The 112,956-nt window shown below is 71.3% G+C and carries 105 protein-coding genes and 1 pseudogene; 52 read left to right on the plus strand and 54 right to left on the minus strand.

All coding sequences use genetic code 11. The features are described from left to right. Positions 1-136 precede the first annotated feature (136 nt). A complete protein-coding gene (locus tag ABT171_RS01525; protein WP_351238546.1) occupies positions 137-2,464 on the minus strand; it encodes a transglycosylase domain-containing protein in 2,328 nt (775 codons plus the stop codon). Positions 2,465-2,649: 185 nt separating this feature from the next. Here ABT171_RS01525 and ABT171_RS01530 point away from each other — a divergent pair. The 5 genes and pseudogenes from ABT171_RS01530 to ABT171_RS01550 form a co-directional block, all read left to right on the plus strand. After that, positions 2,650-3,024: pseudogene (locus tag ABT171_RS01530) on the plus strand (SPFH domain-containing protein); the annotation flags it as partial. Further along, the gene (locus ABT171_RS01535) at positions 2,970-3,248 is read left to right on the plus strand and encodes a type II toxin-antitoxin system antitoxin (RefSeq protein ID WP_503072621.1); all 279 of its coding nucleotides are present in this window, start codon (positions 2,970-2,972) and stop codon (positions 3,246-3,248) included. The pseudogene ABT171_RS01530 and the gene ABT171_RS01535, both read left to right, overlap by 55 nt. Positions 3,249-3,348: 100 nt before the next feature. Continuing rightward, positions 3,349-3,873 (plus strand): PadR family transcriptional regulator, encoded by a 525-nt coding sequence (locus ABT171_RS01540; RefSeq protein ID WP_351238550.1) that lies wholly within the window; start codon positions 3,349-3,351, stop codon positions 3,871-3,873. Then, positions 3,870-4,559: an ABC transporter ATP-binding protein gene (locus ABT171_RS01545; RefSeq protein WP_351238552.1), complete on the plus strand. Its 690-nt coding sequence runs from the start codon at positions 3,870-3,872 to the stop codon at positions 4,557-4,559. The genes ABT171_RS01540 and ABT171_RS01545 overlap by 4 nt, the downstream gene beginning before the upstream one ends. Continuing rightward, positions 4,556-6,898 (plus strand): ABC transporter permease, encoded by a 2,343-nt coding sequence (locus ABT171_RS01550; RefSeq protein ID WP_351238554.1) that lies wholly within the window; start codon positions 4,556-4,558, stop codon positions 6,896-6,898. Before ABT171_RS01545 ends, ABT171_RS01550 begins: the two co-directional genes overlap by 4 nt. Positions 6,899-6,926: 28 nt before the next feature. Here ABT171_RS01550 and ABT171_RS01555 read toward each other — a convergent pair whose 3' ends face one another. Continuing rightward, a complete protein-coding gene (locus tag ABT171_RS01555) occupies positions 6,927-7,877 on the minus strand; it encodes a LysR substrate-binding domain-containing protein (protein WP_351238556.1) in 951 nt (316 codons plus the stop codon). Between the two features lie 133 nt (positions 7,878-8,010). On the opposite strand from ABT171_RS01555, the gene ABT171_RS01560 reads away from it, so the two are divergent. Then, on the plus strand, positions 8,011-8,565 hold the full coding sequence (locus tag ABT171_RS01560; RefSeq protein ID WP_069778975.1) for a peroxiredoxin: 555 nt from the start codon (positions 8,011-8,013) through the stop codon (positions 8,563-8,565). 3 nt (positions 8,566-8,568) lie between these two features. Next, positions 8,569-9,102, plus strand: coding sequence for an alkyl hydroperoxide reductase (locus tag ABT171_RS01565; protein WP_351238559.1), 534 nt, complete (start codon positions 8,569-8,571; stop codon positions 9,100-9,102). Between the two features lie 21 nt (positions 9,103-9,123). On the opposite strand, the gene ABT171_RS01570 is transcribed toward ABT171_RS01565, so the two are convergent. The 4 genes from ABT171_RS01570 to ABT171_RS01585 all read right to left on the minus strand — a co-directional run bounded on the left by ABT171_RS01570 (position 9,124) and on the right by ABT171_RS01585 (position 14,136). Next, entirely contained in the window at positions 9,124-10,446 is a 1,323-nt protein-coding gene (locus ABT171_RS01570; RefSeq protein WP_351238561.1) for an AI-2E family transporter, read from the minus strand. 140 nt (positions 10,447-10,586) lie between these two features. After that, positions 10,587-11,288 carry an aggregation-promoting factor C-terminal-like domain-containing protein gene (locus ABT171_RS01575; protein ID WP_351238563.1) on the minus strand — a complete coding sequence of 234 codons (702 nt, stop codon included), beginning with the start codon at positions 11,286-11,288 and terminating at the stop codon, positions 10,587-10,589. A 400-nt stretch (positions 11,289-11,688) separates the two neighbouring features. Beyond that, the gene (gene phoH2 / locus ABT171_RS01580; protein ID WP_351238565.1) at positions 11,689-13,014 is read right to left on the minus strand and encodes an RNA 5'-3' helicase PhoH2; all 1,326 of its coding nucleotides are present in this window, start codon (positions 13,012-13,014) and stop codon (positions 11,689-11,691) included. A 348-nt stretch (positions 13,015-13,362) separates the two neighbouring features. Beyond that, positions 13,363-14,136, minus strand: a complete 774-nt coding sequence (locus ABT171_RS01585) for an isoprenyl transferase (protein ID WP_351238567.1) — start codon at positions 14,134-14,136, stop codon at positions 13,363-13,365. A gap of 841 nt (positions 14,137-14,977) precedes the next feature. On the opposite strand from ABT171_RS01585, the gene ABT171_RS01590 reads away from it, so the two are divergent. Next, positions 14,978-15,460 (plus strand): DinB family protein, encoded by a 483-nt coding sequence (locus ABT171_RS01590; RefSeq protein WP_351238569.1) that lies wholly within the window; start codon positions 14,978-14,980, stop codon positions 15,458-15,460. 206 nt (positions 15,461-15,666) lie between these two features. Here ABT171_RS01590 and ABT171_RS01595 read toward each other — a convergent pair whose 3' ends face one another. After that, positions 15,667-16,539 carry an LLM class flavin-dependent oxidoreductase gene (locus ABT171_RS01595; RefSeq protein WP_351238571.1) on the minus strand — a complete coding sequence of 291 codons (873 nt, stop codon included), beginning with the start codon at positions 16,537-16,539 and terminating at the stop codon, positions 15,667-15,669. A 140-nt stretch (positions 16,540-16,679) separates the two neighbouring features. On the opposite strand from ABT171_RS01595, the gene ABT171_RS01600 reads away from it, so the two are divergent. The 4 genes from ABT171_RS01600 to ABT171_RS01615 all read left to right on the plus strand — a co-directional run bounded on the left by ABT171_RS01600 (position 16,680) and on the right by ABT171_RS01615 (position 19,704). Further along, entirely contained in the window at positions 16,680-17,051 is a 372-nt protein-coding gene (locus ABT171_RS01600) for a DUF192 domain-containing protein (protein WP_351238573.1), read from the plus strand. 178 nt (positions 17,052-17,229) lie between these two features. Further along, positions 17,230-17,703, plus strand: coding sequence for a hypothetical protein (locus tag ABT171_RS01605; protein WP_351238575.1), 474 nt, complete (start codon positions 17,230-17,232; stop codon positions 17,701-17,703). A gap of 13 nt (positions 17,704-17,716) precedes the next feature. Further along, positions 17,717-19,147: a hypothetical protein gene (locus tag ABT171_RS01610; RefSeq protein ID WP_351238577.1), complete on the plus strand. Its 1,431-nt coding sequence runs from the start codon at positions 17,717-17,719 to the stop codon at positions 19,145-19,147. 44 nt (positions 19,148-19,191) lie between these two features. Beyond that, entirely contained in the window at positions 19,192-19,704 is a 513-nt protein-coding gene (locus tag ABT171_RS01615) for a hypothetical protein (protein WP_351238579.1), read from the plus strand. Positions 19,705-19,731: 27 nt separating this feature from the next. Here the strand turns inward: ABT171_RS01615 and ABT171_RS01620 are convergent, their stop codons facing one another. From ABT171_RS01620 to ABT171_RS01685, 14 genes are all read right to left on the minus strand, one after another. Further along, positions 19,732-20,352, minus strand: a complete 621-nt coding sequence (locus ABT171_RS01620) for an OmpA family protein (RefSeq protein ID WP_351238581.1) — start codon at positions 20,350-20,352, stop codon at positions 19,732-19,734. A gap of 7 nt (positions 20,353-20,359) precedes the next feature. Next, positions 20,360-20,941 (minus strand): hypothetical protein, encoded by a 582-nt coding sequence (locus tag ABT171_RS01625; protein WP_351238583.1) that lies wholly within the window; start codon positions 20,939-20,941, stop codon positions 20,360-20,362. A gap of 16 nt (positions 20,942-20,957) precedes the next feature. Further along, complete coding sequence (locus ABT171_RS01630; protein ID WP_503073062.1) at positions 20,958-21,575, minus strand: pilus assembly protein TadG-related protein; 618 nt, start codon at positions 21,573-21,575, stop codon at positions 20,958-20,960. Then, on the minus strand, positions 21,575-21,772 hold the full coding sequence (locus ABT171_RS01635) for a Flp family type IVb pilin (protein ID WP_351239101.1): 198 nt from the start codon (positions 21,770-21,772) through the stop codon (positions 21,575-21,577). Before ABT171_RS01635 ends, ABT171_RS01630 begins: the two co-directional genes overlap by 1 nt. A gap of 125 nt (positions 21,773-21,897) precedes the next feature. Next, positions 21,898-22,650: a response regulator gene (locus tag ABT171_RS01640; RefSeq protein ID WP_351238585.1), complete on the minus strand. Its 753-nt coding sequence runs from the start codon at positions 22,648-22,650 to the stop codon at positions 21,898-21,900. 43 nt (positions 22,651-22,693) lie between these two features. Beyond that, positions 22,694-24,103, minus strand: coding sequence for a sensor histidine kinase (locus ABT171_RS01645; RefSeq protein ID WP_503072646.1), 1,410 nt, complete (start codon positions 24,101-24,103; stop codon positions 22,694-22,696). Positions 24,104-24,110: 7 nt separating this feature from the next. Continuing rightward, positions 24,111-24,998, minus strand: a complete 888-nt coding sequence (locus tag ABT171_RS01650; RefSeq protein ID WP_351239105.1) for a DUF5936 domain-containing protein — start codon at positions 24,996-24,998, stop codon at positions 24,111-24,113. Positions 24,999-25,017: 19 nt separating this feature from the next. After that, positions 25,018-25,962, minus strand: coding sequence for a type II secretion system F family protein (locus ABT171_RS01655; protein WP_351238587.1), 945 nt, complete (start codon positions 25,960-25,962; stop codon positions 25,018-25,020). Positions 25,963-25,967: 5 nt separating this feature from the next. Beyond that, on the minus strand, positions 25,968-27,305 hold the full coding sequence (locus ABT171_RS01660) for a TadA family conjugal transfer-associated ATPase (protein WP_351238589.1): 1,338 nt from the start codon (positions 27,303-27,305) through the stop codon (positions 25,968-25,970). A gap of 16 nt (positions 27,306-27,321) precedes the next feature. Continuing rightward, complete coding sequence (locus tag ABT171_RS01665) at positions 27,322-27,666, minus strand: TadE/TadG family type IV pilus assembly protein (RefSeq protein ID WP_351238591.1); 345 nt, start codon at positions 27,664-27,666, stop codon at positions 27,322-27,324. Between the two features lies 1 nt (position 27,667). After that, positions 27,668-28,072: a TadE/TadG family type IV pilus assembly protein gene (locus ABT171_RS01670; protein ID WP_351239107.1), complete on the minus strand. Its 405-nt coding sequence runs from the start codon at positions 28,070-28,072 to the stop codon at positions 27,668-27,670. Between the two features lie 52 nt (positions 28,073-28,124). Further along, the gene (locus ABT171_RS01675; protein ID WP_351238593.1) at positions 28,125-29,357 is read right to left on the minus strand and encodes a CpaE/TadZ family protein; all 1,233 of its coding nucleotides are present in this window, start codon (positions 29,355-29,357) and stop codon (positions 28,125-28,127) included. Between the two features lie 12 nt (positions 29,358-29,369). Then, positions 29,370-30,077 carry a Flp pilus assembly protein CpaB gene (gene cpaB, locus ABT171_RS01680; protein WP_351238595.1) on the minus strand — a complete coding sequence of 236 codons (708 nt, stop codon included), beginning with the start codon at positions 30,075-30,077 and terminating at the stop codon, positions 29,370-29,372. A 58-nt stretch (positions 30,078-30,135) separates the two neighbouring features. Then, positions 30,136-31,020 carry a hypothetical protein gene (locus ABT171_RS01685; RefSeq protein ID WP_503072653.1) on the minus strand — a complete coding sequence of 295 codons (885 nt, stop codon included), beginning with the start codon at positions 31,018-31,020 and terminating at the stop codon, positions 30,136-30,138. A 306-nt stretch (positions 31,021-31,326) separates the two neighbouring features. Here ABT171_RS01685 and ABT171_RS01690 point away from each other — a divergent pair, with 306 nt between their 5' ends. From ABT171_RS01690 to ABT171_RS01700, 3 genes are all read left to right on the plus strand, one after another. Continuing rightward, positions 31,327-33,045 (plus strand): chitinase, encoded by a 1,719-nt coding sequence (locus tag ABT171_RS01690; RefSeq protein WP_351238597.1) that lies wholly within the window; start codon positions 31,327-31,329, stop codon positions 33,043-33,045. Positions 33,046-33,142: 97 nt separating this feature from the next. Then, on the plus strand, positions 33,143-33,538 hold the full coding sequence (locus ABT171_RS01695; RefSeq protein WP_503073070.1) for an LppU/SCO3897 family protein: 396 nt from the start codon (positions 33,143-33,145) through the stop codon (positions 33,536-33,538). Between the two features lie 10 nt (positions 33,539-33,548). Next, on the plus strand, positions 33,549-34,289 hold the full coding sequence (locus ABT171_RS01700; RefSeq protein WP_351238601.1) for a VOC family protein: 741 nt from the start codon (positions 33,549-33,551) through the stop codon (positions 34,287-34,289). A gap of 570 nt (positions 34,290-34,859) precedes the next feature. Here the strand turns inward: ABT171_RS01700 and ABT171_RS01705 are convergent. The 5 genes from ABT171_RS01705 to ABT171_RS01725 form a co-directional block, all read right to left on the minus strand. After that, entirely contained in the window at positions 34,860-35,447 is a 588-nt protein-coding gene (locus ABT171_RS01705; protein WP_351238603.1) for a hypothetical protein, read from the minus strand. 93 nt (positions 35,448-35,540) lie between these two features. After that, positions 35,541-37,043, minus strand: a complete 1,503-nt coding sequence (locus tag ABT171_RS01710; RefSeq protein ID WP_351238605.1) for a GntP family permease — start codon at positions 37,041-37,043, stop codon at positions 35,541-35,543. A gap of 122 nt (positions 37,044-37,165) precedes the next feature. Beyond that, complete coding sequence (locus tag ABT171_RS01715) at positions 37,166-37,585, minus strand: RidA family protein (protein ID WP_351238607.1); 420 nt, start codon at positions 37,583-37,585, stop codon at positions 37,166-37,168. Further along, positions 37,582-38,343: an IclR family transcriptional regulator gene (locus ABT171_RS01720; RefSeq protein ID WP_351238609.1), complete on the minus strand. Its 762-nt coding sequence runs from the start codon at positions 38,341-38,343 to the stop codon at positions 37,582-37,584. Before ABT171_RS01720 ends, ABT171_RS01715 begins: the two co-directional genes overlap by 4 nt. Next, complete coding sequence (locus ABT171_RS01725; RefSeq protein WP_351238611.1) at positions 38,340-39,392, minus strand: sugar kinase; 1,053 nt, start codon at positions 39,390-39,392, stop codon at positions 38,340-38,342. The genes ABT171_RS01720 and ABT171_RS01725 overlap by 4 nt, the downstream gene beginning before the upstream one ends. Positions 39,393-39,558: 166 nt before the next feature. Here ABT171_RS01725 and ABT171_RS01730 point away from each other — a divergent pair, with 166 nt between their 5' ends. Together ABT171_RS01730 and ABT171_RS01735 are read left to right on the plus strand one after the other, a co-directional pair. After that, positions 39,559-40,830, plus strand: a complete 1,272-nt coding sequence (locus tag ABT171_RS01730) for an amino acid deaminase (protein ID WP_351238613.1) — start codon at positions 39,559-39,561, stop codon at positions 40,828-40,830. Positions 40,831-40,869: 39 nt separating this feature from the next. Further along, positions 40,870-42,480, plus strand: coding sequence for an N-acyl-D-amino-acid deacylase family protein (locus tag ABT171_RS01735; protein WP_351238615.1), 1,611 nt, complete (start codon positions 40,870-40,872; stop codon positions 42,478-42,480). A 6-nt stretch (positions 42,481-42,486) separates the two neighbouring features. Here the strand turns inward: ABT171_RS01735 and ABT171_RS01740 are convergent, their stop codons facing one another. From ABT171_RS01740 to ABT171_RS01750, 3 genes are all read right to left on the minus strand, one after another. Next, positions 42,487-43,320, minus strand: a complete 834-nt coding sequence (locus ABT171_RS01740) for a S1 family peptidase (protein WP_351238617.1) — start codon at positions 43,318-43,320, stop codon at positions 42,487-42,489. Between the two features lie 104 nt (positions 43,321-43,424). Further along, a complete protein-coding gene (locus tag ABT171_RS01745; protein ID WP_351238619.1) occupies positions 43,425-44,066 on the minus strand; it encodes a DUF1707 SHOCT-like domain-containing protein in 642 nt (213 codons plus the stop codon). A gap of 312 nt (positions 44,067-44,378) precedes the next feature. Further along, positions 44,379-45,104: a hypothetical protein gene (locus ABT171_RS01750; RefSeq protein WP_351238621.1), complete on the minus strand. Its 726-nt coding sequence runs from the start codon at positions 45,102-45,104 to the stop codon at positions 44,379-44,381. Positions 45,105-45,228: 124 nt separating this feature from the next. Here ABT171_RS01750 and ABT171_RS01755 point away from each other — a divergent pair, with 124 nt between their 5' ends. Then, positions 45,229-46,440 (plus strand): pyridoxal phosphate-dependent aminotransferase, encoded by a 1,212-nt coding sequence (locus ABT171_RS01755; protein WP_351238623.1) that lies wholly within the window; start codon positions 45,229-45,231, stop codon positions 46,438-46,440. Between the two features lie 99 nt (positions 46,441-46,539). Further along, positions 46,540-46,959 (plus strand): SCO4983 family protein, encoded by a 420-nt coding sequence (locus ABT171_RS01760; protein ID WP_351238625.1) that lies wholly within the window; start codon positions 46,540-46,542, stop codon positions 46,957-46,959. A 199-nt stretch (positions 46,960-47,158) separates the two neighbouring features. On the opposite strand, the gene ABT171_RS01765 is transcribed toward ABT171_RS01760, so the two are convergent. Next, a complete protein-coding gene (locus ABT171_RS01765) occupies positions 47,159-48,979 on the minus strand; it encodes a phosphoenolpyruvate carboxykinase (GTP) (RefSeq protein WP_351238627.1) in 1,821 nt (606 codons plus the stop codon). A gap of 290 nt (positions 48,980-49,269) precedes the next feature. On the opposite strand from ABT171_RS01765, the gene trhA reads away from it, so the two are divergent. From trhA to ABT171_RS01785, 4 genes are all read left to right on the plus strand, one after another. After that, on the plus strand, positions 49,270-49,983 hold the full coding sequence (gene trhA / locus ABT171_RS01770) for a PAQR family membrane homeostasis protein TrhA (RefSeq protein WP_351238629.1): 714 nt from the start codon (positions 49,270-49,272) through the stop codon (positions 49,981-49,983). Between the two features lie 112 nt (positions 49,984-50,095). Continuing rightward, positions 50,096-51,661: an MFS transporter gene (locus ABT171_RS01775; RefSeq protein ID WP_351238631.1), complete on the plus strand. Its 1,566-nt coding sequence runs from the start codon at positions 50,096-50,098 to the stop codon at positions 51,659-51,661. 5 nt (positions 51,662-51,666) lie between these two features. Further along, positions 51,667-52,299, plus strand: coding sequence for a TetR/AcrR family transcriptional regulator (locus tag ABT171_RS01780; protein ID WP_503072678.1), 633 nt, complete (start codon positions 51,667-51,669; stop codon positions 52,297-52,299). Positions 52,300-52,332: 33 nt separating this feature from the next. Then, positions 52,333-53,055: a Mut7-C RNAse domain-containing protein gene (locus ABT171_RS01785; RefSeq protein WP_351238635.1), complete on the plus strand. Its 723-nt coding sequence runs from the start codon at positions 52,333-52,335 to the stop codon at positions 53,053-53,055. Here ABT171_RS01785 and ABT171_RS01790 read toward each other — a convergent pair. The 6 genes from ABT171_RS01790 to ABT171_RS01815 form a co-directional block, all read right to left on the minus strand. Continuing rightward, entirely contained in the window at positions 53,052-55,454 is a 2,403-nt protein-coding gene (locus ABT171_RS01790) for a galactose oxidase early set domain-containing protein (protein ID WP_351238637.1), read from the minus strand. The genes ABT171_RS01785 and ABT171_RS01790 overlap by 4 nt on opposite strands. Next, positions 55,451-56,629: a glycosyltransferase gene (locus tag ABT171_RS01795; protein WP_351238639.1), complete on the minus strand. Its 1,179-nt coding sequence runs from the start codon at positions 56,627-56,629 to the stop codon at positions 55,451-55,453. The genes ABT171_RS01790 and ABT171_RS01795 overlap by 4 nt, the downstream gene beginning before the upstream one ends. Then, positions 56,626-58,278: an ArnT family glycosyltransferase gene (locus tag ABT171_RS01800; protein WP_351238641.1), complete on the minus strand. Its 1,653-nt coding sequence runs from the start codon at positions 58,276-58,278 to the stop codon at positions 56,626-56,628. Before ABT171_RS01800 ends, ABT171_RS01795 begins: the two co-directional genes overlap by 4 nt. Further along, positions 58,275-59,543 (minus strand): glycosyltransferase, encoded by a 1,269-nt coding sequence (locus tag ABT171_RS01805; protein WP_351238643.1) that lies wholly within the window; start codon positions 59,541-59,543, stop codon positions 58,275-58,277. The genes ABT171_RS01800 and ABT171_RS01805 overlap by 4 nt, the downstream gene beginning before the upstream one ends. A gap of 191 nt (positions 59,544-59,734) precedes the next feature. After that, a complete protein-coding gene (locus tag ABT171_RS01810; RefSeq protein ID WP_351238645.1) occupies positions 59,735-61,777 on the minus strand; it encodes a thioredoxin domain-containing protein in 2,043 nt (680 codons plus the stop codon). Further along, positions 61,758-62,348: an ArsR/SmtB family transcription factor gene (locus tag ABT171_RS01815; RefSeq protein ID WP_351238647.1), complete on the minus strand. Its 591-nt coding sequence runs from the start codon at positions 62,346-62,348 to the stop codon at positions 61,758-61,760. The genes ABT171_RS01810 and ABT171_RS01815 overlap by 20 nt, the downstream gene beginning before the upstream one ends. Positions 62,349-62,473: 125 nt before the next feature. On the opposite strand from ABT171_RS01815, the gene ABT171_RS01820 reads away from it, so the two are divergent. After that, positions 62,474-62,860 carry a hypothetical protein gene (locus ABT171_RS01820; RefSeq protein ID WP_351238649.1) on the plus strand — a complete coding sequence of 129 codons (387 nt, stop codon included), beginning with the start codon at positions 62,474-62,476 and terminating at the stop codon, positions 62,858-62,860. A gap of 177 nt (positions 62,861-63,037) precedes the next feature. Beyond that, on the plus strand, positions 63,038-66,241 hold the full coding sequence (locus ABT171_RS01825) for a tetratricopeptide repeat protein (RefSeq protein WP_351238651.1): 3,204 nt from the start codon (positions 63,038-63,040) through the stop codon (positions 66,239-66,241). 9 nt (positions 66,242-66,250) lie between these two features. Here the strand turns inward: ABT171_RS01825 and ABT171_RS01830 are convergent, their stop codons facing one another. Both ABT171_RS01830 and mca read right to left on the minus strand, forming a co-directional pair. Continuing rightward, the gene (locus tag ABT171_RS01830) at positions 66,251-66,496 is read right to left on the minus strand and encodes a hypothetical protein (protein ID WP_351238653.1); all 246 of its coding nucleotides are present in this window, start codon (positions 66,494-66,496) and stop codon (positions 66,251-66,253) included. Then, positions 66,489-67,370 carry a mycothiol conjugate amidase Mca gene (gene mca / locus ABT171_RS01835; protein ID WP_351238655.1) on the minus strand — a complete coding sequence of 294 codons (882 nt, stop codon included), beginning with the start codon at positions 67,368-67,370 and terminating at the stop codon, positions 66,489-66,491. Before mca ends, ABT171_RS01830 begins: the two co-directional genes overlap by 8 nt. A gap of 114 nt (positions 67,371-67,484) precedes the next feature. Between mca and ABT171_RS01840 the strand changes: the two genes are divergently transcribed. Both ABT171_RS01840 and greA read left to right on the plus strand, forming a co-directional pair. Then, positions 67,485-67,883 carry a DUF4307 domain-containing protein gene (locus tag ABT171_RS01840; protein WP_351238657.1) on the plus strand — a complete coding sequence of 133 codons (399 nt, stop codon included), beginning with the start codon at positions 67,485-67,487 and terminating at the stop codon, positions 67,881-67,883. 189 nt (positions 67,884-68,072) lie between these two features. Continuing rightward, complete coding sequence (greA, locus tag ABT171_RS01845) at positions 68,073-68,573, plus strand: transcription elongation factor GreA (RefSeq protein ID WP_351238659.1); 501 nt, start codon at positions 68,073-68,075, stop codon at positions 68,571-68,573. A gap of 80 nt (positions 68,574-68,653) precedes the next feature. Here greA and ilvA read toward each other — a convergent pair whose 3' ends face one another. Beyond that, positions 68,654-69,883 (minus strand): threonine ammonia-lyase, encoded by a 1,230-nt coding sequence (gene ilvA, locus ABT171_RS01850; RefSeq protein WP_351238661.1) that lies wholly within the window; start codon positions 69,881-69,883, stop codon positions 68,654-68,656. 144 nt (positions 69,884-70,027) lie between these two features. Between ilvA and ABT171_RS01855 the strand changes: the two genes are divergently transcribed. The 3 genes from ABT171_RS01855 (at position 70,028) to ABT171_RS01865 (ending at position 71,507) form a co-directional block, all read left to right on the plus strand. Continuing rightward, complete coding sequence (locus ABT171_RS01855) at positions 70,028-70,552, plus strand: MarR family winged helix-turn-helix transcriptional regulator (RefSeq protein ID WP_351238663.1); 525 nt, start codon at positions 70,028-70,030, stop codon at positions 70,550-70,552. A gap of 165 nt (positions 70,553-70,717) precedes the next feature. After that, the gene (locus ABT171_RS01860; RefSeq protein WP_351238665.1) at positions 70,718-71,233 is read left to right on the plus strand and encodes a sigma factor-like helix-turn-helix DNA-binding protein; all 516 of its coding nucleotides are present in this window, start codon (positions 70,718-70,720) and stop codon (positions 71,231-71,233) included. 25 nt (positions 71,234-71,258) lie between these two features. After that, positions 71,259-71,507: a hypothetical protein gene (locus ABT171_RS01865; protein ID WP_351238667.1), complete on the plus strand. Its 249-nt coding sequence runs from the start codon at positions 71,259-71,261 to the stop codon at positions 71,505-71,507. 51 nt (positions 71,508-71,558) lie between these two features. Here ABT171_RS01865 and ABT171_RS01870 read toward each other — a convergent pair whose 3' ends face one another. Beyond that, complete coding sequence (locus tag ABT171_RS01870) at positions 71,559-72,713, minus strand: cystathionine gamma-synthase (RefSeq protein ID WP_351238669.1); 1,155 nt, start codon at positions 72,711-72,713, stop codon at positions 71,559-71,561. Positions 72,714-72,822: 109 nt separating this feature from the next. On the opposite strand from ABT171_RS01870, the gene ABT171_RS01875 reads away from it, so the two are divergent. From ABT171_RS01875 to ABT171_RS01890, 4 genes are all read left to right on the plus strand, one after another. Then, a complete protein-coding gene (locus tag ABT171_RS01875) occupies positions 72,823-73,941 on the plus strand; it encodes a hypothetical protein (protein ID WP_351238671.1) in 1,119 nt (372 codons plus the stop codon). Positions 73,942-74,183: 242 nt separating this feature from the next. Then, entirely contained in the window at positions 74,184-74,843 is a 660-nt protein-coding gene (locus tag ABT171_RS01880; RefSeq protein ID WP_351238673.1) for a hypothetical protein, read from the plus strand. 20 nt (positions 74,844-74,863) lie between these two features. Beyond that, entirely contained in the window at positions 74,864-76,453 is a 1,590-nt protein-coding gene (locus ABT171_RS01885; RefSeq protein WP_351238675.1) for an AbeC-like domain-containing protein, read from the plus strand. Next, the gene (locus tag ABT171_RS01890; protein ID WP_351238677.1) at positions 76,450-77,220 is read left to right on the plus strand and encodes a TIR domain-containing protein; all 771 of its coding nucleotides are present in this window, start codon (positions 76,450-76,452) and stop codon (positions 77,218-77,220) included. The genes ABT171_RS01885 and ABT171_RS01890 overlap by 4 nt, the downstream gene beginning before the upstream one ends. 74 nt (positions 77,221-77,294) lie before the next feature. On the opposite strand, the gene ABT171_RS01895 is transcribed toward ABT171_RS01890, so the two are convergent. Next, a complete protein-coding gene (locus ABT171_RS01895) occupies positions 77,295-78,233 on the minus strand; it encodes a macro domain-containing protein (RefSeq protein WP_351238679.1) in 939 nt (312 codons plus the stop codon). A 74-nt stretch (positions 78,234-78,307) separates the two neighbouring features. Here ABT171_RS01895 and ABT171_RS01900 point away from each other — a divergent pair, with 74 nt between their 5' ends. Further along, a complete protein-coding gene (locus tag ABT171_RS01900) occupies positions 78,308-79,696 on the plus strand; it encodes an AfsR/SARP family transcriptional regulator (protein WP_351238681.1) in 1,389 nt (462 codons plus the stop codon). A gap of 158 nt (positions 79,697-79,854) precedes the next feature. Continuing rightward, positions 79,855-80,577 (plus strand): type 1 glutamine amidotransferase family protein, encoded by a 723-nt coding sequence (locus ABT171_RS01905; RefSeq protein WP_351238683.1) that lies wholly within the window; start codon positions 79,855-79,857, stop codon positions 80,575-80,577. 75 nt (positions 80,578-80,652) lie between these two features. Here ABT171_RS01905 and ABT171_RS01910 read toward each other — a convergent pair whose 3' ends face one another. Then, positions 80,653-81,699, minus strand: coding sequence for an NAD(P)-dependent alcohol dehydrogenase (locus ABT171_RS01910; protein ID WP_351238685.1), 1,047 nt, complete (start codon positions 81,697-81,699; stop codon positions 80,653-80,655). Positions 81,700-81,868: 169 nt separating this feature from the next. Between ABT171_RS01910 and ABT171_RS01915 the strand changes: the two genes are divergently transcribed. After that, the gene (locus tag ABT171_RS01915; RefSeq protein ID WP_351238687.1) at positions 81,869-82,762 is read left to right on the plus strand and encodes a helix-turn-helix domain-containing protein; all 894 of its coding nucleotides are present in this window, start codon (positions 81,869-81,871) and stop codon (positions 82,760-82,762) included. A 17-nt stretch (positions 82,763-82,779) separates the two neighbouring features. Here the strand turns inward: ABT171_RS01915 and ABT171_RS01920 are convergent, their stop codons facing one another. The 3 genes from ABT171_RS01920 to ABT171_RS01930 form a co-directional block, all read right to left on the minus strand. After that, positions 82,780-86,076, minus strand: a complete 3,297-nt coding sequence (locus tag ABT171_RS01920; RefSeq protein WP_351238689.1) for a S8 family peptidase — start codon at positions 86,074-86,076, stop codon at positions 82,780-82,782. Between the two features lie 90 nt (positions 86,077-86,166). After that, positions 86,167-87,414: a L,D-transpeptidase gene (locus tag ABT171_RS01925; protein WP_351238691.1), complete on the minus strand. Its 1,248-nt coding sequence runs from the start codon at positions 87,412-87,414 to the stop codon at positions 86,167-86,169. A gap of 228 nt (positions 87,415-87,642) precedes the next feature. Then, positions 87,643-87,987: a hypothetical protein gene (locus tag ABT171_RS01930; protein ID WP_351238693.1), complete on the minus strand. Its 345-nt coding sequence runs from the start codon at positions 87,985-87,987 to the stop codon at positions 87,643-87,645. A gap of 109 nt (positions 87,988-88,096) precedes the next feature. On the opposite strand from ABT171_RS01930, the gene ABT171_RS01935 reads away from it, so the two are divergent. Together ABT171_RS01935 and ABT171_RS01940 are read left to right on the plus strand one after the other, a co-directional pair. Then, positions 88,097-88,417: a hypothetical protein gene (locus ABT171_RS01935; RefSeq protein WP_351238695.1), complete on the plus strand. Its 321-nt coding sequence runs from the start codon at positions 88,097-88,099 to the stop codon at positions 88,415-88,417. A 42-nt stretch (positions 88,418-88,459) separates the two neighbouring features. After that, positions 88,460-89,218 (plus strand): hypothetical protein, encoded by a 759-nt coding sequence (locus tag ABT171_RS01940; protein WP_351238697.1) that lies wholly within the window; start codon positions 88,460-88,462, stop codon positions 89,216-89,218. A gap of 57 nt (positions 89,219-89,275) precedes the next feature. Here the strand turns inward: ABT171_RS01940 and hutH are convergent, their stop codons facing one another. The 3 genes from hutH to ABT171_RS01955 all read right to left on the minus strand — a co-directional run bounded on the left by hutH (position 89,276) and on the right by ABT171_RS01955 (position 92,993). Continuing rightward, positions 89,276-90,814, minus strand: a complete 1,539-nt coding sequence (gene hutH / locus ABT171_RS01945; protein WP_351239111.1) for a histidine ammonia-lyase — start codon at positions 90,812-90,814, stop codon at positions 89,276-89,278. Between the two features lie 88 nt (positions 90,815-90,902). Then, positions 90,903-92,042 (minus strand): GGDEF domain-containing protein, encoded by a 1,140-nt coding sequence (locus ABT171_RS01950; protein WP_351238699.1) that lies wholly within the window; start codon positions 92,040-92,042, stop codon positions 90,903-90,905. 156 nt (positions 92,043-92,198) lie between these two features. Beyond that, on the minus strand, positions 92,199-92,993 hold the full coding sequence (locus ABT171_RS01955) for an enoyl-CoA hydratase/isomerase family protein (protein ID WP_351238701.1): 795 nt from the start codon (positions 92,991-92,993) through the stop codon (positions 92,199-92,201). Positions 92,994-93,189: 196 nt separating this feature from the next. Between ABT171_RS01955 and ABT171_RS01960 the strand changes: the two genes are divergently transcribed. Further along, positions 93,190-93,858, plus strand: coding sequence for a hypothetical protein (locus ABT171_RS01960; RefSeq protein ID WP_351238703.1), 669 nt, complete (start codon positions 93,190-93,192; stop codon positions 93,856-93,858). Here ABT171_RS01960 and ABT171_RS01965 read toward each other — a convergent pair. Next, entirely contained in the window at positions 93,833-94,939 is a 1,107-nt protein-coding gene (locus ABT171_RS01965; protein WP_351238705.1) for an adenylate/guanylate cyclase domain-containing protein, read from the minus strand. The two genes, ABT171_RS01960 and ABT171_RS01965, sit on opposite strands and share 26 nt — an antisense overlap. A gap of 375 nt (positions 94,940-95,314) precedes the next feature. Continuing rightward, positions 95,315-96,175 carry a biotin--[acetyl-CoA-carboxylase] ligase gene (locus tag ABT171_RS01970; protein WP_351238707.1) on the minus strand — a complete coding sequence of 287 codons (861 nt, stop codon included), beginning with the start codon at positions 96,173-96,175 and terminating at the stop codon, positions 95,315-95,317. 110 nt (positions 96,176-96,285) lie between these two features. Between ABT171_RS01970 and ABT171_RS01975 the strand changes: the two genes are divergently transcribed. From ABT171_RS01975 to ABT171_RS01990, 4 genes are all read left to right on the plus strand, one after another. Beyond that, on the plus strand, positions 96,286-97,878 hold the full coding sequence (locus ABT171_RS01975) for an acyl-CoA carboxylase subunit beta (RefSeq protein ID WP_351238709.1): 1,593 nt from the start codon (positions 96,286-96,288) through the stop codon (positions 97,876-97,878). A gap of 9 nt (positions 97,879-97,887) precedes the next feature. Beyond that, positions 97,888-98,097, plus strand: a complete 210-nt coding sequence (locus ABT171_RS01980; protein WP_351238711.1) for an acyl-CoA carboxylase epsilon subunit — start codon at positions 97,888-97,890, stop codon at positions 98,095-98,097. Positions 98,098-98,171: 74 nt separating this feature from the next. After that, positions 98,172-98,300, plus strand: a complete 129-nt coding sequence (mmpB, locus tag ABT171_RS01985) for a morphogenic membrane protein MmpB (protein WP_351238713.1) — start codon at positions 98,172-98,174, stop codon at positions 98,298-98,300. 34 nt (positions 98,301-98,334) lie between these two features. Beyond that, complete coding sequence (locus ABT171_RS01990) at positions 98,335-98,952, plus strand: Maf family protein (RefSeq protein ID WP_351238715.1); 618 nt, start codon at positions 98,335-98,337, stop codon at positions 98,950-98,952. Here ABT171_RS01990 and ABT171_RS01995 read toward each other — a convergent pair. Then, complete coding sequence (locus ABT171_RS01995) at positions 98,924-99,526, minus strand: hypothetical protein (protein ID WP_503072732.1); 603 nt, start codon at positions 99,524-99,526, stop codon at positions 98,924-98,926. The genes ABT171_RS01990 and ABT171_RS01995 overlap by 29 nt on opposite strands. Before the next feature lie 367 nt (positions 99,527-99,893). Between ABT171_RS01995 and ABT171_RS02000 the strand changes: the two genes are divergently transcribed. Further along, positions 99,894-101,666, plus strand: coding sequence for an acetyl/propionyl/methylcrotonyl-CoA carboxylase subunit alpha (locus tag ABT171_RS02000; RefSeq protein WP_351238719.1), 1,773 nt, complete (start codon positions 99,894-99,896; stop codon positions 101,664-101,666). Positions 101,667-101,860: 194 nt separating this feature from the next. Here the strand turns inward: ABT171_RS02000 and ABT171_RS02005 are convergent, their stop codons facing one another. Both ABT171_RS02005 and ABT171_RS02010 read right to left on the minus strand, forming a co-directional pair. Then, positions 101,861-102,787 (minus strand): DeoR/GlpR family DNA-binding transcription regulator, encoded by a 927-nt coding sequence (locus ABT171_RS02005; protein ID WP_351238721.1) that lies wholly within the window; start codon positions 102,785-102,787, stop codon positions 101,861-101,863. A 166-nt stretch (positions 102,788-102,953) separates the two neighbouring features. Beyond that, complete coding sequence (locus ABT171_RS02010; RefSeq protein WP_351238723.1) at positions 102,954-104,402, minus strand: NAD(P)H-quinone dehydrogenase; 1,449 nt, start codon at positions 104,400-104,402, stop codon at positions 102,954-102,956. Positions 104,403-104,497: 95 nt separating this feature from the next. On the opposite strand from ABT171_RS02010, the gene ABT171_RS02015 reads away from it, so the two are divergent. From ABT171_RS02015 to ABT171_RS02030, 4 genes are all read left to right on the plus strand, one after another. Continuing rightward, positions 104,498-104,935 carry a gamma-glutamylcyclotransferase family protein gene (locus tag ABT171_RS02015; RefSeq protein WP_351238725.1) on the plus strand — a complete coding sequence of 146 codons (438 nt, stop codon included), beginning with the start codon at positions 104,498-104,500 and terminating at the stop codon, positions 104,933-104,935. A gap of 49 nt (positions 104,936-104,984) precedes the next feature. Continuing rightward, positions 104,985-105,266, plus strand: coding sequence for a type II toxin-antitoxin system RelE family toxin (locus ABT171_RS02020; protein WP_351238727.1), 282 nt, complete (start codon positions 104,985-104,987; stop codon positions 105,264-105,266). 104 nt (positions 105,267-105,370) lie between these two features. Next, on the plus strand, positions 105,371-106,195 hold the full coding sequence (locus ABT171_RS02025) for a purine-nucleoside phosphorylase (RefSeq protein ID WP_351238729.1): 825 nt from the start codon (positions 105,371-105,373) through the stop codon (positions 106,193-106,195). Positions 106,196-106,254: 59 nt separating this feature from the next. Further along, positions 106,255-107,886 (plus strand): phospho-sugar mutase, encoded by a 1,632-nt coding sequence (locus tag ABT171_RS02030; RefSeq protein WP_351238731.1) that lies wholly within the window; start codon positions 106,255-106,257, stop codon positions 107,884-107,886. 878 nt (positions 107,887-108,764) lie between these two features. Here the strand turns inward: ABT171_RS02030 and ABT171_RS02035 are convergent. Next, the gene (locus ABT171_RS02035; RefSeq protein WP_351238733.1) at positions 108,765-109,457 is read right to left on the minus strand and encodes a PH domain-containing protein; all 693 of its coding nucleotides are present in this window, start codon (positions 109,455-109,457) and stop codon (positions 108,765-108,767) included. A 147-nt stretch (positions 109,458-109,604) separates the two neighbouring features. Here ABT171_RS02035 and deoC point away from each other — a divergent pair, with 147 nt between their 5' ends. From deoC to ABT171_RS02050, 3 genes are read left to right on the plus strand one after another with little or no spacing between them, the layout of a single operon-like run. After that, the gene (gene deoC / locus ABT171_RS02040; protein ID WP_351239113.1) at positions 109,605-110,564 is read left to right on the plus strand and encodes a deoxyribose-phosphate aldolase; all 960 of its coding nucleotides are present in this window, start codon (positions 109,605-109,607) and stop codon (positions 110,562-110,564) included. A gap of 5 nt (positions 110,565-110,569) precedes the next feature. Then, entirely contained in the window at positions 110,570-112,006 is a 1,437-nt protein-coding gene (locus tag ABT171_RS02045) for an aldehyde dehydrogenase family protein (protein ID WP_351238735.1), read from the plus strand. After that, the gene (locus ABT171_RS02050; protein WP_351238737.1) at positions 111,999-112,886 is read left to right on the plus strand and encodes an aldehyde dehydrogenase family protein; all 888 of its coding nucleotides are present in this window, start codon (positions 111,999-112,001) and stop codon (positions 112,884-112,886) included. Before ABT171_RS02045 ends, ABT171_RS02050 begins: the two co-directional genes overlap by 8 nt. The last annotated feature ends 70 nt before the right edge of the window (positions 112,887-112,956 follow it).

Consider the following 112,956-nt stretch of genomic DNA (forward strand, 5'->3'; position numbering starts at 1 on the left):
CCCGGGGGCGGGGGGGGGGGGCCCCCCCGGGCTTCCACGCGCATGGGTGGTGTGTTGCTCGCTTCCGGGGGGGGGCGCGCCCCGAACTGGGGGGGGGGCCGCCCGGCGGATGCCGGGCGCCCCTCCCTCATGTCTTCTACTGGTTGCCGGGGTCGAGCGGGTCCTCGGGTGTGGTGGGGGCCGTCGGCGGCTGGGTCGTCGGCGGCTCGGTCGTGGGCTGTGTGGGCGGCTGGGTCGTCGGCGGCTCGGTCGGCTTGTGCGAGTGCTTCGGGTGCGGCGAGTGCGACGGCTTGGGCGCCTTGCTGGTCGGCGTGTGCGACGGCGTGCTGGACGGCGACTGGGAGTGCGACGGCGGCACGGTCGGCTGGATCGCCGCGCCCTGTGTGGTGTCGAGTTCGAACTTGGTGACGCCGTCCATCGCCTCGAAGGTGTAGGCGGCCCAGATCTTCGCCGGGATGGCGCCGCCGTTGATGCGGGCGGGGCGGCCCAGGTCGTCGAGCAGGCCGGCCGCGCCGGTCAGCGGCACCTGCGCGTGGGTCTTGGAGTCCTCGCCGAACAGGCCGACCGAGGTGACGAGGCCGGGCGTGTAGCCGGTGAACCAGGCCGACCTGTTCTTGTCGGACGTACCGGTCTTGCCGGCGACCTGCTGGCCGTCGCGCGCCGGGTTGGCCGCCACCGACTGGCTGGCCGTACCGTCGTCGACCACGCCGGTGAGCACGGAGGTCACGGTGTCGGCGGCCTGCGGGGGGATCACCTGGTCGCCGATCGGGTCCGGGATGGTGACGGTGCGGTCCTTGTGGTCGGCCGACTTGATGATCGTCGGGGTGACCTTCTTGCCGTGGTTGTCGAGGGTCGCGTAGATGCCGGCCATCTCCAGCGGGCTCGCACCCATGGAGCCCAGCGTCTGCGCGGGAACCGGCTCCATGCCCTGGGTGTCCATGCCGAGCTTGCCGGCGACCTCCATCACCTTTTCCATGCCCACGTCGATGCCCATCTGGGCGAAGACCGAGTTGACGGACTGGTTCATGGCCGTCTGGACGGTGATGGGGCCGTAGCTCTTGTCGTCCTCGTTGGGCGGGCCGAAGCCGACCTTTCTGCCGTGGTCCACGGCCTGGCGGCCGCTGGTGCCGTCGTAGACCGTGCTCGCCGTGATGGGCTGGCCGTCCTGCGTCGTGGCGCCCTCGGCCAGCGCGGCGGCCAGGATCACCGGCTTGAAGGTGGAGGCGGGCTGGTAGTCGGTGCGGGTCGCGTTGTTGCGGTAGTGCTTGAAGTAGTCCGCGCCGCCGTACATGGCGAGGACCTTGCCCGTCTTCGGGTCGACGGACACGGCGCCGGGCTGGACGTTGGCGTCGACGGGGCGCTTCTTCGGGTCGAGCCGGCCGGTCAGCTGGTCCTTGACGGCCTGCTCCAGCTGGTGCTGCTTCTTCTTGTCGATGTTGAGCGTGATGGTCCAGCCGCCCTTTTTCACCAGCGCCTCGGCGTCACCGATGGTGGCGGCCTGGCCCTGGGCGACCAGTCGCCGCTCCAGTGCCGCGTTGGCCGCGTCCACCAGGTAGCCGGTCTGTCCCTTCATGCCGGGCGCCGCCTTGGGCGCCTTCGGCTCCGGGAACCGCATGGTCTGGCGCTTGCCCGCGTCCAGCCAGTGCTGCTTGACCATGTTGTCCAGGACGTAGTTCCAGCGGGCCTTCGCCAGCTTCTTGCCGGTGTCGGTCGCGAGGGCCCAGTCGTACTGGTTCGGCGCCTGGAGCAGCGCGGCGAGGTAGGCGCCCTCCTCCACCTTGAGGTCCTTGGCGTCCTTGTGGTAGTACGCCTGCGCCGCGGCCTGGATGCCGTAGGCGCCGCGGCCGTAGTAGCTGGTGTTGATGTATCCCGCGAGGATGTACTCCTTGGACTTCTGGCGGTCCAGCTTCAGCGAGATGACCAGTTCCTTCAGCTTGCGCGAGACGGTCTGGTTCTGGTCCAGGTAGTAGTTCTTGACGTACTGCTGGGTGATCGTCGAACCGCCCTGGGTGCCGCGCCCCATCACGGTGTTGAGCACACCGCGGGCGGTGCCCTTCAGATCGACGCCGGAGTCGTGGTAGAAGCTCTTGTTCTCGGCCGCGACGAAGGTGCGCTGGACGTCCTTGGGGACCTCGGAGAGGTCGACGCTCTCACGGTTGAGCTGGCCGGTGCGGGCGAGCATCGTGCCGTCGCTGTACTTGTAGATGTTGCTCTGCAACTGGGCGGCGGCGTTGCCCTGCGGGATGTCCACGTACATGTACAGCCCGATGAAGGCCGCGATCACCAGCAGGCACAGCCCGAAGAACGTGCCGAGCACCTTCTTCCAGGTGAACAGCCTGCGTATGCGGCCCTTGGGCGGCTTGGCGTCGGCCGGGGCTGCCGCCATGGGCACGGAGGGGCGGCGTTTGGGCGCCGCGCGGCGGCCACCGCGCTGTCGCGCTCGTCTCTCTTCCGCTCGTCCCATGGGTCCCTACGCTCACTTCCGTCTTGGGGTCAGCTCCGAAAGCTAACACTCGCCTATATGACAAAGGGCGTCCGATCCGTTCTTTTACGGACGTGAGAATGAGCACCTGCCCCGTGGGAACCGACGGTTTCGGAGGCCGGGGGGTTGCTTCGACCCGTTAAAGTGATATCGCTTTGATAGAAGAAAGCCAGACCCGCGGGGCGCAGGCTTCCCGAGAAACGGGGACCGCCATGTCCGTGCACGACGCGTACGGCAGCCCGATCGAGCCGGCCGCGGTCGTGGTCCGGAAGGTCCAGGACACCGCCCAGGCCACCTTCGAGGTGGACGACGGCCTGTCGCTGCGCGGCAACGCCGAGGCGGGCGCGGTGGTGGCCGCACGGCGCCAGATCGTCGACGGGGCGGTCGGCTTGGTCGAGACGGCGCTCGGCCGGATCGCCGAGGCGGACATCGTGGAACTGGACGAGGAGCGGGAGGCGGCGATGGTGTCCACCCTGATGGTCGGGCTGTGCGGGGACCGGGCCCCGCAGCCGGTCCTCAGCACCGGGACCCTCCACCGGTGACGGACCCTTCACGGACTTCGAAGCGACGGCCGCAGCAGCGCAAGCAGGTACTGCTGCGGCTGGACCCGTCGGTCTACGAGGCGCTGGCCCGCTGGGCCGGTGACGAGCTGCGGTCGGCCAACGCGCAGATCGAGTTCCTCCTCAGGAAGGCGCTGGCGGAGGCGGGACGACTGCCGAAGGACACCGGCCCGCTGCCGCGCAGGGGCAGGCCGCCTGTGTCATAACCGTGACAATGGGCCGCCACCTGCACCGCCGTACTGCCCGCCATGATCACTGCACTCGGCGTATACATGCGGGGTATACACCGTGTGTAGAGTGCTCCGCATGTCCATCGGTCACACCCTTCTGGGGCTCCTGGAGTCCGGCCCGCGCCACGGCTACGACCTCAAGCGGGCCTTCGACGAGAAGTTCGGTCACGACCGGCCGCTGCACTACGGCCAGGTCTACTCCACGATGTCCCGGCTGCTGAAGCACGGCCTCGTGGAAGTCGACGGCATCGAGGCGGGCGACGGCCCCGAGCGCAAGCGGTACGCCATCACCGACGCGGGCATCACCGACGTCGACCGGTGGCTCGGCACCCCCGAGAAGCCCGAGGAGTACCTGCAGTCGACCCTGTACACCAAGGTCGTCCTCGCCCTCCTCACCCACCGCGACGCCTCCCTCATCCTCGACACCCAGCGTGCCGAGCACCTGCGCAGCATGCGGATCCTGACCGACCGCAAGCGCAAGGGCGACCTCGCGGACCAGCTGATCTGCGACCACGCGCTGTTCCACCTGGAGGCCGACCTGCGCTGGCTGGAGCTGACCGCGGCCCGCCTGGACAAGCTCCGTGCGGCGGTGGCCCGATGACCCCTCCCCCCGGCTCCCTGCTCACCGCCGACAACCTGCGCAAGGCCTACGGCCCGACGGTCGCGCTCGACGGCGCCGAGTTCTCCGTCCACCCCGGCGAGGTCGTCGCCGTGATGGGCCCCTCCGGCTCCGGCAAGTCGACACTGCTGCACTGCCTCGCCGGCATCGTGCCGCCCGACTCCGGGTCCATCACCTACGACGGCCGGGAACTGACCGGCATGAGCGACACCGAACGCAGTGCGCTGCGGCGCGGCGAGTTCGGCTTCGTCTTCCAGTTCGGCCAGCTCGTCCCGGAGCTGACCTGCGTGGAGAACGTGGCACTGCCGCTGCGGCTGAACGGCACCTCCCGCAAGGAGGCCGAGCGGGCCGCGCTCGGCTGGATGGAACGGCTGGAGGTGGACGACCTCAAGGGCAAGCGGCCCGGCGAGGTCTCCGGCGGCCAGGGGCAGCGCGTCGCGGTGGCGCGGGCGCTGGTCACCGAACCCCGGGTGATCTTCGCCGACGAGCCGACCGGCGCACTCGACTCCCTCAACGGCGAACGCGTGATGGAGCTGCTGACCGACGCGGCCCGCTCCACCAACGCGGCCGTCGTCCTGGTCACGCACGAGGCCCGGGTGGCCGCCTACTCCGACCGCGAGATCGTCGTACGCGACGGCAGGTCCCGGGACATGGAGCGCGCCATATGAGTGCCCGCCAATGGTCCAGAGACCTCGGCATGGGCGTCCGGTTCGCCTTCACCGGCGGGCGCGAGGGCTGGGTCCGGATGCTGCTGACGGCGGTCGGCGTCGGCCTCGGCGTGGCGCTGCTGCTGCTGACGACCGCGATCCCGAACGCGCTGGCGGTACGGGACCAGCGCAACCAGGACCGACTGGACTACACCTACGGTCCGTCCCGGCCGAAGGCCGCGAACACCCTGGTGATCTCCGACATCGACAGCACCTTCCGCGGCAGCGACGTGCGTGGCCGGCTGGTGGAGCCCGAGGGTCCGCGGGCACCGCTCGCACCGGGCCTCACGACGTACCCGGCGCCCGGCGAGATGGTCGTCTCCCCCGCGCTGAAGCACCTCCTCGGCTCGGCGGACGGGAAGCTGCTGCGCGAGCGGCTGCCGTACCGGATCGTCGGGACGATCGCCGAGCCCGGACTGATCGGCTCGCACGAACTCGCCTACTACGCCGGCGCGAAGGCCCTCGCCCCCCGCATCGACGGCTGGCGGACGGCCCGGATCGACCACTTCGGTCCCCAGCAGGCGTCCAAGGCGGACAAGGCCGACCCGGTGCTGATCCTGCTGGTGCTGGTCGTCTTCGTGGTGCTGCTGATGCCGGTCGCCGTGTTCATCGCCACGGCCGTACGGTTCGGCGGCGAGCGGCGCGACCGCAGGCTGGCCGCGCTGCGGCTGGTGGGCTCCGACAGCCGGATGACCCGGCGGATCGCGGCGGGCGAGGCGCTCGCCGGCTCGCTGCTCGGGCTGGTCTTCGGCACCGTCTTCTTCCTGCTCGGCCGGCAGCTCGCGGGCTCGGTCGAGATCGTGGGCGTCAGCGTGTTCCCCAGCTATCTCGATCCCTCCCCGGCGCTTGCCGCCCTGGTCGCCCTCGCCGTTCCGGCGGCGGCGGTGCTGGTCACGCTGTTCGCGTTGCGCGGGGTGGTCATCGAGCCGCTGGGCGTGGTCCGTACGGCCAAGCCCACGCGCCGCCGACTGTGGTGGCGGCTGCTGCTGCCGCTGGGCGGCCTCGCCTGCCTCGCGCCGATGATCGGACAGGGCCGCGACAACGGCACCTTCAACGAGTACCTGGTGATCGGCGGCGTCCTGCTGCTGCTCGTCGGTGTCACCGCGCTGCTGCCATGGGTCGTCGAGGCGGTCGTGGCCCGGCTCGGGCACGGCGGGCTGTCCTGGCAACTGGCCGTACGACGGCTGCAGTTGAGCAGCGGCTCGGCGGCCCGCCTGGTCAACGGCATCGCGGTCGCGGTGGCCGGGGCGATCGCGCTGCAGATGCTGTTCGCGGGGGTCCAGGACGACTACACCAAGGTCAACGCGAAGGACACCGGCCGGGTGCAGATGCAGGTCAACCTGTCGCGGGGTGTCCCCTTCCTCCCGGCCGCCCGGCAGTTCGCCGCCACCAAGGGCGTACGGAAGGCCACCTCGGTGGGCAGCTCCCAGCTGGGCGACGGTCGCTGGAGTTCCGACAAGGGGCCGGCGAACACCGTCGGCCTCACCGTCGGCACCTGCGCCTCGCTGCGGGAGATGGCCGACCTGCCGAACTGCCACGACGGCGACGTCTTCGCGGTGACCGGCGGGGACCGGGACGCCGACGTGGCGAAGCTCGCCCGGCCCGGCCGCACCCTCCATGTCGACACGAGCGACCGCTCGGGCGGCGGCCCGGACGTCCTGTGGACCGTGCCCGGCGACCTGAAGCGGGGCCGCGCGCTCACCGGGCCGGTCGGCTTCAAGGAGAGCGGTGTGCTGGTGACCCCGGGCGCCGTGTCCCGGCGGATGAGCGCCACGCTGGCCGGATCGGTGTTCCTCGCGCTGGACGAGTCACTGCCGGACGCGCACGAATACGTCCGCAACACCGCGGCGCGGATCGACCCGCTGGCGGACGCGATGGTGTGGTCGTCCACCGAGCGCTCGGCGCAGTTCACCTCCATCCGCACCGGTACGTTCGCCGGCGCCGTGTGTGTGCTGGTCCTGATCGGCGCGAGCCTGCTGGTGTCCCAGCTGGAGCAGCTGCGCGAGCGGCGCAAGCTGCTGTCGTCGCTGGTCGCCTTCGGCACCCGGCGGCGCACGCTGAGCCTGTCGGTGCTGTGGCAGACGGCGATCCCCATCGCCCTCGGCCTGCTGCTCGCCTCGACCGTCGGAATGACGCTGGGCGCGGTGCTGCTGAAGATGGTGGGCGCGACGGTGGGCGTGGACTGGCCGAGCCTGCTGTCGATGATCGGCGCGGGTGCGGCGGTGGTCCTCACGGTCACTGTGCTGAGCCTGCCGCCGCTGGTGCGGTTGATGCGGCCGGAGGGGCTGCGTACGGAGTAGTTCACGGGCTGCAGGCGCCCTGCCCGCGTCAGGGCGCCTGCAGCACCCGCACCGGCAGCGCCCCCATCGCCTCGCGCAACGCGGCGGCCAGCTCCTCGTACTCCGCGGAGCGCGCCGCCCCCGCCCGCATCGCCAGGGCGACGCGGCGACTGGGGGCCGGCTCGGCGAAGTACCCGGTGAGGAGCTGGCTGCTCCGCGTCGTCTCCAGCTTCAGGGCCGTACGCGGCAGCAGCGTGCAGCCGAGCCCTCCTGCCACCAGCTGGACCAGCGTCGAGAGGCCGGCGGCCGTCGTCGTCACCGGGGCGTCCTCGCGCCCCGCCTCCCGGCAGATGTCCAGGGCCTGGTCACGCAGGCAGTGGCCCTCGTCCAGGAGCAGCAGGTTCAGCTCCTTCAGCGCCTCGCGCGGAATGCCCTCACGGCCGCCGAGCCAGTGGTCGAGCGGGGTGACGAGCACGAAGTCCTCGTCGAACAGGGGGAGTTCGACGACCCCCGGCACACCGAGCGGGACCGCCAGCAACAACAGGTCGAGACGGCCGGAGCCCAGGCCGTCGATCAGGCTGGCCGTCTGCTCCTCGTGGACCTGGAGGTCGAGGTGCGGATAGCGGTCGTGGACGAGCCGCAGCACCGTCGGCAGCAGATACGGCGCGACCGTGGGGATCACCCCGAGGCGCAGGACTCCGGTGAAGGGCGCCCGGACCGCCTCGGCCTCCTCCAGCAGCACCCCGACCGCGTCCAGCACCGCCTTCGCCCGTACGGCGAGACGCTCGCCCGCGGGCGAGAGCAGCACCTTGCGCGTCGTACGCTCAAGGAGGGTCACGCCCAGGGTCTCCTCCAGCGCCGAGACCGCGCCGGACAGGGCGGGCTGGCTCATTCCGATCGCGGCTGCCGCGTCCCTGAAGTGCAGGTACTCGGCGACGGCGGCGAAGGCGCGCAGCTGGGCGAGGCTCGGCTGCCTCCGTTTGCCATTACTCCCGGTCACTGATAACCACCTCCGATCAACATGACCGAGTGTAGCTATTTCACTAATCAATGCACCCTGTGCCAACATCGAGAAAGTCCAACCCATGGGAAAGATCCTCAAAAGGGGTCTTTCTTCGCTGCAAGGAGAGCATGTGCTCACTGTCGGTGACAAGTTCCCCGAGTTCGAACTGACCGCCTGCGTCTCGCTGGAGAAGGGCAAGGAGTTCGAGCAGATCCACCACAAGTCCTACGAGGGCAAGTGGCTGGTCGTGTTCGCATGGCCGAAGGACTTCACCTTCGTCTGCCCGACCGAGATCGCCGCGTTCGGGAAGCTGAACGACGAGTTCGCCGACCGCGACGCCCAGATCCTCGGCTTCTCCGGTGACTCCGAGTTCGTCCACCACGCCTGGCGCAAGGACCACCCGGACCTGACCGACCTGCCGTTCCCGATGATGGCCGACTCCAAGCACGAGCTGATGCGCGACCTGGGCATCGAGGGCGAGGACGGCTTCGCGCAGCGCGCCGTCTTCATCGTCGACCCGAACCGCGAGATCCAGTTCACCATGGTCACCGCCGGTTCCGTGGGCCGTAACCCCAAGGAGGTCCTGCGGGTCCTGGACGCCCTGCAGACCGACGAGCTGTGCCCGTGCAACTGGAGCAAGGGCGAGGACACCCTGGACCCGGTCGCGCTGCTGGCCGGTGAGTGACCCATGTCGCTCGACTCGCTGAAGTCCCGCGTCCCGGACTACGCCAAGGACCTGAAGCTCAACCTGGGCTCGGTCATCGGCAACTCCGACCTGCCCGCGCAGCAGCTGTGGGGCACGGTGCTGGCGACCGCCATCGCCTCCCGTTCCCCGATCGTGCTGCGTGAGCTGGAGCCGGAGGCGAAGGCGAACCTGACGCCGGAGGCGTACACGGCCGCCAAGTCGGCCGCCGCGATCATGGCGATGAACAACGTCTTCTACCGGACGCGTCACCTGCTGTCGGACCACGAGTACGGCACCCTGCGCGCCGGTCTGCGGATGAACGTCATCGGCAACCCGGGCGTGGAGAAGGTCGACTTCGAGCTGTGGTCGTTCGCGGTCTCCGCGATCAACGGCTGCGGCATGTGCCTGGACTCGCACGAGCAGGTGCTGCGCAAGGCCGGCGTGGAGCGCGAGGTCATCCAGGAGGCGTTCAAGATCGCCTCGGTGATCCAGGCGGTCGGCGTCACCCTCGACACCGAGGCCGTGCTGGCCGAGTAAACGGTTCCGCGAAGGCCCCGCTCACCCCTGGTGGGCGGGGCCTTCGGCGTTCTCCGCCGCGACCTCGTCCGCGGCCACGGCGGCGGCCTTGCGCTGCTGCACTTCCTCCGAGTACTGCCGCAGGGACCCCACGACCGTGTTCGTCACCGCCACCAGCGGTACGGCCACCACCGCGCCGCCGATGCCGGCCACCATGCCGCCGGTCGCGACCGTGAGGACGACCGCCAGCGGGTGGACGCGGACCGCGCGGCCGAGGATGAACGGCTGCAGCACATGGCCCTCGATCTGCTGCACCGCGAGGACGACCACCAGGGTCATGACCGCCGTGAAGACCCCCTGGGTGACCAGCGCCACGATCACCGCGAGCGCGCCGGAGGCGACCGCGCCGACCAGCGGGATGAAGGAGAACAGGAAGATGAAGACGGCCAGCGGCACGGCCATCGGCACGTTCAGGAAGTAGATGCCGATGCCGATGAAGATGGCGTCGATCAGGGCGACCAGGACCGTGCCGCGGACATAGGCGGTCAGGGTGCTCCAGGCGCGCGGGCCGGCACCGGCCACGCCCGGGCGGGCCGCGGCGGGCACCAGCCTCAGGAACCACTCCCAGATGCGCTTGCCGTCGTAGAGCAGGAACAGCGTCGAGAAGAACACCAGCAGGATGCTGGTGAGGGTCTCGATGATGACCTGAACGCCCTCCAGGCCCGCCGACGTTATCTGGTCGGCGTTGGCGCCGATCGCCTCGCGGAGGTTCTTCGCGATCTGGTTGATCTGCTTGTCGGTGACGTGGAAGGGGCTCTTCAGCAGCCAGTCGCGCAGATCGTCGATGCCGGACTGGATCTGGGTGGAGAGCGTGTCGATGTTCTCCATGACCTGCCAGGTCACGAACCAGCCCATCAGCCCGATGACGACGAACCCGCTGATCGCGGTGAGCGCGGTGGCCGGGCCGCGCGGCACTCCGCGGCGGGTGAGCCGGGCGACCGTCGGCTGCAGCAGCGCGGTGACGAGCAGGGCGATGACGAAGGCGAACACCACCAGCTGGACGGCGCTGATGACACGCATCAGGACCCAGACGGTGCCGGCCAGGACCAGCAGCCGCCAGCCGGCCTCGGCCGCCACCCGCACGCCCCACGGGACGGCCTCGGCGGGGTCGGGGCGGTGGCCGCCGGCCGGGGGTGCGGACCGGCGGACGGGGGGCGGGGTCTCGGCGGCGGCCGGGGCGGGAGGTTCGGACGCGGCGAGCGGCTCGCTGTCCTGCTCCACCTCCGCGCGGCGCTCGTCCAGGCGCTCGCTGATCTCGGTGAGACCGGCACCCAGCCGGCCGAGCCACCCTGGCACTCGCGACATGTTCCGTCCTCTTCCCCCGCGTCCCCGCGTGCTCGCCACCTCTCCTCCCCCTGGAGGCATGCCGGGTACGACCGTACAGGGCGAAAGCCCCTCACCTGAGGACGGGGAGGGGCTGCGCGAGGTCGAGCGGGGCCGGTGGGTCAGTACCAGTGGTTGGCCGACCAGAACGACCAGGCCTGGCACGGGCTTCCGTACCGGCTGTTCATGTAGTTGAGGCCCCACTTGATCTGGGTGGCCGGGTTGGTCTGCCAGTCGGCACCCGCGGAGGAGTACTTACCGGCGGGCAGGGCCTGGAAGAGGCCGTAGGCACCGGAGGAGGCGTTGACCGCCTGGTAGTTCCAGCTGGACTCGTGGTCCACGATGTTGCTGAAGCACTGGAACTGGTCGCCCGCCACCATCTGACGCGCCATCGCCTGGATCTGCGCGACGGAGTAGCTGCTCTGGACGGGGAAGCTGGAGGAGTCCCGGGCGCTGTCGCGGCTGGCCGCCTTCTTGGCCTCGGCGCGCTCCTTGGCCTGCTTGGCCGCCTGCTCGGCCGCGGCCTTCTTGGCGATCGCGGTCTCGGCGGCTGCCTTGCGGGCCGCCTCCTCGGCGTCCTTCTTGGCGCTCGTGTCCGCGGCGATGGCCTGGGCGTCAGCCTGCTGCGTCAGGGACGCGGACTGCACCTGGGCCTGCTGTCCCGCGGGTATGTCCGCGAGGAGCGTGGTGTCGGCTGCCGTCGCCTCGGCGTCGTTGTTGTTCTGCTGCGCGACGCTGCCCGAGGCAACTCCGACGACGCTTCCGACGGCGGTGACCGCGGTGGCCGAGGCCACTGCGAATCCCCGGACCGAAATCCGGCTCACACGGTTTCCTTCCAGCATCGCCCGCTTCGGTGACCCTGGCGGACGCAATCGTGCCCCTGACACTGGCCTCCCAACTGCGGGGTCACGGGAGGCACGGGCCCGGTGGGCAACTCCCTCTCGGGGAGCGCCGCGTGGTGCGCGGGCGGCATACGACGAACTCTATGGAGTTGGTGTTGCTTCTGTGGTGCTGCACCGCTGGGGGTACAGGTGTGTCGTATGCGGGGCCTGACAGGACTGAGACTCTGCCGTAACCGGACGCCGGGTGGCAATTCTGCGTTGAGTGTGAAAGCTCACATCTCGTTTGGCCCCCGGGATTTTCGGAAAGCTCCACACACCAAGGCGCCGCCCGGCTAGGCTCTGATGCCTTTGCCGGGCGGCGCCAACTACCGGGCGTACCGGGTCAGATGTGACCGTCCTCCAGCATTTCGGTCACCAGCGCGGCGATCTGGGACCTCTCGGACCGGGTCAGCGTGACGTGCGCGAAGAGCGGGTGCCCCTTCAGCTTCTCCACGACGGCGACCACACCGTCGTAGCGACCGACGCGCAGATTGTCCCGCTGTGCCACGTCATGGGTGAGAACCACCCGTGAATTCGCGCCGATGCGGGACAGAACGGTGAGCAGGACGTTCCGTTCGAGCGACTGCGCCTCGTCCACGATCACGAACGCGTCGTGCAGCGAGCGGCCGCGGATGTGGGTGAGCGGGAGCACCTCCAGCATCCCGCGCGCGGTGACCTCCTCGATGACCTCGCGGCTGGTGACCGCGGACAGCGTGTCGAAGACGGCCTGCGCCCACGGGCTCATCTTCTCGGCCTCGCTGCCCGGCAGATAGCCCAGCTCCTGCCCGCCGACCGCGTACAGCGGCCGGAAGACCATCACCTTCTGGTGCTGACGGCGCTCCAGGACCGCCTCCAGGCCCGCGCACAGCGCCAGCGCCGACTTGCCGGTGCCGGCCCGGCCGCCCATCGAGACGATCCCGACGTCCGGGTCGAGCAGCAGATCGAGCGCGATGCGCTGCTCCGCGCTGCGGCCCTTGATGCCGAACGCCTCCCGGTCGCCGCGCACCAGGCGGACGTTGCCCTCGGCGGTGACCCGGCCGAGCGCCTTGCCGCGCTCGGACTGGATGGTCAGGCCGGTGTGCACGGGCAGGTCAGCGGCCTCCGGGACATACACATGGCCTTCCTCGAAGAGGATGTCCACCTGTTCGCCGGGCAGCGTCAGTTCGGACATTCCGGTCCAGCCGGAATTCTCCGTGATGGCGAGTTCGGCGCGGTACTCCTCGGCGAGCAGTCCCACGGAGGACGCCTTGATCCTCAGCGGCAGGTCCTTCGACACGACCGTGACGTCGTACCCCTCGGCCTGCAGATTGCGGGCCACCGCCAGGATGCGGGAGTCGTTGTCCCCCAGGCGGTAGCCGGTGGGCAGCACGCTGGGGTCCGAGTGGTTGAGCTCGACACGGACGGTCCCGCCCAGCTCCCCGATCGGGATGGGGGCGTCGAGGCGACCGTTCTTCACCCGGTAGTCGTCCAGCAGGCGCAGGGCCTGGCGGGCGAAGTAGCCGAGCTCCGGATGGTGCCGCTTGGCCTCCAGTTCCGTGACCACCACGATGGGGAGCACGACCTCGTGCTCGTCGAAGCGGGTCAGGGCGTTCGGGTCGGCCAGCAGGACGCTGGTGTCGAGAACATAGGTGCGCCGGTCTGGCTTGTGGCGCTTTGTGCTGGTCACCACGGAAGGACGTACCCCCTCGGATGAGGTCGGGGAGCGACGAGGCTGAGCTGGACCGGTGTCTGGCCCCCGCGAACGGCGGGCCGTGAACCGGCCCTCCGCGGCTGCTTCCGTGCAGTGACCGCACGATCGGGCTGGTGCAAAGGGCCTCCCGGGCGGACGACCCCGAGCCGCCCGCTGAGATCCGACACCCGTGGTTCGGGTGTCGACCTGTTTGGCTTATGCCCTCGAACATGCGCCGCCATGCAAAAGCGGCCATCGGCGTGCCGGTGAACTCCTTGTTAAGTCCACCGGAACCGGGGTATACGGAGCGCCCCGCTGCCGTGGCGGTCAGCGGGGCGTCAAGTCTGCTCAGCCGCCGTAACGTCGGTGACGTGCGGCGTAGTCGCGCAGGGCACGCAGGAAGTCGACCTTGCGGAAGGCGGGCCAGAAGACCTCGCAGAAGTAGTACTCGGAGTGCGCGGTCTGCCACAGCATGAATCCGGACAGCCGCTGTTCGCCGCTGGTGCGGATGACGAGGTCCGGGTCGGGCTGGGCGCCGGTGTAGAGGTGACGGCCGATCATGTCGATGTCGACGGACTCGGCGAGGTCCTCCATCGACACGCCCTTGTCCCGGGCGTCGAGGAGCATGGAGCGCACGGCGTCGGCGATCTCCTGCCGCCCGCCGTACCCGATCGCGACATTGACGAGTATGCCGTCGACGGTGGCGGTCGACTCCTCGGCCTCCTTCAGGGTGCGCTGCATCCCGGCCGGCAGCAGGTCCATCGTGCCGACGTGGTGCACCCGCCAGCGGCCGTCGGCGGCGAGGGTGCGGACGACGTCCTCGATGATGCCGAGCAGCGGGCCGAGTTCGTCCTGCGGCCGGTCGAAGTTGTCCGTGGACAGCAGCCACAGGGTGACGACCTCGACGTCGGTCTCGGTGCACCAGCCGAGGAACTCCTCGATCTTCTCGGCACCGGCCCGGTGGCCGTGGACGGTGGTGGAGCCGGCCGCCTTCGCCCAGCGGCGGTTGCCGTCCATGATGACGCCGATGTGCTTGGGCACCTGATCGTGGTCGAGGTGGCCCTCCACCCGGCGTGCGTAGAGCCTGACGAGCAGGCTGCGCAGGTTGTCGCGCAGGTTCACGTGGCCCTCCGGGGGTGTGGCGTGGGGGTTCGGTGCGTACGGTTGCCCGAGCCGCTGAGCCTACCCCCGCTGGGGGCTTGGTTCCGGCCCGGGTTGGAGGACGGGGGCTGGTGCGGGTGCGACCTCGCCGTCACCCACGAGTACAGTCCCGCGCCCCTGAGGGGGGACGCCCCTCGCCCGCCCGGGGGTTCCCGGAGTTCCGGAGTTCTTGTTGTTCCGGAGTCCTTGGTGTTCCGGAGTTCCGGACGAACCCACCGTCTGCCGGGGACGAAAAACGGGCCGGTCCGTGGGGGGGAGACGGACCGGCCCGAGGGGGGGTTTCCACCATAACCCTTCGTGAGGGATGGTGGGTGCATCGGCGGGCCACAACTACTCTCCGGAGTCGCCCAGCGACGCCCCGCTGGGCGCGGAACGGTGGATTCTAGGGCGTCTCATGGCCGATTCACAGCGGAATCCCAGGGAAAATCGGCGTGATACGAAATAATTCAGAGGGATTCCGTAAGCTTTGCGCCATCTTGGGGCAGATCGGCGGATCGCAGCCGGGGTCCCTCCGACGGGCTACCCGGTCAGCGAATCCCGACTTGACGGTTCCGCTACGGACGGCGGGGAAGATCATCCGGTTTCACGGCACCGCACAGCCCCCTCCACTGCGCGGTGCCGCCCGCGCAGCTTTGCTTGCGCGAATAACCTTGGTCTGAACTTACGTGACGGGTGGGGCAGATGTGAACCTGAGCCGATAACAATGTGGAAACTGCCTCAGCGGGTCGGCTTGCGGATGTCGAAGAGGTACCAGGCACCGCGCACAGGACGCTGTCGGCGCGGCCTGTTACCTTCCGCCCGCATGACGACTTACACCGCCGGAGAGAAGCAGACGCTGCACGCGAGCCTCGACCGGCACCGGGACGCCGTGCTGTGGAAGCTGACCGGCCTCGACGACGAGCAGCTGCGCCGCCCGATGACACCGACCGGCACCAACCTGCTGGGCCTGGTGAAGCACCTGGCCAGCGTCGAGTACGGCTGGTTCGTGGGAACCTTCGGCGGCGAGGCGGAGCCCCTGTGGTTCGACCCCTACGACGACATGCGGGTCACCCCTAGGGAGACGACGGAACGGATCACCGCCTTCTACGGCCGCGCCCGCGCCGCCGCCGACGCCATGATCACCGCACTGCCCCTGGCCGCCCAGGGCAGCCCCGCCTGGCAGGACATCACCGTCAGCCTGCGCTGGACGCTGGTCCACATGATCGAGGAGACCGCGCGGCACGCCGGCCACATGGACATCCTGCGGGAACTGATCGACGGCGCGACCGGCGACCATCCCCGGTGACGGACGCCGGCTGAGGAAGGCGTCCCGGGGCCGGGGCGTGAACCTCGACCGCCTGAGCGCTTCCGGGTCGTGCTCATCGGCGAGGAAGACGAACAGGTCCTCGTCCGTGACAGCCCGCAGGGACGCTTCGCCGTGCTGCTCGTCGCGCTCGTCGGTCATGCGGGGAAGTGTGGCAGCCGCCCCTGACAACACCCCGCCACCTGCGGTTACGGCACCAGCGGCCGGACCTCCTCGGCGGCGAACCGCACGAAGCCCTCCGGGTCGGGCTCGTCCCCGGTCGGCTGTAGCACGACGGTGTCGGCACCGGCCTCGGCGAGCCGTCGTACGGCCGCGGCGACGGCACCCGCGTCCCCCGCGACGCCCACGCCCGCCGCCGACTCCAGTCCTTCGGCGGCGAGTTCGGTCCGCAGCCGGGCGCCGGCACCGGGCCCGGTGGCGGCCAGCAGATAGACGACGACCTTGTGCGGCTCGCCGCGCCCCGCTTCCCGCCGCCCCTCCTCGATGAGCCGCCGGGCCTGTCGTACGCCGTCCGGGGAGGTGGCGGCGGTGAGGAGTGTGCCGTCGGCCTTGGCGCCGGAGAGGCGGAGCGTGCGTGGCCCGGTGGCACCGGCGAAGACCGGCACGGCGCGCTCCGGCGGCCAGTCGAGGCCGACGTCGTCGAGGGAGACGTACCGCCCGCGCACGGTGAGCCGCTTTCCCGCCAGCAGGGTGCGCAGGGCGTCGAGATGCTCGCCGAGGAGGGTGAGCGGCGAGGCGGCCCGTGCCCCGACCTGCCCCATCCAGTCCTGCACGCCGTGCCCGACGACGACGGTCGCGCGGCCGGGGAACATCCGGTGCAGCGACGCCGTCTCCATCGCGGTCACGGCGACGTTCCTGAGGGGCACGGGCAGCAGCCCGACGCCCACGCGCACGCGCTCCGTCCACGCGAGCGCCGCGGCGGCCGTCGAGATCCCGCCCTCCAGGAAGCAGTCCTCCCACAACCACAGCTCTTCGAGCCCCACGTCGTCCGCGACACGGGCGACGGCCCGCAGACGCTCGGGTGGAAGCTGGGGACGGAACACGACACCGAGTGCAGTCATGGGCCTCTTCCTAGCGGGAGGCGGTCGCCCGGGCAACTCCCTTGTTCCCTGGGCGCCTTCCCCCACCCGGGTCCCGGAACGCGGCACACGGGAGTGGCCCGCAGTGCTGTGGGTACGGTCACGGCGGAGGTGGCCTTCGGATGGCACGGTGGCGGGACGGGCGGGGCCGGCTGGTCATGCACGGGAGCAATGGCCACGGGGCTGCGGTGACGGTTCCGCTGGAGATCTCGACTTCCTACCGGGCCCGGACGAAGGGACTGCTGGGACGGGACTCCATCGCCGGGGCGATGCTGCTGTCCCCGGCGAGCGGAGTCCACACCTTCGGCATGCGCATCCCGATCGACGTCGCCTACCTGGACCGCCACCTGACCGTCCTCGCGGTCCGCACGATGTCCCCCGGCCGCTTGGGCCTGCCCCGCCTCAGGGCTCGGCATGTGCTGGAGGCGGAGGCCGGTTCCATGGCTGGGTGGGGGTTGCGAGCGGGGATGCGAGTGGCCGTCGAAGCGGCGTAGCACGAGTGACAGGCGTGCGAGCAGGTACCGGTTGCCGCGCCGGTGTCGATCAGGACCGGGGCCAGCCTTGCCGGAGAGGACCTGCCGACGACCGAACAGCCATGTTTCCACGTCTAGTTGTGTGCAAGTAAACTGTCAGTCAAGATCGCCGGGTCATCACAACGGGGGTTCGTGACTCATGGCATGGGACGAATGGGAGCAGCTGAAAAGCCGAGCTGCTGACAAGCAATCGACGCGTCTGCGACTGAACAGCGCAGCCGACACCGCCGGCGGCACGGGCGGTGCTGACCTCGTCGTCCATCAGGACGACCTCGGCGCCGTCGGCCACGAGGCATTCCAGCTCCACGCTCGCCTTCACGATCAGGTCGACATCGCGGGAGCGGGAGCTGACGACCACGGCGCGGGCACGACGATGCAGGCCGCGGCTGCGCTGAAGAGTCACCATTTCGCGATGGGAGCGGGTCTCGAGACGACTGTTTCCGTCTGGACCTCTCAGGTAAAAGCGGTGCTGCAGGCGTTCGCCCATATCTCGAACCACCTTGACTACTCGAAGAAGCTGCACGCACGTGATGACGAGACCATCGCCGCCGACCTGCGCGGCCGGGATGGGTCCGCGGTCTCCGCGTCCGTTCTGAACAGCTACTTCAAGTGACGGGAGCGGGGACGTGAACTACCGCGATCTGCTGGACGTGGACCTGGGCAAACTCGGTACCGCCGTGGGCACCTGGGCACAGGCGGTCAAACACCTCGAGACGCTGTCCAAGGACGCCCAGGACGGGCTGAAGGGCAAGGCCGACACCGCCCGTTGGGCCGGGGTCAACGCGACCGTGACCCGTGAGTTCGTGGACAAGACGGCCAAGGAGTGCGCCGACCTGCACAGCGAGGCCAAGAGCATCTGGAGTGTCCTGGACGACGCCCACCAGGAACTCGTCGGCCTGCAAGGCAGGGCGAAGAACCTGGAAGGCGAAGCGCGGCAGAAGGGCTACGTGGTCGTCCCCGATGAGAACGGCACCGTGAAGGTCATGCCCGCCATGTGCACCGTCGACGGGAAGGAAGAGGGGGAGAAGTCCAAGGAGCTGATGCAGTGGTACGCCGACGCCCTGGCGGACCTCCTCCGCCACGCTGCGGAGATCGACGCCGCCGTCGTCCGGGCACTCAGCCGCAGCCACGGCAACGATCCCTACAACGCCGGCCACGCCACGTACACCTCCCTCGACGAGGACATGCTGCCTCGGGCCCAAAAGCTCGCGGAACTCGGTGATGACGCCAAGCCGCAGCAGAGAGCGGAACTGCGACGGCTCTGGGAATCACTGAGTCCCCAGGCGCGGGCCGAACTGTGGTCCCAGCACAAGGACGACCTGATGTCCGCCGGAATCCTCGGCGTCACGGTCAAGCAGATATCCCCCGACGACGGCTCCGGGCCGTACGACGTCGAAGACCCGACCGCGCACGACTACTGGATCCTGGCGGAAGCGACAGGCATTTCGAACGCGGGCGACTTCATCGGCCACACCGACGCCGCCCGCAATATGGACCACTACCTCCGGGGCACCGGGACACCTCTCGACCTCGACGTGGACAGGATGATGCACGACGACGCCGCACTGCGTAACGCGGCCCAGACATCCATCACGGAGAACCAGGACCGCTGGCGGCAAGAGGCCCTGGACGCCTACCGGAAGTCCGGCGGCAAGCCCGTGGCGATTCCAGTGGAATCCGCCGGTACCGGATACACGCACACCGATCGCAACTGGTATCTGGCGGTCGGCAGCGCCCAGACGAACACCACCGGTGTGGTCACCGTGGTACCGGGAGCCGACGGCAAGCCGAAGATCGGCCTCGACTACCAGGTGAACGTCTGGGACCGCTACAACTGGGACCCGGGAAAGGCCACCCCGATCGGACCGACGACCGTGACCGATGCGGACATGGCTCGTCTGCACAGGACGGGACTGGCGAAGGAGTACGACATGAGAGGCAGTGGAACGGTGCGGCACTACGACTTGGGCGCCGAATCGGGTTCACTGCCTGCCCCCGCCGATCCCGGACGGGACGGGACGCGCACGGACATCGGGCGCAACGGGGACGCCCGATGAGGAACACGCCCTCTCCTCCGATCCGCTCCGCACGCCGGAACCGGGTGGTCCTCGGCACCCTGTGTGCGGCCCTGGCCTGCTCGCTGGCTGCCTGTTCATCGTCGCCTGCGCCACGGACATCGGTGCGCGAGGGGTCTGAAGGCGGACGCCGCATCCCGTACTGGGTCGAAGGCAAGACCCCTGCGCAGGTCGCGAAACTCATGAAGGTGACGATTCCGGCGCGGGCCGCGGATCTCAGAGCCGCGTACCAGCGAGGGTTCCAGGACGACGGCGTGCTGCTCGCCTTCACGCTGCCCGACGCCGACACCAAGGCATTCATTCGAAAGCTGCGTCCCGAGAGCCCCCTGCTGCATCGGAACACCCCGGTTGCCTCGGGGAAGGGGCAGTCGCCGACCACCCCCTTCGCCCACCTCGGCCTGAAGGAACCGGAGACACTCGCCGACGTCACTGAAGGGCCGGTGTGCACGGTCTGTGACGGAGACCTGAACTGGCTGAACATCGCCCTGCATCCCATGGACGCGCAGCACGACCAGGTGTATCTGAGCGGGGCCGTTTAGAGCTCTGCCGCAGCCCGCGCCCCGCGTCTACCCGCTTCGGGGGAAGGACACCTCGACCCGTCGGTTCTTCCTCCGGCCCTCCTCCGTGGAGTTGTCGGCGATCGGGTACTGCTCGCCGTAGCCGCGGACCTCGAAGGTGATGTGCGGGTCGTTCAGGTCCTGGTCCAGGACGGCCTGGACGGCGTTGGCGCGCTGCCTGGACAGGATGTCGCCGTGGGCGGAGGAACCGAGGTTGTCGGTGAAGCCGAAGACGCGGACCTGGGTCGCGTTCTGCTTCTTGATCTCCACGGCGATGGTGGCGATCCGGGCCTTCGCCTCGTCGCCGAGCTTGGCGCTGTCCTTGCTGAAGAGGACTTCGGCCTGGAGCGCGAAGGTGACGTCGACGTTGGTGTCCTCGCGGCGCTCGTCCCCGCTCTGGTCTTCGACGACCGACTTGATGTCCAGCACCTTGGGCGCGGCGAGGGTGGCGCCCTCGGGGAGCTTGAGGTCGGGGTCGGTGGGGTCGATCTTGACGGGGGCGGTGGCGGAGGGTGCGGTGCCGGGGGGCTGACTCGGGTCCGTGTCGTCCGCGTGGACCGGGGTGGCGGTCAGGAGGAGGGTGGCGGTGAGGGCGAAGGTGACGACGGGGAGGCGGGGGGTGGTGGTCACTTTGGCCTCACCCGGAGATCTTGATCGTGGCGCTGGAGAGGGTGGGCAGTTGGAGGGTCACCTCAGGGGTGTCCGCGGGTGGTGAAGGGAACTGCATGAAGACCGGCAGCGACTGGCCCCCTTTGAGGGTGCCCAGGCCCGTTGTGGTGAGCGGGCGGCCTTCTGTGTCGCGCAGTACGTAGTAGCGCTTCTTGCCCTTCGAGTCGACGAGGGTGGCTCCACCCAGGGACGGGCCGTTCTTGGTGATCTCGGTTTCGTTGCCGCTGAGGGCAGCCGGGATGAGCAGATCCTTTGCGCCGTCGTTCTTCAGGGTGCCGTTCACCGTGATGAAGCCGCCGGAGTCCCGTTGCGCGGAGCTGATCTGGAGCAGCAGGCCGTCCGAACCCTTCAGTTCGGCCAGCGGCTGGTCCGACTGCCCCTCCTGAGCACTCGGGTCGGAGCCGGACGTCCGGGAAGCGGACGCTGGACTCTCCGGCTTCTTGTCGTCGCCGCCACCTCCACCACAACCAGCCACACCCACGGCCAGACCAGCCGCAACGGTCAATGCGACCATCCCCCTGCGGGCCTTCGCAGTGAACCGAATGCTCATCGCTCCGCTTCCTTCGTCATTGATCGTTCGCTGGTGAGTTGGCCAGGTGGACGTCGAAGAGGTCTTCAGGCTTCGGGAGCCCTGTGGTGTCGTCCGGCTTCAGATGCCAGACCTTGCCGCCCTTGCAGGTGAGTGCGGGCAGCTCATCACCCTTGGCACCCTCGTCGGGAGGGGTGAACGTGCAGAGGTGTTGCACCTCGGCGACGGCGGAAGCCGTGGACTTGTGGTTCTCACTGCCGGGTACGACAGATCGGCCAACGCTCTTGTTCGTCTGCACGTCGACCCGGTACTTCAGCAAGCCCGACGGAGAGCAGTTGTTCAGCGAGGCGTCATTCAGTACGGCGAGTTGGCCGGCCCGTCGACATGGGGTGCCGGGGTGGTCGAGCGGCACGCTGCCATCGAAGATGTCCTGCCACTTCTCAGGGTCGCGCAGCACCTTGCCCCACTGATCCGTGAGTTGGACACGCTCGTCCTGGGCCGCTGCGAGCGCTGCCGCGTCCGCCGCCGTCTGAGCCCCGCTCCGGTTCACCGCCGCCTGTCCGACGGCGAGGTAGGCCAATGCAAGAAGGAGCAGGCCTGCCACCACCGTGATGTAGATGGGGAAGGCCTGCCCCTCGTCGCGATGTGGAGGGATCAGCCGCCGGTTACCTCGCTGATCTTGTTCCTGATCGCGTCGAAGATCGTCTGCCCGATACTCGTCCCCGTGATCGCCAACACGATCGCCACCACCACCGCGATGATGCCCAGATACTCCACCGCCGTCTGCCCCTTGTCGCTGCGAGCAACACGGGCCTGCAGATACGCGACGGTGGTGTTGAACCAGTTGCTCATGGTGGTCCCCTCCGGGTTCGCCTCCGATCCGGAAAACGTATGCCGGGTGCCGGCCCCCGCCAGAGGGCCCCAGGGCCCAACCCCGGACCCATTCACGGCCCTCGCCACGCCCCCGCACCACCACCTCAGACCACCCCCAACCACTTCGCGGCCGCCTGTGACCGGGTGGTGGTCTGGAGCTTGGCGAAGATGCGGTTGATGTGGTTCTTGACCGTCTTCTCGGAGATGAAGCAGGCGGCGGCGATCTGCTGGTTGGTCATGCCGGACGCGATGAGGTCCATGATCTCCGCCTCCCTCGCACTCAGCCGGAAACGCGAACGGACCGAGTCTCCCACAGGGGATTGCAGTTGCGAAAGGCTGTGGCCGCGAGTTTTCCCTAATTTGCCGGGTACTTGGGAGTCGTCGTGTGCAGGTGCACTCACCCGTAACCCATCCAGCAACGCCCTCGCCGCCCCCGGTGTCACATGCGGCCGTCCCTCCGCGACATCCCGCACCGCCCGTACCAACTGCTCCGTCGTGAACTCGCCGTGCACCAGGTATCCCCCGGCCCCCAGCCGCAACGCCTCCCGCACGGTCTCCGTCTCGTGGCTGTAGGTCAGCATCATGACCGGCGCCAGCCGTACCAGGTGCGGCAATGCCGAGATTCCGTCGACTTCGGGCATGCGGACGTCGAGGAGGATCACGTCGGGGCGGTGTCGCACGGCGGCCTCGTAGGCCTCGCGGCCGTCCGCGGCCTCCGCCACGACCGTGGTGTCCTCGCGGCCCGAGAGCAGGGCCGTCAGGCCCGCCCGGACCACGGGGTTGTCGTCGGCCACCAACAGCCGCAGCGGCGGAGGCGGCGGCGCGGGGGGCTCCGGCCAGGGGGGACTGTGCTGCATGGTCTGCCTCCTCTCGGGGGCTCTCAAAGGTTCCTCGGGGTTTTCAGGGGCTCTCGGGGGATGGGCCGGGACGGTGGGGCAGGGCCGGCAGCGGGAGTTCCACGCGGACCTCCGTGCCCCGTTCGTGGCCGCCTCGGCCGATACGGATCCGGGCGCCCGCCTGCGTGGCCCGTTCCACCATGCCGAGCAGGCCGTAGTGGCCACGGTCGCGGAGTCGTTCGAGTGTCGTGTCGGGCGGCAGGCCCCGGCCGTCGTCGTGGATCGTGAGGCGCAGCAGGTTGCCGTACACCGCCGCGCGGACGTCGACGCGGGTCGCGTCCGCGTGACGGTGGGCGTTCTCCAGCGCTTCCGTGGCGATGGAGAAGAGGTTGCGGGCCACGGGCGCGGGCAACGGGGGAAGCCTCGGGTCCGCGTCCGGCGTGCGTGGCCAGGAGCAGGTGACCCGGAGGTGCGTGCGTTGCGCGAAGTCACCGACCAGGCAGGTCAGTTCGGACCAGGGGGTGGTCTCACCCGGGAGGTCCGGGTGCTCTCGCCGTAGGTCCGTCAGCAGTTCTCTCGACTCGGCCGCCGCCCTGCGTGCCGAGCGGGACACCAGTTCCGCCTGTTGCCGGATCCGGTCGGGGTCGGGAGCGTCCGCCGAGGCCGTCGCCGCCAGGCCGTCCGCCGCGAGGGCCACGCCGTAGAGCGTCTTGGCCACGGAGTCGTGCATCTCGCGGGCCAGCCGGGCGCGTTCCGCGCTCACCGCCTCGGTCGCCGCCAGGCGTGCCTGGACCGTCGTCAGGGCCTGGGTCGCCGCACCGAAGCGGAGCATCAGGTTGCGCAGGGTCGAGCCCATGGCGCCGGCGATGACGCACAGGCCGGGCAGGAGGAGCGCCTCCGCGACCGGGGCGTGGCGGTCGGCCCGCAGCGTGGCGTGGACCAGCAGCAGGATCAGGGATTGGAGCGAGGCGAAGAACGCCGCGCCACGCCAGCTGTAGACCAGGCCCGCCAGGAGCGGGGTGCAGACGCTGACGTAGGCCAGGGTGGTGTCGGGGCCGGCCGAGACCAGGAGGAGCGAGCCGAAGAGGGTGTCGGCGGCCAGGAGGCTCGGGTGGCGCAGGAGGAGGGGGCCGAAGCGTTCCCAGTCGCGGAAGAGGACATAGGACACCATGAAGGTGACGACCACGGCCGCGCCGACCAGGCGTACGCCCAGGCCGGGGGCCGCGTTGAGCAGGGCGGCGGGGGCGGCCAGGGCGATCATGGCCAGGCGGAAGCCGAAGACCTGCCGGCACATCGCCTGCAGCGCGCTCACCTGGATCTTCTCCGAGGGTTCGGTGGCGGCAGCGGCGGGATGCGGGGTCCCGGTGGCCGTCGTCCGGCGCCGTGAGAACCGGGCGCCGATCCCCTTCAGGCGGCTCAGGCGGCCCTCGAAGACCGAACTCCCGCCACGCCCCGTCCACCCGGCCACCGTCATGTCCGCCTCACTTCCCCGTGAGGGAGCCGAAGTCCACTCCGGAGCCGAGGATCAGGCCCGCCCCCAGCAGGAGCATGGTGGCCGGGACCATGAACGTGGTGATCATCAGCGTGGCCTTGGGCACCGCGCGGGCGGCCTTGCGGCGGGCGTTCTGCGCGTCGGTGCGGCGCATGTCCTTGGCCAGGGAGACCAGGGTGTCCACGATGGGCGCGCCCAGCTCCTCCCCCTGCTGGAGTGCCGTCACGAACATCGCCACCTGTTCCGAGTCGTTGCGCCGCCTCAGTTCCGCGAAGGCCTGGCGGCGGCTCATCCCCAGGTCCATCTGGCGGAGGGTGATGCGCAGTTCGTCCGCCCAGGGGCCCTCGTAGCGGGAGGCCACCCGGTCCAGGGCCTGGCGGAAGCCGAGGCCCGCGCTGACGACCACCGCCAGGACGTCCAGGAAGTCCGGCAGGGTGCGCTCGATGACTTCCTTGCGGACCCGGATCGCCGACCAGATGCCGACCTCCGTCCAGAACGCCCCGAAGAGCAGGAGGAGGAGGGCCACGAACCACTGGCCGCGGAGCAGGAAGACGAGGAAGCCAAGGCCGCCCAGTGCGCCGTAGACCGCGCGGCGGGCCGCGTAGCGGTCGATGGTCAGGCCTCCGGGGTTGCCGGCGAGGTCGATCTTGCGGCGGTACCTGGCGACCAGGCGCGGGCCCATCAGGCGCAGCACGGCGGGGGCGTAGCGCATGCCCATCCGGTCGATGACCGAGTCCACCGCGCCGGTGCGGGTGGCGCCCACCTCCAGGGCCACCGCCAGGTCACCGGGGAGTTTCGCGTCCGCGCGGTACATGCGGATGCCCGCGAAGGCGCCCCAGACACCGAGCCCCAGCAGCAGTGCCAGCAGGAATCCCACCATCAGGCCGGCCCTCCCCTCACACGTCGATCCGGCTCAGGCGCCGGATGAGGACGAATCCGACCGCGTACATCGCGAAGGCGATGAGCACACAGGCCTGGCCGGCCGGTGAGCCGGTCATGCGGGCCAGCGCGCCGTCCTTGACGCCGTTCATCAGGAAGAGCGCGCCGACGCCCAGGACGGGCACGGCGTACGACGTCATCGTCACCTGGCTCAGCTGGGTGCGGATCTCGCGCCGGGTCTCCTTGCGTTCCTCCAGGGTCTCGGTGAGGTTCCGCAGGGCGGACACGACCTGGCCGCCGGCGCGGTTCGAGAGGACCAGGGTGGTGACCAGGACGACCAGCTCGCGGGACGGCAGGCGGTCGGCCAGCTCGCCCAGCGCGTCGTCGAGGGAGTGGCCGATGGCCAGCTGGTCGGCCACCTTGCCCAGTTCCTCGCCGGCCGGGGCCTCCAGTTCCTCCGCCGCCATGCCGATCGCGGTGCGCAGGGCCAGGCCCGCCTGGGTGGCGTTGGCCAGGATGCGGGCCAGCTCGGGGAGTTGGCCGATGAAACGCTCGATGCGTTTCTGGCGCTGCCAGTTGAGGAACTGGACCGCCGCCCAGATGCCGAGCAGGCCGGCGAGCGGGCCGAAGAAGGGGGCCAGGGCGGCCTGGCCGACCAGCCAGAGCGCGGCGACCGTGCCGAGCATGTAGACGAAGAACTCGCCCGGGGTGACGTCCAGTCCGGTCGCCGCCAGGCGCAGCTCCAGCCAGCGGCCGAACCGGGTACGGCGCAGCCGCCGGTCGAGGTCGCGGAAGCGGCGCCTGCGGCCGGTCGCCGGGAGCGGGCCGGTGTGGCTGAGCCGGTCCACGAGGGCGGCGCGCCGGGCCCGGCCCGAGGCGTAGGCGTGCACACCGGCCACCGCCAGGACGCAGGCCAGCAGCGTCACGCCGGTGGTGAGCTGGACGAGGGTGTGGAGTTCCATGGGGCCTACCTGGCTTCTCGGGTGGCGAGCTGGTCCGTGGAGTGGGCGACTCCGAAGGCCTGCGGGATGGGCTGGCTCGCCATGTAGAGGCGGTCGGCGGTACGGCGGGGCAGCGGGAAGTACTGGAAGGTGCCGTACACGCGCCCGTCGGGGGTCATGGGCCGGGCGTCGAACCGGGCGACGGTCGCGAGCCGGTACGGCTCCCCGCCGTGGCTGTCGAGGAGCGCGATCTCGGTGATCCGGCGGGCGCCGTCGGCGAACCGGGTGAGCTGGACGATGACGTCGACCGCGCTGTTGATCTGGTCGTGCAACGCTACGAAGGGCACCTCCACGTCGCTCATGGAGGCGAGGGTCTGGAGCCGGGTGAGCGCGTCCTCCGCGCTGTTCGCGTGCACCGTCGCGAGCGATCCGTCATGGCCCGTCGACATCGCCTGGAGCATGTCGAGGGACTCGCCGCCGCGGACCTCGCCGACCACGATCCGGTCCGGGCGCATGCGGAGGGAGTTGCGGACCAGGTCGCGGATGGTGACCTGGCCCTTGCCCTCGACGTTCGGCGGCCGGGACTCCAGGCGGACCACGTGCGCCTGCTGGAGCTGGAGTTCGGCGGAGTCCTCGATGGTGATGATGCGTTCGTGGGGTGGGATGAGCCCGGAGAGGGCGTTGAGCAGGGTCGTCTTCCCGGTGCCCGTGGCGCCCGACACGATGATGTTGAACTTCGCCTGCACCAGCCCCGCCAGCAGATACACCATGTGCTCGTCCAGTGAGCCGAAGGCGATCAGCTCCTGGAGGGTGAAGGAGCGCGGGAAGCGGCGGATGGTGAGGATCGGGCCGGTCAGCGACAGCGGCGGGATGATGACGTTGACGCGCTCGCCGGAGGGCAGGCGGGCGTCCACCATCGGGTTCGACTCGTCGACCCTGCGGTTCACCGTGGAGACGATCCGCTCGATGGTCTGCATCAGCTGGTCGGCCGAGACGAACCGGAGGGGCAACTGCTCGACGCGGCCGCCTCGCTCGACGAAGACCGCGTCGGGGCCGTTCACCATGATCTCGGTGATCGACGCGTCCTCCAGCAGCGGCTCCAGGATGCCGAGGCCCAGTGCCTCGTCCACCACCCGGCGGATCAGCTGCGCACGCTCGACCGTCGACAGCACCGGGCCCTCCCGGCTGATGATGTGCCCGAGCACCCGCTCCAGCCGGGCCCGGCGATCGGCGGCGGCCAGCGAGCTCATCTCCGCGAGGTCGATCTCCTCCAGCAGCTTGGCCCGGTAGGAGGCGACCAGATGCCCGTCCTCGCCCCGGCTGCCGTGCTCCTCCGGGGTGCTGATGCGTGCCCGCAGGCTCATGTCGGCGACTCCTCGCTTAGTGGTCGAGCGGCATGGTGGCGGACTTGACGGCGTGGCCGAAATCCCAGCCGGGGATGATCCGGGGGATGCCGACGGTGGCGGTGACGGTGACCGAGTCGGCGCCCTTGCCGGCGACGCACGAGACCGTGAGCGGCCCGCTCACGGCGTCCGTACAGGCCTGCGTGTACGACTGCTCAAGCGAGGCCGCCCGGGCCCCCGCCCGCGCCGCCGTACCGGCCTGCTCGGCGGCGTAGGCGATCGCCCCGATCTGGATGCCCGCCATGGCCACGATCAGGAGGACGGGGATGAACCCGAGGTATTCGACGGCGACTTGGCCCCGGTCGCTGCTGCGGCGACGCATCTCAGTCCTTCACCTCCTCGACGGCACCGGCGTGGCCGGTCACGTGGGCGGGGAAGTCGATGAGGCCGGGAAAGAGGACGGGCACCTTGAGCCGCACGTCCACGGTCACATAACCGGTCTGGTCGCACCCGCTCACCTTGGCTCCCCCTCGCCACGCCTTCGACACATGCTTCAGGGCCGCCTCTTCGCACACCCCCTGCCGCTCCCCCCGCGGCGCCGCCGTCCCCGCCCGCACCCCCTCGTCCGCAGCATTCCCGGCGAGCGTGAAGGTGTACCCCACGAGCACGGCCTGCCACAGGAGCACCAGCGTCAGGACGATCAGCGGCGTCATGCCCAGGAACTCGACACTCACCTGTCCCCGGTCCCCACCCGGCCTTCTCCTTCTCACGGCGTTCACGGAGTTCATGAAGCTCACGGAGTTCATGGAGTTCATGGAGTTCATGGAGTTCATGGAGCGCTCACTCCTTCCGCCGCCGGAATCCGGCCGGACCCCGCCCGCTTCCGCGATGCGCCCGCTCGGCCGCCTTCACCAGTCCCAGCTCCCCGGCGAGCGCCCACAGCGCCTGCTTCACCGTGCTCCTGCTGTCCAGCTCGTGCAGCCGCCCCGCGTCCACGACGCCCTGCAGCTCCTTGAAGTTGGCGGGGACGGCGGTACGCGCCAGGGCGGTCCCGGTGATGCGCTGCACCAGCGCGGGCTGGATCTCCGTGCTGCGCGTGTGCCGGTTGACGACGACGGTGGTCTCCTCGGCCTTGCGGATCTGCAGCCGGTCCCACATCCGTACCGTCCGCTTGGCGGCGCGTACGGAGATCACGTCCGGGGTGGTCACCAGCAGCGCGGTGTCGGCCATCTCCACCGCCGCCGCACCCGCACCGCTCAACTGGGCGCCGCAGTCCACCACGACCACCTCGTAGCGGGAGCGCAGTGCGCTGACGATCTGGCGGGCGGCGCGGTCGGTGACCTCCTCGCCGCGTTCGCCCTCGGCGGGGGCGAGGAGCAGGGAGATCCCGGTGTCGTGGCGGAAGACGGCGTCGGCGAGGACGCGGGGCGAGATGTCGGCGATGGCGGCGAGGTCGACCACGGACCGGCGGAACTGGATGTCCAGGTAGGAGGCGATGTCCCCGGTCTGCAGGTCCAGGTCGACCAGGGCCGTCGCCCGGCCGGAGGCCTGCGCGGCGAGGGCCAGCTGGATGGCCGTGAGCGTCGCTCCCACGCCGCCCTTGGCGCCGCTGACCGTGACGGCCGTACCGCCGGCTCCGCCGAGGACGTCCGCGCCGTGGCCGAGGTGGCGGCGTACCCCCGTCGACCACTGGGCGACGGCCTGGACCCGGCTGGCGAGTTCCTCGTACGACAGCGGGAGCGCGACCAGTCCGCGGGCGCCGGAGTCCATCGCGGCGGAGAACAGGCCGGGGCTCGTGTCGGTGGTGACGAGGATGACGCCGACGGCGGGGAAGCGGAGCGCGACCTCGCGGATCAGCTCCAGGGCCGGGACCGGACCGATCCGCTCGTGGACGACGACGACCTCGGGCAGTTCGTCCACGGACTCGGCGGCGAGCCGGGCGAGGGTGTCCACCAGCTGGGTGGAGTCGGTCACCGGTGGCTGTGGTTCGGCGTCGGGGAGCTGGCTGAGCAGGGTGGCGAGGGAGCGGACGGCGTCCGGGTCCGCGCCGGCCGGGAGGATCCTGGTGGGCATGCGGGCCGCCTCTCACTTGTCCGTCGCGAGTTCGTAGCTGCGGTCCTTGTCCGGGACGCCGGTCCCGCCGCCGGGGGCCACCAGCGCGAGCCGGACGCGCTGGGCGAAGGACTCGGCGTAGGTGAGGCGCTGGGCGTCGAGGGTGGACAGCGCGAAGGTGATGGGGACGGCCTGGGTGGGCTGCTGCTGGTTCTTGCTGCTGTCGGGGTCGAGGGCGGTGATCCGGCCGACGTCGAGGACGCGCGCGTTGGTCACGATGATCTTCGACTGGTCGGGGTCGCCGTCCTTCTTCCCCGCGAAGGTGGCGTAGACGTTGACCCGCGCGCCCGGGGTGATCTTCCCGGCCACGCCGGTCGCCGCGTCGATCATGATGGCGACCTCCTGCTGTCCGGGCTGGAGGGCGGGCTGGTCGACGATCATGTCGGTCTGGAGCAGGGAGCCCGCGCGCAGGGTGGTGACGGCGATCTTGCCCTGGACCTGCCGCAGATCCGTGACCGCGGTGCCGGACAGCCACCGCTTCGGCATCCTGATCCGCTCGAACTGGCCGGCGTCCAGGGCCGTGTAGGGCTGCACGTCGGACCGGACCCGATAGGCCGTGACCTCGGGCCCCACCTTGGAATTCACGTCATGGACGACGGAGAGCACACCGGCGAACGCGCCGAGAGCGCACAGGACCGACAGGATCAGGAGTATCACGCCGCGGCGCTGACGGGAGTTCATGGGCCGTGCAACCTCATTGGGGGAATCGGTCGAGCGGGGCAGGGACGTGCTGGGCTGGTCAGGCGGGCGTGCGCTGTTCCAGGGCGCGGGGCGCGGCGGGTTCGCGGGCGGGCGGGGTGGCGGAGCAGAAGACGCAGCGGTCGCCGATGACGTCCAGGCCGCACCAGTGGCATCCGGCCTGCCGCACCGACGTGACGAGTTGATACAGAACGGACAGATCGGCGAGGTAGCTGCAGAACTCGGTGATCCGGGCGGTCCCCCACCACGCCGTGGACTCGGCGGGCAGCGGAACCTCGCGCAGTCCGTGCACGCTCCACTGCCCGGCGAGCCCGGCGACCCAGTCGCCCTGCGCCTGCTGCCCCTTGGCGACGAGCATCCACGTGTGGAAATCGGGCCCCTTGAGGGTGACGCCGGGTCCGACCTTGACGAGCTGCGGCTCCGGATGGGCGAGCACGGCGAACTGACTTCCGGGCATCCATGACTTGGCGTGCGCCTTCAGCCCGACCGGGACCCGGTCCAGCTTGGCGACGGAGCCGAGGACGGCCCCGGCGTGGAGGTAGTGGGTGAGCAGCCGCCCGGCGGAGGCGAGCACACCCGGGCTCAGGTCGCAGGAGGCTAGCTGGCGCAACTGCCGGGCGAGCACGGCGACTCCCAGCGGGGGCAGTTCGGGCCGGAAGACGGCGATGCGGTCGCTCTCCAGCAGTGAGCGCAGGGTGTGCAGGCGTCGTACGACGGGGTCCGGAGTGGCGGCCGAGCAGAGGACGACGACATAGCCGTACTGCTCGGTCAGGGTGTGGAGTTCGGTGAGCGCCTGCTCCAGCGGCCGCTGGTCGATGCCGCTGAGCACGACGGCCGGCATGGTCCGTTCGTCCTGCGCCGGCAGCGCCATGTCGGCACTGGTCACGGCAATGGCAGTTGGCACGCGCAGCTCCCCGCTCTTCACACCCGCCGGCCCATCGGGGTGACCCCCGTACGCCGGGACGACTTCACTGCGTGACTACCTGAGCACTGTATCCACGGCCGTATGGCCGGAGAACAGCGTTGGTGAAGCTCGCGTGGAACTCTCCGGTCACAACTCCCGCCAAATCCGGACAGCTTGAGCGGGCACCCGGAAACAGTTTTGGTCTGAACCTCTTGACACCCTGATTGGTCTGGACCAACTTGTAGCCGAACGGTGGCCACCGCTTCTCTCCCCTCCCCCAAGGCTCCCTCGCGCCGAATTCGTCGACTCCCCCACCGGAGGCCCCCCATGGACCATGCACCAGGCATACCCAGACCCCGCCGACGCCGAATCACCCTGTGGTCCGCGGCCACCGCCCTGGCCCTCTCCGCGGCAGGCCTCGCCGCCGCCACCCCGGCCTCCGCGGCGGACGTCAACAACGTCAGGAACGCGGGATTCGAGTCGGGCCTGACCAACTGGACCTGCACGGCCGGCAGCGGTACGACGGTCTCCTCCCCGGTACACTCCGGCTCCTCCGCACTGAAGGCGACCCCCGCCGGCCAGGACGACGCCCAGTGCACCCAGACGGTCGCGGTCAGGCCCAACTCGACCTACACGCTGAGCGCATGGGTCCAGGGCGGCTACTCCTACCTGGGCGTGACGGGCACGGGCACGACGGACGTGTCCACGTGGACGCCGGACACGCCCGTCTGGAAACAGCTGTCCACGACCTTCACCACGGGCGCGTCGACGACATCGGTCACGCTCTACACCCACGGCTGGTACGGCCAGGCGGCGTACTACGCCGACGACGTCACGGTCTACGGCCCCGACGGCGGCGCGGGCGGCGACCCGGCCCCGACCGTTCCGGCGGCTCCGGCCGGCCTGACGGTCTCGTCCACGACCTCCTCGTCGGTGTCGTTGTCCTGGGCCGCGGTGCCGGGCGCGACGGGCTACAACGTCTACCGGGACGGCACGAAGACCACGGCGGTGACGGGAACGTCGGCGACGCTGACGGGCCTCTCCCCCGCGACCTCGTACTCCTTCCAGGTGACGGCGACGAACGCGGCGGGCGAGTCGGCGAAGTCGACGCCGGTGACGGCCACGACGGCCACCGGCGGCAGCGGCGGCGACGGCGGCTCGCTGCCCAGGCACGCGGTGACCGGCTACTGGCAGAACTTCAACAACGGCGCGAAGGTCCAGAAGCTGTCGGACGTCCCGTCGTCGTACGACATCATCGCGGTGGCCTTCGCGGACGCGACCTCGACGCCGGGAGCCGTGACCTTCACCCTGGACTCGTCCGGCCTGGGCGGCTACACGACCGACCAGTTCAAGGCGGACATCAAGGCCAAGCAGGCGGCCGGCAAGAAGGTCATCGTCTCGATCGGCGGCCAGAACGGCACCGTGTCGATCAGCGACTCGGCCTCGGCGACGAACTTCGCGAACTCGGTCTACTCGCTGATGCAGACGTACGGCTTCGACGGCGTGGACATCGACCTGGAGAACGGCCTCAACGCGACCTACATGACACAGGCCCTCCGCGCCCTGTCATCGAAGGCGGGTTCGTCCCTGATCATCACGATGGCACCGCAGACGATCGACATGCAGTCGACGTCGAACGCGTACTTCCAGACGGCCCTGAACATCAAGGACATCCTCACGGTCGTCAACACGCAGTACTACAACAGCGGTTCGATGCTGGGCTGCGACGGCAAGGTGTACAGCCAGGGCTCCGTCGACTTCCTCACGGCCCTGGCCTGCATCCAGCTCCAGGGCGGCCTCGCCCCGTCCCAGGTGGGCCTGGGCCTCCCGGCCTCCACGAGTGCGGCAGGCAGCGGATACGTCTCGCCGACGGTGGTCGACAACGCCCTGGACTGCCTGACGGCCGGCACCGGCTGCGGCACCTTCAAGCCGTCCAGGACCTATCCCGGCCTGCGCGGCGCGATGACCTGGTCGACGAACTGGGACGCCTCGGCGGGGAACGCGTGGTCGAGTGCGGTAGGGGCGCATGTGCACGCCCTGCCGTGACCTGGGTTCCGCCGCGAACAACGAGTACCAGCAGGTGGGCTAGATTCGTGACCGCCTTCGCACGTCCCCACCGACTGAGGAACCGCCCGTGTCCCAAATGCCGCCCCTGAACACCCCGTACACCCCGGCGCAGATACGACGCAACCGCCTGATCCTCCTCGGTCTGATCCTCGTCCTCGCGGCTATGACGGCGTTCTGGGCATTCGGCCCGCACGACACGAAGGACCAGTCCGCGACGCTCAAGGCCGGTGACTGCTTCGAGAACCTCGGGACGAACAAGGAAGCGAAGACCAAGAAGCTCGACTGCACCGACCCGCACGCGGACTACAAGGTCCTGAAGATGAACGCAAACGCCGTCGTCGACACCTTCGCGTGCGAGGACGTTCCGGGCACGACCGGCTCGCTCACCCAGTCGGGCCCCGGGAAGTGGTTCGTCGTCTGCTTCAAGAACAACGACGAGAAGGGCAAGAAACAACACAGAGCGGGTGCATAGGATCTCGGACATGGCACTGCGGCCCGTTCAGGTGAACATCAAGGCTCTTGACGCCCCGACGGTCGGCCGGTTCTGGGCGGAGGCGCTCGGCTGGAGCGCCTACAGCCCCGGCGTCACCACCTACGTCGGCCCCGCCGGCGGCCCCGTCTGGCCGGACCCGGTCGCCGTCTGCATCGACGTCGTTCCCGTCCCGGAACCCAAGACGACAACAAAGAACCGGGTGCACCTGGACCTCGCCACCACCTCCGCGGCCCATCAGACAGAGCTGGTCGCGCGTCTGAAGGCGCTCGGTGCGACGCCCGCCCACGTGGGCCAGGGCGATGTGCCGTGGACGGTCCTCGCGGACCCGGAGGGCAACGAGTTCTGCGTGCTGGAGCCTCGGGAGACCTACCGCGACACCGGGCCGATCGCCGCGGTGGTGGTCGACTGCGTGGATCCGCGGGCCATGGCCCGGTTCTGGAGTGAGGCGATCGACTGGACCCTGCACGAGGTGACCGACGACCACGCGGTGCTGCGCTCCGCCAAGGGCGTCGGCCCCTATCTGGAGTTCCTCCGCACGCCCGACGTGAAGACCGTGCCGGACCGCGTCCATCTTGACCTGCTGCCCTACCCCGGTGACGACAAAGCAGCCGAGGTGGCCCGGTTGCGGGCCCTCGGCGCCACCGACCTCGACGTCGGCCAGGGCGACGTCCCGTGGACGTGTCTGACCGACCCGGAGGGCCACGAGTTCTGCGTCTGCGCCCTGTCCTGACACAGCACCTTGGACGACACCCGGGCTAAATCCCTCCGCTGCGGCAAATTGGCAGTTCTGGGCCACGCCGCCAGGCACATCCATCCCCGCCTGCGTCCCCGCTGACTCCACCGCGTGGCCCAAAACTGCCAATCGCCCCCTGCGGCCAACCCTTGAGGCCGAGGCACCCGCCGCGCCCGCGCCCCCAGCCACCGGCTCCCCATCCACCGGCTCCCCATCCACCGGCCCCGCGGCCGCCGAACTCACCCGGCGTCCCTACGAGGCGCGACCGCGCACCCTCGCCGACGCCACGCACGCAGCCGACCCAAGGGACCGGTACCGGTCGGGGCCACCGCTCTTCCGGGCCGCTCGCTCGCTTCTTCCCCGGGCTGGAGCGAGGTGGGTCAAGGGTGGCCCGCAGGGCCATCGCCGAAGGCGACGCGGGAGTGGAGCGCAGCGGAACGGAAGCGCCCTTGACGCACCTCGCGGAAGCCCGACACTGACCCAGAAGCGAGCGGCCCAACGGCCACCTGCTCACTCCCTGGCGAACAACTCCGCCACCTCCGCCGCATGCACTGAGGAGACGCCGGCTCAGCCGGCGGACTCCTGCTCGAAGTACGCGTCGAGTACCGCGTCCAGCTGCTCGTCCCACTCCTTGAAGCGGTTGCGGGCCGGCGCCTCGATCTCGATCGGGTACCAGCGGCGGTCGGGGGTGTGGACCGTGATCGTGAAGCGCTTGCCGAAGCGGGGGGACTCCGTCTCGACCGCGGCGATCTCGTCCCAGCGGAACTCGCAGGACTCCTCGTCCAGGCGGAGGCGGACGCCCCTGCGGTCGGCCACGATCTTCGCGCGGCGGTCGGAGGCCTCGAAGACGGGGCCGTCGTCCGGGCCTTCGTCATCCGCAGACTCCAAGGCTTCCCCGGCGGTCCCGGCCGTCCCGGCAGCCTCGGAGTCCTCCAGCCCTGCCGGTTCTTCCGCGCCCTCCGGCTCTGCCCGCTCTGCCCGCTCTGCCGACGCTTCCGCGTCCTCCGGCTCCGGCTCGTCGGACTTCGCCGGTGCCGGTGCCGGGGCCGTGATGCCAGGGATGAACGCCGGGTCGAAACCGGCGCCCATCACGGGCTCGGCCTTCAACGGCTCGCCCTTGGACGGCTTGCTGCTCGCTCCTATGCGCTGCTCCACGGCGGCAGTATGGACGACTTCCCCGTGCCGGAACCAGTCAGCCCGCTCATCCCCGGTCTCACTCACGTCACACTCACACCCAGGCCCTCGCCCTCACACAAACACACTCACCGCCGCCGCCACCGCGAACCCCGTCACCGACAGCACCGACTCCAGGACCGTCCACGTCCGCAGCGTGTCCCGCTCGCTGATGCCGAAGTACGTGGCCACCATCCAGAAGCCACCGTCGTTGACGTGCGAGGCGAAGATCGAGCCGGCCGAAATGGCCATGATGACCAGGGCGATGAAGGCCTGGGAGTGGTGGCCCTCCGACAGGAGGGGCGCGACGATGCCCGCCGTCGTCACGATCGCGACCGTCGCCGAGCCCTGGGCCACCCGCAGGACCAGGGAGATCAGGTACGACAGCACGATCACCGGCAGGCCCACGCCGTGGAAGGTGTCCGACAGCGCCTGCGCCACCCCGCTCGCCTTCAGTACGGCGCCGAAGACCCCGCCCGCACCGACCACCAGCAGGATGTTGCCGACCGGCTTCAAAGACGAAGTGGACACCGTCTCCAGGGACTTGCGGGACCAGCCCCGGCGGATTCCCAGGAGGTAGTAGGCGAGGAGGAGGGCCAGGGTCAGGGCCACGAACGGGTTGCCGAGGAACTCCAGGACCGAGCGGGCGGGGGACGGGTCCAGGGCGATCGAGGAGAAGGTGGCCGCGAGGATGAGGGTCAGGGGTGTGCCGATGACGGCCAGGACCGTGGCGAGCGGTACCGGCCTCTCCCCGGGCTCCATGCCCTGGGCGCGCTGCTCGGCCACAACGGCCCGCTTCGCCTCCTCCGCGGCCTCGGCCATGTCCTGCGGTACGGCGACGAAGATCCGGTTTCCGATCCAGGCGGAGAACGCCCAGGCGGCCAGTACGGCCGGGATCCCGCAGACGATGCCCATGAGGATGATCCAGCCGAGCTGGACGTGCAGCAGGCCGGCGGCGGCGACCGGGCCGGGGTGCGGGGGCAGGAAGGCGTGGGTCATGGAGAGGCCGGCGAGCAGCGGGAGGCAGAAGAGGAGGATCGACGTGCCGCCGCGTTTCGCCGCCGCGTAGACGAGCGGCGCCAGGACGAAGATGCCCACGTCGAAGAAGACCGGGATGCCGAAGACCAGGCCGGTCAGGCCCATGGCGAGGGGGGCGCGCCGCTCGCCGAACAGGCCGAGGAGCCGGGAGGCCAGTACCTCGGCTCCGCCGCTGACCTCCAGGATCGCGCCGAGCATCGTACCGAGGCCGATGATGATCGCGACGTGGCCGAGGATGCCGCCCATGCCGGACTCGATGGTGGAGACGGCGTCGGAGCGCTGCACGGTGCCGAAGAGTTCGGTGACCGGGAGTCCGGCGAGCAGGCCCACGGCCAGGGAGACGGCGAGGAGCGCCACGAAGGGCTGGAGCCGGACCTTGATGATGAGGAAGAGGAGGAGGGCTATGCCCAGGGCGGCGACGGTGAGGAGGCCGGGGGTGCCGTCGAGGAGGAGGAGCAGGCCTCCGGTGTGGGGTGGTGGGGTGGCTGGGGCGGTCGCCGCCACGGAAGCAGCGGTTGCCGCCATCGAGATGAAGGACATGCGGGGGTCCTCTGCGTAGGAACATGGTGCTTTCGGGCAGGGGGGATCGCGGTACGGCGGGCCGGGTGCGGGGGCCGCCGTACCGTGAAGGGGCGTACGGGTGGTGGGGGATCGTCAGCTGCTCAGCCGAGCACGGCGAGCGCGTCGATCTCGATGAGGAGGCCTGCCGGGAGGCCGACGTAGACCGTGGTCCGGGCGGCGGGCGGCTGGGTGAGACCCTGCTCCTCGAAGTAGGCGTTGTAGATGTCGTTCATCTCGGCGAAGTGGTCCACGTCCGTGAGATAGACGCGGATCATCATCACGTCGTCCCAGCTCGCGCCGCCCTCTTCGAGGATCGCCTTGACGTTGGCGAGGGTCTGGAGGGTCTGCTCGCGCAGGGAGGGGCCGGCCGGGGTCGGGGGCTTGCCGTCCTCGGCGGGCAGGAAGCCGACCTGACCGGCGACCTGGAGAATGTTGCCCTTCCTCACGCCGTGCGAGAACTTGGCGGGCGGGGTGGTGTGCGTCTTCGGGGTGAGGGCGGTCTTTTCCGTCGTGTCCGTCATTCGGGGTCCTTTACTGGCGTTCGTCCGGAGTATTCGCCGCTGATCGCGTCCGCGGTACGGCGGACCTGCGGGAGCAGGGCGAGGAGTTCCTCGGCGGTGACGACCACGTTCGGCGCGGACACCGACATGGCGGCGACCACCCGGCCGTCGGCGCCGCGGATCGGGGCGGCGACGCAGTTGATGGACTCCTCATGGCCACCGAGGTCGGCGGCCCAGCCCTGTTCGCGTACCGTGGCCAGCTCCTTGAGGAACGCCTCGGCGTTCGGGGTCGAACGGGGCGTGTACTGGGGATAGTCGAGCTTGTCCGCGAGGGCGCGGCGCTCGGGCTCGGGGAGGTCGGCGAGGAGGAGTTTCGCCACGGCCGCGACCGTGATGGCGACGGGCTTGCCGATCCGCGAGTACATGCGGACGGGGTAGCGGCTGTCCACCTTGTCGATGTAGAGGACCTCGCCCTCCTCGTGGACGGCGAGGTGCACGGTGTGACCGCAGGTCTCGTTGAGCCGTACGAGGTGGGGGTGGGCGATCTCGCGGACGTCGAGGTTCTCCATCGCCTCCTGGGCGAGGGCGAAGAGGCGGGCGCCGAGGCGGTAGCGCTGGTCGGACTGGCGGTAGACCAGGCCGTGCTCGTGCAGGGTGCGCAGCAGGCGGAGTGCCGTGGATTTGTGCACGCCCAGGCGGTCGGCGACCTGGCCGAGGTCGGCGGGGCCCGCCGCGAGCAGGGGCAGGATGCTCAGGGCGCGGTCGACGGTCTGGCTCATGGGGTGTTCGCCTCCTCCTCGTCCCACTCGGCCTGCGTCCAGCCGGGGGCGAGTCGAAGTCTCCCCCATGCGGTGTCGTCCAGGGCGGTCAGGCGGTCGGCGTGGTCCCGTGCGGGCGGGGCGGCCAGGTCGGCGGGGGTGGTCAGGGTCGCGGCGGCGAAGAGGTGGCCGTACCTCAGCCGCGCCTTGAGGGGCAGGCCGCGGAGGGTGCCGGAGAGGAATCCCGCGGCGAAGGCGTCGCCCGCGCCGACGTGGGCGACGACGTCCACCTTCGGTGCGGGGACGAACACGGCCGTACCGGCGGTGCCTTTCTCTCCACCCCCGAAGGCGGTCGCTCCGCCCCCGCCCTGCTTGACGACGACGATCGCCGGTTCGGGCAGCGCGTCCACAACGGCGCGTCCACCGTGCAGCCCCCAGGCGTCGCGTGCCTCGTCGTCGCCCAGGAACACGATGTCCGCACGGCGCGCCAGTTCCAGTAGCGCGCCCGGTCCGTCAGGGGTGTGGCGCCACAGCGCGGGCCGGTAGTTGACGTCGAAGGAGACCAGGGGACGACCGGTGCGGGGTGCCGTCAGCGCGTACATCAGCTCCAGGCACTCGGCGGAGAGCGCCGCCGTGATCCCGGACAGGTGCAGCACCCGACCGGACCACGCCGCCGCCAGGTCCACGTTGGCCACGGACATCGCCGACGCCGCCGAACCGGCCCGGTAGTACGCCACCTCGTGTGCGCCCGTCCCCCGGTCGCCCGCCGTGCGGAAGTACACCCCCGTGGGCCGGAACGGGTCCCGGTCGACGGACGAGACGTCGACGCCGTACCCGGCGATGCGCTCCACCACGTGGTCGCCGAAGCCGTCCGCGCCGAGCCGGCCGACCCAGCGGGCGGAGTGCCCGGCGGCGGCCAGCACACAGGCCACGTTGGACTCGGCGCCGCCGATCGCGCGGTCGAAGGAGGGCACGTCCGCGAGGCGGCCGGCTCGGCTCGGCAGGAAGGTGACCATGGACTCGCCGAGCGCCACGACGTCCACGGTGTCCGCGGTGTCCACAAGACCCACGCGGTCGTGTGCAACGGACGAGACGTAAGCAGCGTCGTTGATGATGACTCCTGTCCGATGACCGGGTAGCGGCTCCGTTGACCCGGTGTCGGCGAGATGCTAGACACCAGTTGGCAAGACTTGCAATGGTCGTTGCAGAGAATGCAACAGCCGAGAGAGGGGCTCCATGGGCACCGAAGCGCTCGCCCGCCTGGCCGAGGTCCGCGTCGACCACCGCTTCAAGGGCCTCCCGCCGGACGCCGACGGCCTCACGGTCGGCGAGCTGGCCGCCCAGCGCCGCAACCTCTTCACGGGCGGCTTCCCCACTCCCGTCCTCGTGCTCTCCGCCGAGCGGCTCGCGCACAACCTGGCGCTCATGCAGACGTACACCGCCCGGCACGGCCTCGCCTTCGCCCCGCACGGCAAGACCTCCATGGCCCCGCAGCTCTTCCACCGCCAGATCGAGCACGGCGCCTGGGGCATCACACTCGCGATGCCCCATCAGGTCCGTGTCGCCCGGGAGTTCGGCATCCAGCGGGTCTTTCTCGCCAATGAGCTGGTGGACGCCCCGGCGCTCCGGTGGGTCGCCGCGGAACTCGCCGCCGACCCCGGCTTCCGGTTCGTCTGCTACGTCGACTCCGTGCGCGGCGTCGAGCTGATGGACACCGCCCTGCGCGACACCGGCAGCACCCGCCCCGTGGACGTGGTGGTCGAGCTGGGTGCGGGCGACGGGGCCCGGACCGGTGTGCGCACGGAGGCGGAGGCACAGGCCGTCGCCGCCGCGGTGGCCCGGACCGGGACGCTGCGGCTCGTGGGCGTGGCGGGGTACGAGGGCGAGGTGCCGCGCGCGGACCCGGAACGTGTGCGGTCGTACATGCGGCGGCTGGTGGCGCTCGCCGTCGAGCTCGACAAGGGCGGGCGGTTCCACAAGGCCGAGGAGATCATCGTCAGCGCGGGCGGCAGCGCCTGGTTCGACGCGGTGTCCGACGTCCTCGCCGAGCTGCCCGAACTGTCCGCGCCCGTGCTGAGGCTGCTGCGCTCGGGGGCGTACGTCTCGCACGACGACGGGCACTACCGCAGGCTCACCCCCTTCACCCGGGTGCCCGAGGAGGGCGCGCTGGAGCCCGCGTTCCGGCTGTGGGCGCAGGTCGTCTCCCGGCCCGCCCCCGAGCAGGCCTTCGCCAACGCGGGCAAGCGCGACGCCGCCCACGACCTGGACCTGCCCACCGCGCAGGTGGTGCGCCGGAACGGTGCCGAGCGGCCGGCCACCGGCATCACCGTGACCGGCCTGTCCGACCAGCACACCTGGCTGCGCACGGAACCGGGCGCGGACGTCGAGGTCGGCGACTGGATCGGCCTCGGGCTCTCCCACCCGTGCACGTCCTTCGACAAGTGGCAGCTGATCCCGGTGGCCGAGGCGGACGGGACGGTCGTCGACTACGTCCGTACGTTCTTCTAGGAGACGCTGTTCTGGGAGCCGGTGAGAGGGAGGCGGGACGTGGAGGACCTGGTCATCCGGGACGCCGACGTCGTCGACGGCAGCGGCGAGCCGTCGTACCGGGCCGATGTGGTGGTCGGCGACGGCCGGATCGTCTCGATCGTCAAGGAGGCCGCCGCGGCCGGCTGCCAGCGCCCGCGCGCCATGCGGGAGCTGGACGCGGAGGGCCTGGTCCTGTCCCCCGGCTTCATCGACATGCACGCCCACTCCGACCTCGCCCTGCTGCGGGACCCCGACCACAGCGCGAAGGCGGCGCAGGGGGTGACCCTGGAGGTCGTCGGCCAGGACGGGCTGTCGTACGCGCCGGTGGACGACCGCACCCTTCAGGAGGTGCGGCGGGCGATCACCGGGTGGAACGGGTACGGCGACGACATCGGCTTCGACTGGCGGTCGGTCGGCGAGTACCTGGACCGGCTCGACCAGGGCATCGCCGTCAACGCGGCCTACCTCATCCCGCAGGGCACCGTCCGCGCCCTCGTCGTCGGCTGGGAGGACCGCCCGGCCACCCCCGAAGAGCTGGGCCGGATGCGGCGGTTGGTGGCGGAGGGGATGGAGCAGGGCGCGGTCGGGCTGTCGTCCGGGCTCACCTACACGCCCGGCATGTACGCCCCCGGCACCGAACTCGTCGAACTGTGCCGGGTGGTGGCGGCGTACGGCGGCTACTACTGCCCGCACCACCGCTCCTACGGCGCCGGCGCCCTGGAGGCGTACGCCGAGATGGTGGCCGTCGCCCGGGAGGCCGGCTGTCCGCTCCACCTGGCCCACGCCACGATGAACTTCGGCGTGAACGGGGGCCGGGCGCCGGAACTGCTGGCCCTGCTGGACCGGGCGCTGGACGCGGGCGCGGACATCACCCTCGACACCTACCCCTACACCCCCGGCTGCACCACCCTGGCCGCGCTGCTGCCGAGCTGGGCGAGCGAGGGCGGCCCGGGGCGGGTCCTGGCGCGCCTCACCGACCCGGCGACGGCCGCGCGGATCCGGCACGACCTGGAGGTGACCGGCTCGGACGGCTGCCACGGCGTGCCGGTGGACTGGGCGACGATCGAGATCTCCGGTGTCACCGGGCCCGCGCTCGGGGGCCTCGTGGGCCGTACCGTCCGGGAGGCGGCCCAGGTGCGCGGCGAGGCCCCCTGGGACACCGCCCGCCGCCTCCTGATCGAGGACCGGCTCGGTACGACGATCCTCCAGCACGTCGGCCATGAGCAGAACGTCCGCACGATCATGCGGCACCGCACGCACACGGGCGGCTCCGACGGCATCCTGCGCGGCGACCGGCCGCACCCCCGCGCGTACGGCACCTTCCCGCGGTATCTCGGCCACTACGTACGGGAGTTGGGGCTGCTCTCGCTGGAGGAGTGCGTCGCCCACCTCACGTCCCGGCCCGCGGCCCGGCTGCGACTGCCGGACCGGGGGCTGGTGCGCGAGGGCTACCGGGCCGATCTGGTGCTGTTCGACCCGGAGACGGTGGCGTCCGGTGCGACCTCCGCCGAGCCCCGCACGCTGCCGACCGGTATCCCGTACGTCCTGGTCGACGGCCGGTTCGTCATCGAGGACGGGAGGCGGACGGACGTGCTCGCGGGCCGGTCCGTCCGCCGTACGCCGGTGTGAGCGCCCTTACGGCTTGGGCAGGGTGCAGCCGGCCGCGCCGAGGTCGAGCTTGTTGCCGGTGGTGAAGCAGGCCGGGATGTTGTAGGTCTCCTCGGCGTAGTTGATGCCCTGGCGGACGGTGACGTTGCCGCTCTCGTCGACCTCGCAGGGGTTGTTCTCGGTGCAGCGCTCGCCGTCCTCGTTGCCGGTGTTGTTGACCGCGACGACCTTGCCGGTGGCGGTGTCGATCACCGGGGAGCCCGAGGTGCCGCCGATGGTGTTGCAGGAGGAGGTGTAACGGAGCGAGTCCTTCCAGGTCCAGTCGCCCTCCTTCAGCCGGTACACGAACCCGTCGACGTTGCAGCTGTAGGTGCGCTTCCAGTAGCCGGAGACGACCTTGATGGCGGTGCCGGCGGTGGGGTGCGTGTCCTGCAGGGTGAGCGGGGAGATGCCGTAGGAGTTCTTGATCGCCGCGTACGTCGTGGTGGTGCGGTAGATCGTGACGTCCGTGTCCGTCATGGTCGAGTAGACGACCTGGTTGGCGCGGAGGGTGGCGACCTTGCTGCCGCTGGCGTTGAGCAGTCCGAAGGTACGGCTGGAGGACTGGCCGGTGATGACCTCGCCGGGTCCGGGGAAGCCGGTCTCCAGGCAGTGGCCGTTGGTCAGTACGAGCGCCGGGTCGGTGTCCGCGGAGTTGGGGAAGCGGATGACGGAGCCGGAGCAGTTGCTGAGCGCGACGGTGCCGGCGAAGTTGACGGTCACCTTGGGCTTGACGACGGTGTGCGGGGCGGCGACCGCGGGGGCGGCGCCCAGTCCGACCAGGGCCACGGAGGAGAGTGCGGCAAGGAGAGGCTTGTTCATGTGGGGGTCCCCTCTGACGACTTGGGCGACCGGACATTTTCCGGCCGCCCTTCATTTGTCATGCGCATTCTCAGTGCTGGGAGGGGTGCGAACAAGGAGCCTGGTCAGGTCATAGGGGTTTCCCTCTGCCTCCCGCTCGGCCCAACGCGGTTATCCGCCACGCACTTTGGTGACAACAGCCCCAAACAGGGCGAGACCCTTGACGACGACGCGCGGGGCACCGGGCCGACCGGGCTTGCGGGCGCCGTGCCCGCGGAAGACGCCGAACAGAGCGCGGCCGCCCGGATCTCGGTCAGCCGGCCGCCGCCCCACATGGACCAGGCGGTGAACCTGGGCGGAACGACCCACTCGCCGTCACGGTGGAACCCGCCGAACACACCCAGCGCGCAACGGGAGGCGGGCGGCGCCCGGTCCACCCCCGGGGAGTCCCTGGGCCCCGGTTCGGGCAGGCTGCGTGCGGCGAGCGCCGGCTCGCCGAGCGTCCGGGCACTGTGCACCTGGTCCAGCCGGTCGTCCAACTCGCCCAGCGGCAGGCGGCCGTCGGCCACGGCGGCCCGCACCCGCTCGACGGCACACGTCCCGCGGGAGAGGGCTGCTCGGTCATGCGGGCAACTCTCGCACGCGGGACCCGCCGCACCACCCCGAGGCAGTCCGACTGGCCTGCCCGCCAGCAGGGTTGACGCGAAATCGACGCCCGCCGACCAGCGGGGCGCTTCGTCGACCCCCGACCGTGCCCCCGGCCGCACGGCGGCACCGACACGGAGGCGGCGGGGTCGACCGTGGCGGGCGCGGCCGGAACGCAGGGCAGGGCAGCGGCACCGAGGACGGCTGACGCGAACGCGGCGCCCGCCGTCAACGGGGGTGTTTCGCCGGGCCCGCGAACGCGACGCCCGGCCGGTCAACGGCGGCCTTCGCCGAGCCCGCGACCGTGCCCCCGGCCGCCCGGTGGCGCCGACACGGAGGCAGCCGGGCAGGCCGTGGCGGGCGCGGCCGGAAGGCAGGGCCGGGCGGCGGCCCTGGCGGCACGCGGACGACTGACGCGAACGCGGTGCCCGCCGTCAGCGGGGGTGTTTTGTCGGGCCGTGGCCGTGGCCCCGGCCGCCCGGGAGGACCGTTGTGGAGGCGGCCGGGGCGGCCGTCGTTGTGGTGGGCGGGAGGGTGGGGGCGGGCGTGGGGGTGCGTGGAGTGGTGGGGGCGGCCGGTGGGGTGGCGGTTGGGTGGGAGGCGTGGGCGGGTGGGGAGGTCGTCGCGCCGGGCGGTGCGGTCGAGGGGGTGCCCGTGGTGGCCGTCGAGGCCGTGGTGGCCGGGGAGCCGTTGTCCTTGTGGGGGCTCGCGGTGGCCGAGTCCCCGACGGCGACCCGCCCGTCGTCGGCCGGCCGGGAGCCGTCGGGGACCGCGGAATCCGAGCCGCCCGCCACAGCGGCGATCACCGCGACCGCGCCGGCCACGCCCAGCACCCCGGCGGCGACCGCCACCCGCCGGCGGCTGCCCGTGCGCCGCCCGGCACGACGCCGCGCGGCCCGCCCCTCACCCGGCCGGACCGGCTCATCCGGCTCGGTCAGCGGGGGCAGCTCGCGTGTCTCGTCGTAGGCACTCTGCCAGCCGTGCGCCGCCGCCGGGTCGGCGTACTCCTCGTACGCCGGCGCCGGGGCCTGCCGGAGGTACATGCTCGGCGGTGCCGGAGGCGACGGCTGCGCGGAGGTCGCGTCCGGCCGCTCCCGGTGCTCACCGCCCGGGCCCTGCGCGCCGTACGCCCCCGCCTGGTGCTCCCGTTCGGTGGACATGACAGCGGATTGTAGGGACGCAAGTGACTCCTGAGACAGCCTTCGGCGATATCCGGGCAAACCCCCGGTCTCACGTGGTGGAAAACACGACCCACGAGGCATTACCGGGCCGTAAGCTCACGGCATGCAGGTGATCCAGTCGACCAAGCTCGCCAACGTCTGTTACGAGATCCGGGGCCCGGTTCTCGAAGAGGCCATGCGGCTCGAAGCGGCGGGGCACCGCATTCTCAAGCTGAACACCGGCAACCCGGCCGCCTTCGGCTTCGAGTGCCCCCCGGAGATCCTGGAGGACATCCTCCGCAACGTCTCCAGCGCGCACGGCTACGGCGACGCCAAGGGCCTGCTGGCCGCCCGCCGCGCGGTCGTCATGCACAACCAGACCCTCGGCATCGAGACGGACGTCGAGCACGTCTTCATCGGCAACGGGGTCTCCGAGCTGATCGTGATGGCCATGCAGGGGCTGCTGGACGACGGGGACGAGGTCCTCGTACCGGCCCCGGACTACCCCCTGTGGACGGCGGCCGTCTCCCTCTCCGGCGGCACGGCGGTGCACTACCGCTGCGACGAGCAGTCCGACTGGATGCCCGACCTGGCCGACGTCGAGCGCAAGGTCACCGACCGCACCAAGGCGATCGTGATCATCAACCCCAACAACCCGACGGGGGCCGTGTACGACGAGGCGATGCTCAAGGGGCTCACCGACATCGCCCGCCGGCACAACCTGCTGGTGTGCTCCGACGAGATCTACGACAAGATCCTCTACGACGGCGCCACCCACACCCCGACCGCCAAAATCGCCCCCGACCTGCTCACCCTCACCTTCAACGGCATGTCGAAGGCGTACCGGGTGGCCGGCTACCGGGTCGGCTGGATGTCGGTCTCCGGCCCGCGCGCCCACGCCGACTCCTACATCGAGGGTCTGACGATCCTGGCGAACATGCGCCTGTGCGCGAACATGCCGGGCCAGCACGGGGTGGTCGCCGCACTCAGCGGGCGCCAGTCGATCAACGACCTGGTACTGCCGGGCGGCCGGCTGAAGGAGCAGCTGGACACCGCCTACGAGCTGCTGACGCAGATCCCGGGCGTGAGCTGCGTACGGCCCAAGGGCGCGCTGTATCTCTTCCCGCGGCTCGACCCCCAGGTCTTCAAGATCAAGGACGACCGGCGGATGGTCCTGGACCTGCTGCGCCAGGAGAAGATCATGGTCGTCCAGGGCACGGGCTTCAACTGGCCGGAGCCGGACCACTTCCGTGTGGTGACCCTCCCGACGGTCGGCGACCTCCGGGACGCGATCACCCGGATCGGGAACTTCCTGGACGGATACGGCCAGCCGTAGCGGAGCGGGCTTCACCGACTCCTTTCCGTGACACGACTCAACTTTAGACGAAATCCAAGCTAGGATGGCTTCCTGTCAGAGCACAGGAGGCCATCACCCATGTACGAACCGATCCGCAGCAAGTCGGTCCACCGCACGATGGCCGGCACCACCTCCGACTTCCCCCACCGGTCACGCGAGGAGGAGCTGGACATCCAGCTCGCCGGACACCTCGCGGCCCTGCTCGCCGTGACCGACGAGCTGCGCGGACTGACCCCGTCGGCCGACCTGGAGGCCTCCGCCGAGCGGCTCGCCGAACAGGTGGCCCGGCTGTGCGGAGGGCGCGCCCCGCTGCGGGCGACCGCGTCCACGGCCGGTGACCGCGCGGCGCTGCACCGGCGCGCCCACGCCCTCGCCGGGCGGGCGCTCGTGGTCGCCGCCTCGCGCGCGGACACGGCGGCGGCGATCCTGGCAGCCGAGCGGATGGACGCGCACGCCGACGCGCTGTCGGAGCCCGAGGAACTGAGCACCACCGCCTGACCCGGCCCCCGGGTCCCACGTTCGGCCCCGGTCCGCGTGCACCCGCAGCGACGCGCGGACCGGGTGCCACTTCCTCACGGCACCCGGCAAGCCGGTGCCCCGCACGCCTTTGTGCGGGGCACCGGTGGGTGGTCACCACGGCCGGCCGTGACGATCGCTGGTCAGGGCATCCGGACCGGCCGTGGAGTCTCGGGCGGGACTAGCCCAGGCGCTCGACGAGCGCGCGGTACTGGTCCCACAGCTCCTTCGGGGTGTGGTCGCCGAAGGTGTTGAGGTGCTCGGGGACCAGGGCGGCCTCCTCGCGCCAGACCTCCTTGTCGACCGTGAGCAGGAAGTCCAGGTCCGACTCGGACAGTTCGAGGCCCTTGGTGTCCAGCGCACCCTTGGCCGGCAGCACGCCGATCGGGGTCTCGACGCCCTCGGCCCTGCCGTCCAGGCGCTCCACGATCCACTTCAGGACACGGGAGTTCTCGCCGAAGCCCGGCCAGACGAACTTGCCCTCGTCGTTCTTGCGGAACCAGTTGACGTAGTAGATCTTCGGCAGCTTGGACTGGTCCCTGCCCTTGGCGACGTCGACCCAGTGGCCCATGTAGTCGCCCATGTTGTAGCCGCAGAACGGCAGCATCGCGAACGGGTCGCGGCGCAGCTCGCCGACCTTGCCCTCGGCGGCGGCGGTCTTCTCGGAGGCCACGTTGGCGCCCAGGAAGACACCGTGGTTCCAGTCGAAGGACTCCGTCACCAGCGGCACCGCGCTGGCACGCCGGCCGCCGAAGAGGATCGCCGAGATCGGCACGCCCTTCGGGTCCTCCCACTCCGGCGCGATGATCGGGCACTGGGACGCGGGGACCGTGAAGCGGGCGTTGGGGTGCGCGGCCGGGGTCCCGGACGCCGGCGTCCAGTCGTTGCCCTTCCAGTCGGTCAGGTGGGCCGGGGCCTCCTCGGTCATGCCCTCCCACCACACGTCGCCGTCGTCGGTCAGCGCGACGTTGGTGAAGACCGCGTTGCCCCACAGGGTCTTCATCGCGTTGGCGTTGGTGTGCTCACCGGTGCCGGGCGCGACGCCGAAGAAGCCGGCCTCGGGGTTGATCGCGTACAGGCGGCCGTCCTCGCCGAAGCGCATCCAGGCGATGTCGTCGCCGATGGTCTCGACCGTCCAGCCGGAGATCGTGGGCTCCAGCATGGCGAGGTTGGTCTTGCCGCAGGCGGAGGGGAAGGCCGCCGCCACGTACTTCGACTCGCCCTGCGGCGGGGTGAGCTTGAGGATCAGCATGTGCTCGGCCAGCCAGCCCTCGTCGCGCGCCATGACGGAGGCGATGCGCAGGGCGTAGCACTTCTTGCCGAGCAGGGCGTTGCCGCCGTAGCCGGAGCCGTAGGACCAGATCTCGCGGTCCTCGGGGAAGTGGGAGATGTACTTGGTGGAGTTGCAGGGCCACGGCACGTCCTCCTGGCCCTCCTCCAGCGGGGCGCCCAGGGAGTGCACGGCCTTCACGAAGAAGCCGCTGTCGCCGAGTTCGTCCAGGACGGCCTGGCCCATGCGCGTCATCGTGCGCATGGAGACGGCGACGTACGCGGAGTCGGTGATCTCCACACCGATCGCGGACAGCGGCGAGCCCAGCGGACCCATGCAGAACGGGACGACGTACATGGTGCGGCCCCGCATGGAGCCGCGGAACAGGCCCTTCTCGCCGCTGAAGATCTCCCGCATCTCGGCGGGGGCCTTCCAGTGGTTGGTCGGGCCGGCGTCCTCCTCCTTCTCGGAGCAGATGAAGGTCCGGTCCTCGACACGGGCGACGTCGGTCGGGTCGGAGGCGGCGTAGTAGGAGTTGGGGCGCTTGATCGGGTCGAGCTTCTTGAAGGTGCCCTTGGCCACCAGCTCTGCACACAGCCGGTCGTACTCGGCCTCGGAGCCGTCACACCAGACCACGCTGTCCGGCTGCGTCAGTTCGGCGATCTCGTCGACCCACGAGATCAGTTCCTGGTGGTGGGTGGGAACGCTGGAAGCCGAGTTGTCGCGCGCCACGGTTGCTCCTAAGTGAGGGATTTTGTCCTTGTGGCCCCGTGGGGGCTGCGACCCGGACGCTTCTGTGCTGCTCATCCGGTGCCGACTGCACTCATTTGATCGTATCCGACACGAGTGCCCATATGTCCAGGGGACCTCACAGGTGAGCACGTGAGGAAGACCACGGTTTCCAGGCCCGTTTACGTTTCCTTTACGTCCAGGTTTGCGTCACCTGAAGGTCTTTTTGCGTTCGACCGACCCAAGAGCGGCGCTGATACCCGACTTACGGCGCCGTAGGTACCATGCCCCGCATGACTGCGTCCGCCCCCGACGCGCCCACGGAGACGCCGGCCAGCGGCCGCGGTCCCGTCGCGCTCTCCCTGCCGCATCCGGTCAAGCCCAGGCTCCGCGGCTGGCTGCACCTCGGCATGTTCCCGGCCGTACTCATCGCGGGCCTCGTACTCACCGCCCTCGCCGACTCCACCAGAGGCCGCATCGCCTGCGGGATCTACGTCCTGACGGCCTGCCTGCTCTTCGGCGTCAGCGCGCTGTACCACCGGGGCAACTGGAGCCCGCGGATGGACGGCGTCCTGCGGCGCCTGGACCACGCCAACATCTTCCTGATCATCGCGGGCACCTACACGCCGCTGACCCTGCTGCTCCTGCCCGGGGCCAAGGGCGAGTGGCTGCTGTGGGGCATCTGGGCCGCCGCCGCGGCGGGCATCGTCTTCCGCGTCTTCTGGGTCGGCGCCCCGCGCTGGCTCTACACGCCCTGCTACCTGGCCATGGGCTGGGCGGCCGTCTTCTTCCTGCCGGACTTCATGCGCGCCGGCGGCATAGCCGTCCTGGTCCTGGTGATCGTCGGCGGCCTGCTCTACAGCGCCGGCGGCGTGATCTACGGCATCAAGCGACCGAACCCGTCCCCGCGCTGGTTCGGCTTCCACGAGGTCTTCCACTCCTTCACGCTCGCCGCGTTCGTCGTCCACTACGTCGGCATCTCGCTGGTGGCGTACCAGCACGCGTAACCCCCGTCCCGCCTCCATTTCCGGCCACGGCTCACCCGCCGTGGCCGTTTTCGTGCGCCTGCCATTGGATCGATATTGACAGTCGCCTGTTTTTGATAGTTACTCTCTTTTCATGGTTACTGTCACTAACGTGGACGGGTCTCGGCACGACTCCCGCCGCTGGTGGGCCCTCGGGGCCCTGGTCGCAAGCATGCTGGTGCTCGGCTTCGACACCACGATCCTCAACGTGGCGCTGCCGACGATGGCCGGGCAGCTGGGCGCCACCACGGGCCAGCAGCAGTGGATGGCGGACGCGTACGTCGTCGTCTTCGCCGCCTTGATGCTCCCGGCCGGACTGCTCGGGGACCGGTTCGGGCGACGCCGGATGCTGATCGGGGGACTCGTGGTCTTCCTGGCGGGCTCGCTGCTCGGTGCCCTGGCCGGGGACGTGAACGCGGTGATCGCCGCCCGCGCCGTCATGGGCCTCGGCGCCGCGTTCATCACTCCGCTGGCGATGTCGGTGCTGCCCTCGCTGTTCGCACCGCAGGAGCAGGGCAAGGCCATCGGTCTCGTCTCCACCGGCAGCGCCCTGGGCATGCCCCTGGGACCGATCATCGGCGGCTGGCTGCTCGACCACTTCTGGTGGGGATCGGTCTTCCTGATCAACATCCCGATGGTCGTCATCGGCATCCTCGCCTGCGTCCTGCTGCTCCCCGAGACCCGTGACCCGCACTCCCCCACGGTCGACGGGCTCTCCACCGTGTTCACCACCACCGGGCTCGGCGCCCTGGTCTACGCGACCACCGAGGCCTCCGACCGCGGCTGGGACGACCCGCTGGTCCTCGCCCTGTTCGCCGGGTCCGCAGTCCTCATCACCGCGCTCGTGCTGCGCTCGCGCCGGGTCCGGCGCCCCATGCTGGACCTCACCCTGCTCGCCCGGCGAGGCTTCCTGCTCAACGCCGTCGCCGCGACCCTCGTGATGTTCGTGCTGTCCGGCCTGATGTTCGTCCTGCCGGCCTACCTCCAGGCCGTCCTCGGCAACGACACCCTCGGCACCGGCATCCGGATGCTGCCCATGGTCCTCGGCCTGTCCGTCTCCGCGAAGCTCGCCCCGCCGGTCGCCGCCCGCTTCGGCGCGCGTGCCTCGGTCAGCGCGGGCCTGGTGGTCCTGGCCTTCGCCGCCTTCCTCGGCAGCCGTACGACGACCGGCTCCGGCTACGGCTTCACCGCACTGTGGCTCACCGCCGCCGGACTGGGCTTCGGTCTCGCCCTCGTGCCGGCCATGACCAACGCGCTCGGCACCCTGCCCCGGGACCGGGCCGGCAGCGGCTCCGGACTGCTGATGACGCTGCGCCAGGTGGGCTCCGCGATCGGCATCGCTCTGCTCGGCAGCCTGCTCGCCAACGCCTTCCGTGACCGGCTGGACGTCACCGGGCTGCCCGCGCAGGCCGCCGGCACCGCCGGGGACTCGATCGTCGCGGCCCATGTGGTCGCCGAGAAGGCCCACTCCGCCCACCTCGCGGCCTCCGCGAACGGCGCGTACGTCCACGGCATGACCGTCGTGCTGCTGGTGTGCGGTGCCGCCGCCCTGGTCTCCGCGCTGCTGGCGGCGGCGTTCCTGCCCGGGACGGCGGCCGCCGGACCCGCGGACGCCGCCGCCCCCGACGTGGTCGCCCCGCTGCAGGATGCCCGACAATGACCCCCATGACGGCCGCACGTTCCCCCCTCTCCCCCGCCGACCGCCCGCAACTGGGTCTGCGCGAGCGCAAGAAGATCAAGACTCGTGAGGCGATCCGCACCGCGACATACCAACTGATCAGGGAGCAGGGGTACGACGCCACGACCGTCGACCAGATCGCCGAGCGGGCCGAGGTGTCGCCGTCGACCGTCTTCCGGTACTTCCCGACCAAGGAGGACATCGTCCTCACCGACGAGTACGACCACCTCATGGCGGAGGAACTGCGGGCCCGCCCGGCGGACGAGCCGCTGCTGGAGTCGCTGCGGTACGTCATGCGCGCGTCGCTCGCCGGCCTGATGCACGACGACCCCGAGGTGCTCCGGCTGCGGACGCGTCTCGGGGTCGAGGTCCCCGCCGTCCGCTCCCGGGTGTTCGAGAGCATGGCGAGCACCAGTGTCCTGCTCCGCCGGGCCATCGCGGACCGCACGGGCCACGACCCGGACAGCCTTGAGGTGCGGGTCTACTCCATGTCCGTCATCGCCGGGCTCATGGAGGCCAACATGTACTGGGGCGAGCACGACCAGGAGGGTGACCTGGGCGACCTCATGGAACGCGCCCTCACGGTCCTGGAACACGGCCTGCCCGCCGAAAACCGCTGAGGTCCGGGCGGCCCCCCGTGCGATCCTGACGGGGTGAACCGAGCCGAGATCCACGTCGAAGTCGCCCCCGCGCTCCACCTGTTCGTGCCCGCCGCCCGACGGGCCGGCGCCACGCCGCTCGGCACCGACGGCGTCTCGACGCTCGGCCATGTCATCGAGTCCCTCGGCGTCCCGCTGACCGAGGTCGGCGCACTGGTCGTGGACGGCCGCGAGGTGCCCGTCTCGCACATCCCGGCGGCGGGCGAGACGGTGTCCGTCCGCCCCGTCACCCGCCCCCAGCAGGTCCCCGGCGCCCCGCTCCGCTTCCTCCTCGACGTCCACCTCGGCACCCTGGCCCGCCGGCTGCGCCTGCTCGGTGTGGACACGGCGTACGAGTCGACGGACATCGGCGATCCGGCGCTCGCCGCACGCTCGGCGGCCGAGCAGCGGGTGATGCTGAGCCGCGACCGGGGCCTGCTGCGCCGCCGCGAACTGTGGGCCGGGGCCTTCGTCTACAGCACCCGCCCCGACGACCAGCTGCACGACGTGCTGGACCGCTTCGCCCCCGACCTGAACCCGTGGACGCGCTGCACCGCCTGCAACGGCCTGCTGAAGCAGGCCACGAAGGCCGAGGTCGCCCACCAGCTCAAGCACGGCACCCAGCGCTCGTACGACGTCTTCGCCCAGTGCACGGCATGCGGCCGGGCCTACTGGAAGGGCGCGCACCACGACCAGCTGGAGGCCATCGTGGAGCGCGCCCTGGCAGGACGTGGTTAGCGCCTGCTCGTGTCCCCCTTCTCACAGGCGACACCGTTCCGGTTCCGGTCCAGCCCCAGCGGGTCGTCGCCGCCGTTGACCTTCAGCCGGCCGTAGTGGTTCTGCCTGAGCCAGGTGCAGCGCGCCGCCGCCGTCTTCCTCACCTTGGGCGGGAAGACCGTCGGGACACAGACGTTGACCGAGCCGTAGTGCCGGTCGCAGCCGGAGAGTGTCGGGCTGACCGCCTGCGAGGTGCGCTTCGGGCCCGGGCCGGACTCCTTGCCGGACAGGGCGTCGGCGAAGGCGTGGACGTGCGGGGCGGCGGTGGTGGGGCTGAGGGCCGCGGGGCCCGTCAGGTGCACCCACTTGGCCACCGAGGGAACCCCGTTGGCGTCGACCGCGAAGAGCATGTACCAGCCGGGCGGGGCGATGTTCGGGTTGTTGGTCACGTTCAGGTCGACGTTGTTGCCGTCCACGCTCAGCGGCAGGTCGACGAAGCGCTGGTTCGGGTCCGAGGAGTGGGTGACCGCGGCGGGGCGGATCAACTCGGCCCTGGCGATGGGGTGGTCGACGGTGATCCGCTGGGTGTCGCCGTACTTCCACTCCTGGTTGATCACCGAGGTGATCGTCGGCCGCGTGCCCTTGTAGAGGTAGGGCGGGGTGTAGATCGACACGTTGTGGTTCCAGCTGCCGTTGCCCGGGTTGTCGCCGGTGGCCATCACCCGGCCGTCGGGCAGCAGGAACGCCGTGGAGTGGTAGCCGCGGGACTGGGGGTCGGCGGCCACCGGGTCGAAGGTGTTGGTGCCGGGGTCGTAGAGCGAGGACTCGTACACCGGGTTGGCGCGGTTGTGCAGGGCGCCGCCGGTCTCCAGCACCTTGCCGTCGGGCAGCAGGACCGCGGAGACGTACATCTTGCCCTGGTTGCCGGTCTCGGCGACCTTGCCGCTTCCGAGGTCGACCGTGCCCTGCGGGAGCGGCGGCCCGGCGGCGTACGACGGGTTGGCCTGCTTGAGGTCGATCACGTCGGTCAGCCGGTTCGCGTCCGGGTTGGAGTCGATGTTGCCGCCGCCGATGGTCAGCACCTTCTGGTCCTGCGCCGGGGGCAGCAGCACGGACGCCGACTGGTCGCGCTCGTCCTTGTTCTGGAGGCCGGGGATCTGGGTGATCGTGTTGGCGTCGTAGTCGTAGATCGCCGATCCCGTGCCGGGGATGTTGTTGCCGAAGACATGGCTGCCCGTGTAGAAGAGGCGGCCGTCCTGCATCAGGACCATCGCCGGGTACAGGCCCCAGAAGGACCAGGTCTGGTTGACCTTCCAGCCCGGCAGCCACTGCTGGTCCTTGTCCGACCAGCGGTCGGCGGTCACCGAGCCCGTGGAGTCCTCGCGCAGCCCGCCGAAGGTGACGACGTCACCGTTGCCCAGCTCCGTGGCCGACGGGTACCAGTGGCCGTCGTTGAGGTCGTTGGTCTTGGTGTACGTCTCGGTCGCGGGGTCGAAGACGTACGAGTCCTTGAACCCCTCGTAGCCGTGCCCGCCCGCGACCGGGTAGGCCTTGTTGCCGCTCAGCACCAGCACCCGGCCGTCCTGCAGCTGCACATGCCCGGCGCAGAACATGTCCTTCGGCGTGGGGATGACCTTGTAGGTGCCGTTCGCCGGGTCGTACACCGCGGAGGTGAACGTGCCGGCGTTGAAGGCGTCCTCGCTGTTGCCCGAGCCGGCGATCAGCAGCACCTTGCCGTTGTTGAGGACGACCGAGTGCATGGAGCGGACCGGGTTCTGCGTGGGCAGCACCGACCAGCTGCCGTCGGCGCACTGGTCGCTGGTGCCCGTGCACCGGGCGGGCGGGAGCGGGTCGGGGACCTGATCCATGGTGTAGTCGTCGGTGGTCGCCGAGCCGGTGCCGTAGACGGAGACGCCCCAGGTGATGCGGTCGGTGCCGGCCGGTATCCCGGGGGTGCGGACCGTGGCCCGGGTCCAGCTGGAAGCCATCTCCAGGGTCTTGACGTCGGTCCAGTACTGCCAGCCGGTCGTGCTGTCGTGCCGGAAGAGGGTGACGTTCGCGTCCGGGGTCGTGGTCTTGTACCAGAGCCCCAGGTCGTACTGCTTGCCGACGCTCACGGCGGGCGCGCAGTCGGTGGACTCCAGGAACATCGCCTTGCGGTCGCCGTCGACCCGGCGGGTCAGGGTGACCTTCATGGCCTTCGCACCGGAGTGCGCGTCGGAGGTGGTCTCGTAGGTGAAGTCGTTGTCGCCCCAGCCCGCCTTCTCCCAGCAGTACGGCATGTCACCGGTGCCGGTGGTCTCGAAGCCGGGGTTCTTGATCAGGTTGGCGGCCTCGGCGCTCTGCGGCGAGGTGAGGAGCAGACCGGCGGTCAGGGCGCCCACCCCGACCAGTGCCGTCCGTCTGCGGTACTTGCTCACACGGCTCTCCTTGCGGTCGTACGACCCCCGCGGCGGCGTCGCGGGAGATAGACCAGCGCTTCGGTGCCGACGAAGCGCAGGACGAATGTCAGCACCAGCGCCAGCGCGGTCGCGGGCAGGGCACCCATGCCGAACCGGCCGACGAGCAGCGCGATCAGCGGGATGCGCAGCACCAGGTCGGCGTTGGCCAGCAGCGCGAACCGGCCGAGCCGGTCCCACCAGCGGCGGTGTGCGCGCCGGTCGCGGAACAGCAGGTGCTCGATGAGCAGGAAGTTCCAGGCGACGCCGGACTGGTTGGCGAGGACCTCGGCGGGCAGGTAGTGCATGCCGAGGGCGGTGAGGGCGTAGAGGCCCACCAGGTTCGGTACGAAGCCGCTCGCTCCGATCAGCCCGAAGCCGATCATGCGGGCGACCGGGGACGCGGTGCGCAGACCGGCCAGGTGGCGCAGGAAGCGGAAGCCCTCCCGCGCGGTGGACTTGGACTCGCCGGCGAACCGGTCCTGGAAGACGAACGGCACCTCGGCGACCCGGCGGGGCCGGCCGCGGACGGCCAGTTCGAGGAGGATCTTGTAGCCGAGGGGCTTGAGCACGTCGGCGGTGACGGTGCCGCGCCGGAGGGCGAAGAAGCCGCTCATCGGGTCGCTGATGCCGTGCAGCCGGCGCGGGAAGAGGGCCTTGGTGAGCCAGGTGGCGCCGCGCGAGACGGCCACCCGGTAGCCGCCGGCGAGCCCGGCCCGGCTGCCGCCCGCGATGTACCGGGAGGCGACGACGAGCCCGGCGTTCGCCCGCTCGCCGGTGGCGATCAACTCCGGTACCAGGGACGGCGGATGCTGGCAGTCGCCGTCCATGACGACGATCCACTCGGAGGTCGCCGCCCTGAGTCCCTCGACGACCGCGCCGCCGAGCCCGCCGACGGGTTCCGCGCGGTGCAGTACGGCCACCGGGAACGGGCAGTCCCGGGCGGCCTCGCGGATCACCTCGGGGGTGTCGTCGGTGGAGTCGTCCACGAAGACGACCTCGCAGGGCAGCCGCGCGGGCACGGACCGGGTGATCTGCTGCAGCAACCGCCGGATGTTCGCGGACTCGTTGAAGGTCGGTACGACGATGGTGACGGCGCCGGGTTCGGGGACCGCTACGGCGTCCAGGCCCGGTACGGGTGCGGTGTACTCGCTCATCGGGCGCCCCCCGTGGCCGCGGGCCGGATCCGCCGGATCTCGATGCGGTCCTCTCCGCGGCCGAAGGTGGCGACCGGCGTGGAGTGCTGGATGGCGGCCCTGACGTTCGGCAGGTCCTTGGCGTCGCGGCGGACGGTCGGCGAGGCGACGACGTAGTCGAGGTCCCGCCAGCCGTGCGGCAGGGTCCTGGTGACGGCGGGGTCGAGGTCGGCCTTGTAGAACCAGATGGCGCCGAGCCCGGGCCGGTAGCCGGCGTGCACGAGGTCCAGCCAGAGGGCGTCGTCGACGAGGACCCGGGTGTCCTGGGGATCCGCCACCTTCGTGCCGAGCCAGTGGGAGGCCTGCCGGTAGGGCCGGTTGGCGTCGGCGGTGACGGCGGTGCGGTCGCCGTCGTACCAGTGCGGTACGACGTAGGCGCCGGCGGCGAGGGCGAGGACGGCGGCGAGCGCGTACCGGCCGCCGGTGACGTGGCGGCGCTCGGTGTCCCCGCGCCACCTGCTGGTGATCACGTGGGCGACGGAGGCGGCGCCGCCGGCGAGGACCAGGGCGAGGAAGGGCAGCGCGCCGATGACGTACATGGCGGGCAGATAGCCGTTCGGTCGCAGGGCGACGGCGGCGAGGACGGCGACCGCGAGGGCCGGTCCGGCGAGCGCGCGGGCGGTGACCGACCAGCGCCAGGTGAGCAGCAGGAGCAGGGCTCCGCCGAGGCCGCCGAGGGGCAGGACGCGGTCGTAGTACAGCCAGGAGTGCAGGACGCCGTACGAGCCGGAGCCCGCGTCGAGGATGAATCCCGAACCCGGCCTGGACATCTGGTAGGTGATGCCGTCCCAGAGCGAGACGTGTCCGGAACCGGGCAGCAACTCGCCCTTGAGCAGGGCGAACAGCGGATAGGAGAAGCCCGTCAGGGCGCAGGCGGTGACGGCTCCGGTGAGGGCGAACTTGCGGGTGTCGCGGTGGCCGTGCCGCCACATGGTGACGAGCAGGGCGGGCAGGACGACGAGCATCGTCTCCTTGGTGAGGACGCCCGCGGCGGCGGCGAGGCCCGCGCCGAAGTGGTGCCAGAGGTGCCGGCTGGGCGAGGCGGCGAGGCAGAAGGCCAGCAGCAGCCACATCACGGCGATGTTGTCGAGGAAGATCTCGCGGCTGAGGACGACCGCGAGCGGGGAGAGCCCGAACAGGGCCATGCCGAGTCCGGCGGCCCAGCGCGGCAGGGAGAGCCGGCGCCCGAGGACGTAGACGAGGACCGCGCTGGCGCCGCTGACCAGCAGCATGACGAGCCGCATGGTGCCGACGGTCATCGAACCGGGGTTGAGGGCCGAGGGGATCCAGCTGAGCAGGGCTATCTGGATCCAGCCGAGCGGCGGATGGTCGTACCAGTAGGTGTAGTGGGCCAGGCCCCGGCCCTGCTGGACGGCCCAGGCCTGGGCGAGGTAGGTGCCCTCGTCGTCGCTGAGGGTCGGGTAGGCGGCGATGTTCCAGCCCTGGACGACGAGGATCGCCGTGAGCAGGACGCCGCACAGGAGCAGGTCGGGGCGGGAGGAGCGGAGTCGTGGCGGCGGCTGCGTTCGACCGGTCGAACGGGCTGTGGGCGCAGGTGTGGGCTGCGCGGGGACCTTCGCTGCGGTCACCGCGGGAAGTGTGGAGGTCACGCAGGAATGTCCTCTCGGGTGGGCTCGGCCGCGGTGAGGTGCGCGCCGACGTGCGTGGTCAACTCCCAGTCGTTGCGGCCGCGTTGCTCGCGCCAGACGGCGCGGATCGCGGCACCGGCGAGGAGGACCTGGTAGAAGGGGCCGCCCACGATGAGCTTCACGTAGTGGGGGAGGCGGACCTTCAGGCCGTACTGCTTGCCGAAGTCGTGCAGCCCGACCACCTCGAAGACGAAGGTGACGGCGGCGGTGACCAGCGGCAGGAAGGTGAGGAAGGCGACGCCGACGGGCACGTCGAGGAAGAGCGCGGCGGCCGCGTCGAGCGGGATGACCACGCCGGAGAAGGCCTGCAGGAACGGCGTCATCAGCGTGTACCGGGCCAGCAGCCGCTGTCCGAACGCGGGCAGTTGCTTCCAGTCCTTCTTCCGGTACACCTGCAGGAAGCCCTGGTTCCACCGGGTGCGCTGCTTGAGCAGCGACATGAGGGAGCCCGGGGTCTCCTCCTTGGTCACCATGTCGGAGTCGTAGGCGACGACGACCTTCTTGCCGACGCTGGACAGCCGGACGCCCAGGTCGCAGTCCTCGGCGAGGCAGTTCGGGTCCCAGCCGTCCGCTTCCCTGAGGACGTCGGTCCGCACGAACACGGTGTTGCCGCCGAGCGGGATGAACCCCTTCTGCGCGTGCAGGTGCAGCCGGGAGCGGAACCAGAAGAAGTACTCCAGGCAGTTGCGCAGGCTGTACCAGCTGGAGTGGAAGTTGATGAGCTGGACGCCGCCCTGGACGACGTCCGCCCGGGTGGTGCGGAAGGCGTGGTCGACGTGGGCGAGCAGCTCCGGATGGACCTGGTCCTCGGCGTCGAAGACCCCGACGACATCGCCGCGGCAGTGCGGCAGCGCCGTGTTCATGGCCTTCGGCTTGTTCTTCTTCTCGTGGGTGTCGACGACGACCCGGACGCGCTGGTCGCGGGCGGCGGCCTGTTCGGCGACGGCCGTGGTCCCGGGGTCGTCGTGCCCGACGATCACGATGATCTCGAAGTCGGTGTGTGTGGACTCCAGCAACCGCTGGATGGTGTGGTCCAGCACCGCCTGCTCGTGCCGGGCGGGCAACAGCAGCGAGAACGACAGGTGTGCGCCGCCGTCCGGCCTGCCGAACCGGGTGGAGGCCAGCACCTCGGGCGTGCGCCACGCGTGCATCTGCCACCACAGGGTGAAGGCTGCCATCCAGAACAGGGCCAGTGAGACGGCGCCGATGAAGACAGACGTGAGCAAAAAGATCCCCCCAGATCCCCGATACCCCCTGTGCGCGCGACGGGGCGTCATACCCGTCGCGTCGCTGTGGAGAGACTAGGGGGGAAGTGTGAAGCGGGGAGACCGTTCCGATAAATACACTGTTTCGGAAAGTGGTGCGAGTAGCGGGATGTCGCGGGATGTATCCGAACACCTGCTCACATTCGGACAGTTCACCCCGTGGGTGTTCCCCCGAGCAGGGCCCGCAGCCGCTCCGGGTCGGTCGTCGGCGCGTCACAGGTGAAGTGACGGCAGACGTACGCGGCCGGCTCACCTTGGTGCAGGGGCCGGTCGGCGAGGAGCGGGAACTCGTCGCTCTCCACGGCGCCGACGGCGACCACGGCGCCCGGAGCGGTACCCAGAAGCGCCGTACGGTGCAGGGCGGTCGTCCGCTCGTCCGCGAGGCCGGGTCCGACGACGGCGACCTCCTTCGGTCCGTCGAGGAGGGCCTCGGCGACGGCGAGCCCCCAGCCGATGAACCGGGGCACCCGCGGCCCGAGGGTCTTCACGACCCCCAGCGCGCGCTCGGCGGCGGTCCGATGGGCCTCGGATCCGGTGTGGGCGGCATACCCCAGCAGGGCACCGGCCGCGGCGGTCCAGCCGGAGGGGGTGGCGTTGTCGGTGGGGTCCTGCGGCCGGCGGATGAGCCGCTCGGCGTCGGAGGCGGTGTCGTAGAGCGCGCCGGTCTCCGGATCGGTGAAGCGGGCGAGCACATGGCCGAGGAGCAGCCCGGCGAAGTCGAGCCAGACGCCCTCGCCCGTCACGGACGCGAGCGCGAGGAAGCCCTCGGCGACATCGGCGTAGTCCTCCAGCACCCCGGCGTTGGCGCCGGCACGGCCGTCCTTGCTGGTCCGGGCGAGGCGGGCGTGGTCGTCGAGGTGGACGCGGACGAGGAGGTCGGCGGCACCGAGGGCGGCCTCGACCAGGTCGGGGCGGCCGAAGTAGGCGCCGGTCTCGGCGAGTGCGGCCACGGCGAGGCCGTTCCAGGCGGCGACGACCTTGTCGTCCCGGCCGGGCGCGGGGCGCTGCGCGCGCTGGTGCAGCAGGCGTTCCCTGATGGAGGCGATCTTCCCGGCGTCGGAGAGGACGTCTTCCTGGGGGAGCTGGAGCACGGACTGCCCGTGTTCGAAGGTCCCCTCCTCGGTCACACCGAAGTACCGGGCGGCGAGTTCGCCGTCCGCGTCCCCGAGGAGCGCCCGTAGCTGCTCGGGCGTCCACACGTAGTACGCGCCCTCGACATGCCGCCCGCTGCCGTCGTCGCTGTCGGCGTCGAGCGCGGAGGCGAACCCGCCCTCCTCCGTGCGCAGTTCACGCACGAGGAAGTCGGCGGTCTCCAGGGCGACACGCCGGGCGAGGTCCGAGCCGGTGGCCCGCCACAGGTGCGCGTACACCCGGCACAGCAGGGCGTTGTCGTACAGCATCTTCTCGAAGTGCGGCACGATCCAGTCGCGGTCGACGGAGTAGCGGGCGAATCCGCCGCCGAGCTGGTCGTAGATACCGCCGCGGGCCATGCGCTCGCAGGTGTCCTGGGCCATCTGCAGCGCGCCCTCGGCGCCCGTGCGCGCGTGGTGCCGCAGCAGGAACTCCAGCACCATGGACGGCGGGAACTTCGGGGCGCCGCCGAATCCGCCGCGCTGCGGGTCGTACTCGCGGGTCAGCCCCAGGAGAGCCTGGGCGAGTTCCGCTTCACCGGGCGGCTGCGGGGCCTGGTGGACGATCTCCCGCTCGGAGAGATCGCGGACGATCTTCCCGGCGACCTCGGAGACCTCGTCGCGCCGGGTGTCCCAGGCCTGCCGGACCCCCTCCAGCACCTGCCGGAAGGAGGGCATCCCGTGCCGCGGGGCGGGCGGGAAGTAGGTGCCGAAGTAGAAGGGCTCGGCGTCCGGGGTGAGGAACACGGTCATGGGCCAGCCGCCCTGCCCGGTGGCGGCCTGTACGGCTTCCATGTAGACGGCGTCGACGTCGGGCCGCTCTTCGCGGTCGACCTTGACGCTGACGAAGTGCTCGTTGAGGTAGTCGGCGGTGGTCTGGTCCTCGAAGGACTCGTGAGCCATGACATGACACCAGTGACAGCTGCTGTATCCGACGCTCAGCAGCACGGGTTTGCCGGTCCTGCGGGCCTCGTCGAAGGCCTCGGCCGACCAGGGCCACCAGTCGACGGGGTTGTCGGCGTGCTGGAGCAGATACGGGGACGTCTCATGGGCCAGTCGGTTCACCGTTCCACTCTCCCACGGGCTCGGGTACCGCGTAGAAACGCATGGACACCGGGCGCGCCCCGTCCGGGGCCTCCTCGCGCGGGTGGCCGTACCGCGCGAGGAGGGCGTGGTACTCCCGCATGAAGCCCAGCAGTTCGTCCCTGGTCATCCAGGTGCCGTGGCGCTGGATCTGGGCCCAGCCCTCGGGTCCGCGGTACTCCTGGTAGGCGCGGTGGTAGAGGGCGGTGTCCAACTCGATCTTGATGCGGGCGACCTGGGCGGCGGCCGCGTACTCCTCCGGGGGCATCGCGGCCGGGTCGGGGGTGGTGTGGTTGAAGGGCAGGCTCCGCCACCAGCGCTCCCGGCCGCCGGACTTCTCCGGGATCTCCTCGATGAGCCGCTGCTCGGCGAGTTTGCGCAGGTGGTAGCTGGTGGTGCCGGAGCTCTCGCCGAGTTCGCGGGCGAGGACGGTGGAGTTCGCCTCGCCGTGCCGGCCGAGGTACTCCAGGATCCGGCGGCGCAGGGGGTTGCCGAGGGACTTGTAGAGGGCGGTGCGCTCCAGGCTGGTCATCTCGGGCATGCCGTCGGTCATGCGGCCACCGTAACCCTGAGGACCCCGAGAAGTCCCTGAGGTCTGCCGAGATTTCTTTGCAGAATTTTCTCGGCGTTCTACGGTGGGGGCAGTCGGAGAGATGCCGTGAGGGGAAGGCGGAGGACGTGAGTCTGCGGAAGAAGTGGCCCTGGGTCCTGCTGGGGGCGGCGGCGGTCCTCCTGATGCCATGGACGGTGGTGCTGGCCCTGACGCTGCCGGGCAGCACCGAGGTGGACAACTGGCCGCTGGCCTGGATCGGCCTCGACGTCCTCATGGCGGCGGGGTGCGCCGCGACGGCCCTGCTCGGTCTGCGCGGCGACGCCAGAGCCCGCCTCACGGCCTCGGCGACGGCGTCGGTCGCGGTGCTGGACGCCTGGTTCGACATAACGACGGCGGGCACGGGCGCCCCGCTGGCCGAGGCGCTGCTGTGCGCGGTGGCGGAGGGGGCGCTGGCGGGGGCGTGCGTCCGCCTCGCGCTGAGCAAGGGGAGAGGGCCGGTGGACACCCGCTGAGGTGCCCGGAGATGCCCGGCCCGGGGACGCGCGGCGCAGGGAGTGCCGGCCGAGCGGTTGGTCCGCACGGACGCTGCCGCACCTCCCCGGCTCCCCGCCGAAGACCGCCCCTCCCGCTTCCGCCCGCGCCGAAGGACACTCATACGCAAGGACGGTGCGGCCGGAGGGGGACGGGACATGCGGGACGGGCATCGGGCGGAGGCCGAGCGGCTGCTGGTGCGGGCGGTCGAGGAGGAGGTCCGGCGCTCGGGCGGGCGGATCGACGGGCAGGTACTGCTGTCCCGGGCGCGCGGTGCGCTGGACGCGATGGCGGGGGCGGCCGGCGAGGAGTACGAGGTCTACACCCGCGCCCTGGACGAGGCCGAGGCGGGCCGGCTGACCTTCGGGCAGCGGTACGCCCGCCAGGGCGCCGGAACCGCCTTACTGGTGGCGGCCGTTGCCGCGGTGGCCGCCGCAGTGGCCGACCTGTCGCTCGGCACCGGTACCGGTACGGCCGTCGGGGCGGGCGTCACCGCGGGCGTGGCCGGGGCCGCCGCCTCCCTGGTGAAGGCGGCCGGGGCCCATGTGCCCGCCGCGCATCACCACGCGGGCGCCGCCGGACAGCCGGGCGGCCCCGAGCAGCTGCGGCTGCAGTGGCTGACCGCGCTGGAGGTGCGCGGTATCCGCCCGTTCCTCGACCAGCAGCGGGTGATCAGCGCCTCCACGGGCCCGAAGAAGACCGGCGGCCCCACGCTGCGCGGCGCGGGCAAGAGCGCCGCGGCCCGCCGGCGCAGGGTGCTGGAGCAGTCCTTCGGGCAACTCCCGGACCCGGCGGGACCGTTCGCGGGGCGCCGGGCGGAGCTGGCGCGGATCCGGCAGTGGGCGCAGGCGGCCAGGGCGGCCACGGAGACACGGCCGACCGTGGTCGTGCTGCACGGCGAGCCCGGCTCCGGCCGGACCACGCTCGCGGTGCGCGCGGCGCACGAACTGCGGGACCACTTCCGCGGCGCGGTGGTCGTGGATCTGCGCGGCGGCACCCGCGAGGAGGCGCCGCTCGCGACCCGGGACGCCCTGCTGCATCTGCTCAACCGGCTCGGCGCGCCCCGCGAGCAGCTGCTGTTCCGGGAGCGCTCCTCCCCCGACCAGCAGGTCAAGCGGCTCGGCGAGCTGTACCACCAGCATCTGACCGGGCTGCCCGTGACGATCGTGCTGGACGACGCCGCCGACCCGGAGCAGGTGCGGGCGCTGGTGTCCGAGCACTCCGACAGCCTGGTCCTGGTCACCGCCCGGACCGCCCTCGGCCTCCCCGCCGACCTGTCGGCCTGGGTGCACCACCTGCCGGTCGAGGCGCTGGACGCGGCCGGTGCCGAGGAGCTGCTCGGCGCGGCGGCCGAGGACGCGTCGGGTCCGTACGACGCCGAGTCCGCCGAGCGGATCCACGCGCTGTGCGCCGGGCTGCCGCTGGCGCTCAGGATCGCGGGTTCCGCGCTCGGCCCCCGCTCGCCCCGGCAGCTGGCCGCGGACCTCGGCGCGTACGGCACGGTGGAGCCGGTGGAGCGGGCCCTGTGGCTGCGCTACACCGACCAGCCGGAGCCGGCGCGCCGGCTGCTGCGCAGGCTCGCGCTCGTGGGCCGGGCCTCGCTGGGCGCCGCGGCGGCGGCCGCCCTGCTCGCCACGGACGAGACGGAGGCCACACGCCACCTCGGCGCCCTCGCCGCGGCCGGCCTCATCGACCATGTGCGCGGCAGCCGCTACCGGCTGCACGACCTGGTGCGCACCTTCGCCCAGGCCCGGCTGCTGGACGAGGAGGACCCGGCCGAGCGCACCGCGGCGCAGGAGCGGCTGATCGTGAACTACGCCGAGCTGGCGGACTCGGTGCTGCGCCTGGTCGACGGGAACATGTCGACGCGGGCGCACCAGTTCGGCCCGCACGGGTTCACCTCGCTGGACGAGGCGCTGCGCTGGCTGGACGACGAGTCCAGCTTCATCACCGCGGCCCTGCGGCACGCGGAGGGCGTGGACCAGTCGGCGGTGCTGAACCTCCTGGGCGCGCTGTGCGACTACTGCCTGCTGCGCGGCGACCTGTACCGGCTCGGCGAGATCAGCGAACTGGCACAGGCCGTGGACCAGGGGCTGCTGGTCCGCTCGGTGCAGTGGCGTACCGGTATCGCGGCCCGGCAGCTGGGCGAGCTGGACAAGGCGCGCACCACGCTGACCTCGGTGGTGGACCTGTACCGGGAGGCGCACCACGAGGCCGGTGCGGCCCGCGCCCTGTGCTCCCTCGGGATCACCCTGCACCACCAGGGCAACCTCACCGAGGCCGCCGCCAGGCTGCAAGAGGCACTGGAGCTGCAGGCTGCGCCGGAGCTGGCGACGGACCGGGCCTGGACGATGCACGCCCTGGCCGCCGTCCAGCGCGACCGGGCCCGGCTGGCCGAGGCCCTGGAGCTGCTCACCCGCTCCCTGGTCCTGCACCGCGAGGGCGGCTCGGTGCACGGCGAGGCCTGGGCGCACTTCCAGCTCGGCCAGCTGGCCCTGCGGCTGGGGAACGCACCGCGCGCGGAGACAGAGCTGCGGGCCGCCCTGGAGCGGTACGGCCGGACGCACGACGCACGCGGCGAGGCCTGGGCACTGACCCAGCTGGCCCGGGCCCGTCTGGTGGACGGCGACGCCGCACCGGCCGTGGAGGGCCTCAGGCAGGCCGCCGCCCGGCACCGGGAGAACGAGGACGCGCGCGGCGAGGCGTGGACGCTGTACTACCTGGGCCAGGCGCTGGAGGAGACCGGCGAGCTGGATCCGGCGGTCCGTGACCTGGAGCGGTCCCGGACGATGTTCTCCCGGATGCGGGACGTCTACGGCCTCGCCTGCGCCCGGCACCACTCGGCCCGGGTCACCCGCGACCAGCGGGCCGCGCAGACCGGCTCGCTGCGCAACTCCGGCTTCGCCCGGCAGCTCCTCGTCGACGCCCGCACCGACTTCCAGCGCATCGGCGTCGCCCACGGCGAGGCGTGGACCTGCCTGGAGCTGGCGGTGGTCGACGCCGGCAACGCCCGTACGCAGGCGGCGCTGGCCCTCTGCGACGAGGCGCTGGACCTGTTCGTCTCCTACGGCGACCGGCGCGGCGAGGACTGGGCCCGCTTCCTGCGCTGCACCCTGCTGCCGTACGCGGCGCCGGGCGGGGTGGAGGTGGGCACGGCGGTCGCCCAGGAGGAGCTGGCCCAGCTGGCCCGCGCCGGCCATGCCCTGCGGGACGACAAGCTCGCCGACTACGTCCCGGCGTACGCCCTGCTGCTGGAACGCGGGGTCAGCCTGGAGGACGGCTGGCAGGCCTGGCGGCTGCGCATGACTCCGGACCGCCACGCCCGGGAGGTGATGGGGGTGGCGGTACCGGCGTGGCGCTGACGCCCGGGGTCAGCCCTGGCGTGCCGTGGAGTCGGCCTTCTCGGCCTGCTGCTCCCCGGGCTCCGGGGCCTCCTTGAAGTCGACCTTCCGCATGTGCTTGCTCATCGACTTCATCAGGCCCCACACCGCCAGGGCCATCACCGCGAAGACGATGAAGCCGAGGACGCCGGGGGTGACCTTGTTCTGGTCGACCTCCTTGGCGAGGGGGACCAGGTGCGTCACTGCCAGGCTCACGCTTGCGCTCATGTCAGGCATTGTCGCGGATGCCCGCGAAGAGGTCGTCCTCGGGGAGGGAGGTGTCGACGAGAGACTTCGCCAGTTCGTACTCCTCCGTCGGCCAGACCTCCTTCTGCAGCTCCATCGGCACCTTGAACCAGCCGCCGTCGGGGTCGATCTGGGTGGCGTGCGCGATCAGCGCCTTGTCGCGGATCTCGAAGAAGTCCGCGCAGGGAATGTGCGTGGTCAGGGTGCGCTCGGTGCGCTCGAACTCCTTCCAGCGCTTGAGCCACTCCCCGTACGGCGACTCCAGGCCACGGTCGAGCATGGCGTTGTGCAGTGCCTCGGTGCGGGGGCGGTTGAAGCCCTGGTTGTAGTACAGCTTCAGCGGCTGGTAGGCGGGGCCGAACTCGGCCTCCGGGTACTTCTCGGTGTCCGCCGCGCCCTCGAACGCCACCATGGAGATCTTGTGGGTCATGATGTGGTCGGGGTGCGGGTAGCCGCCGTTCTCGTCGTAGGTGGTGATCACCTGCGGGCGGAAGGAGCGGATCTGGCGCACCAGCTCCCCGGCCGCCTTGTCGACGTCCTCCAGGGCGAAGCAGCCCTCGGGCAGCGGCGGCAGCGGGTCGCCCTCGGGCAGGCCCGAGTCGACGAAGCCGAGCCACTCCTGCTTGACGCCGAGGATCTCCCGGGCCTCGTCCATCTCCTTCTTGCGCACCTCGTGGATGTGCTCCTCGATGTACGCGTCGCCCTGCAGCTTGGGATTGAGGATGGACCCGCGCTCTCCGCCGGTGCAGGTCACCACCAGCACGTCCACCCCCTCGGACACGTACTTCGCCATGGTGGCCGCGCCCTTGCTCGACTCGTCGTCGGGGTGTGCGTGAACGGCCATCAGTCGCAACTGGTCAGTCAAGACTCAATCCTCGGTAACTCGGCGCCCCGTGTCTTCGGCGCGATCGCAGGCTTCTATAGTGACCGAATCGGGGGGCGAATAATTCCGGGTTCGGTTCCTGCCGAGAGGACGATCATGAGTACGGCGAGCGCACGGCTGCCCGAGGGCCGCTACGGCCGTTCCTCGGACGCGCGTGCCGACCGCAAGCTCAAGGTCGCCGGTGCGGTGCTCGGCGGGGTGCTGCTCGTACTGGTCGGTTACTTCGCCTACCACTACGTCGTCCAGACGAAGATCAGCGCCCAGGTGATCACGTTCGACGCCACGGACAACGCCGTCAAGGTGCATCTGGAGGTCCACAAGGACTCCGGCGCCTCGGGCTACTGCACCCTGCGCTCCCAGTCGGCGGACGGCGCCGAGGTGGGCCGCGCCGACTTCCGCTTCGCCGGGTCGGCCACGCGCATCGACAGGGTCGTCACGCTGCGTACGACGGCGAGGGGCACGACGGCCGAGCTGCTCGGCTGCCACAGCGGCTGACGGCCGGCGGACACCCCAGCCGTGAGCCGGAATACATGCGCGCTGAGCTGCGTTGATGCAATTCTGATGGCTTATGTCCTCCCCCTTCCGGCCTTGAATTGTTAGGCTCGTGGTTTCGCCCATCCAAGAGGGAACATGCTTCTGGCTAGGGCGATGCTTTGTATTCCCAGTACCGACGAGGAGCACCCTGTGACCCAGACCAGCGAGAACGTCACCTGGCTGACCCAGGAGGCGTACAACAAGCTCAAGGACGAGCTTGAGTACCTTACTGGTCCTGCGCGCACGGAGATCGCCGCCAAGATCGCGGCCGCGCGCGAGGAGGGCGACCTGCGCGAGAACGGCGGGTACCACGCGGCCAAGGAGGAGCAGGGCAAGCAGGAGCTGCGCGTGCGGCAGCTGACCCAGCTCCTTGAGAACGCCAAGGTGGGCGAGGCTCCGGTCTCCGCCGACGGTGCCGTCGCGCCCGGCATGGTCGTCACGATCGCCTTCGACGGTGACGAGGACGACACACTGACGTTCCTGCTCGCCTCCCGCGAGTACGCGAGCACGGAGATCGAGACGTACTCGCCGCAGTCCCCGCTCGGCGCCGGCGTCATCGGCCACAAGGTCGGCGAGGACGCGGAGTACGAGCTGCCGAACGGCAAGAAGGCCTCGGTGAAGATCCTGAAGGCCGAGCCGTACTCGGGCTGACCCACCCCCGACAGGACCCCGAAGCCCCCGGTATCCGCCGCATCGCGCCGGACACCGGGGGCTTCGCCGTGCCGCGGGCGTCAGCCCATGACCGTGTAACCGGCGTCCCGCAGGGCCCGGCCGACCTCGGTGCAGTGCGCCGGGCCCTTCGTCTCCAGGTGCAGCTCGACCTCCGCCTCCGTGAGCCCGAGCCGGGGGTCGGTGCGTACGTGACTCACGTCGAGGACGTTGGCGTCGACCGCGGACAACACCGAGAGGAGCGTGGCGAGGGCGCCCGGCCGGTCGGTCAGCCGGAGCCGGACGGCCAGGTAGCGGCCCTGCGCGGCCATGCCGTGGCGCAGCACGCGTTGCATCAGCACCGGGTCCACGTTCCCGCCGGAGAGCACCGCGACGACCGGGCCCTCGAAGGCGTCCGGCGCCGCCAGCAGCGCCGCGACCGGGCTCGCCCCGGCCGGCTCCACGACCAGCTTGGCCCGCTCCAGGCACAGCAGCAGCGCGGCCGACAACTGGTCCTCGCTGACCGTGCGCACCTCGTCGACCAGGTCCGCGATGATCCCGAACGGCACCAGGCCCGGCCGCCCCACCTTGATGCCGTCGGCCATCGTCGCCGGGTTCTCCACCGCGACCGGGTGCCCCGCGGCCAGCGAGGGCGGATAGGCCGCCGCGCCCTCCGCCTGCACACCGACGATCCTGACGTCCGGCCGTATCGCCTTCACCGCGACCGCGATGCCGGCCGCGAGTCCGCCGCCGCCGACACCGACGACGATCGTGCGCACCTCCGGGCACTGCTCCAGGATCTCCAAGCCGACCGTGCCCTGACCTGCGATGATGTCCGGGTGGTCGAAGGGGTGGAGGAACACCGCGCCCGTGTCGGCCGCGTACTCCTCGGCGGCGGCCAGCGTCTCGTCGACCACCTGGCCGTGCAGGCGCACCTCGGCGCCGTAGTCCCCGGTCGCGCTGACCTTCGGCAGCGGGGCGCCCTTCGGCATGAACACCGTGGAGTGCACACCGAGCAGTGCGGAGGCCAGCGCCACGCCCTGCGCGTGGTTGCCGGCGCTCGCGGCCACCACACCGGCCGCCCGCTCCTCCGGCAGCAGCCCGGCGATCCGCACATAGGCGCCGCGCAGCTTGAACGAGCCGGTGCGCTGGAGGTTCTCGCACTTGAGGTGCACCGGCGCCCCGACCAGCTGGGACAGGTGCCGGCTGCCTTCCATCGCGGTCACGCGTGCTACGCCCGAGAGCATCTTCTGGGCGCCGCGCACATCGTCGAGGGTGACGGAGCGCAAGGTGCCATCCGTGCGGTAGCTCATGACTCCAGCATCGCAGTTCGCGCTCGTACACGACTTGGGTGACCAAGCTCCGAGACCGGTTTGTGCAGGGCCGGTACGGCTTGGCCCCGGGCCGCGTACCCTGTCCCCCAACCCAGCAGCCCTTCATGAAGCGAGCCCCCGGCCATGCCCACAACACCTGAATTGTCGATGGACATGACGACCGTCGGTGACACCGGTCTCCTCGACACCCTCCAGCACGAGGTGGCGGTGTTCGCCCGCCGTGCCGAACAGACGCGGCTCGGCGGTGTCGGGCAGGTGCGCAACTCCATGGACCGCGCGGCGTATCTGCTGCTCAACCGCCTCGACAAGGAAGGGCCGATGGGCGTCAAGGCGCTCGCCGCGAGCATGGGCATCGACTCCTCCACGGTCACCCGGCAGGTGGCTCCGCTGGTCGACACCGGGCTCGTCAAGCGCACCTCGCACCCGGAGGACGGGCGTGCGGTGGTGCTGCAGCTGTCCCCGCGCGGGGCCACCCGGCTTGAGGAGGTGCGCTCCTCCCGGCGTCAGCTGATGGCAGACCTGACACACGACTGGGCACCGGAGGAGCGCGAGCAGTTCTGCACGCTCCTGTCCCGCTTCAACATCGCGCTCTCCGCGCGGATGACGGTGCAGGGGCCCGCGCCGGTGGAACAGTCGCCGGCGTCCTGACGGGGGTGGGCGGCGACACCGGGCCACCGGGCTCCCGCCGGCACCGGTCGGTTCCGGAGTCTTGACCCCGGGCCGCCGCTGGCCTCAGATGAGACCGGGTCCCGTGTCGTACGCGGTTCACCTGTCCCGTACCGGGCAGCGGGGCCCCTCCAGGGGGGAGGCGCGGTGCGTGATCGGCAGGTGTCCCGAGGTGCCCTCCGGGCCAGGGAGTTCGAGGCGTTCGTCGCGGGCGCGGCCGGACGTCTGCTGCATGCCGCCACCCTGCTCACGGCGGAGTCGCCGCACGCCAACCCGCGGGCGCGGCGCCTTCTGACGCGCACGCTCGCCCACACCTACGCGCGCTGGGACCGGCTGCACGGGGAGGACCCGTACGACTGCGCCCGCCAGTACCTCGCCACCCGGTTCGCGCGCGCGACCTGGCACCGGTACGGCGCCCTCGGCCGCGTCCGCCCCGATCCGCGCGCTCCGCTCGCCGCGCTCGCCCCGCAGGAGCGGCTGATCCTCGTACTGCGCCTCTACGAAGGCGTCGCCGAAGAACAGGCGGCGGCCCTGCTGGGACTCCCCAAGGAACGCGTCCGCACCGTCTGCGACCGCGCGACCGCCACCCTGCTCCATCCGCCCCGCCCCGCGGACCCTCCCAGGGACCCTCGTACGGCGGACCGGAAGGCGGTGCCGTCATGAGGGGCTACGACGAGCGGAGGGTGTGGTGAACCGGGCGGAGCGGGAGGCAGCCGCGCGGCGGATCATGGAGCAGGCGCCCGCGCCGGTGCCGCCGGACCTGTGCGCGGCCGCGGTACACCGTGGCGAGCGCCTGCTGCGGCGCAGGCTGCTCTTCCGCCGGACGCTGTGGCTGCTGGCGTGTGCCGCGGCCGTCGCGTTCAGCGTGTGGGCGGCCCGTGTGCACCCGTGGGCGGAGCCGCCCTCCCAGACGACTCCGCCGATCACGGGCTGGTGAGCCCGGACCGGCGGCGTACGAGCAGGGACCGATCCGGCCGGCGGGATTCCGCTAGCCCAGGGCCTGCTGCAGGTCGGCCAGCAGGTCGTCGACGTTTTCGATGCCCACGGACAGGCGTACCAGATCGCCGGGCACCTCCAGTGCGGAACCGGCCGCGGAGGCGTGGGTCATCCGGCCGGGGTGCTCGATCAGGGACTCGACGCCGCCGAGCGACTCGCCGAGGGTGAACACCTTGGCCCGGTTGCACACCTCGACCGCGGCCTCCTCGCCGCCCTCGACGCGGAAGGACACCATGCCGCCGAACGCCCGCATCTGCTTCGCTGCGACCTCGTGGCCGGGGTGCTCGGGCAGGCCCGGGTAGAGCACGCTGGTCACGCGCGCGTGCCGGGTCAGCATGTCGGCGATCTTCGTGGCGTTCTCGCTGTGCCGGTCCATCCGCACCGCGAGGGTCTTGGTGCCGCGCAGCACCAGCCAGGAGTCGAAGGGGCCGGCGACGGCGCCCATCGCGTTCTGGTGGAAGGCCAGCTCCTCGCCGAGGCCCTGGTCGGAGACGATCAGCGCACCGCCGACCACGTCCGAGTGACCGCCCATGTACTTGGTGAGGGAGTGGACGACGATGTCCGCGCCGAGCGACAGCGGCTGCTGCAGGTAGGGCGTGGCGAAGGTGTTGTCGACGACGAGCTTCGCGCCCGCGTCGTGCGCGACCTGGGCGAGAGCGGCGATGTCGGTGATGCCGAGCAGGGGGTTGGAGGGGGTCTCCACCCAGACGGCCTTGGTCTTCGGGGTGATCGCCGCCCGTACGGCGGCCGGGTCGCTGGTGTCGGCGACGGACCACTCCACACCCCAGCGCGTGGCGACCTTGGCGAAGAGCCGGAACGTGCCGCCGTAGGCGTCGTTCGGGATCACCACGTGGTCACCGGGGGTGAGCAGCGTGCGCAGCAGGGCGTCCTCGGCGGCGAGGCCGGACGCGAAGGCGAGGCCGCGACGGCCGCCCTCCAGCGCGGCGAGGTTCTCCTCCAGGGCGGTACGGGTGGGGTTGGCGCTGCGGCTGTACTCGTAGCCGCCGCGCAGCCCGCCGACGCCGTCCTGCTTGTAGGTCGAGACCTGGTAGATGGGTGGGACCACCGCGCCGGTCAGGGGATCCGCGGTGTTGCCCGCGTGGATCGCGAGGGTCTCGAAGTGCTCACTGATGTGCCTGTCGCTCATGTCCACCGAGCGTAATGCGCCCGGCCGGCTGCTGACGCCCGCGCCGGGGTTTTCCACAGCCCGGCGGTGGGGTTGGCCAAGTGTCGGCGGCGTCTGGTTCGCTTGAGGCATGGCGATTCTCTGGCTGCTGATGGCGCTGCTCATGCTGGGCTTCGTGCTGCTCCCGCTCATGCGGCGCAGGCGCGGGCTGATCGAGCAGGTTCCCCCGGGGCACCCGGACGCCGCCGACCCGGCGGCCTACGGCTTCGTGCTCCAGGAGGAGCTGGACGTGCGGATGCCCGGGCCGGACCAGGACCTGCTGGACGTCCTGGAGTTGGTGCAGCGCACGCAGGACTGGCGTGCGGCCTCCCAGTTGCTGGCCGGCACCGGCACCGAGGAGGAGCAGCGCTGGCAGCGGGTGCAGGCCTTCGCGGGCGCCGCCGCGCTGGAGCTGCAGCAGCGCCCCGGCGGGGTGCACGAGACGCCGGGCGGCCAGTGGCTGCGGGTGTGGCGGGCCGAGCAGCCCAAGGACGCGGGCGGGGCCGCCGTCTACGCGGAGTTCCTGGTGCAGCAGGCCTGGCGGACCTCCACGCCGGGCACGGACGACTTCCGGATCATCATGGAGGAGGCCCGGGACGCGTGCGGGCAGGCGGCGCTGCTCGCCCCCGGCGACCCGGTGCCGTACATCGTCGAGTTGTCCGTCGCCCGCGGACTCGCCTACACGCAGGCCGAGTTCGACCAGCTGTGGCTGAAGATCCTCGACCGCGCCCCGCATCACATGGGCGCGCATCTGGCCGCACTGCACTACTGGTGCGAGAAGTGGCACGGCTCGCGCGAGCAGGCGTACTCCTTCGCCGAGGCCGCCGCGGCCCGTGCCCCGGAGGGCTCGCTGCTCGCCGCGCTGCCCCTGTTCGCGGTCTTCGAGCACCTCCCCGAGGTGAACCTGGTGGCGGGCTTCTACCGCAGCGAGGTCGTCACCAAGGCGATGCACGGCGCCCTGCACGCGGTGCACTCGGCCCGCCCCGACGACCCGATGCTCGCGCACGTCCGCCATCTGCTGGTCTTCTTCCTGGTCCGTGCCGAGCGGTGGCAGGAGGCCATGCACCAGCTGATACACGTCGACGGGCACATCGGCGCGCTGCCCTGGACGCTGGCCGCCGACCCGGCCGCCGAGTTCGCCGTGTACCGCGCCCTGGCGGTGGCCGGCTACGAGGCCAACGGCGGCAGCCCGGCCACCCTCCCCGGCTGAGCCGACAGCACACGAGGTGCGTTTCCGGAGGGGCGTCGTCCGGATGGGCACCGACAGAAGGCTGATCACGGGGCAGACAGGCGGTCGGGGCCGGCTGGGACAGCCCGCTCACCGGGCCTGGATCGGAAGCGTATCGGAAGCGCGAAACCGACTCCCACCCGTCGGATGTCGGGCAAGGTGACTCTCGCCAGGCCGTTGGAACGAGCCAGACCCCGGCTGTCCGCCGGGAGTTGCGAGGGCCCATGAACCACACCTATGAGCCGCCGAGTCTGATACCCGCCCCGGGTGAGGAACGGACGTACGCCCTAGTCATCGCCGGTGTCCCCCTTCTGCTCATCCTGCTGATGGCGGTCCTGCCGCTGCTGGCCTCGGGTGGCGGAAACGCATCCGGTGCCACCTCGGCGGACGGCCAGGGCGGCTACACCTACACACCGCCGCCGGCGGACCCGCCGGCACCGGACACCTCCACGGCGTACGGCACGGAGCCGTCGACGCCCCTCGGCGGTGACGACAGCACGGGCCTGTCCCCGACCCCGTTGGACGAGAGCGCCCCGAGCACGGACGGCACGGGCAGCCCGGACAGCACGGACAGCTCGGGCAGCGCGGACAGCAGCACCGGTCCCGGCAAGACCGTCAACGACTTCTTCGACGCCATCAACCGCCGCGACTTCAAGACCGCCTGGGCGCTGGGCGGCAAGAACCTCGACAGGGACTACGACTCCTTCGTCGCGGGCTTCGACACCACCGAGCACGACGACGTCTTCATCGAGTCCGTCGACGGCGGCACGGTCTCGGTGAACCTGAACGCCCAGCAGAGCGACGGCACGCAGAAGTCGTTCACCGGTCAGTACACCGTGGTCGATGGGGTCATCACCCACGCCTCGATGACCTCGGCCGGCTGAAGAGAGCGGAGAACCGAGCCATGGCGAGTGCATTCCTTTCCGTTCCCGCTCCGCCGCCGGAGTCCGGCGGGCCGGTCCCGGCCCGGCCGTCCACGGACGCCGGCAGCGACGCCACCCGGCTGCTGTGCGCCGGCACCTATCTGGATCCGGTGTACCGCGCCACCGTCATCCGCGAGCTGCTGACCCACCGGTTCCGGGTGGTGGCGCCCTCGTACGGGTACGACGCGGTTCCCGTGCTCGCGCACGCCCTGGCGGCACGCCGGCTGCACCGGGCCCGGGTGGCCGTTCTCCTCGCGGGCGTGCTGCTCACGTTCCTCCTCACCACCGCCGGTGTCCTGAACGGGGCCGCCGGGACGCTGATGCTGGCCTGGCTGCTGTGGGTCACCGCGTTTCTGCGGCGCGTCGTCACCCTGCAGCTGCTGACCTCCCGGCTGGGGCGCCGCACCGGTGCCGCGCGCCCGGTGGGCGGGTTCGACGGCTCCTATCCCAGACACCCCGAGCTGACGGGCGAGCTCGTGGCCAAGATCAACCGCGAGCAGACCTCGGACGGCAGTCTGATCTGCTACGGCGGCTACAAGCCGTTCGTCGGCGCCGGCCAGCAGGTGCGGCGCTGGTCCACCGCGGAGCTGCTGATCGGCGCGCCCGTCAACGTGTTCGAGGGCCGGCACGGACCGGACCTGTCCGGGGCGACCGGCGCCCCGCGCCCCGGGGCCGGCCAGGAGCCGAAGCGGAAGGACATCATCCCCTTCACCGTCGAGGACCTCTCCGCCTATGTCTCCGCCCGGATGACCTCCGGACTGCGTGACCACGCGAGCCGGCTGACGCGGATCGAGGGGCTCGCCGTCGAGCAGAGCACGTTCACCACGGCCGTGACGACTCTCCCCGGCGCGTGGACGACGATCCCGGAGCAGACCGACGGGCGCTGGCAGGACACCTACGGCTCGGGGCGCGCGTACCTGTGCGTCCGGGTCGGCTCGTGGAACCAGGAGCTGGTCACCACGGCGTTCGTGGGCTTCGACCTCAAGGGGAACACCCTGCACACCGAGTTCTACTCGTATGTGCTGGGGCCGATCCAGGCGAGCTTCCACCTGGTGGACCGGCTGCCCGCGCGGCTGGATGCCGTGACCCTGCTCAGGGTCGGCTGGCACACCCTGCGGGCCGCGCCCCAGGCGGCACTGCGGCCCGTCCTCTCGCGGGCCCGCTCGGCGCTGTCCGTCCTGCTGCCCTGGGCCAGGAACACCGTCCTGCTGCCGCAGCCGGCCGACACCAGTGAGTTCGGGCTCGGTCGCTACGCGGACACCCTGGTGAACCGCGGCGCGCTCACCAGCATCCGGGAGATGGCGACCAGCGACGACTTCCACGAGTTCTTCCAGGAGACGGACACGATCAAGTACACCCAGATCGTGGAGCGCCAACTCCTCCACTTCATCCGGGAGTTCCTGCAGGAGCACAACGTGGACCTCGCCGAGCACGAGGCCCGCCAGACGAACATCCTCAACGACTACGGGCGCAACAACAGCTTCGTGAACGGCGACAACAACACCACCAACTCGGGCACGCAGAACCACTACGGCGCCTCCGACGGCGGCCGGGGAACGGGATCGGCATGACGGACGACACCACGGGCGCGGGCACGGGCTCCGGCAACAGCAGCCACTACGGAAGCGGGAACACCTTCGGCAGCGGCAACAGCTTCGTCAACGGCAACGGCAACAGCACCAACTCGGGCACGCAGAACCTCTACGGCGGCGGCAGCCGGCCGCCCGCGGACGACGACCGTCCCGGCCCGTCCCAGGACCGTCCCGGCCCGTCCCGGGACCGCAGCCGCAACGTCTTCGTCGTCCACGGCCGCGACGAGGAGGTCCGGACGAAGATGTTCGGCCTGCTGCGCAAGCTCGATCTGCGTCCGCTGGAATGGGAGGACCTGGTCAGGGCCACCGGCAAGACGGCGCCCTTCCTCGGCGAGGTCGTCGCGAAGGCTCCCGAACAGGCCCAGGCGGCCCTCGTGCTGCTCACCCCGGACGACATCGTCCAGCTGCACCCGGAACTGCGGGGTTCGAACGAGCCGCCGTACGAGACCGAGCCGACCGGGCAGCCCCGGCCGAACGTGCTGATCGAACTGGGCATGGTCCTGATGGCCTACCCGGAGCGCACGCTCATGGTGGAGGTCGGTGAGCTGCGCACGATCGCCGACATCGCGGGCCGGAACGTCATCCGGTTCGACGGCTCGGAGGCCGCCCTGAGCAAGATCGTGCAGCGACTGAGGATGGCCGGCTGCACGATCGACGACACCCGCTCCGAATGGCGCCAGACCTGGCCGTACAGCCATCTGTCGGCGTACGGACGGACCGGTCGGCACCTGCCGCCGGCCCGCTGAGCCCCGGCACGGGCCCAGGGGCCGCTCGGTCACGCTCCGGGGGAGGGCCCGTACCGTCCCGCGGGCGCCCGGTGTCAGACATGGCGCCGGGCGCCCGCCGCCAGGCCGGCCAGGAACGCGCCGGTCTCCGGCAGGTCGATCCGCCTCAGCTCGCCGGGGCGGATCACCACGTGCAGCTCGCGGCAGACCGGCCGCTCCCACGAGTGCACCACGAACGACAGCAGGATCAGCCGCAGCAGGCTGTCCTCGTCGAGGTCGTGCAGCCGGGCGAGCCCCGCACCGGTCAGCGGCATGGTGACGCGTTCCAGCTGGCCGTGCCGGTGGACGGCGTCCCACAGCCGGTCCAGACCGAGCCACAGCTCCTGCACCCCGGAGGAGGCGACGCAGTCGTTGCCCATCCGGCTGTAGGCGACGGCGAAGACCAGCTGCGGGCGGCTGCCGAGGACGGCGACGGTCCCCACCGGGTACCGGGCGCGCTTGCCGCGCGGCTTGTCCCGCTCGCTCTCCCGCGCCACCGGGGCCACCCCGTCCAGCGCGGCGGCCAGCTCCGCGTCCAGCCGCTGGGCGTCCCCCGCGTAGCGGCGGGCGAGCAACTGCCCCTGGGCGCTGTCGTCGTTGATGACGACCCCGTCGTCCACCAGGGTGTCGAAGGTGTCGGTGAACCCCACCACCAGATGTCCGGGCTGCTCGAAGAGGTCGCCCTCCTCGACCACCACGGTCATGTGCGGACGGGTGAACTCCTGCCGTACGCCGGCCTGCGGACGGGCCCGGACCAGCCCCCAGAGCAGGCACAGGGCCACCGAACCGGCCAGCACCGGACCGGGCCGGGACACGACGCGCGGGAACAGCTGGCCGGCGAACTGCACGACGGCCGACACCCCGCCGAAGGCCGCCAGCACGTTGCCCAGGAAGACCCGCCACCCGCGCCAGGAGCGGGGCAGCCGGGACCGCGCGGGGCGCAGCGGCGATCGCGCGGGACGGGACGGCGACGGGTCCGGGACGGTCGATCGCATGCGTCACTCCGAGTCATCTTGGTAGGCTGAAAGCCCTGTTGACGGGCCGTCATGCGGCTGAGGGGGCGAGGCGCGTGCAGAGCCGCACACCGTCCGTACGCGTACACGTTCTGGGCCCCGTGCGGCTGGAAGTGGACGACGTCACGGTCCGCCTGACCCCGCTGACGGCGCGGCTGCTGCTGCGCCTGGTCGCCGCCGACGGCGAGGCCGTGACCGCCCGCCGGCTCTACCGGGACGTCTGGCAGCAGACCGTGGAGCTGCCGCACCAGGGCCTGCGCAACCGCAACGAGGTGCAGAAACGGATCCTGGAGCTGCGGCGCGCGTTCGACCGCGCGGGACCGGGCACGGGCGACCGGATCGTACGGACCGGACGGCTGCCGACCGCACACGGCGCCGAGAGCACCTACCGGCTGGACCTTTCGGTCGAGGAGCTGGACAGCACGCAGTTCACGCGCCTGGTGGGCGACGCGCTGCACGCGGCACCGGCCTCGGCCGTCCGGCTGCTCGCGGACGCCCTGCGGCTCTGGCACGGCCGGCCGCTGGCCGAGGTGGCGGACGAGGAGTTCGCGGCCGCGCCGGTGCGGCGGCTGACCCAGCTCAGGGAGACCGCGCTGCGGGAACTGATCGCCGGACACACCGCACTGGGCCGCTACGACCTCGCCCTCCCGGTGGCCGAACGGACGGCCCGGGAACGGCCGGACGACCCCGAGGCCGCCGCGGTCCTCGCCCGGCTGAACGCCCGGCTGCGCGAGCGGCACGGCGACGAACTGCTGCGCCACACCCTGCGCGGGCTGCGGGTGGACGTCGTCGTGCTGCGCGGCGACCTGTTCGAGCAGGAGGACGCCAACCTGGTCGTCGGGTTCTGCGACACCTTCGACACCTTCCCCGACGACGTGGTGATCAGCCGGGAGAGCGTGCAGGGCCAGTTGGTCGACCGGCTCTTCGAGGGCCGGTACCGGCTGCTCGACGACCGGCTGCGCCGGGGCCTGAAGGGGTTCACACCGCTGGCCACGGAGAGCGTCCGGGCGAAGCGGCGCGGCCGGCGCACCCGCTTTCCGATCGGCACGGCGGTCGCGGTGCCGGCCGGCCGGCGCAAGGTGTTCGCCCTGGCCTACTCCCGGCTGGGCAACGACCTGCGGGCCCGGTCCGCCCCGGCGGACCTGCGGCTGAGCCTGGATTGCCTGTGGCCGGCGGTCGCCCGGCACGGCCTGTTCAAACCGGTGGCGATCCCGCTGATCGGCGCGGGCCTGTCCCGCATCGTGCAGCTCGACCGCACGCAGCTGCTGTTGCTGATCGTCGAGACCTTCACCCGGAGCCTGCGCCAGGACCCGGCGGTCTCCCCGGAGTTGCGCATCGTCATCCGCGCCGACGAGCTGGAGCGTACCGACCTGTCGGCGGTCGAGGCGTTCCTGCGCAGTGCGGACGGGCAGGGGCCGGCGCTCCCGCCGACCGCCGCCGGCTGACCTCTTCACCCCTCCAGCAAAGATCCGCCGCCGCTTCCGCCGACAGCCGCCGCCCGCTTCGGGAACGCTTCGGAGGCGCTTCCGGGTAATTGCGGCGACGGGAGCGGCTCCCGCGCCGTACATTCGCCGCTCGTGGGGCGACCAGGGAGGCAGCGGGGATGGGAACGTTTCTGATCGGCGGCGGCTGGGACACGGCCGAGGTGTACGAGCCGTTCGTCGGTGCGGTCGGCGGGGAGCGGCGCATCGGGTGTCTGATCGTCGACGAGGGGGACGGGGCGGCGCAGTTCGAGCGGTATGCCGGGGCGCTGCGGAAGGCGGGGCCGTGCACGCCCGTGCCGCTGCTGGTGCCGCTCGGCGGCCGGTTCGGGCCGGAACAGGCGTTGGCCGGGGTGGACGGCCTGCTGGTGTGCGGTGGGCTGACTCCCGCATACCAGGAGGCACTGGAGGACGGTCTGGAGCGGTTGCCGACGCTGCTCGCCGGGCGCGGGATGCCGTACGCGGGCTTCTCGGCGGGTGCCGCCGTGGCCGCGCGGCGGGCCGTGGTCGGCGGCTGGCTGGCGGACGGGGTACCGGTGTGTCCGGAGGAGACCGGGGAGGACCTGGCGGAGGTCGAGGTGCGGGCGGGGCTGGGGCTGGTGCCGTTCGCGGTGGACGTCCACGCCGCCCAGTGGGGAACGCTCGCACGGCTGATCGCGGTGGTCGGACGGGGCGCGGCGCCGTACGGGGTCGCCGTCGACGAGAACACGCTGCTGGAGGTGGCGGACGGGGAGGTCCGGGTGGCCGGGCTGGGGCGGGCGCATCTGGTACGGCCGGACGGGGGCGGGGGCGCCCTCGTGCGGGCGTACGGGCCCGGGGAGCGCTTCTCCGTCGCCGAGGCTTAGAGGTCTGCCGGCCGGCCCGGCCGGGTCCGTCGCGCTGACAGCGCCCCGGCCGGGCCCGCGGACAGAACCGGTGACTCAGATCGTGGCCGTGTCGATCACGAAGCGGTAGCGGACGTCGCTGTTGACGACCCGCTCGTAGGCCTCGTTGATCTGGTCGGCGCGGATCAGTTCGATCTCGGCGCCCAGGCCGTGCTCGGCGCAGAAGTCGAGCATCTCCTGGGTCTCCTGGATGCCGCCGATGCCGGAGCTGCTGATGCTGCGGCGGTGGCCGAACACCGAGGACAGCAGGATGTGCACCGGCTCCTCGGGGATACCGACGTTGACCATCGCGCCGTCCGTGCGCAGCAGGGAGAGGTACGCGCCGAAGTCGAGCGGTGCCGAGACGGTGTTGAGGATGATGTCGAAGGTGCCCTTGAGGTCCTCGAAGGTCTTCGGGTCGCTGGTGGCGTAGTAGTGGGCGGCGCCCAGCTTCAGACCGTTGTCCTTCTTGCGCAGGGACTGGGAGAGGACCGTGACCTCCGCGCCGAGGGCGGCGGCGATCTTCACTCCCATGTGCCCGAGGCCGCCCAGGCCGACGACGGCGACCTTCTTGCCGGGGCCCGCGTTCCAGTGCTTCAGGGGCGAGTAGGTGGTGATGCCGGCGCACAGCAGCGGGGCGGCCACGTCGAGGGAGAGGCCGTCGGGGATGCGGACGACGTAGTTCTCGTCGACGACGATCTTCTGGGAGTAGCCGCCGTAGGTGGGCTCGCCGTCCTTGCCGACGGCGTTGTACGTCCAGGTGGGGCCGCCGCCGGTGCAGTACTGCTGCAGACCGGCCCTGCAGTTGTCGCACTCCCGGCAGGAGTCGACCATGCAGCCGACGCCCACGCGGTCGCCGACGGCGTACTTCGTGACACCCGGGCCGACCTCGGAGACGACGCCCGCGATCTCGTGGCCGGGCACCATCGGGAAGATCGCGGTGCCCCAGCCCTCGCGGGCCTGGTGGATGTCGGAGTGGCAGATACCGGCGAACTCGATGTCGATCAGGACGTCGGACTCGCCGACCGCGCGCCGCTCGATCGTGGTCCGCTCCAGCGGGGCCTTCGCGGCAGGCGCGGCGTAAGCAGCAACAGTGGTGGTCATGCCGGGGTACTCCTAGCGATGTGATCGTGCCCGGTTGCCTTTCCACCGGGTACGCAATCACCCTCTCTCACGCTACGACGGCCACCCAGACCACGCCTCTGCGTACGACTGCCGTGCCTACCACTGGCGGGGTCAGGTTCCTGTACGTACGACCGTGAATACTGGTTGTATGGAAAACCAGCCCCTGCCCTCGTCCCCGCCCCTGGACCGGCGGGCCGAACTGAGCGAGTTCCTGCGCAGTCGGCGGGCCCGGCTGAAGCCGGAGGACGTGGGGCTGCCCGACTACGGCCGGCACCGGCGGGTGCCGGGGCTGCGCCGTGAGGAGCTGGCGCAGCTGGCCGGGGTGTCCGTGGCGTACTACACGCGCCTGGAACAGGGCAACGGGCGGAACGTCTCGGCGGAGGTCCTGGACGCGATCGCCCGCGCGCTCAGGCTGACGGACGCCGAGCACGCCCACCTGACCCACCTGGCCAAGCCGAAGTCGCACAAGAAGAAGCCGGCGGCGCGCCAGCAGCAGGTCCGGGTCGTGCTGCGGCAGCTGCTGGACACGATGGACGGCGTACCGGCGTACGTCGTCGGGCGCCGCTCGGAGATCCTCGCCTGGAACCGGATGGCGGCGGCGCTCTTCGGGGACTGGTCGGAACTGCCGGCGGCCGAGCGCAACTGGGCCCGGCTGACGTTCCTGCGCCCGGACTACCGGGAGCTGTTCGTCGACTGGGAGCAGAAGGCCATCGACATCGTCTGCGCCCTGCGCATGGACGCGGGCTGCCACCCGGACGACCCGAAGCTGTCGGCGCTCGTCGGTGAACTCTCCGTCAAGAGCGAGGAGTTCCGCCGCCTGTGGGCGACCCACGACGTCAAGGAGAAGAGCCATGGCGTCAAGCGCATGCACCACCCGCTGGTCGGCGACCTCTCCCTGAACTTCGAGTCCTTCCGCCTGCCGGATGACCCGGAGCAGTCGCTGATCACGTACCACGCCGAGCCGGGCTCCCCGTCCGCCGACTCCCTCCGCCTGCTGGCCAGCTGGGGCACGGACGCGACCCGCGCGGTGCGGTCGGCCTGAGCCCTGCCGCGGACCGGCTACTCGCCGAAGTACGCGTCGTAGACCGTGATCTCCGACGTGTTGCCCTTCTTGTCGGTGATCTCGGAGCGCAGGGAGAGGGAGGTGCCCTTCGCCGGGTTCCTGACGGTGACCCTGCCGCCTCGGACGGCGGCCCTCGTGAAGGTCCCGCCGTCGTAGGAGACGTACACGGCGAGGGACTTCAGGTTGCCGCCCGCCGCCGCGCCCTCGACGGTGACCGGGAAGGTGACCGTCCTGCCGGCCGCGGCCCGGCCGTCCAGGCCGGTCGTGATGCCGTAGTGGAGGACGGAGGCGGGGAGCTGGACGGAGCCGCCGGAGCTGTTCCTGGAGCGGAAGGTCCAGGTCGCGTCGATCCGGGAGGAGGCCCGGGCGACCTTCGCCGAGCGCTTGACCGAGGTGGTCAGCCGGTAGGCGGCGTCACCGGCCGGAACCTTGAAGGGCACCTCCCCGGACAGCGGGTCGTCGGTGGAGCCGACCTCGGTGCCGTCGCGGTAGAGGGTCGTGCGCACCGAGGTGAACGCCGAGTACCCGGCGTGCCTGGCGGAGTCGGCGAACAGCGGCAGTGAGCCGTAGATCTCGTTGCCGGAGCGGTAGAGGCCGAGGTCCTTGTCGACGTGCGGGCCGAAGACCGCGGTGTTGACCGTCTTCGTGTAGCTCTTGCCGGCCTTGAAGGAGGACGTGCCGAGCTCGTACGCGGCGTCCGGCAGCGGGACCCCGTCCTGGCCGGTGCCGCCGTACTGGGTGAAGTGCAGGTCCCAGAGGACTCCGCCGTCCGCGGACAGGTGCAGGGTGCGGGTGCCGGGCAGTCGCTGCGGTACGTCGATGGACGAGCCCGTGCTGCCGGGCAGCCAGCCGGTGGCGGCGACCGAGCCGGTCCTGCCGCTCGCGGAGGCGCCCAGCCGGGCCTTGACGGTGGCCAGCTCACTCGCCCGGTAGTGCCTGGTGTAGCCGGTGGCGAGCCGGGTGACCGGGCCGCCGGAGGTGACGTCGTACTGCTCGCCCGTCCCCTTGGTCCAGTGGCCGTCCCACTGCTGGAACAGCTGTCCCGCGGGGATCTTCGGGCCCAGGTGGGCGGTGCGGAAGTCCTGGTACGTGTCCAGGAACCAGCTGTAGCCGTACTCGGCGTCGCCGATGGTGAGCGTGTATCCCGGCGAGGCGAACCGCGACCTCACGCCCGGGGCGGGGACGGTGATGTCGACCGGCTTGGTCCCGCGCGCGTCGATCGTGAGGGTCTGCTTCCTGGCGACGGTCAGCTTCGGCTGGGCGATCCAGTCGGTGCCGCCGGTGCCGTCCCGGTTCCCGAACACGGCGGAGTTGAGGAGGTACGTGCCCTTGGGCACGCGGACCTTCACCGTGCCGGACGGGTCGTACGGGTTCAGCTCGGTGCCGTTCGCCAGGCCGCCCACTCCGCTGAGGTCGGCGTTGTAGTACGGGGCGGGCCTGCCGTCGCGGCCGGTGAACTTCAGCGTGACGTCGTACGACTCCACCTCGCGCTGCACCGCGGCGGCCGTGCGGACGCGCTGCCCGGCGCCGGTCGCGGTCACGTACGCGGAGTAGGCGCCGTCGAGGGTGCCGCCCAGCCGGGTGTTCGCGGTGAGGCCGACGGAGGCCCTGCCGTGTGCGGGGACGGTCAGCCTCGTCGCGCCCAGTGTGAAGAGGCCCGACGGGGCGGCGTGGCCCCTGGGGTCGGTGGCGGTGCTGCTCAGGGTGAGCGTGACGTCCTGGTCGCCGAGGTTGCGGTACGTCACCTGCCGGGTGACCGGCTTGTCGTCGGTGTGCGGCCACTGCTGCACACCGAAGCTCACCGAGACCGGGTCGGCGATCACGGTCTGCCGGTAGGCCCTGTCCACGGCGATACGGCCCGAACCCTGCTGGAACGGCGTGTACGCGCCGCCCTTGGCGGAGCCGGTGAGGGCGCCCTTCAGCTCGGCAGAGCCCCAGTCGGGGTGCTCCTGCTTCAGGATCGCGGCGGCGCCCGCGACGTGCGGGGTGGCCATCGAGGTGCCGGAGAGGGTCAGGTAGCCCTCGGGTTTCTCGCCGACCTCCTGGTCGATGACGCTGCCCTTGGCCGCGGCGGCGGTGATGTCCACGCCGGGCGCGGTGACGTCCGGCTTGATGGCGCCGTCGCCGATGCGCGGGCCGGTGGAGGAGAAGTCGGCGAGTCCGTCCTTCTTGTCGACGGCGCCGACGGTGAGCGCGGCGTCCGCGCTGCCCGGTGAACCGATCGAGTGGGGGCCGTCGTTGCCCGCGGCGATCGCGAACAGGATGCCCTTGGTGGCGGAGAGCTTGTCGACCTCGGCCTCCAGGGGATCGGTGCCGGGGCTGTCGGAGCCGCCGAGGCTGAGGTTGACGACGGAGGCGCCCTGCGCGGCCGCCCACTCCATGCCGGCGAGGATGCCGGAGTCGTCACCGGCGCCGGTGTCGTCCAGGACCTTGCCGTTGAGGATCTCGGCGTCCGGCGCGACGCCCCTGTACTTGCCGCCCGACTTCGCACCGGTGCCCGCCACGATGGAGGCGACGTGCGTGCCGTGCCCGAAGTGGTCGCCGGCGTCGGCGGCGGAGGTGAAGTTCCGGGACTCGATCACCTGGCCCTTGAGGTCCGGGTGGCGGGTGTCCACGCCGGTGTCGAGGACGGCGACCTTGACGCCCTTGCCGGTGTAGCCGGCCTGCCACGCGACCGGGGCACCGATCTGCGGCACGGACGTGTCGAGCGAGGCCCTGCGGACGCCGTCGAGCCAGACGTGCGCGATGCCGGAGGCGGCCCGGTCGCCGTGGGTGACGGCGTGCCACAGCTCGGCGGTGTCCTTGACGGTCGTCTGTACGGCGTCTGCGTCGAGGGTGCCGAGGCTGCGGCGCAGGTGGGCCGCGTCCCGGACGTCCGCCCTGGCCGCGGCGGCGGCGCCGCGGTAGCCGACGATGACCTTCAGGCCGTCCTTCTGGGCCCTGCGGGTCGCGGCCTTGTTCAGCTCGGTGACGTCGAACAGGCGCTGGTCCAGGGTGCCGGAGGCCACCAGGCGGGCCGCGTCGACCGGGACGGCCAGGGTGTGCCCCTTGGTCCTGCGGACCTGGAAGGGTATGCCCTCGCGGCCCTCGGCCCGCTGCAGGCCGACGATCCGGCCCCGGCCGTCGAGGGCGACGCGGTCACCGGTGATCAGGGTGACGTGGGTCCTCGCGGTGAGCGCGGAGGCGGTGGCCGGGGTGGGCTCCACGGGCCTCGCCGACGCCGGGCTGGTCACACCCGCTGCGAGGGCGAGGGCTGCGGCCGTGGCGACACCGGCCGCAGCGGCGCTTTTCACTTGTCCGGGCAAGTTCTCCCCCTGGAGATGGAGTACCGGTCAGGCAGTAAACCAGGGGGAGTTCGGACGGCTCAACGGTGGGGAGGAGGGTCAGGCGGCCGAACCGGCCTTCCACTGGGCCCAGCTCATGTTCCAGCCGTTGAGGCCGTTGTCCGGCGCGACCGTCTTGTCGCCGGTGTTCTGGACGACCACCACGTCACCGACCAGGGAGTTGCTGTAGAACCAGGCGGCCGGCATGTTCGCGTCGCCCGCACCCTTGACGTCCTGCAGGCCGATGCAGCCGTGACTGGTGTTGGCGCTGCCGAAGACGGACGGCGCGCCCCAGTAGTTGCCGTGGATGAAGGTGCCGGAGTTGGTCAGGCGCATGGCGTGCGGCACGTCCTTGATGTCGTACTCGCCCTTGCCGTCGGAGTCCTTGAAGCCGACCGTGGCGCCGTTCATGCGGGTCTGCTTGAACTTCTCCGAGATCACCATCTGGCCCTCGTACGTGGTGTGGTCGGGGGCGCCGGCGGAGATCGGGATGGTCTTGACGACCTTGCCGTCCTGCGTGACCTTCATCTGCTTGGTCTTCGCGTCGACGTAGGAGACCTGGTTGCGGCCGATGTGGAAGGTGACCGTCTTCTGCTGGATGCCGGTGATGCCGGGCGCGCCCTCGACGCCGTCGAGCGCGAGCTTCAGGGTGACGGTGGAGCCCGCCTTCCAGTACTGCTCCGGGCGGCAGTCCATGCGGTTGGCGTTGAACCAGTGGCAGGCGACCTCCTGGCCGCTGCTGGAGGTGACCGTGATGCCCTTCTGCACGGCCGCCTTGTTGGTGATCGCCTTGTCGAAGTTGATCGAGACCGGCATGCCGACGCCGACGGTCGCGCCGTTGTCCGGGGTGAAGGTCCCGATGAAGCTGTGGGCCGGGGCGACCGTGGTGAAGGACGCGTTCTCGTTGGCTATGCGGCCCTGGGCGTCCTTGGCCTCGGCGGCGATCTTGTAGGTGGTCGAGCGCTGCAGCTGGACGGTCGGCTTCCAGCTCTTCCTGTCGGCGGAGAGCTGCCCGGCGACGGCCTTGCCGTCCTGGGTGGTCATCGTGACGCCGGTGAGCGTGCCCTTGGCGACCGTGACGCCGGCCGAGTTGTTGATGGAGGCGTTGTCGGAGCCGTCCTTGGGTGTGATGGTGATCTGGGCCTCGGACGACTTCTTGGCCGCTGCCTCGTCGGCCTTCGCCTGCGAGCTGTCGCCGCCGTCGGACGCCTTGCTGTGGCCGCCGCCGGAACAGCCCGTGAGTGCCAGTACCCCACCGAGCAGTGCGGACGCGACCATCAGGCCGTTGCGCCGCTTACTGTCCGTCATCACACGCTTCTCCATCGTTGCCGTAATCGTGAAAACCCCGAGGCCCCCGTTGCGAACCATCCACGCTACGGGCGATCCGTCCCTTTCCACGCGGTTCGCATGTGTTAGGCGCACCACGCCGGCCTCGGTCCCCCAAGGCAGGTGGTGCGGAAGTCGCCCGTGCGCCCCCTGAGACGACGAAACCCCGGACGGCGGTTGCCGTCCGGGGTCATGGGTGCCCCGGGACGCTCAGCCGATGCCGTCCTCTTCTTCGTCGCCCTCCCCATCATCCTCGTAGAGATCCCACTCGGGCGAGTCAGGGTCGTAGTCGATCCGCTCGCTCGACCAGGACGCCTGCTGGAGCTCCACCCCGGGCACCCCGCTGACCAGGTCGAACGGGTCCACGAGATACGCGAGGGCCTCCGCGGTGTCGTCCGTCACAGCCCCCTCGGTCTGGACCCGCTCCGCCTCCGGAAGCTCCGTGTCCCGGGCGAGCCGGCGCTGCGCGGCCTTGGTCACCTCGCCCTCGTCCTGCACTTCGAGGACCAGCTCCACCCGAAGCCGTACAAAATGTGATGTCTCTTCAGCGCTCATGGCGCGAGCGTACGACCGAAACCTCCCGTGACTTTCCCGTGACCCGCGACTTTCACTAACATCGCTCCACACGGCCAATTCGCCAGCGCTACAAGGGGATCGATATTCCGTGTCATCCGCTCGCCGTCCGCTGCTGACCGCCACCGCCGCGGGCACCCTGCTGTGCGCGCTGTGGTTCGTACCGTCCGCGAAGGCCTCGCAGGACCCGGCCAGAGCGAACGCGGAATCCGCCACGACTCATGTGACCCAGCAGGCCAGGGCGGTGTCGCAGGAGGCCGCGGACAGCGCACGGGACGCGGCGGCCGACACCGAACTCGCCGACACCGGAAGCCCCGACACCACGCCGTACGTCGTCGGCGGCACTCTCTTCCTCGGCGTCGGCGCCGGCTTCGTGGTGTATTCGGTGCGCCGCGAACGCATGGGCTTTTAATTTCCCTTGACGGTTCCTTGACGGCGCACACATAGTTCGCCCATGAAGAGATCATCGGGCGTGCGACGGTGCGCCACCTCGGTGGTGGGTGCGCTGTCGCTCGCCCTTGTCACGGGCTGCGCCGGACAGGACGCGGCGAAGCCGGCCGTGCAGGCGCGCAGCGCCGCGGAGTTGAAGAAGATGATCATCGCCGAGGGCGAGGTGCCGGGGTACAAGGTGGGCCCGGTGCCGGCCACCCGTGCCAAGCCGATCACCACCGACAGCGCGCCGTGCCGGCCGCTGGCCCGCGTGCTCAGCGGGCTCCCGCCGGCCGAGGCGGCGGCGAAGACCGACCGGCTGGCCATGGAGAACCCGAAGCGGGTCCCCCCGGCCAAGCCGGCCTCGCCGGACGACCTCGACGGGAAGAAGTTCGAGGAGTCGATGCACAAGGCCCTGGACCGGGACGTCACCACGGTCACCCTGGCCTCGTACGACGGCGACGGCGCCGAGAAGGCCCTCGCGTCGGTCTCCGCCGCCGTCAAGGCCTGCGCGAGCGGCTTCTCCGGCAAGCAGGCGGGGACGAAGACGAGGTTCACCAAGGTCGCCGAGGAGAAGCCCACGGGCGCCGGGGGCGGGGCGGTGGCGTTCGCGGCGACCGCGGACACGGACGACGGGGACGCGGGGTCCGTCCACGCCCAGGTGGTCCGGGCCGGGAACACCCTGTCCGGCTACGTCACGATGAACCTGGGCGCGATGATGGACAAGAAGGCGTACGCGGTCTCGCCGGAGGTCGTCAAGGCCCAGCAGACCAAGCTGAAGTGACGTAGCGCCACGGGAAGGGGGCCCTGTCCGCCGGGACGGGCCCCCTTGCGTGAAGCGCTACTTCAGCGGGCCGGTGACCGACTCCACCGCGGTGACGAGGTGACCGCCGCGCACGAACGCGTCGGCGGCGGCCAGGTCGGGCGCCAGGAACCGGTCCGGGCCCGGGCCCTGCACACCGGCGGCGCGCACGGCCTCGATGACGGCCCGGGAGGCGGGCGCCGGGGTCAGGCCCTCGCGCAGTTCGATGGCACGGGTGGCCGCGTACAGCTCGATGGCGATGATCCGGGTGAGGTTGCCGACGGCGGTGCGCAGCTTGCGCGCGGCCGACCAGCCCATGGAGACGTGGTCCTCCTGCATGGCGGAGGACGGGATGGAGTCCGCGGAGGCCGGTACGGCGAGCCGCTTCATCTCACTCACCAGGGCGGCCTGCGTGTACTGGGCGATCATCAGCCCGGAGTCGACTCCCGCGTCGTCGGCGAGGAACGGCGGCAGCCCGTGGCTGCGGTTCTTGTCCAGCAGCCGGTCGGTGCGGCGCTCGGCGATGGAGCCGAGGTCGGCGGCGGCGACGGCGAGGAAGTCCAGGACGTAGGCCACGGGCGCGCCGTGGAAGTTGCCGTTGGACTCCACACGGCCGTCGGGCAGCACCACCGGGTTGTCGACGGCGGAGGCCAGCTCGCGCTCGGCGACCAGGCGGGCGTGCGCCATGGTGTCGCGTCCGGCACCGGCGACCTGCGGGGCGCAGCGCACCGAGTAGGCGTCCTGGACGCGGGGCGCGTCGTCCTGGTGGTGCCCGGTGAGCTGGGAGCCCTCCAGCACGGCCAGCATGTTGGCGGCGGAGGCGCCCTGCCCGGGGTGCGGGCGGATGGCGTGCAGCTCGGGCGCGAGCACCTTGTCCGTGCCGAGCAGCGCCTCCAGGCTGAGGGCGGCGGTGACGTCGGCGGACTTGTAGAGGGTGTCGAGGTCGGCGAGGGCCATGATCAGCATGCCGAGCATGCCGTCGGTGCCGTTGAGAAGGGCGAGCCCCTCCTTCTCGCGCAGCTCGACGGGCTGGATCCCGTGCTCGGCGAGCAGCTCGCCGGCCGGGCGTACGGTCCCGTCGGGGCCCTCGGCGTCGCCCTCGCCCATGAGGGTCAGGGCGCAGTGGGACAGCGGGGCCAGGTCGCCGGAGCAGCCGAGGGAGCCGTACTCGTGCACCACCGGGGTGATCCCGGCGTTCAGCACGTCGGCCATGGTCTGCGCGACCTCGGGCCGGACACCCGTGTGCCCGGAGCAGACGGTCTTCAGCCGCAGGAACATCAGGGCCCGTACGACTTCCCGCTCGACCCTCGGCCCCATGCCGGCGGCGTGCGAGCGGACGATGTTGCGCTGCAGCTGGGCGCGCAGTTCCTGGCTGATGTGCCGGGTCGCCAGGGCTCCGAAGCCGGTGGAGACGCCGTAGACCGGGTCCGGCTTGGCCGCCAGGGCGTCCACGATCTCGCGGGCCGCGGCCAGGGCCGCCACCGCCTCGGCCGACAGCTCGATGCGGGCACCGCCGCGCGCCACGGCGAGAACGTCGGACGCCGTGACACCGGACGTCCCCACCACCACAGTGTGCATATCCATATTCAGGAGCGTACGCATTGAATGCGGCGATGTCACTAGTGGGGAACGGGAGCACCCCTTACCCCTCCGTGTGGGCTTCGCCTCACCGCCGCCCCCGGAACCGGCGCCGCTCGGCCTGCGCGGGCGACGGCTCGTCGGCCAGCCGTACGACCGGGTCCTGCGGCCCCTCCCGGCCCGCGACCACCGGCCGGTCGACACGCAGCGCCTTGGCCCGGTACTGGGCGGCGTCGGCGAGCCGGAACAGCCGCCGGGCGTCGCGCACCTCCCCGATCGGGTCCTCGGTCGAGGCCATCCCGCACGCCACCCCCTCCCCCAGCTCCAGCTCCGCCGCCCTCCGGCACAGTTCGTCGGCTGCCTTGACCACGTCGTCGGCGGGCGGCCCGACCGCCAGCAGACAGAACTCGTCCCCGCCGAGCCGCGCGACCAGCGCGCCCGGCACCATCGCCCCGCACAGCGACAGCACCGAGCCGAAGCGCTCCAGGAGCCGGTCGCCGACGGCGTGCCCGAGGGTGTCGTTGACCCGCTTCAGCCCGTTGAGATCACAGACGACGAGGCTGACGGCCGCACCCTCCGTACGGTGCCGCTCGACGGCCTCCTCCAGGCGTACGTCCACGGCGCGGCGGTTGGCGAGTCCGGTGAGGGGGTCGGTGTACGCGAGCCGGCGGGCCTCCTCCAGCCGCTCGGTCTGCGCGAGCCCGGCGGAGACGACCGCGGCCAGCACGGTGGCGAAGTCGGCGTCGGCCCGGTCGAACACGGGGGCGTCGACGGGGCGGGCGACGTACAGCTCGCCCCAGGCTCGTCCGTGCAGCACGACCGGCGCGACGACACAGCAGCCGCGGCCCCTGCGGCGCAGGGCGGCGACGCGCTGGTGGAAGTATCCGGGCGTACCGGCGGCGGTCCCCTCGGCGGTCTCCACCCAGGCGTGGGGTCCGCCCCCGCCGGCCCACCGCTCGTGCAGGAACTCGGTGATCTCCGGGAACTGGTGCACCGGGTAGGCCTCGGACTCGGGGAACTCCTCCTCGTCCGGGCGCCGGTCCCCCACGTTCACGAGGACGCGCAGGCGGCCCAGCTGCCGCTCCCACACCGACAGCGCGGCGAAGCCGCCGTCCAGCGCGCGGCATGCGCCGAGCGCTGCGGCCTGCCACGAGTCCCGCGGGGTGTGGGCCGCCGCCATGCCCTGCGCCAGCGCCACGACCGCGGCCAGCCGCCTGTCCTCACCCATTACTCCAGGTTAGGGATAAATAGGAGCAATCGGGATATCGGTGAAGCGATCAGGTGGCGGGCCCCGCACCGGGTGCGCGCCTGCCGCGGCTGGTCGCGCCCACGCGGCTGAGCCGCGTACCGGCAGAGCCCGCGCCCCTCACGGGGCAGGCCCCGCCTACTCCCCGGGCCACTCCGGCCTGCGCTTCTCGTTGAACGCCGCCACTCCCTCCGCGCGGTCCCCCGAGAACGCCACCGAACGCCACGCCGCGTCCTCGACCTCCAGCCCCGCCCGCAGATCCAGCCCGTGCCCCAGCCGCAGCGCCCGCTTGGCGGCCCGAAGCCCGACCGGTGAGTTGCCGGCGATACGGGCGGCCAGCTCCAACGCCTCCTCGCGATCGCGGCCCTCGTCCACGACCCGGTCCACCAGCCCCAGCCCGGCCGCCTCCGCCGCCTCCACCCGCCGCGCCGAGAAGATCAGCTCGGCCGCGCGCGCCGCGCCGACCCGCCGCGGCAGCAGCTGGGTACCGCCGCCGCCCGGGATCACCCCGACGGAGACCTCCGGCAGCCCCACCACCGCCGTACGGTCGGCCACGATCAGATCGCAGGACAGGGCCAGCTCGAACCCCCCGCCCAGCGCGAACCCGTGCACCGCCGCGATCGTCGGCATGGGCAGCTCCAGCACCCCGGTGTACGCCCCGCGCGCCACCGGTCGCTGCCGCAGCAGATCGGCGTCGCTGAAGGAGTTCCGCTCCTTCAGGTCCGCCCCGACGCAGAACGCCCGCTCATGGGACGAGGTGAGGACCACCACCCGCGCGTCCCGGTCGGCGGCCAGCGCCGTGCAGGCGGCGGCGAGGGAGCGGGCCATCTCCGTCGAGACGGCGTTCATGGCCTTGGGCCGGTCCAGCACCAGCTCCGCGACGAACCCGTGCCGCCGCACCAGCACGAACTCCCCGAACCGCTCCTCGCTCATGACACCCTCCGGCTCACGTGTTAACGCGGGTTAACCACTGTCGGCTCGATCATCGCAGCCGGACCCGGCCCCGGGAAAGCCCGGGGGGCCTACGCCCGTTCGAGTGACATCCCGGCCGTCTCACCCCACATCCCCCACGGGAACGCATAGCGTGCGTCCGCCACGGCACGGCGGGCGCGCGGCGGGGAGGGGAACCATGTCACCGATACGTGCACAGTCCCGTACGGACGCGGAGCCGGAGCGGCACCAGGAGCCACCGGGGCACGGCAAACCGGTCGGCGCGTCCGCCGTACGACGCGGACGGCACCGCAAGCCGCGCCCCCGCAAGGTGCTGCTCGCCACCGGCGGACTCGCCCTGGCCGCAGGCGTGCTCAGCCTGATCCGGGTGGTGCCGGACCCGGGCGTCGACGTCCCGGGCACGGCCGAGGCCGAGCCCCGCCCCGACGCGGCCGGCGCCGCCACGGATCCCGCGGCGAACACCGCCGCCACGGTCGCCGCCGCCCCCACCGCGCTGCCCTCGGCGACCTCCGTCATGGGCGGCCGCAGCCTCCCGCCGACGGCCACCCGTCCGGCCGGGGCCCGCCCCGGACCGGCAACGCGCACGGCGCCGCCCGGCAGCACCGCAGCACCGAGCACCGCCCCCACCGGACCGGCCGCCACCCACGGCCCCCCGTCGCAGCCCCCGGCGGCACCCACCGCCCGGCCACCCGCCCCGACCGCCTCCCGGCCCGCACCGACCGCCCCGGCACCCACCCACAGCACGGCGGGCCCGGCCACGGGCGGTCCGGGCGGGCTGTGCGTGCCGGTGCTCGGCCTGTGCGTGGACCGGGGTGAGGGGGTTACGACCGGCCGTCGCGGCGAGTGAGCAGCCAGGGCTCGACCACGCCGAGCCCGCGGACCGGGCGCTGCCACATCGGCTGGAGCGCGAAGCGGTACACCGGCGGCTCCTCACCCTCCTTCTCGGCGGCCGCGGCGGCCTCGGCCGCCTCCGCCTCGGAGGCGGGCGCCTCACCGGTGCGGATCAGCTCCTCCGCGAAGGCGCTGTCCATCAGCACGGCGTCCCGCGGGGCTATCGAGGTCAGCCGGGAGGCCAGGTTCACCGTCGTACCGAACACATCACCCATACGAGTGGTGACCGTGCCGAACGCCATGCCGACCCGCAGCTCCGGCATCGTCTCGTCGTTCGCGAGCGTCTCGACCAGCCGCAGCGCGATGTCCGCGGCGATCCCGGCGTCGTCCGCCGCGAACAGCACCTCGTCGCCGAGGGTCTTGATCAGCCGGCCGCCGCGCGCGGCCACCAGGTCGGCGGCGGTCGTCTCGAACGCCTCGACCAGCTCGCCGAGCTCCTCCTCCTCCATCCGGCGGGTCAGCCGGGTGAACCCCACCAGGTCGGCGAAGCCGACGGCGAGCCGCCGGTCGACCATCTCCTCGTCGTCCGCGGACTGCACGACCCGCCCGGCCGAGGCGGCGAGCTGCCGCCGCCACACGTACACCAGGAACTCCTCCAGCTCGGGCAGGAGCAGCTCGACGATCGGGTACGTCACCTCGGTGCGGGTCATCCCGGGCTCGGGCGGCTCGGTCAGGCCCTCCAGGAAGGAATCCATCTGCCACTCGGCCAACCGGGCGGTGGTCTGTCCGGTGGACCGGGCCACCTGCACCGCCATGGCCTCGCTGAGCAGCCCCGCCTCGACCAGACCGGCGAGGCGGCGCAGGGCCAGTACGTCGGCCTCGGTGAGCGCCTTGGCCTGGCCGATGTCGGCGAAGCCCATGGCCCGCCAGAAGCGTGACGCCAGCTCCATGGAGACACCGGCGCTGCGGGCCGCCTGGAACGGGGTGTAGCGGCGCTCGGCGCCCAGGATGAGCTGTTCGAGGCGCAGGGCCAGCGGATCCTCGCCGGGGTCGGCGGCGTCCGCGCCCGCGCCGGAGCCCGTGTCGTCGACGGTCACGCCTGCTGCCCTTCCGATCTGCCGCGGTCACGTTTCGACCGGCCTCAACTCTACGGCAGGTGTGCGCCAGCTCACTCCGTCGGGTTCGGCCGACGGTTCACCTCCCGGTGCCGGGTGCGCTTCCCGGTGCTGCTGCCGGCCACCCCGGGGGCTGCGCCCCCCAGGCCCCCGCATCGGGGCAGGTCCGGGGGCGTCCCCTCCGTCGCCGGCCCGCGGATCCGTCGTGGCTGGTCGCGCCCACGCGGCGGAGCCGCATATCGATACAGCCCCGCGCCCCTTGACGGGGCGCTGCGGTACCGGCGCCTTCGAAACACCGCCGCCGCTGCGCCAGTAAGCGACCCGGCCCGCACCGGCACCGGGCAGCAAAGGGCACCGTCACGCGGGCCGCAGATGGACGATGTCCCCCGCCCCCACCGGTTCCTGCACGCCGGCCTCCGTGGCGATGACAAGGCGGCCGTCCCCGTCGACCGCCACCGCCTCGCCCACGATCGAACGCTCCCCGGGCAGCTCGGCCCGCACCGTGCGCCCCAACGTGGCGCACCCCGCCGCATACGTCTCCTGCAGCCCGCTCACCGCAGGGTCACCACCGGCGCGCCGCCACCGCCCGTACCACTCCTCCAGCGACCGCAGTACCGCCCGCAGCAGTGGATCGCGGTCCGTGCCCGTCGCCCCGGCCAGCGCCAGCGACCCCGCCTGCGGCACCGGCAGTTCCCCGGCCCGCAGCGTGACGTTGATGCCGACGCCGATGACCACACCGTCCGCGCCGGCCCGCTCGGCCAGGATCCCGCCCGCTTTGCGTTCCTCGCCCCCGACCGTCACCAGCAGGTCGTTCGGCCACTTCAGCGCCGTGTCCACGCCCGCCGCCCGCGCCAGCCCCGCCGCCACGGCGACACCGGTGAGCAGCGGCAGCCAGCCCCACCGCGCCACCGGCACCTCGACGGGCCGCAGGAGCACGGAGAAGAACAGGCCCGAGCGCGGCGGTGCCGTCCAGCGGCGGTCCAGACGGCCCTTGCCCGCCGTCTGCTCCTCGGCGACCAGCACGGCCCCCTCACCGGCCTTCCCGGCGGCGGCCCGGGCCACCAGGTCGGAGTTGGTGGAGCCGGTGCGCTGCACCACGTCCACCTCGCGGTACAGGCCCCCCTCCCGGACCAGTGCGCGCCGCAGTGCCGCGGCGTTCAGGGGCGGACGGTCCAGGTCGGACCAGCGGCTGTCATCTGATGCATTGTGCGGCGTCATGCAAGTCACCCTAGGTGTGGGAAACGCCGCACTGCCGACCCACAGGCCCAGCACTACTCTACGGATGAGTAACCGTCCCCCCTTTTGAGCAGGCAGGGAGCCGTATCCCGATGTCCGAGCCGGAAGAGATCGACATTCACACGACCGCTGGCAAGCTGGCGGATCTCCAGCGCCGCATCCACGAGGCGACGCACGCCGGCTCGGAACGCGCCGTCGAAAAGCAGCACGCCAAGGGCAAGCTGACGGCCCGTGAACGGATCGAGCTGCTGCTGGACGAAGGCTCCTTCGTCGAGCTCGACGAGTTCGCCCGGCACCGGTCCACGAACTTCGGGCTGGAGAAGAACCGGCCGTACGGCGACGGCGTCGTGACCGGGTACGGGACCGTCGACGGACGCCCCGTCGCCGTGTTCTCGCAGGACTTCACCGTCTTCGGCGGGGCGCTGGGCGAGGTCTACGGACAGAAGATCGTCAAGGTCATGGACTTCGCCCTCAAGACCGGCTGCCCGGTCATCGGCATCAACGACTCCGGCGGCGCCCGCATCCAGGAAGGCGTCGCCTCCCTCGGCGCGTACGGCGAGATCTTCCGCCGCAACACCCACGCCAGCGGCGTCATCCCGCAGATCAGCCTGGTCGTCGGCCCGTGCGCCGGCGGAGCCGTGTACTCCCCGGCCATCACCGACTTCACGGTCATGGTCGACCAGACCTCGCACATGTTCATCACGGGGCCGGACGTCATCAAGACCGTCACCGGCGAGGACGTCGGCTTCGAGGAGCTGGGCGGCGCCAGGACCCACAACACGGCCTCCGGTGTGGCCCATCACATGGCCGGCGACGAGAAGGACGCCATCGAGTACGTCAAGCAGCTGCTGTCGTACCTGCCGTCCAACAACCTCTCCGAGCCCCCGGTCTTCCCCGAGGAGGCCGACCTCGCCGTCAGCGACGAGGACCGCGAGCTGGACACCGTCGTGCCCGACAGCGCGAACCAGCCGTACGACATGCACACGGTGATCGAACACGTCCTGGACGACGGCGAGTTCTTCGAGACGCAGTCCCTGTTCGCGCCGAACATCCTCACCGGGTTCGGGCGGGTCGAGGGCTTCCCGGTCGGCATCGTCGCCAACCAGCCCCTGCAGTTCGCCGGCTGCCTGGACATCGACGCGTCCGAGAAGGCCGCCCGGTTCGTGCGCACCTGCGACGCCTTCAACATCCCGGTGCTGACCTTCGTGGACGTGCCGGGCTTCCTGCCGGGCGTCGACCAGGAGCACACCGGCATCATCCGGCGCGGCGCCAAGCTGATCTACGCCTACGCGGAGGCGACGGTCCCGCTGATCACCGTCATCACCCGCAAGGCCTTCGGCGGGGCGTACGACGTGATGGGCTCCAAGCACCTGGGCGCCGACCTCAATCTGGCCTGGCCCACCGCCCAGATCGCCGTCATGGGCGCCCAGGGCGCGGTCAACATCCTGCACCGCCGCACCATCGCCGAGGCGGAGGCCGCGGGAGAAGGCGACGCCACCCGGGCCCGGCTGATCCAGGAGTACGAGGACGCCCTCCTCAACCCCTACGTGGCGGCCGAGCGCGGCTACATCGACGCGGTGATCATGCCGTCCGACACCCGCGCCCACATCGTCCGCGGCCTGCGTCAGCTGCGCACCAAGCGGGAATCCCTGCCTCCGAAGAAGCACGGCAACATCCCCCTCTAAGGAGCCGCTGTGACGATCAAAGTCGTACGGGGCAACCCGACCCCGGAGGAGCTCGCCGCCGCCCTGGCGGTGGTCCGCGCCCGCGCCGCGGCGGCAGCGGCGACGCCGCCCGGCGCCCAGGGCCCGAGGGACGCCTGGTCCGACCCGGACAGGATCGCGGCCGCCCGGCTCCCCAAGCCGGGGCCGGCGTCGTGGACGCGCACCTACTGGCCGAGCTGACGGAGGTTGCCCAGGGCGCCAATTGAGTACCGCTACTCAGGCGCCCTCCACGGCCGAGGCCGCACGCTGGTGGCATGCTGTGGTCAGACCCGGAAGACGAGCCGCCCAAGGAGCTGCGCGACGCGCAGGACATGATGCGGCGGCTCGGTCTCTTCATGGCCCTGGCCATGATCCTGGCCATGCTCGTCATCGGCCTGAGGTGAGCCGAACGGCACCCCACCTGACTAACCTGGCCGCATGACTGCCAAGCCACGCCGCCGCCTGATCCTCGCCTCCGCCTCCCCCGCCCGGCTGGGCCTGCTGAGGCAGGCCGGCCTCGCACCGGAGGTGATCGTCAGCGGCGTCGACGAGGACGCCGTCACCGCGCCCACCCCGGCGGAGCTGGCCCTCGCCCTGGCCGAGGCGAAGGCCTCGGTCGTGGCGGCGAAGCCGGAGGTGCAGGGCGCCCTGGTGATCGGCTGCGACTCGGTGCTGGAGCTGGACGGGCAGGCCCTGGGCAAGCCCGCCGACGCCGAGGAGGCGACCGCCCGCTGGAAGGCGATGCGCGGGCGGGCCGGCACCCTCCAGACGGGCCACTGCGTCTGGGACACGGCGGCCAAGCGGTACGTCTCCGCGACCGCGTCCACCGTCGTCCGTTTCGGTGAGCCCAGCGACGAGGAGATCGCGGCCTACGTGGCGTCCGGCGAGCCCCTCTACGTCGCCGGGGCCTTCACCCTGGACGGCCGTTCGGCGCCGTTCATCGAGGGCATCGACGGCGACCACGGCAATGTGATCGGCATCAGCCTGCCCCTGGTGCGCAGGCTGCTGGCCGAACTGGGCGTGGGCATCACGGAGTTGTGGTCGCCGGACGAGTGATCCGGGCGGGCGCGGAGTCCTGCGGCTCGCCGTGCCCGTCGCCCGCGTCCTGCGGCGTGTCCGTACGGGGGCCCGGTACGGGCGCCGGGCCCGTGGCCGTCGCCGCAGCCGGGGCCGGCTCGGCCTCCGCCACCGGGTCGCCGTCCTGCCCGGCGCCACCGCCGGCGGCCCCCCGCTGCGGGCCGCCGTCACGGTCGTACGTCATCAGGAGCAGTACGACGAGGCCGAGCACGGCCACCATGAACAGGAACGCCGTCCAGCCCACCAGGCCCCAGGCGAAGGCGCCCAGCAGGCCGTGGACGACCGCCACGCTGATCAGCAGGACGCGGCCGAAGCCCGCGGGGGCGCGGTCGCGTACCGCGACCAGGACGGCCACCAGCGCGCACAGCGCGAAGTAGAGCCCGAAGACGACGCCGCCGATCTTCGAGGACGTCGCCATCGTCGACGGGTCGAGGCCGCCCAGGGACATGTCCTGGCGGTCGACCACCACTCCGAGGAACCAGTTCAGCGCGGCGAAGAAGACGCCCTCCGCCAGGAGGACGACCGCCACGACCCATGCCACCGGTCTGCGCACCACCGGTCCCCACCCACTCTCAAGCCAGCTGCGTGTTACCCCAGGTACGTTCGAGCCGTCACGAACGCTACTAACGGGTAAACCCCGGGACAAGGGTTCGCGCACCAGCAAAGAATCATTGGGCCATTCGTAGGGACTCGACAAAGAAACTGAGTGGGCCGCAGCACGCTCTCACAGAGACCTTGACCACATGACAGGGCTAGGGTTTCCCGGAGGAGTCCTGCGTATCGCGGTGCGACAAGGACTTTCACGGGTCGAGCGCGCCTCGAATCACGCTCCGTGTGGGCAAGCTCACCATTGGGGACGGGTCGAAGTGCCGTGTCGGCAGTCCCTAAACTCGGCTTGTTTCAAGGAGGGAGCCTCAATCGTGCGCAAGGTGCTCATCGCCAACCGTGGCGAAATCGCTGTCCGCGTGGCCCGGGCCTGCCGGGACGCCGGGATCGCGAGCGTGGCCGTCTACGCCGACCCGGACCGGGACGCTCTGCATGTCCGCGCCGCGGATGAGGCGTTCGCCCTGGGCGGTGACACCCCGGCCACCAGCTATCTGGTCATCGACAAGATCCTGAACGCGGCGCGCGAGTCCGGCGCGGACGCCGTCCATCCGGGGTACGGATTCCTCTCGGAGAACGCCGACTTCGCGCAGGCGGTCCTGGACGCCGGTCTGATCTGGATCGGCCCGCCGCCGCAGGCCATCCGCGATCTGGGTGACAAGGTCGCCGCCCGCCACATCGCCCAGCGCGCCGGTGCCCCGCTGGTCGCCGGTACGCCCGATCCGGTGAGCGGTGCGGAGGAGGTCGTGGCCTTCGCCGAGGAGCACGGCCTGCCGATCGCGATCAAGGCCGCGTTCGGTGGCGGTGGCCGCGGTCTGAAGGTCGCCCGGACCCTGGAAGAGGTCCCGGAGCTGTACGAGTCGGCGGTCCGCGAGGCGGTCGCCGCCTTCGGCCGCGGCGAGTGCTTCGTGGAGCGCTATCTGGACCGTCCGCGGCACGTGGAGACCCAGTGCCTGGCCGACAAGCACGGCAACGTGGTCGTCGTCTCCACGCGTGACTGCTCCCTGCAGCGCCGCCACCAGAAGCTGGTCGAGGAGGCCCCGGCGCCGTTCCTCTCGGACGAGCAGGTCGCGGAGCTGTACCGCGCCTCGAAGGCCATCCTGAAGGAGGCCGGGTACGAGGGCGCGGGCACCTGCGAGTTCCTGGTCGGCCAGGACGGCACCATCTCCTTCCTGGAGGTGAACACCCGGCTCCAGGTGGAGCACCCGGTGACCGAGGAGGTCGCCGGTATCGACCTGGTGCGCGAGATGTTCCGCATCGCCGACGGCGAGGAGCTCGGCTACGACGACCCGGTGCTGCGCGGTCACTCGTTCGAGTTCCGCATCAACGGCGAGGACCCGGGCCGCAACTTCCTCCCGGCCCCCGGCACGGTCACCCGGTTCGACGCGCCGTCCGGCCCCGGTGTCCGCCTGGACGCGGGCGTGGAGTCCGGCAGCGTGATCGGCCCCGCCTGGGACTCCCTGCTCGCCAAGCTGATCGTCACCGGCCGCACCCGCAAGGAGGCCCTGGAGCGGGCCGCGCGCGCCCTGGACGAGTTCCAGGTCGAGGGCATGGCCACCGCGATCCCCTTCCACCGCGCGGTGGTGCGGGACCCGGCGTTCGCCCCCGAGCTGACCGGCTCCGCCGACCCGTTCACGGTCCACACGCGCTGGATCGAGACCGAGTTCGTCAACGAGATCAAGCCCTTCGCCGCCCCCGCCGACGTGGAGGCGGAGGAGGAGGTCGGCCGCGAGACCGTCGTCGTCGAGGTCGGCGGCAAGCGCCTTGAGGTCTCCCTGCCGTCGTCCCTGGGCATGTCCCTGGCCCGTACCGGCCTCGCGGCCGGCGCCAAGCCGAAGCGCCGCGCCGCCAAGAAGTCGGGCCCCGTCGCCTCCGGCGACACCCTCGCCTCACCGATGCAGGGCACGATCGTCAAGGTCGCGGTCGAGGAGGGCCAGGAGGTCAAGGAGGGCGACCTGGTCGTCGTCCTGGAGGCCATGAAGATGGAACAGCCCCTGAACGCCCACAAGGCGGGCACGGTCCAGAGCCTGAACGCCGAGGTCGGCGCCTCCATCACGTCCGGCGCGGCGATCTGCGAGATCAAGGACTGACGCCGGTTTCCGAGAGACGCCCGGCGGGCCAACCTCGGTTGGCCCGCCGGGCGTTCCCTTGTCGGCGAGGCGAGCTGCGACTCCCCAGGGGCGCGGGGCTGTGCCCCCTGTGCGGCTCCGCCGCGTGGGCGCGAGCAACCACAACGAACCCGCACCCGCCGACGGACCACAACCCCTACGGCGAGCAGGCGCCTTCAGCGCCGCCGCAAATCAGCGACACGCCCCCGCTCAGCCCCCGCAGGCTCCCCGTACCCCGCCCCCGAGCGGAGCGTCACCCCCCTGCGCGGCCCCGGCAGCGGAGCGCGACGCGCCGGGGCCTGCTCACCCCCCGGAGGGCCGCTCGCCCCGGCCACGGCGATCTGCACCCCCTGGTCGGCGAGAGCCTGCAACTCCATGCCGGCCCGGTCGTCGTTGGCGGGCGGCTCGTCGGTGACCAGGCGCGTGATGACATCGGTCGGCACGGTCTGGAACATCGTGTCCGTACCGAGCTTGGTGTGGTCGGCGAGGACCACGACCTCCGCGGCGGCCTGCACCAGCGCCCGGTCGACGGACGCCGAGAGCATGTTGGACGTGGACAGGCCGCGCTCGGCGGTGAGCCCGCTCCCGGAGAGGAAGGCCTTCGACACGCGCAGCCCCTGCAGGGACTGCTCGGCGCCGGAGCCGACCAGGGCGTAGTTGGAGCCGCGCAGGGTGCCGCCGGTCATCACGACCTCCACCCGGTTGGCATGGGCCAACGCCTGGGCCACCAGGAGGGAGTTGGTGACGACCGTCAGGCCGGGCACCCGCGCGAGCCGGCGGGCCAGCTCCTGCGTGGTGGTACCCGCGCCGACCACGATGGCCTCGCCTTCTTCGACGAGGCCCGCCGCGAGGTCGGCGATGGCGGTCTTCTCGGCGGTCGCGAGATGGGACTTCTGCGGGAAGCCGGATTCTCGCGTGAACCCGCCCGGCAGTACCGCACCGCCGTGCCGGCGGTCGAGGAGTCCTTCGGCCTCCAGTGCCCGCACGTCCCGCCGTACGGTCACTTCGGAGGTCTGGACGACGCGGGCGAGCTCACGGAGCGACACGGCACCGTTCGCTCGCACCATTTCGAGGATCAATTGGCGACGTTCAGCAGCGAACACGAAACTGACAGTAACCCCAGCGACCGTCTGCTTTCAGCAGTTTGCGCCGAATAACAGAAGTTGTTCGTACGACAGGGGCGGAAGTGGTATAGGACCTATCCGCCCCGACTATGCCGTACGCACACGCGGCAACTCCCCGTGACCAGCGGGAAGCCGGAACCGGCCGTCAGACGTCCGCGCCCGCCTTGCGGGTGTGCAGCTGCCGGGCCACCTCGGCGATCGACCCCGAAAGGGAGGGGTACACCGTGAACGCGTTCGCGATCTGTTCGACCGTCAGATTGTTGTCGACGGCGATCGAGATGGGGTGGATCAGTTCCGAGGCGCGGGGCGCGACGACCACACCGCCGACGACGATGCCCGTACCCGGCCGGCAGAAGATCTTCACGAAGCCGTCCCGGATGCCCTGCATCTTGGCGCGGGGGTTGCGCAGCAGGGGCAGCTTGACGACCCGGGCGTCGATCTTGCCCGCGTCCACGTCCGCCTGCGTGTAGCCGACCGTCGCGATCTCGGGGTCGGTGAAGACGTTGGAGGAGACCGTCTTCAGGTTCAGCGGGGTCACCGCGTCGCCGAGGAAGTGGTACATGGCGATACGTCCCTGCATGGCGGCGACGGACGCGAGGGCGAAGATCCCGGTCACGTCACCGGCCGCGTAGACGCCGGGAGCGGTCGTACGCGACACCTTGTCGGTCCAGATGTGCCCCGACTCGCGCAGCTTCACGCCGGCCTCCTCCAGGCCCAGCCCCGCGCTGTTCGGGATGGCGCCGACGGCCATCAGACAGTGGGTGCCGCTGATGACGCGCCCGTCGGCCAGCGTCACCTCGACCCGGTCGCCGACGCGCTTGGCGGACTGCGCGCGGGAGCGGGCCATGACGTTCATGCCGCGGCGCCGGAAGACGTCCTCCAGCACGGCGGCGGCGTCCGGGTCCTCACCGGGCAGCACGCGGTCCCGGGACGACACGAGCGTGACCTTCGACCCCAGGGCCTGATAGGCGCCGGCGAACTCGGCACCGGTGACACCGGATCCGACCACGATCAGCTCTTCCGGCAGCTCGGTGAGGTCGTAGACCTGGGTCCAGTTGAGGATGCGCTCGCCGTCGGGCTGGGCGTCGGGCAGCTCGCGCGGGTGACCGCCGGTGGCGATGAGGACGGCGTCGGCGGTGAGGGTCTCCTCGGTGCCGTCGGCGGCGGTGACGACGACCTTCCGGGACCCGTCGAGGGCCTGCATGCCCTCCAGCCGGCCGCGGCCGCGCATGACCCGGGCGCCGGCGCGCGTGACGGAGGCGGTGATGTCGTGGGACTGGGCGAGGGCCAGCCGCTTCACCCGGCGGTTGACCTTCCCCAGGTCCACCCCGACCACCCGGGCCGCCTGCTCCAGCGGCGGGGTGTCGTCGGCGACGATGATCCCCAGCTCTTCGTACGACGAATCGAAGGTGGTCATCACCTCGGCCGTAGCGATGAGCGTCTTCGACGGCACGCAGTCGGTCAGCACCGACGCTCCGCCCAGACCGTCGCAGTCGACGACGGTCACCTCCGCACCGAGCTGGGCGGCCACCAGGGCCGCTTCATATCCGCCGGGTCCGCCACCGATGATCACGATCCGAGTCACGTACTCCATTGTCCCGCACCCTTCAAGGTGCTACTGCCCCGGGGCGCACGGAAGCCTCGGCTGGGACACGAGTGACCCGAGTTCCCCTGCCGTACCCTCTCTGCATGTCGCTCTATGCCGCCTACGCCGGCAACCTCGACGCGGGCCTGATGTCCTTCCGCGCCCCGCACTCCCCGCTGCGCGCCACGGGCTGGCTGAACGGCTGGCGGCTGACGTTCGGCGGCGAGCAGCTGGGCTTCGAGGGGGCGCTGGCGACGATCGTCGAGGATCCGCTGGCACAGGTCTTCGTCGGCCTGTACGACATCGCACCCATGGACGAGGAGTCCCTCGACCGGTGGGAGGGCGTGGAAGACGACCTCTACCGCCGGGTCCGGGTGCGCGTGCACACCCTCGACGGCGAGGAGACGGCGTGGACGTACGTCCTCAACGGCTACGAGGGCGGTCTGCCCTCGGCGCGCTACCTGGGCGAGATCGCCGACGCGGCGGAGTCGGCGGGGGCGCCCCACGATTATGTGATGGAGCTGCGGAAACGCCCCTGCTGAGCGGCCGCGCTCGTAGAATTGGGGTTCCGACGCACCAACGGGAGAGCTCATGGCCCCCACGAGGACCTACGACATCTACTACACGGTCCAGGCCGCGGCGGCCCGCGACCGGCTCGACGAGCCGCAGCGCAACGCCTTCGACAAGGGCATGGCCATGCTGGCCCGCGACCCCTTCCTCCCGGTGTCCCGGCCCATAAGCTCCACCGGCGACGACCGCACGATCCGGCTCACCCAGAACATCCTGGTCGAGTACACGGTGAGCCGTGGCCGTCTGCTGATCTTCATCGTCGAGGTCTTCAACGACAAGGACGTCCTCATCACCGACGTCTGAGCGCGGCCGCCGGCCCGCTTCGTCGGAAACGACAAGACAACGATCCCGATCCCGTGACGTCTGTCATCTACGCGCGTAGGCGAAGACGAGCTACCCTCGTCGGCGTGAACGCATCTCTTCTTCCGGACGACATCCAGGGCGACCCGTACGCCGCCGCCGACGCCGCCGCCGCGCGCCTGCGCGCACTCACCGGCGCCGAGACCCACGACGTCGCCCTCGTGATGGGCTCCGGCTGGGCTCCGGCCGTCGACGCCCTGGGCGCCCCCGACGCCGAGTTCCAGGTCACCGAGCTGCCCGGCTTCCCGCCGCCGGCCGTCGAGGGGCACGGCGGCAAGATCCGCTCGTACTCCTTCGGTGACAAGCGCGCCCTGGTCTTCCTGGGCCGCACGCACTACTACGAGGGCCGTGGCGTCGCCGCCGTCGCCCACGGCGTCCGTACCGCGGTGGCCGCCGGCTGCAAGACGATCGTCCTGACCAACGGCTGCGGCGGCCTGCGCGAGGGCATGCGCCCCGGCCAGCCGGTCCTGATCAGCGACCACATCAACCTGACCGCGACGTCCCCGATCGTCGGCGCCAACTTCGTCGACCTGACCGACCTGTACTCCCCCCGTCTGCGCGCCCTGTGCAAGGAGATCGACCCCACCCTGGAGGAGGGCGTCTACGCGCAGTTCCCCGGCCCGCACTACGAGACCCCGGCCGAGATCCGCATGGCCCGCGTCATCGGCGCGGACCTGGTCGGCATGTCCACGGTCCTGGAGGCCATCGCCGCACGCGAGGCGGGCGCCGAGGTGCTGGGCATCTCCCTGGTCACCAACCTGGCGGCCGGCATGACCGGCGAGCCCCTCAACCACGAGGAGGTCCTCCAGGCGGGCCGCGACTCGGCCGCACGGATGGGCCAGCTGCTGGGCCAGGTGCTGGGCAAGCTGTAAACGGGGGCCGGGGGCGGAGCCCCAGTGGACCAGGCAAACACGGAGAGGTTGATCCCAAGGTGCACGACGATCTCATCAGCAGGGCCAAGACCTGGCTCGCCGAGGACCCGGACCAGGAGACCCGCGACGAACTGGCCAAGCTGATCGACGCCGGTGACGTCACGGAACTGTCGGCCCGCTTCAGCGGCACGCTGCAATTCGGCACCGCCGGACTGCGGGGCGAACTGGGCGCCGGCCCGATGCGCATGAACCGGTCGGTCGTCATCCGCGCCGCGGCGGGCCTCGCCGCGTACCTGAAGAACAAGGGCCAGACCGACGGAGTCGTCGTCATCGGCTACGACGCCCGCCACAAGTCCGCCGACTTCGCCCGGGACACCGCCGCCGTCATGACCGGCGCCGGCCTGCGCGCGGCCGTACTCCCCCGCCCCCTGCCCACCCCCGTCCTGGCCTTCGCCATAAGGCACCTCGGCGCGGTCGCGGGCGTCGAGGTGACCGCCAGCCACAACCCGCCCCGGGACAACGGCTACAAGGTCTACCTCGGCGACGGCTCCCAGATCGTGCCGCCGGCCGACGCGGAGATCGCCGCGGAGATCGACGCGATCGCGAGCCTGAACGACGTACCCCGTCCGGAGTCCGGCTGGGAGACCCTCGACGACGCGGTCCTGGAGGCCTACCTGGCCCGCACGGACGCCGTGCTGTCCCCCGCCTCCCCCCGCACGGCCCGCACGGTCTACACGGCCATGCACGGCGTCGGCAAGGACGTCCTGCTCGCCGCGTTCGGCCGCGCCGGCTTCCCCGAGCCGGTGCTGGTCGCCGAGCAGGCCGAGCCGGACCCCGACTTCCCGACGGTGGCGTTCCCCAACCCGGAGGAGCCGGGCGCGATGGACCTCGCCTTCGCCCAGGCCCGCGCGAGCGACCCGGACCTGGTCATCGCCAACGACCCCGACGCCGACCGCTGCGCCGTGGCCGTCAAGGACGGCGCCGACTGGCGGATGCTGCGCGGCGACGAGGTCGGCGCGCTCCTCGCCGCCCACCTGGTCCGGCGCGGAGCGCGCGGCACCTTCGCCGAGTCGATCGTCTCCTCCTCCCTCCTCGGCCGCATCGCCGAGAAGGCGGGGTTGCCCTACGAGGAGACGCTGACCGGCTTCAAGTGGATCGCCCGCGTGGACGGCCTGCGCTACGGCTACGAGGAGGCCCTCGGCTACTGCGTGGACCCCGAGGGCGTGCGCGACAAGGACGGCATCACGGCGGCCCTGCTGATCACCGAGCTGGCCTCGCAGCTGAAGTCGGAGAACCGCACCCTCCTCGACCTCCTGGACGACCTCGCCGTGGAGCACGGCCTGCACGCCACCGACCAGCTCTCGGTCCGGGTCCAGGACCTCTCGCTCATCGCCGACGCGATGCGCCGCCTGCGCGAGCAGCCGCCGACCGAGCTGGCCGGCCTGCCCATCACCCGGGCCGAGGACCTGACCCGGGGCACGGACAGGCTGCCCCCGACGGACGGCCTGCGCTACACCCTCGACGGCGCCCGGGTGATCGTCCGCCCGAGCGGCACCGAGCCGAAGCTGAAGTGCTACCTGGAGGTCGTCGTACCGGTCGCCACGCACACCGGCCTCCCGGCCGCCCGGGCCCGCGCGGCGGAACTCCTGACCACGATCAAGCGCGACCTGTCGGCGGCCGCCGGCATCTGAGCCGCCCCACACCGACACCGATGGGGTGCCCCCGACCCGGGGCACCCCATTTCGCGATCCTCCCGACCCCCCCGAAGTGACCGCCGGCCACTCGGCGGCACCAGCCCCTCGGGTCGGCCGCGCCCCCGGACCGGGCGCAGGCAGTAATGGGCAGCTTTGGGCCACTCACCAAGCCCTCCACACAGCCACGCCCCTGCCTCGCTTCCCCCACCCCGCCCACATCTACCAATCACGGCTCCCGCCACCGACGCGCGCCGCCCCTCCCCACCCCCAACCCGCCGCAAGCCGCCGAACTCACCCGGCGTGCTGGCGACCCGCGACCGCGCACCCCACCACCGACCGCAAGCCGCCACACCCACCCGGCGTGCATGCGAGACCCGACCGCGCCCCCTGCCCATGGGCCACTCACCGCTCGCCCTCGCCGCTCCCGACCCACCGGCCGCAAGCCGCCACACCCACCCGGCGTGCTGGCGACCCGCGACCGCGCCCCCCACCACCGGCCGGACGCCGCCAAGCCCACCCGGCGTGCATGCGACCCGCGACCGCGCCCCCTGCCCACGGCGGCTTCGCTGCCCGCCGAAGGGCCCGGTGCCGGGCTGGGCCGCTGCCTTCGCGGCCGCTCGCTCGCTTCTTCCCCGTGCTGGAGCGGGGCGAGTCAAGGGTGGCCCGGAGGGCCATCGCCGAAGGCGACGCGGGAGTGGAGCGCAGCGGAACGGGAGCGCCCTTTACTCGCCTCGCGGAAGCACGACACTGACACAGAAGCGGGCGGCCCAACGGCAACTATCCGGCACCCTCGGGCAAAACACCTCAACCTCAGCCCAACCCGTACCTCAGCCCACCCCGACAACCTCACCCCAACCCGCCCAGCCGCGAACCCCTCAGCCCATGGCCAGCAGAATCGCCAGCAGGACCGCCCCCGCCACCGCCGGTGCGACCACCTCGTACGCCCACCGCACGGTGACCTCTCCGCGCGCGGACTCCGCCTCGCCCCGCCGGTCCAGGAGTTCCCGCAGCTCATCCATGACCTGGTCGGTCTCCGCGCGGGTCGGTCCGGTCGCCGCAGCGCCGCGCCCCGCGCCGCCGAAGGCGCCCAGGCCGCCGAGTCCCCGGCTCGCCGGCCCCTCGCCGCGCGCTCCCTCCGCCGCCGCCCGCGCCTTGCGCGCCTCCGCCTTCTTGCGGGCCCGCAGCGAGACGGGGATGGACCACAGCTGGTACTTGGTGCCGGACTTGGCGACGACCTCGTTGGAGTAGCCGGAGCGCAGCGAGGCGACCTCGCCCCAGGGCAGGCTGATCACCCGGAACGGGTTGCGGATCCGCAGCCGGTCCTCGCCCGCGAAGACCGCCGGGCGGAGCGTGAAGGCGATCACCAGCGGCACCGCCAGGATCATTCCGGCGAGCGCCAGCCACGGGGTGCGGCCGTGGCCCTGGAACAGCGCGTCGAAGCCGAGCCAGCCGACGACGAGGAGCAGCAGCACGCCGCCCACGAGCGCCATGGGCGAGCGGTAGATCCGGTCCTGCTGGGTGGGCACCGGAGGCTGTGACGCGGGTGACTGGTGGTCCGGGGTCGTCATGGTCCCGATTGTGCATGACATCGCCGCGGGTGCCTCCACGCGGTCCGGCACCGGCGCTCATCCGTGATCTTCGGGCAGAGGATGAGCGCCGATCGCACCCCGGGGCTATACATCCGCTACGCGCGTAGATATGCTCGTCTGGTGACCATGCCCACTACCGCACCCACAGCTCACGCTCTCTCGGATGTCACCGCGTCCGACAGCACGCTGCGCCGCTTCCTGCACGGGCTGCCCGGCGTCGACGCGGTCGGCCTGGAGGCGCGCGCCGCATCTCTCGGCACCCGTTCCATCAAGACCACCGCGAAGGCCTACGCCATCGACCTCGCCATCTCGATGGTGGACCTGACGACGCTGGAAGGCGCGGACACCCCGGGCAAGGTCCGGGCGCTCGGCGCCAAGGCCGTCCACCCCGACCCGACGGACCGTACGGCGCCGACCACGGCCGCGGTCTGCGTCTACCCCGACATGGTGGCCGTCGCCAAGGAGGCCGTGGCCGGCTCCGGCGTGAAGGTCGCCTCGGTCGCCACCGCCTTCCCGGCCGGCCGCGCCGCCCTCGACGTCAAGCTGGCCGACGTCCGTGACGCCGTCGCCGCGGGCGCCGACGAGATCGACATGGTCATCGACCGGGGCGCGTTCCTGGCCGGCAAGTACCTGAAGGTGTACGACGAGATCGTCGCCGTGAAGGAGGCCTGCGGCGACAGCGCCCGTCTGAAGGTCATCTTCGAGACCGGGGAGCTGTCGACGTACGACAACATCCGCCGGGCGTCCTGGCTGGGCATGCTCGCCGGTGCCGACTTCATCAAGACCTCGACCGGCAAGGTGGCGGTGAACGCCACCCCCGCCAACACGCTCCTCATGCTGGAGGCCGTACGGGACTTCCGCGCCCAGACCGGCGTCCAGGTGGGCGTGAAGCCCGCCGGCGGCATCCGCACCTCCAAGGACGCCATCAAGTTCCTCGTCCTCGTCAACGAGACCGCGGGTGAGGACTGGCTGGACAACCACTGGTTCCGCTTCGGCGCCTCCTCGCTGCTGAACGACCTGCTGATGCAGCGTCAGAAGCTGGCCACCGGCCGCTACTCCGGCCCCGACTACGTGACGGTGGACTGATCCCCATGGCATCCGCATTCGAGTACGCACCCGCGCCCGAGTCCCGCTCGGTCGTCGACATCGCCCCCTCCTACGGCCTGTTCATCGACGGCGAGTTCACGGACGCGGCCGACGGCAAGGTCTTCAAGACGGTCTCGCCCAGCACCGAAGAAGTGCTGTCCGAGGTCGCGCAGGCGGGCGAGGCGGACGTCGACCGCGCGGTGAAGGCCGCCCGCAAGGCGTTCGAGAAGTGGTCGGCGCTGCCCGGCTCCGAGCGCGCCAAGTACCTGTTCCGCATCGCCCGGATCATCCAGGAGCGCAGCCGCGAGCTGGCCGTCCTGGAGACGCTGGACAACGGCAAGCCGATCAAGGAGACGAGGGACGCCGACCTCCCCCTGGTGGCGGCCCACTTCTTCTACTACGCGGGCTGGGCCGACAAGCTGGACCACGCGGGCTTCGGGGCGAACCCGCGGCCGCTGGGCGTGGCCGGCCAGGTCATCCCCTGGAACTTCCCGCTGCTGATGCTGGCGTGGAAGATCGCCCCGGCGCTGGCGACCGGCAACACGGTCGTGCTGAAGCCCGCCGAGACGACCCCCCTCTCCGCCCTGTTCTTCGCCGACATCTGCCGCCAGGCCGGCCTGCCCAAGGGTGTCGTCAACATCCTCCCGGGCTACGGCGACGCGGGCGCCGCACTCGTCGCGCACCCGGACGTGAACAAGGTGGCCTTCACCGGCTCCACGGCCGTGGGCAAGGAGATCGCGCGGACCGTCGCGGGCACCCGCAAGAAGCTCACCCTCGAACTGGGCGGCAAGGGCGCCAACATCGTCTTCGACGACGCCCCGATCGACCAGGCGGTGGAAGGGATCGTCACCGGGATCTTCTTCAACCAGGGCCAGGTCTGCTGCGCGGGCAGCCGCCTGCTGGTCCAGGAGTCGATCCAGGACGAGCTGCTGGAGTCCCTGAAGCGCAGGCTCTCCACCCTCCGCCTCGGCGACCCGCTGGACAAGAACACCGACATCGGCGCGATCAACTCCGCCGAGCAGCTGGCCCGGATCACCGCGCTGGCCGAGCGGGGCGAGGCGGAGGGCGCCGAGCGCTGGTCGCCGGCCTGCGAACTGCCGGGCTCCGGGTACTGGTTCGCCCCGACGCTCTTCACGAACGTCACCCAGGCGCACACCATCGCCCGTGACGAGATCTTCGGCCCGGTGCTGTCGGTCCTGACCTTCCGCACGCCGGACGAGGCGGTCGCCAAGGCGAACAACACGCAGTACGGCCTGTCGGCGGGCATCTGGACCGAGAAGGGCTCCCGCATCCTGGCGGTGGCGAGCAAGCTCCGCGCGGGCGTGATCTGGTCCAACACGTTCAACAAGTTCGACCCGACCTCGCCGTTCGGCGGCTACAAGGAGTCGGGCTTCGGCCGCGAGGGCGGCCGCCACGGCCTGGAGGCGTACCTCGATGTCTGATGCACGACTGTCGGTGTTCAAGACCTACAAGCTGTACGTCGGCGGGAAGTTCCCGCGTTCCGAGAGCGGCCGGGTGTACGAGGTGAGCGACTCGAAGGGCAACTGGCTGGCGAACGCACCCCTGTCCTCCCGCAAGGACGCCCGGGACGCGGTCGTGGCCGCGCGCAAGGCGTTCGGCGGCTGGTCCGGCGCGACCGCGTACAACCGCGGCCAGGTCCTCTACCGCGTCGCGGAGATGCTGGAGGGCCGCCGGGAGCAGTTCGTGCGCGAGGTCGCGGACGCGGAGGGCCTGTCGAAGTCGAAGGCGGCCGCGGTCGTGGACGCGGCGATCGACCGCTGGGTCTGGTACGCGGGCTGGACCGACAAGATCGCCCAGGTGATCGGCGGCGCCAACCCGGTCGCGGGCCCGTACTTCAACCTCTCCTCGCCCGAGCCGACCGGCGTGGTCGTCGTCCTGGCCCCGCAGGAGTCGTCGTTCCTGGGCCTGGTGTCGGTCGTGGCCCCGGTGATCGCCACCGGCAACACGGCGGTCGTGGTGGCGAGCGAGAAGTCCCCCCTGCCGGCACTCTCCCTGGCCGAGGTGCTGGCCACCTCCGACGTGCCGGGCGGCGTGGTCAACGTCCTGTCCGGCCGTACGGCGGAGATCGCGGCGCCGCTGGCCGCGCACCAGGACGTCAACGCGATCGACCTCGCGGGCGCCGACGAGGAGCTGGCGAAGGAGCTGGAGATCGCGGCGGCGGACAACCTGAAGCGCGTGCTGCGTCCACAGGCTGTGGATTACTTCGAGACGCCGGGCACCGACCGGATGACGGCGTTCCTGGAGACCAAGACGGTCTGGCACCCGACGGGCTCACTGGGCGCCTCCGGCTCGTCGTACTGAGTCGCGTCCGGGCCCCACGGCCGAGAGCCGCGTCTTCCCTCCGTCCGGGGAAGGCGCGGCTCTCTTCGTG

The sequence above is a fragment of the Streptomyces sp. NPDC001851 genome, assembly GCF_040297165.1.
Classification (GTDB): domain Bacteria; phylum Actinomycetota; class Actinomycetes; order Streptomycetales; family Streptomycetaceae; genus Streptomyces.

Bases quoted from the DNA above. Each gene is read 5' to 3' on its own strand.
- ABT171_RS01545 (WP_351238552.1), top strand. From the start codon at position 3,870: ATGACCCCTCCCCCCGGCTCCCTGCTCACCGCCGACAACCTGCGCAAG.
- ABT171_RS01635 (WP_351239101.1), bottom strand. From the start codon at position 21,772: ATGAGCAACTGGTTCAACACCACCGTCGCGTATCTGCAGGCCCGTGTT.
- ilvA (WP_351238661.1), bottom strand. From the start codon at position 69,883: ATGAGCTACCGCACGGATGGCACCTTGCGCTCCGTCACCCTCGACGAT.
- mmpB (WP_351238713.1), top strand. From the start codon at position 98,172: ATGCTGTGGTCAGACCCGGAAGACGAGCCGCCCAAGGAGCTGCGCGAC.
- ABT171_RS01740 (WP_351238617.1), bottom strand. From the start codon at position 43,320: ATGAACAAGCCTCTCCTTGCCGCACTCTCCTCCGTGGCCCTGGTCGGA.
- ABT171_RS02045 (WP_351238735.1), top strand. From the start codon at position 110,570: ATGGCATCCGCATTCGAGTACGCACCCGCGCCCGAGTCCCGCTCGGTC.
- cpaB (WP_351238595.1), bottom strand. From the start codon at position 30,077: ATGAACTCCCGTCAGCGCCGCGGCGTGATACTCCTGATCCTGTCGGTC.
- ABT171_RS01645 (WP_503072646.1), bottom strand. From the start codon at position 24,103: ATGACGGTGGCCGGGTGGACGGGGCGTGGCGGGAGTTCGGTCTTCGAG.
- ABT171_RS01665 (WP_351238591.1), bottom strand. From the start codon at position 27,666: ATGCGTCGCCGCAGCAGCGACCGGGGCCAAGTCGCCGTCGAATACCTC.
- ABT171_RS01595 (WP_351238571.1), bottom strand. From the start codon at position 16,539: ATGACTGCACTCGGTGTCGTGTTCCGTCCCCAGCTTCCACCCGAGCGT.
- ABT171_RS01855 (WP_351238663.1), top strand. From the start codon at position 70,028: ATGCCCACAACACCTGAATTGTCGATGGACATGACGACCGTCGGTGAC.
- ABT171_RS01710 (WP_351238605.1), bottom strand. From the start codon at position 37,043: ATGTCCTTCATCTCGATGGCGGCAACCGCTGCTTCCGTGGCGGCGACC.
- ABT171_RS02035 (WP_351238733.1), bottom strand. From the start codon at position 109,457: ATGACGACCCCGGACCACCAGTCACCCGCGTCACAGCCTCCGGTGCCC.
- ABT171_RS01990 (WP_351238715.1), top strand. From the start codon at position 98,335: ATGACTGCCAAGCCACGCCGCCGCCTGATCCTCGCCTCCGCCTCCCCC.
- ABT171_RS02010 (WP_351238723.1), bottom strand. From the start codon at position 104,402: ATGGAGTACGTGACTCGGATCGTGATCATCGGTGGCGGACCCGGCGGA.
- ABT171_RS01910 (WP_351238685.1), bottom strand. From the start codon at position 81,699: ATGACCACCACTGTTGCTGCTTACGCCGCGCCTGCCGCGAAGGCCCCG.
- ABT171_RS01840 (WP_351238657.1), top strand. From the start codon at position 67,485: ATGAGTACGGCGAGCGCACGGCTGCCCGAGGGCCGCTACGGCCGTTCC.
- ABT171_RS01660 (WP_351238589.1), bottom strand. From the start codon at position 27,305: ATGAGCCTGCGGGCACGCATCAGCACCCCGGAGGAGCACGGCAGCCGG.
- ABT171_RS01870 (WP_351238669.1), bottom strand. From the start codon at position 72,713: ATGAGCGACAGGCACATCAGTGAGCACTTCGAGACCCTCGCGATCCAC.
- ABT171_RS01695 (WP_503073070.1), top strand. From the start codon at position 33,143: ATGCCGCCCCTGAACACCCCGTACACCCCGGCGCAGATACGACGCAAC.
- ABT171_RS01950 (WP_351238699.1), bottom strand. From the start codon at position 92,042: ATGGGTGAGGACAGGCGGCTGGCCGCGGTCGTGGCGCTGGCGCAGGGC.
- ABT171_RS01775 (WP_351238631.1), top strand. From the start codon at position 50,096: ATGGTTACTGTCACTAACGTGGACGGGTCTCGGCACGACTCCCGCCGC.
- ABT171_RS01955 (WP_351238701.1), bottom strand. From the start codon at position 92,993: ATGAGCGAGGAGCGGTTCGGGGAGTTCGTGCTGGTGCGGCGGCACGGG.
- ABT171_RS02050 (WP_351238737.1), top strand. From the start codon at position 111,999: ATGTCTGATGCACGACTGTCGGTGTTCAAGACCTACAAGCTGTACGTC.
- ABT171_RS01885 (WP_351238675.1), top strand. From the start codon at position 74,864: ATGGCGAGTGCATTCCTTTCCGTTCCCGCTCCGCCGCCGGAGTCCGGC.
- ABT171_RS01570 (WP_351238561.1), bottom strand. From the start codon at position 10,446: ATGTCGCGAGTGCCAGGGTGGCTCGGCCGGCTGGGTGCCGGTCTCACC.
- ABT171_RS01970 (WP_351238707.1), bottom strand. From the start codon at position 96,175: ATGACGCCGCACAATGCATCAGATGACAGCCGCTGGTCCGACCTGGAC.
- ABT171_RS02020 (WP_351238727.1), top strand. From the start codon at position 104,985: ATGGCCCCCACGAGGACCTACGACATCTACTACACGGTCCAGGCCGCG.
- ABT171_RS01915 (WP_351238687.1), top strand. From the start codon at position 81,869: ATGGAAAACCAGCCCCTGCCCTCGTCCCCGCCCCTGGACCGGCGGGCC.
- ABT171_RS01930 (WP_351238693.1), bottom strand. From the start codon at position 87,987: ATGAGCGCTGAAGAGACATCACATTTTGTACGGCTTCGGGTGGAGCTG.
- ABT171_RS01795 (WP_351238639.1), bottom strand. From the start codon at position 56,629: ATGAGCGAGTACACCGCACCCGTACCGGGCCTGGACGCCGTAGCGGTC.
- ABT171_RS01590 (WP_351238569.1), top strand. From the start codon at position 14,978: ATGACGACTTACACCGCCGGAGAGAAGCAGACGCTGCACGCGAGCCTC.
- hutH (WP_351239111.1), bottom strand. From the start codon at position 90,814: ATGCACACTGTGGTGGTGGGGACGTCCGGTGTCACGGCGTCCGACGTT.
- ABT171_RS01975 (WP_351238709.1), top strand. From the start codon at position 96,286: ATGTCCGAGCCGGAAGAGATCGACATTCACACGACCGCTGGCAAGCTG.
- ABT171_RS01880 (WP_351238673.1), top strand. From the start codon at position 74,184: ATGAACCACACCTATGAGCCGCCGAGTCTGATACCCGCCCCGGGTGAG.
- ABT171_RS01640 (WP_351238585.1), bottom strand. From the start codon at position 22,650: ATGCAGCACAGTCCCCCCTGGCCGGAGCCCCCCGCGCCGCCGCCTCCG.
- ABT171_RS01605 (WP_351238575.1), top strand. From the start codon at position 17,230: ATGGCATGGGACGAATGGGAGCAGCTGAAAAGCCGAGCTGCTGACAAG.
- ABT171_RS01625 (WP_351238583.1), bottom strand. From the start codon at position 20,941: ATGAGCATTCGGTTCACTGCGAAGGCCCGCAGGGGGATGGTCGCATTG.
- ABT171_RS01750 (WP_351238621.1), bottom strand. From the start codon at position 45,104: ATGTCCACCGAACGGGAGCACCAGGCGGGGGCGTACGGCGCGCAGGGC.
- ABT171_RS01525 (WP_351238546.1), bottom strand. From the start codon at position 2,464: ATGGGACGAGCGGAAGAGAGACGAGCGCGACAGCGCGGTGGCCGCCGC.
- deoC (WP_351239113.1), top strand. From the start codon at position 109,605: ATGCCCACTACCGCACCCACAGCTCACGCTCTCTCGGATGTCACCGCG.
- ABT171_RS01755 (WP_351238623.1), top strand. From the start codon at position 45,229: ATGCAGGTGATCCAGTCGACCAAGCTCGCCAACGTCTGTTACGAGATC.
- ABT171_RS01875 (WP_351238671.1), top strand. From the start codon at position 72,823: ATGGCGATTCTCTGGCTGCTGATGGCGCTGCTCATGCTGGGCTTCGTG.
- ABT171_RS01720 (WP_351238609.1), bottom strand. From the start codon at position 38,343: ATGAGCCAGACCGTCGACCGCGCCCTGAGCATCCTGCCCCTGCTCGCG.
- ABT171_RS01940 (WP_351238697.1), top strand. From the start codon at position 88,460: ATGAAGAGATCATCGGGCGTGCGACGGTGCGCCACCTCGGTGGTGGGT.
- ABT171_RS01600 (WP_351238573.1), top strand. From the start codon at position 16,680: ATGGCACGGTGGCGGGACGGGCGGGGCCGGCTGGTCATGCACGGGAGC.
- ABT171_RS01670 (WP_351239107.1), bottom strand. From the start codon at position 28,072: ATGAACTCCGTGAACGCCGTGAGAAGGAGAAGGCCGGGTGGGGACCGG.
- ABT171_RS01730 (WP_351238613.1), top strand. From the start codon at position 39,559: ATGGGCACCGAAGCGCTCGCCCGCCTGGCCGAGGTCCGCGTCGACCAC.
- ABT171_RS01815 (WP_351238647.1), bottom strand. From the start codon at position 62,348: ATGACCGACGGCATGCCCGAGATGACCAGCCTGGAGCGCACCGCCCTC.
- ABT171_RS01905 (WP_351238683.1), top strand. From the start codon at position 79,855: ATGGGAACGTTTCTGATCGGCGGCGGCTGGGACACGGCCGAGGTGTAC.
- ABT171_RS01565 (WP_351238559.1), top strand. From the start codon at position 8,569: ATGTCGCTCGACTCGCTGAAGTCCCGCGTCCCGGACTACGCCAAGGAC.
- ABT171_RS01895 (WP_351238679.1), bottom strand. From the start codon at position 78,233: ATGCGATCGACCGTCCCGGACCCGTCGCCGTCCCGTCCCGCGCGATCG.
- trhA (WP_351238629.1), top strand. From the start codon at position 49,270: ATGACTGCGTCCGCCCCCGACGCGCCCACGGAGACGCCGGCCAGCGGC.
- ABT171_RS01960 (WP_351238703.1), top strand. From the start codon at position 93,190: ATGTCACCGATACGTGCACAGTCCCGTACGGACGCGGAGCCGGAGCGG.
- ABT171_RS01890 (WP_351238677.1), top strand. From the start codon at position 76,450: ATGACGGACGACACCACGGGCGCGGGCACGGGCTCCGGCAACAGCAGC.
- ABT171_RS01700 (WP_351238601.1), top strand. From the start codon at position 33,549: ATGGCACTGCGGCCCGTTCAGGTGAACATCAAGGCTCTTGACGCCCCG.
- ABT171_RS01540 (WP_351238550.1), top strand. From the start codon at position 3,349: ATGTCCATCGGTCACACCCTTCTGGGGCTCCTGGAGTCCGGCCCGCGC.
- ABT171_RS01690 (WP_351238597.1), top strand. From the start codon at position 31,327: ATGGACCATGCACCAGGCATACCCAGACCCCGCCGACGCCGAATCACC.
- ABT171_RS01780 (WP_503072678.1), top strand. From the start codon at position 51,667: ATGACGGCCGCACGTTCCCCCCTCTCCCCCGCCGACCGCCCGCAACTG.
- ABT171_RS02015 (WP_351238725.1), top strand. From the start codon at position 104,498: ATGTCGCTCTATGCCGCCTACGCCGGCAACCTCGACGCGGGCCTGATG.
- ABT171_RS01675 (WP_351238593.1), bottom strand. From the start codon at position 29,357: ATGCCCACCAGGATCCTCCCGGCCGGCGCGGACCCGGACGCCGTCCGC.
- ABT171_RS01825 (WP_351238651.1), top strand. From the start codon at position 63,038: ATGCGGGACGGGCATCGGGCGGAGGCCGAGCGGCTGCTGGTGCGGGCG.
- ABT171_RS01830 (WP_351238653.1), bottom strand. From the start codon at position 66,496: ATGCCTGACATGAGCGCAAGCGTGAGCCTGGCAGTGACGCACCTGGTC.
- ABT171_RS01550 (WP_351238554.1), top strand. From the start codon at position 4,556: ATGAGTGCCCGCCAATGGTCCAGAGACCTCGGCATGGGCGTCCGGTTC.
- ABT171_RS01715 (WP_351238607.1), bottom strand. From the start codon at position 37,585: ATGACGGACACGACGGAAAAGACCGCCCTCACCCCGAAGACGCACACC.
- ABT171_RS01655 (WP_351238587.1), bottom strand. From the start codon at position 25,962: ATGGAACTCCACACCCTCGTCCAGCTCACCACCGGCGTGACGCTGCTG.
- ABT171_RS01925 (WP_351238691.1), bottom strand. From the start codon at position 87,414: ATGACGGACAGTAAGCGGCGCAACGGCCTGATGGTCGCGTCCGCACTG.
- ABT171_RS01760 (WP_351238625.1), top strand. From the start codon at position 46,540: ATGTACGAACCGATCCGCAGCAAGTCGGTCCACCGCACGATGGCCGGC.